99 protein-coding genes and 1 tRNA gene (2 of these 100 running past the window's edge) are annotated in these 113,962 nt (G+C 68.5%); 43 read left to right on the top strand and 57 right to left on the bottom strand.

Features of this window, described 5'->3' with window-relative positions; genetic code table 11:
- From QFZ27_RS25035 to QFZ27_RS25025, 3 genes are all read right to left on the bottom strand, one after another.
- Positions 1-6,578 carry the 5' portion of a hypothetical protein gene (locus tag QFZ27_RS25035; protein ID WP_429229179.1) on the bottom strand. Its footprint begins 676 nt before the window's first position, so 6,578 of the gene's 7,254 nt are visible here — the first part of the coding sequence; its start codon is at positions 6,576-6,578; its stop codon lies beyond the left edge, outside the window.
- Between the two features lie 419 nt (positions 6,579-6,997).
- On the bottom strand, positions 6,998-7,591 hold the full coding sequence (locus tag QFZ27_RS25030) for a hypothetical protein (protein WP_429229178.1): 594 nt from the start codon (positions 7,589-7,591) through the stop codon (positions 6,998-7,000).
- Positions 7,592-7,798: 207 nt separating this feature from the next.
- Positions 7,799-8,023: a hypothetical protein gene (locus QFZ27_RS25025; RefSeq protein WP_429229177.1), complete on the bottom strand. Its 225-nt coding sequence runs from the start codon at positions 8,021-8,023 to the stop codon at positions 7,799-7,801.
- Between QFZ27_RS25025 and QFZ27_RS25020 the strand changes: the two genes are divergently transcribed.
- Both QFZ27_RS25020 and QFZ27_RS25015 read left to right on the top strand, forming a co-directional pair.
- Positions 8,016-9,008, top strand: a complete 993-nt coding sequence (locus QFZ27_RS25020) for a sensor histidine kinase (RefSeq protein ID WP_429229176.1) — start codon at positions 8,016-8,018, stop codon at positions 9,006-9,008. The two genes, QFZ27_RS25025 and QFZ27_RS25020, sit on opposite strands and share 8 nt — an antisense overlap.
- Positions 8,996-9,820 carry a LytR/AlgR family response regulator transcription factor gene (locus tag QFZ27_RS25015; RefSeq protein ID WP_429229175.1) on the top strand — a complete coding sequence of 275 codons (825 nt, stop codon included), beginning with the start codon at positions 8,996-8,998 and terminating at the stop codon, positions 9,818-9,820. Before QFZ27_RS25020 ends, QFZ27_RS25015 begins: the two co-directional genes overlap by 13 nt.
- 29 nt (positions 9,821-9,849) lie before the next feature.
- On the opposite strand, the gene QFZ27_RS25010 is transcribed toward QFZ27_RS25015, so the two are convergent.
- Complete coding sequence (locus tag QFZ27_RS25010) at positions 9,850-10,992, bottom strand: alpha-hydroxy acid oxidase (RefSeq protein WP_429229174.1); 1,143 nt, start codon at positions 10,990-10,992, stop codon at positions 9,850-9,852.
- 120 nt (positions 10,993-11,112) lie between these two features.
- Here QFZ27_RS25010 and QFZ27_RS25005 point away from each other — a divergent pair, with 120 nt between their 5' ends.
- On the top strand, positions 11,113-12,669 hold the full coding sequence (locus QFZ27_RS25005; protein ID WP_429229173.1) for a D-aminopeptidase: 1,557 nt from the start codon (positions 11,113-11,115) through the stop codon (positions 12,667-12,669).
- Positions 12,670-13,043: 374 nt separating this feature from the next.
- Here the strand turns inward: QFZ27_RS25005 and QFZ27_RS25000 are convergent, their stop codons facing one another.
- Positions 13,044-13,931: a LysR family transcriptional regulator gene (locus QFZ27_RS25000; protein ID WP_429229172.1), complete on the bottom strand. Its 888-nt coding sequence runs from the start codon at positions 13,929-13,931 to the stop codon at positions 13,044-13,046.
- A 103-nt stretch (positions 13,932-14,034) separates the two neighbouring features.
- Here QFZ27_RS25000 and QFZ27_RS24995 point away from each other — a divergent pair, with 103 nt between their 5' ends.
- From QFZ27_RS24995 to QFZ27_RS24985, 3 genes are all read left to right on the top strand, one after another.
- Entirely contained in the window at positions 14,035-14,901 is an 867-nt protein-coding gene (locus QFZ27_RS24995; RefSeq protein WP_429229171.1) for an NmrA family NAD(P)-binding protein, read from the top strand.
- 64 nt (positions 14,902-14,965) lie between these two features.
- Complete coding sequence (locus QFZ27_RS24990) at positions 14,966-15,796, top strand: isocitrate lyase/PEP mutase family protein (RefSeq protein WP_429229170.1); 831 nt, start codon at positions 14,966-14,968, stop codon at positions 15,794-15,796.
- Positions 15,797-16,059: 263 nt separating this feature from the next.
- Positions 16,060-16,932: a TauD/TfdA dioxygenase family protein gene (locus QFZ27_RS24985; RefSeq protein WP_429229169.1), complete on the top strand. Its 873-nt coding sequence runs from the start codon at positions 16,060-16,062 to the stop codon at positions 16,930-16,932.
- A gap of 151 nt (positions 16,933-17,083) precedes the next feature.
- Here the strand turns inward: QFZ27_RS24985 and QFZ27_RS24980 are convergent, their stop codons facing one another.
- The 4 genes from QFZ27_RS24980 to QFZ27_RS24965 all read right to left on the bottom strand — a co-directional run bounded on the left by QFZ27_RS24980 (position 17,084) and on the right by QFZ27_RS24965 (position 20,755).
- Positions 17,084-17,476 carry a RidA family protein gene (locus tag QFZ27_RS24980; RefSeq protein ID WP_429229168.1) on the bottom strand — a complete coding sequence of 131 codons (393 nt, stop codon included), beginning with the start codon at positions 17,474-17,476 and terminating at the stop codon, positions 17,084-17,086.
- 8 nt (positions 17,477-17,484) lie between these two features.
- Complete coding sequence (locus tag QFZ27_RS24975) at positions 17,485-18,306, bottom strand: carbohydrate ABC transporter permease (RefSeq protein WP_429229167.1); 822 nt, start codon at positions 18,304-18,306, stop codon at positions 17,485-17,487.
- Between the two features lie 173 nt (positions 18,307-18,479).
- The gene (locus QFZ27_RS24970; protein ID WP_429229166.1) at positions 18,480-19,373 is read right to left on the bottom strand and encodes a carbohydrate ABC transporter permease; all 894 of its coding nucleotides are present in this window, start codon (positions 19,371-19,373) and stop codon (positions 18,480-18,482) included.
- Between the two features lie 143 nt (positions 19,374-19,516).
- Positions 19,517-20,755: an ABC transporter substrate-binding protein gene (locus tag QFZ27_RS24965; RefSeq protein ID WP_429229165.1), complete on the bottom strand. Its 1,239-nt coding sequence runs from the start codon at positions 20,753-20,755 to the stop codon at positions 19,517-19,519.
- Between the two features lie 330 nt (positions 20,756-21,085).
- Here QFZ27_RS24965 and QFZ27_RS24960 point away from each other — a divergent pair, with 330 nt between their 5' ends.
- From QFZ27_RS24960 to QFZ27_RS24935, 6 genes are all read left to right on the top strand, one after another.
- Positions 21,086-21,874, top strand: coding sequence for an SDR family oxidoreductase (locus QFZ27_RS24960; RefSeq protein WP_429229164.1), 789 nt, complete (start codon positions 21,086-21,088; stop codon positions 21,872-21,874).
- A gap of 3 nt (positions 21,875-21,877) precedes the next feature.
- On the top strand, positions 21,878-22,945 hold the full coding sequence (locus tag QFZ27_RS24955) for an ABC transporter ATP-binding protein (RefSeq protein ID WP_429229163.1): 1,068 nt from the start codon (positions 21,878-21,880) through the stop codon (positions 22,943-22,945).
- Positions 22,946-23,121: 176 nt separating this feature from the next.
- Positions 23,122-24,432, top strand: a complete 1,311-nt coding sequence (locus QFZ27_RS24950) for an amino acid deaminase (RefSeq protein WP_429229162.1) — start codon at positions 23,122-23,124, stop codon at positions 24,430-24,432.
- 177 nt (positions 24,433-24,609) lie between these two features.
- Positions 24,610-24,891, top strand: a complete 282-nt coding sequence (locus QFZ27_RS24945; protein WP_429229161.1) for a GIY-YIG nuclease family protein — start codon at positions 24,610-24,612, stop codon at positions 24,889-24,891.
- A 205-nt stretch (positions 24,892-25,096) separates the two neighbouring features.
- Positions 25,097-26,035 carry an SIS domain-containing protein gene (locus tag QFZ27_RS24940; protein ID WP_429229160.1) on the top strand — a complete coding sequence of 313 codons (939 nt, stop codon included), beginning with the start codon at positions 25,097-25,099 and terminating at the stop codon, positions 26,033-26,035.
- Positions 26,028-27,485 carry an N-acyl-D-amino-acid deacylase family protein gene (locus tag QFZ27_RS24935; protein WP_429229159.1) on the top strand — a complete coding sequence of 486 codons (1,458 nt, stop codon included), beginning with the start codon at positions 26,028-26,030 and terminating at the stop codon, positions 27,483-27,485. The genes QFZ27_RS24940 and QFZ27_RS24935 overlap by 8 nt, the downstream gene beginning before the upstream one ends.
- Before the next feature lie 31 nt (positions 27,486-27,516).
- Here the strand turns inward: QFZ27_RS24935 and QFZ27_RS24930 are convergent, their stop codons facing one another.
- Positions 27,517-28,512 carry a hypothetical protein gene (locus QFZ27_RS24930; RefSeq protein ID WP_429229158.1) on the bottom strand — a complete coding sequence of 332 codons (996 nt, stop codon included), beginning with the start codon at positions 28,510-28,512 and terminating at the stop codon, positions 27,517-27,519.
- Between the two features lie 423 nt (positions 28,513-28,935).
- A complete protein-coding gene (locus QFZ27_RS24925) occupies positions 28,936-30,483 on the bottom strand; it encodes a lyase family protein (RefSeq protein ID WP_429229157.1) in 1,548 nt (515 codons plus the stop codon).
- 278 nt (positions 30,484-30,761) lie between these two features.
- Between QFZ27_RS24925 and QFZ27_RS24920 the strand changes: the two genes are divergently transcribed.
- Complete coding sequence (locus QFZ27_RS24920; protein WP_429229156.1) at positions 30,762-31,217, top strand: DUF4126 family protein; 456 nt, start codon at positions 30,762-30,764, stop codon at positions 31,215-31,217.
- Between the two features lie 38 nt (positions 31,218-31,255).
- On the top strand, positions 31,256-32,410 hold the full coding sequence (locus tag QFZ27_RS24915; RefSeq protein ID WP_429229155.1) for a hypothetical protein: 1,155 nt from the start codon (positions 31,256-31,258) through the stop codon (positions 32,408-32,410).
- 66 nt (positions 32,411-32,476) lie between these two features.
- On the opposite strand, the gene QFZ27_RS24910 is transcribed toward QFZ27_RS24915, so the two are convergent.
- From QFZ27_RS24910 to QFZ27_RS24900, 3 genes are read right to left on the bottom strand one after another with little or no spacing between them, the layout of a single operon-like run.
- Complete coding sequence (locus QFZ27_RS24910) at positions 32,477-33,730, bottom strand: FtsX-like permease family protein (protein ID WP_429229154.1); 1,254 nt, start codon at positions 33,728-33,730, stop codon at positions 32,477-32,479.
- On the bottom strand, positions 33,727-34,473 hold the full coding sequence (locus QFZ27_RS24905; protein WP_429229153.1) for an ABC transporter ATP-binding protein: 747 nt from the start codon (positions 34,471-34,473) through the stop codon (positions 33,727-33,729). Before QFZ27_RS24905 ends, QFZ27_RS24910 begins: the two co-directional genes overlap by 4 nt.
- Positions 34,473-34,910 (bottom strand): hypothetical protein, encoded by a 438-nt coding sequence (locus QFZ27_RS24900; RefSeq protein ID WP_429229152.1) that lies wholly within the window; start codon positions 34,908-34,910, stop codon positions 34,473-34,475. Before QFZ27_RS24900 ends, QFZ27_RS24905 begins: the two co-directional genes overlap by 1 nt.
- A gap of 216 nt (positions 34,911-35,126) precedes the next feature.
- On the opposite strand from QFZ27_RS24900, the gene QFZ27_RS24895 reads away from it, so the two are divergent.
- Positions 35,127-36,170 carry an IS110 family RNA-guided transposase gene (locus QFZ27_RS24895; protein ID WP_429229151.1) on the top strand — a complete coding sequence of 348 codons (1,044 nt, stop codon included), beginning with the start codon at positions 35,127-35,129 and terminating at the stop codon, positions 36,168-36,170.
- Positions 36,171-36,564: 394 nt separating this feature from the next.
- Here the strand turns inward: QFZ27_RS24895 and QFZ27_RS24890 are convergent, their stop codons facing one another.
- The 3 genes from QFZ27_RS24890 to QFZ27_RS24880 form a co-directional block, all read right to left on the bottom strand.
- Positions 36,565-37,833 carry a M20/M25/M40 family metallo-hydrolase gene (locus tag QFZ27_RS24890; protein ID WP_429229150.1) on the bottom strand — a complete coding sequence of 423 codons (1,269 nt, stop codon included), beginning with the start codon at positions 37,831-37,833 and terminating at the stop codon, positions 36,565-36,567.
- Positions 37,834-38,011: 178 nt separating this feature from the next.
- On the bottom strand, positions 38,012-38,446 hold the full coding sequence (locus tag QFZ27_RS24885; protein ID WP_429229149.1) for an MAPEG family protein: 435 nt from the start codon (positions 38,444-38,446) through the stop codon (positions 38,012-38,014).
- 29 nt (positions 38,447-38,475) lie between these two features.
- Entirely contained in the window at positions 38,476-39,114 is a 639-nt protein-coding gene (locus QFZ27_RS24880; RefSeq protein WP_429229148.1) for a YqaA family protein, read from the bottom strand.
- A gap of 937 nt (positions 39,115-40,051) precedes the next feature.
- Between QFZ27_RS24880 and QFZ27_RS24875 the strand changes: the two genes are divergently transcribed.
- The 4 genes from QFZ27_RS24875 (at position 40,052) to QFZ27_RS24860 (ending at position 47,516) form a co-directional block, all read left to right on the top strand.
- On the top strand, positions 40,052-42,493 hold the full coding sequence (locus tag QFZ27_RS24875; RefSeq protein ID WP_429229147.1) for a type I restriction-modification system subunit M: 2,442 nt from the start codon (positions 40,052-40,054) through the stop codon (positions 42,491-42,493).
- A gap of 148 nt (positions 42,494-42,641) precedes the next feature.
- Positions 42,642-43,736, top strand: coding sequence for a restriction endonuclease subunit S (locus tag QFZ27_RS24870; RefSeq protein ID WP_429229146.1), 1,095 nt, complete (start codon positions 42,642-42,644; stop codon positions 43,734-43,736).
- Positions 43,733-46,801: a type I restriction endonuclease subunit R gene (locus QFZ27_RS24865; protein ID WP_429229145.1), complete on the top strand. Its 3,069-nt coding sequence runs from the start codon at positions 43,733-43,735 to the stop codon at positions 46,799-46,801. The genes QFZ27_RS24870 and QFZ27_RS24865 overlap by 4 nt, the downstream gene beginning before the upstream one ends.
- Complete coding sequence (locus tag QFZ27_RS24860; RefSeq protein ID WP_429229144.1) at positions 46,791-47,516, top strand: M48 family metallopeptidase; 726 nt, start codon at positions 46,791-46,793, stop codon at positions 47,514-47,516. The genes QFZ27_RS24865 and QFZ27_RS24860 overlap by 11 nt, the downstream gene beginning before the upstream one ends.
- 1,185 nt (positions 47,517-48,701) lie before the next feature.
- On the opposite strand, the gene QFZ27_RS24855 is transcribed toward QFZ27_RS24860, so the two are convergent.
- The 5 genes from QFZ27_RS24855 to tpiA all read right to left on the bottom strand — a co-directional run bounded on the left by QFZ27_RS24855 (position 48,702) and on the right by tpiA (position 52,241).
- Positions 48,702-49,466, bottom strand: coding sequence for a CRISPR-associated helicase/endonuclease Cas3 (locus QFZ27_RS24855; protein WP_429229143.1), 765 nt, complete (start codon positions 49,464-49,466; stop codon positions 48,702-48,704).
- A 222-nt stretch (positions 49,467-49,688) separates the two neighbouring features.
- Positions 49,689-50,321 (bottom strand): 2-dehydro-3-deoxy-6-phosphogalactonate aldolase, encoded by a 633-nt coding sequence (locus tag QFZ27_RS24850; protein ID WP_429229142.1) that lies wholly within the window; start codon positions 50,319-50,321, stop codon positions 49,689-49,691.
- Position 50,322: 1 nt separating this feature from the next.
- Entirely contained in the window at positions 50,323-51,252 is a 930-nt protein-coding gene (locus QFZ27_RS24845; protein ID WP_429229141.1) for a 2-dehydro-3-deoxygalactonokinase, read from the bottom strand.
- A gap of 61 nt (positions 51,253-51,313) precedes the next feature.
- Positions 51,314-51,390, bottom strand: a tRNA-Pro gene (locus tag QFZ27_RS24840).
- 95 nt (positions 51,391-51,485) lie between these two features.
- Positions 51,486-52,241, bottom strand: a complete 756-nt coding sequence (gene tpiA / locus QFZ27_RS24835) for a triose-phosphate isomerase (protein ID WP_429229140.1) — start codon at positions 52,239-52,241, stop codon at positions 51,486-51,488.
- A 165-nt stretch (positions 52,242-52,406) separates the two neighbouring features.
- Here tpiA and QFZ27_RS24830 point away from each other — a divergent pair, with 165 nt between their 5' ends.
- The 9 genes from QFZ27_RS24830 to QFZ27_RS24790 all read left to right on the top strand — a co-directional run bounded on the left by QFZ27_RS24830 (position 52,407) and on the right by QFZ27_RS24790 (position 62,417).
- Positions 52,407-54,278: a peptidyl-prolyl cis-trans isomerase gene (locus QFZ27_RS24830; RefSeq protein WP_429229139.1), complete on the top strand. Its 1,872-nt coding sequence runs from the start codon at positions 52,407-52,409 to the stop codon at positions 54,276-54,278.
- Between the two features lie 195 nt (positions 54,279-54,473).
- Positions 54,474-56,045 (top strand): anthranilate synthase component I, encoded by a 1,572-nt coding sequence (gene trpE / locus QFZ27_RS24825; RefSeq protein ID WP_429229138.1) that lies wholly within the window; start codon positions 54,474-54,476, stop codon positions 56,043-56,045.
- Positions 56,046-56,136: 91 nt separating this feature from the next.
- Positions 56,137-56,721 (top strand): anthranilate synthase component II, encoded by a 585-nt coding sequence (locus QFZ27_RS24820; RefSeq protein ID WP_429229137.1) that lies wholly within the window; start codon positions 56,137-56,139, stop codon positions 56,719-56,721.
- On the top strand, positions 56,718-57,743 hold the full coding sequence (gene trpD, locus QFZ27_RS24815) for an anthranilate phosphoribosyltransferase (protein WP_429229136.1): 1,026 nt from the start codon (positions 56,718-56,720) through the stop codon (positions 57,741-57,743). The genes QFZ27_RS24820 and trpD overlap by 4 nt, the downstream gene beginning before the upstream one ends.
- Positions 57,740-58,552, top strand: a complete 813-nt coding sequence (trpC, locus tag QFZ27_RS24810; protein WP_429229135.1) for an indole-3-glycerol phosphate synthase TrpC — start codon at positions 57,740-57,742, stop codon at positions 58,550-58,552. The genes trpD and trpC overlap by 4 nt, the downstream gene beginning before the upstream one ends.
- A 268-nt stretch (positions 58,553-58,820) precedes the next feature.
- Complete coding sequence (gene moaC, locus QFZ27_RS24805) at positions 58,821-59,303, top strand: cyclic pyranopterin monophosphate synthase MoaC (protein ID WP_429229134.1); 483 nt, start codon at positions 58,821-58,823, stop codon at positions 59,301-59,303.
- Positions 59,300-60,499 (top strand): molybdopterin molybdotransferase MoeA, encoded by a 1,200-nt coding sequence (locus QFZ27_RS24800; protein ID WP_429229133.1) that lies wholly within the window; start codon positions 59,300-59,302, stop codon positions 60,497-60,499. Before moaC ends, QFZ27_RS24800 begins: the two co-directional genes overlap by 4 nt.
- Positions 60,500-60,629: 130 nt before the next feature.
- Positions 60,630-61,358 (top strand): transcriptional repressor LexA, encoded by a 729-nt coding sequence (lexA, locus tag QFZ27_RS24795; protein ID WP_429229132.1) that lies wholly within the window; start codon positions 60,630-60,632, stop codon positions 61,356-61,358.
- 36 nt (positions 61,359-61,394) lie between these two features.
- Positions 61,395-62,417, top strand: a complete 1,023-nt coding sequence (locus tag QFZ27_RS24790; protein WP_429229131.1) for a LacI family DNA-binding transcriptional regulator — start codon at positions 61,395-61,397, stop codon at positions 62,415-62,417.
- Positions 62,418-62,586: 169 nt separating this feature from the next.
- On the opposite strand, the gene QFZ27_RS24785 is transcribed toward QFZ27_RS24790, so the two are convergent.
- Entirely contained in the window at positions 62,587-63,219 is a 633-nt protein-coding gene (locus QFZ27_RS24785; RefSeq protein ID WP_429229130.1) for a TetR/AcrR family transcriptional regulator, read from the bottom strand.
- An 83-nt stretch (positions 63,220-63,302) separates the two neighbouring features.
- Here QFZ27_RS24785 and QFZ27_RS24780 point away from each other — a divergent pair, with 83 nt between their 5' ends.
- Complete coding sequence (locus QFZ27_RS24780) at positions 63,303-64,016, top strand: NIPSNAP family protein (RefSeq protein ID WP_429229129.1); 714 nt, start codon at positions 63,303-63,305, stop codon at positions 64,014-64,016.
- A gap of 163 nt (positions 64,017-64,179) precedes the next feature.
- Here the strand turns inward: QFZ27_RS24780 and QFZ27_RS24775 are convergent, their stop codons facing one another.
- Complete coding sequence (locus tag QFZ27_RS24775; RefSeq protein ID WP_429229128.1) at positions 64,180-65,307, bottom strand: Gfo/Idh/MocA family protein; 1,128 nt, start codon at positions 65,305-65,307, stop codon at positions 64,180-64,182.
- 114 nt (positions 65,308-65,421) lie between these two features.
- Between QFZ27_RS24775 and QFZ27_RS24770 the strand changes: the two genes are divergently transcribed.
- Positions 65,422-66,279, top strand: a complete 858-nt coding sequence (locus QFZ27_RS24770; protein ID WP_429229127.1) for a phytanoyl-CoA dioxygenase family protein — start codon at positions 65,422-65,424, stop codon at positions 66,277-66,279.
- Between the two features lie 4 nt (positions 66,280-66,283).
- Here QFZ27_RS24770 and QFZ27_RS24765 read toward each other — a convergent pair whose 3' ends face one another.
- Positions 66,284-68,413 (bottom strand): ComEC/Rec2 family competence protein, encoded by a 2,130-nt coding sequence (locus QFZ27_RS24765; RefSeq protein ID WP_429229126.1) that lies wholly within the window; start codon positions 68,411-68,413, stop codon positions 66,284-66,286.
- A gap of 103 nt (positions 68,414-68,516) precedes the next feature.
- Between QFZ27_RS24765 and gltX the strand changes: the two genes are divergently transcribed.
- The 3 genes from gltX to QFZ27_RS24750 all read left to right on the top strand — a co-directional run bounded on the left by gltX (position 68,517) and on the right by QFZ27_RS24750 (position 71,856).
- Complete coding sequence (gltX, locus tag QFZ27_RS24760; protein WP_429229125.1) at positions 68,517-69,926, top strand: glutamate--tRNA ligase; 1,410 nt, start codon at positions 68,517-68,519, stop codon at positions 69,924-69,926.
- 185 nt (positions 69,927-70,111) lie between these two features.
- On the top strand, positions 70,112-71,428 hold the full coding sequence (gene gltA / locus QFZ27_RS24755) for a citrate synthase (protein ID WP_429229124.1): 1,317 nt from the start codon (positions 70,112-70,114) through the stop codon (positions 71,426-71,428).
- A gap of 290 nt (positions 71,429-71,718) precedes the next feature.
- On the top strand, positions 71,719-71,856 hold the full coding sequence (locus tag QFZ27_RS24750; RefSeq protein ID WP_186002474.1) for a hypothetical protein: 138 nt from the start codon (positions 71,719-71,721) through the stop codon (positions 71,854-71,856).
- 10 nt (positions 71,857-71,866) lie between these two features.
- On the opposite strand, the gene lpxB is transcribed toward QFZ27_RS24750, so the two are convergent.
- The 15 genes from lpxB to QFZ27_RS24675 all read right to left on the bottom strand — a co-directional run bounded on the left by lpxB (position 71,867) and on the right by QFZ27_RS24675 (position 86,289).
- A complete protein-coding gene (gene lpxB / locus QFZ27_RS24745) occupies positions 71,867-73,036 on the bottom strand; it encodes a lipid-A-disaccharide synthase (RefSeq protein WP_429229123.1) in 1,170 nt (389 codons plus the stop codon).
- A complete protein-coding gene (locus QFZ27_RS24740) occupies positions 73,033-73,860 on the bottom strand; it encodes an LpxI family protein (RefSeq protein ID WP_429229122.1) in 828 nt (275 codons plus the stop codon). The genes lpxB and QFZ27_RS24740 overlap by 4 nt, the downstream gene beginning before the upstream one ends.
- The gene (lpxA, locus tag QFZ27_RS24735; protein WP_429229121.1) at positions 73,850-74,659 is read right to left on the bottom strand and encodes an acyl-ACP--UDP-N-acetylglucosamine O-acyltransferase; all 810 of its coding nucleotides are present in this window, start codon (positions 74,657-74,659) and stop codon (positions 73,850-73,852) included. The genes QFZ27_RS24740 and lpxA overlap by 11 nt, the downstream gene beginning before the upstream one ends.
- On the bottom strand, positions 74,656-75,129 hold the full coding sequence (gene fabZ / locus QFZ27_RS24730; RefSeq protein WP_342241296.1) for a 3-hydroxyacyl-ACP dehydratase FabZ: 474 nt from the start codon (positions 75,127-75,129) through the stop codon (positions 74,656-74,658). Before fabZ ends, lpxA begins: the two co-directional genes overlap by 4 nt.
- A 1-nt stretch (position 75,130) precedes the next feature.
- Positions 75,131-76,153: a UDP-3-O-(3-hydroxymyristoyl)glucosamine N-acyltransferase gene (gene lpxD, locus QFZ27_RS24725; protein ID WP_429229120.1), complete on the bottom strand. Its 1,023-nt coding sequence runs from the start codon at positions 76,151-76,153 to the stop codon at positions 75,131-75,133.
- A 126-nt stretch (positions 76,154-76,279) separates the two neighbouring features.
- On the bottom strand, positions 76,280-78,571 hold the full coding sequence (gene bamA, locus QFZ27_RS24720; RefSeq protein ID WP_429229119.1) for an outer membrane protein assembly factor BamA: 2,292 nt from the start codon (positions 78,569-78,571) through the stop codon (positions 76,280-76,282).
- 153 nt (positions 78,572-78,724) lie between these two features.
- Positions 78,725-79,840: an RIP metalloprotease RseP gene (gene rseP / locus QFZ27_RS24715; protein WP_429229118.1), complete on the bottom strand. Its 1,116-nt coding sequence runs from the start codon at positions 79,838-79,840 to the stop codon at positions 78,725-78,727.
- Between the two features lie 48 nt (positions 79,841-79,888).
- Positions 79,889-81,049: a 1-deoxy-D-xylulose-5-phosphate reductoisomerase gene (locus tag QFZ27_RS24710; protein ID WP_429229117.1), complete on the bottom strand. Its 1,161-nt coding sequence runs from the start codon at positions 81,047-81,049 to the stop codon at positions 79,889-79,891.
- Complete coding sequence (locus tag QFZ27_RS24705; protein ID WP_429229116.1) at positions 81,046-81,873, bottom strand: phosphatidate cytidylyltransferase; 828 nt, start codon at positions 81,871-81,873, stop codon at positions 81,046-81,048. The genes QFZ27_RS24710 and QFZ27_RS24705 overlap by 4 nt, the downstream gene beginning before the upstream one ends.
- Positions 81,851-82,585 carry an isoprenyl transferase gene (locus QFZ27_RS24700; protein ID WP_429229115.1) on the bottom strand — a complete coding sequence of 245 codons (735 nt, stop codon included), beginning with the start codon at positions 82,583-82,585 and terminating at the stop codon, positions 81,851-81,853. Before QFZ27_RS24700 ends, QFZ27_RS24705 begins: the two co-directional genes overlap by 23 nt.
- An 8-nt stretch (positions 82,586-82,593) precedes the next feature.
- A complete protein-coding gene (gene frr / locus QFZ27_RS24695; protein WP_429232491.1) occupies positions 82,594-83,115 on the bottom strand; it encodes a ribosome recycling factor in 522 nt (173 codons plus the stop codon).
- Positions 83,116-83,153: 38 nt separating this feature from the next.
- On the bottom strand, positions 83,154-83,879 hold the full coding sequence (pyrH, locus tag QFZ27_RS24690) for a UMP kinase (RefSeq protein ID WP_429229114.1): 726 nt from the start codon (positions 83,877-83,879) through the stop codon (positions 83,154-83,156).
- Between the two features lie 43 nt (positions 83,880-83,922).
- Positions 83,923-84,849: a translation elongation factor Ts gene (tsf, locus tag QFZ27_RS24685; protein WP_429229113.1), complete on the bottom strand. Its 927-nt coding sequence runs from the start codon at positions 84,847-84,849 to the stop codon at positions 83,923-83,925.
- A 104-nt stretch (positions 84,850-84,953) separates the two neighbouring features.
- A complete protein-coding gene (gene rpsB, locus QFZ27_RS24680; protein WP_429229112.1) occupies positions 84,954-85,748 on the bottom strand; it encodes a 30S ribosomal protein S2 in 795 nt (264 codons plus the stop codon).
- A 217-nt stretch (positions 85,749-85,965) separates the two neighbouring features.
- The gene (locus tag QFZ27_RS24675; protein ID WP_429229111.1) at positions 85,966-86,289 is read right to left on the bottom strand and encodes a hypothetical protein; all 324 of its coding nucleotides are present in this window, start codon (positions 86,287-86,289) and stop codon (positions 85,966-85,968) included.
- A 534-nt stretch (positions 86,290-86,823) separates the two neighbouring features.
- Between QFZ27_RS24675 and QFZ27_RS24670 the strand changes: the two genes are divergently transcribed.
- The 3 genes from QFZ27_RS24670 to QFZ27_RS24660 all read left to right on the top strand — a co-directional run bounded on the left by QFZ27_RS24670 (position 86,824) and on the right by QFZ27_RS24660 (position 87,908).
- Positions 86,824-87,141: a hypothetical protein gene (locus QFZ27_RS24670; RefSeq protein ID WP_429229110.1), complete on the top strand. Its 318-nt coding sequence runs from the start codon at positions 86,824-86,826 to the stop codon at positions 87,139-87,141.
- Positions 87,142-87,166: 25 nt separating this feature from the next.
- Positions 87,167-87,508 carry a hypothetical protein gene (locus tag QFZ27_RS24665; protein ID WP_429229109.1) on the top strand — a complete coding sequence of 114 codons (342 nt, stop codon included), beginning with the start codon at positions 87,167-87,169 and terminating at the stop codon, positions 87,506-87,508.
- Positions 87,509-87,572: 64 nt separating this feature from the next.
- Complete coding sequence (locus QFZ27_RS24660) at positions 87,573-87,908, top strand: hypothetical protein (protein WP_429229108.1); 336 nt, start codon at positions 87,573-87,575, stop codon at positions 87,906-87,908.
- A 1-nt stretch (position 87,909) separates the two neighbouring features.
- Here the strand turns inward: QFZ27_RS24660 and QFZ27_RS24655 are convergent, their stop codons facing one another.
- The 5 genes from QFZ27_RS24655 to hutI form a co-directional block, all read right to left on the bottom strand.
- Positions 87,910-89,430: a malonate--CoA ligase gene (locus QFZ27_RS24655; RefSeq protein ID WP_429229107.1), complete on the bottom strand. Its 1,521-nt coding sequence runs from the start codon at positions 89,428-89,430 to the stop codon at positions 87,910-87,912.
- 13 nt (positions 89,431-89,443) lie between these two features.
- Positions 89,444-90,757 carry a malonyl-CoA decarboxylase domain-containing protein gene (locus tag QFZ27_RS24650; RefSeq protein WP_429229106.1) on the bottom strand — a complete coding sequence of 438 codons (1,314 nt, stop codon included), beginning with the start codon at positions 90,755-90,757 and terminating at the stop codon, positions 89,444-89,446.
- A gap of 142 nt (positions 90,758-90,899) precedes the next feature.
- The gene (locus QFZ27_RS24645; protein ID WP_429229105.1) at positions 90,900-93,584 is read right to left on the bottom strand and encodes an SLBB domain-containing protein; all 2,685 of its coding nucleotides are present in this window, start codon (positions 93,582-93,584) and stop codon (positions 90,900-90,902) included.
- Positions 93,585-93,812: 228 nt separating this feature from the next.
- Entirely contained in the window at positions 93,813-94,364 is a 552-nt protein-coding gene (locus tag QFZ27_RS24640) for a lytic transglycosylase domain-containing protein (protein ID WP_429229104.1), read from the bottom strand.
- 85 nt (positions 94,365-94,449) lie between these two features.
- On the bottom strand, positions 94,450-95,661 hold the full coding sequence (hutI, locus tag QFZ27_RS24635) for an imidazolonepropionase (protein WP_429229103.1): 1,212 nt from the start codon (positions 95,659-95,661) through the stop codon (positions 94,450-94,452).
- A gap of 57 nt (positions 95,662-95,718) precedes the next feature.
- Here hutI and QFZ27_RS24630 point away from each other — a divergent pair, with 57 nt between their 5' ends.
- Both QFZ27_RS24630 and QFZ27_RS24625 read left to right on the top strand, forming a co-directional pair.
- A complete protein-coding gene (locus QFZ27_RS24630; protein ID WP_429229102.1) occupies positions 95,719-97,065 on the top strand; it encodes a Fic family protein in 1,347 nt (448 codons plus the stop codon).
- The gene (locus QFZ27_RS24625; protein WP_429229101.1) at positions 97,062-98,444 is read left to right on the top strand and encodes a formimidoylglutamate deiminase; all 1,383 of its coding nucleotides are present in this window, start codon (positions 97,062-97,064) and stop codon (positions 98,442-98,444) included. Before QFZ27_RS24630 ends, QFZ27_RS24625 begins: the two co-directional genes overlap by 4 nt.
- Positions 98,445-98,592: 148 nt before the next feature.
- On the opposite strand, the gene QFZ27_RS24620 is transcribed toward QFZ27_RS24625, so the two are convergent.
- On the bottom strand, positions 98,593-99,444 hold the full coding sequence (locus tag QFZ27_RS24620; RefSeq protein WP_429229100.1) for a LysM peptidoglycan-binding domain-containing protein: 852 nt from the start codon (positions 99,442-99,444) through the stop codon (positions 98,593-98,595).
- Here QFZ27_RS24620 and QFZ27_RS24615 point away from each other — a divergent pair.
- From QFZ27_RS24615 to QFZ27_RS24605, 3 genes are all read left to right on the top strand, one after another.
- A complete protein-coding gene (locus QFZ27_RS24615; RefSeq protein ID WP_429229099.1) occupies positions 99,398-100,135 on the top strand; it encodes a hypothetical protein in 738 nt (245 codons plus the stop codon). The genes QFZ27_RS24620 and QFZ27_RS24615 overlap by 47 nt on opposite strands.
- A 141-nt stretch (positions 100,136-100,276) precedes the next feature.
- Entirely contained in the window at positions 100,277-100,861 is a 585-nt protein-coding gene (locus tag QFZ27_RS24610) for an LOG family protein (RefSeq protein ID WP_429229098.1), read from the top strand.
- A 74-nt stretch (positions 100,862-100,935) separates the two neighbouring features.
- Positions 100,936-102,150, top strand: a complete 1,215-nt coding sequence (locus QFZ27_RS24605) for an NADP-dependent isocitrate dehydrogenase (RefSeq protein WP_429229097.1) — start codon at positions 100,936-100,938, stop codon at positions 102,148-102,150.
- A 72-nt stretch (positions 102,151-102,222) separates the two neighbouring features.
- Here QFZ27_RS24605 and QFZ27_RS24600 read toward each other — a convergent pair whose 3' ends face one another.
- From QFZ27_RS24600 to QFZ27_RS24580, 5 genes are all read right to left on the bottom strand, one after another.
- Positions 102,223-102,753 (bottom strand): hypothetical protein, encoded by a 531-nt coding sequence (locus QFZ27_RS24600; RefSeq protein WP_429229096.1) that lies wholly within the window; start codon positions 102,751-102,753, stop codon positions 102,223-102,225.
- 55 nt (positions 102,754-102,808) lie between these two features.
- Positions 102,809-103,342 carry a hypothetical protein gene (locus tag QFZ27_RS24595; protein ID WP_429229095.1) on the bottom strand — a complete coding sequence of 178 codons (534 nt, stop codon included), beginning with the start codon at positions 103,340-103,342 and terminating at the stop codon, positions 102,809-102,811.
- Positions 103,343-103,571: 229 nt separating this feature from the next.
- Positions 103,572-104,036, bottom strand: a complete 465-nt coding sequence (locus QFZ27_RS24590; protein ID WP_429229094.1) for a GcrA family cell cycle regulator — start codon at positions 104,034-104,036, stop codon at positions 103,572-103,574.
- Positions 104,037-104,148: 112 nt separating this feature from the next.
- A complete protein-coding gene (alaS, locus tag QFZ27_RS24585; protein WP_429229093.1) occupies positions 104,149-106,800 on the bottom strand; it encodes an alanine--tRNA ligase in 2,652 nt (883 codons plus the stop codon).
- Positions 106,801-107,177: 377 nt separating this feature from the next.
- A complete protein-coding gene (locus QFZ27_RS24580; protein ID WP_429229092.1) occupies positions 107,178-107,381 on the bottom strand; it encodes a hypothetical protein in 204 nt (67 codons plus the stop codon).
- A 311-nt stretch (positions 107,382-107,692) separates the two neighbouring features.
- On the opposite strand from QFZ27_RS24580, the gene QFZ27_RS24575 reads away from it, so the two are divergent.
- Positions 107,693-108,079: a hypothetical protein gene (locus QFZ27_RS24575; RefSeq protein WP_429229091.1), complete on the top strand. Its 387-nt coding sequence runs from the start codon at positions 107,693-107,695 to the stop codon at positions 108,077-108,079.
- Positions 108,080-108,298: 219 nt separating this feature from the next.
- Entirely contained in the window at positions 108,299-108,736 is a 438-nt protein-coding gene (locus QFZ27_RS24570) for an alpha/beta hydrolase fold domain-containing protein (RefSeq protein ID WP_429229090.1), read from the top strand.
- A 47-nt stretch (positions 108,737-108,783) separates the two neighbouring features.
- On the opposite strand, the gene QFZ27_RS24565 is transcribed toward QFZ27_RS24570, so the two are convergent.
- The 6 genes from QFZ27_RS24565 to QFZ27_RS24540 form a co-directional block, all read right to left on the bottom strand.
- Positions 108,784-109,191: a cupin domain-containing protein gene (locus QFZ27_RS24565; RefSeq protein ID WP_429229089.1), complete on the bottom strand. Its 408-nt coding sequence runs from the start codon at positions 109,189-109,191 to the stop codon at positions 108,784-108,786.
- Positions 109,192-109,317: 126 nt separating this feature from the next.
- Positions 109,318-109,812 (bottom strand): hypothetical protein, encoded by a 495-nt coding sequence (locus QFZ27_RS24560; RefSeq protein WP_429229088.1) that lies wholly within the window; start codon positions 109,810-109,812, stop codon positions 109,318-109,320.
- A complete protein-coding gene (locus QFZ27_RS24555; protein WP_429229087.1) occupies positions 109,809-110,360 on the bottom strand; it encodes a 2OG-Fe(II) oxygenase in 552 nt (183 codons plus the stop codon). Before QFZ27_RS24555 ends, QFZ27_RS24560 begins: the two co-directional genes overlap by 4 nt.
- Entirely contained in the window at positions 110,360-110,842 is a 483-nt protein-coding gene (locus QFZ27_RS24550) for a hypothetical protein (protein ID WP_429229086.1), read from the bottom strand. The genes QFZ27_RS24555 and QFZ27_RS24550 overlap by 1 nt, the downstream gene beginning before the upstream one ends.
- Positions 110,842-112,500, bottom strand: a complete 1,659-nt coding sequence (locus QFZ27_RS24545; RefSeq protein ID WP_429229085.1) for an NAD+ synthase — start codon at positions 112,498-112,500, stop codon at positions 110,842-110,844. Before QFZ27_RS24545 ends, QFZ27_RS24550 begins: the two co-directional genes overlap by 1 nt.
- A gap of 112 nt (positions 112,501-112,612) precedes the next feature.
- Positions 112,613-113,962 carry the 3' portion of a DUF4781 domain-containing protein gene (locus QFZ27_RS24540; RefSeq protein ID WP_429229084.1) on the bottom strand. The gene runs 1,548 nt beyond the window's last position, so 1,350 of the gene's 2,898 nt are visible here — the last part of the coding sequence; its start codon lies beyond the right edge, outside the window; its stop codon occupies positions 112,613-112,615.

The following is a 113,962-nucleotide window of genomic DNA, read 5'->3' as shown; positions in this document are numbered from 1 at the left end:
TGATAGGCGCCGGACATGCCGACGAACCAGCCCGGCGCCACCTCGTGCTGGCCGCCGACCTGGTAGGTGATGCTGTCGTTGGAGAAGCCGGAGGTGCCCTCATCGGCGGTCTGCTGGGTCGACCGGCCGGTGACCTGGGCCCAGGCGCAGTCGGTCTCGCTGGTCAGGGCACCGGTGCCGCTGAACACCGGGCAGCTCATCAGCCCGCTGTTGAACCGCGTCAGGCTGGCCTGCAGCTGCGCCGCCGGGGCCAGGACCACGCCTGGGGAGAGGTCGGACAGCATGCCGGAATAGGCCCGCGTGCCCTGCTCCGCCGCGGTGCCGAGGGTGGCGAACAGCGTGCCGAAGCTGTCGGTGCCGCCGGAATCCCAGATCTCCTGCAGGCCGCGGGCGACCTTGGACTGGTTGCCCTGCAGCTTCATCGCATCCGCATCGAAATCGGCCGAGGCCACCGACAGGCGGTAGTCATGCCCTTGCGGCGTCAGGGCGAAGCGGTAGATCGGCGAGGCTTCCGGCGTGATCGCGCCGGCGGCGGCGCCGTCGACCGTCAGCACCGTCAACTCCCGATAGGGTCGCAGGCTGGTGGCCTGCAGGTCCAGCGTGCCGCCCAGCGTCGCGTCGCCGCGCACCAGCAGCCGGTCGGCGGCACTGCGGTTGAAGTCGGTGTCGACCACCAGGGTGCCGGCCGCCCCTTGGGTGAAGTCGCCGGTGATCTCGGTGCCGTCGATGCCGCCGGAATGGCCGACCACCATCCGGCCCTGGTTGTTCACGTCCGCCTGGTACAGCGACGCGTCGATCAGCGTGTTGCTGGAATAGTTGTTCACCGTGCCGGCAGCGCAGCCCGGGGCGTTGTCCACGGTTCCGGTGCAACTGCCGTCGGTGTTGCTCAGCAGGATGTTGCCGGAGATCGTGCCGTAATTGTCGACCGTCAGCACGCTGCCATTGGCGGTATCGGAAACGCCCTCATAGCGGATGGCGGTGCCCGAGGCGGCCGCCACGCTGCCGCCGGGATTCACCGTCAGCACATTGTTCTTGCCGGCCACCACCCAGACACCGGCGCCTTCGCCCGACCCGCCGGTCACCGCACCGTTGACCGTGCCCGTGATGGTGCCCACGAAGTCGGAGCTCGTTTCGCCGTTGAGGCTCGAGCTCTGGGCAAAAATGCCGATCGAGTCCAAGCCCGTCGTCGTGAGCGTGCCGGACTGGGAGAACGTCACGTCGCCGGACGCACTGGTGCCGTCGAAAGCGGTTGCGGCGGAGCCGTAGATCGTCTCGCCGCTTCCCGGGACGGTGTAGATGCCGCCGCCGCCGCCGATCGACTGCGCAACGATGCCGTGGGCCCGATCGCCAGTGGTGGTGATGTTGCCATCCACGGTCACCGAAACGGTGTGGCCCGAGCCGGAACCGTCGGAGCCGGTGTAGTACACGGAGTCGGTGGCCTTCGAGATGCCTACGTAGTCGCCGGTCTCCCCGGCGATCCCGCCTCCACCGCCGATGGACTGGGCGATGATGGCATGCGCCCCGTTGCCCCCGGTGCCGATGCCGAAGCCGCTGAGTTGAACGGTAACGTCTCCCCCATCTCCACTCGCCCCGTCCTGTCCGCCGAACTTCAGGGGCGTCTTCGCGTTCACCACGGTACCCGCGCCGCCGATGCCGCCGCCGCCGCCGATCGACTGCGCAACGATGCCGTACGCATCATTGCCGGCGGTGTAAAAGACCCCAGTCAGCGACAGGTTGACCACCCCGCCGTTGCCGGCTGCGCCGCCCGACCCGCCGACCGTGAGGCTCGTCGGGCTGTCGGACGACCCGCCGCCGCCGAGGCCGCCGCCACCGCCGATGGACTGCGCCAGGACGGCGTAGGACCTGTCGCCCTTCGTCTGGATGCCGGACCAGGGCGCGGTGAAGCCGAGCGCGACGGTCCCGCCGTTGCCACTCGATCCGCCGGAGCCACCGACGGAGAGGTCGATCGTGTGGCTGTCGTCATCGGTCGCCGCTTCGGAACTCCCCGCCCCGCCAACGCCGCCGCCGCCGCCGATGGACTGGGCGACGACGCCGTGGGCGTCATGCCCTGTTGTCAATACGGCGAGCGCGCTTGGGGAAATGATCGTGACGGCACCGCCATCGCCGGACGAACCGGAGGAGCCGCCGATGCCGCCCCCGACGGTGATTCCGCCCGAAGCGCTGTCAGAGCCGTCGCCGCCCTGGCCGCCGCCCCCGCCGATGGACTGCAGGAGCACACCGTAGGCCGCGAATCCGGACGTACTGATGACATAGTTATCGTTGCTCCCGGCGGGATCGGAGAACGTGGCATTCACCGCGCCGCCGTCTCCGCCCGCTCCGCCATGGCCGCCGATCGCGAGGGCGATGGATGCCGTCGCGTCGCTTCCTGCGGCGGTGGAGGTGCCCCCGGCCCCACCGCCGCCGCCGATCGACTGCGCGACGACGCCGTCCGCCCAGTCTCCGGTCGTCGTCACATGGCCCTTATCGATGATGACATCGACTTCTCCGCCATTTCCGCCGGTGCCTCCGGCTCCGCCCAGCGAGGCGGTCAGGGTATATTTCGTGCCGGCGTCGCCGCCTCCGAAGCCGTCGCTGTCGGAGCCGGCATCGTTGCCGACCGAGCCTGCGAGACCTCCCGAGCCTCCGATGGACTGGGCGAGAATGCCGTCCGCATCGCCGCCGGTCGTGGTGATCGTGCCGTTCGCGGTGACGCTGACCGTGCCGCCGGTCATGCCGTCGCCGGTTTTCGAGCCGATATTGACGGTCACGCTGCCGGAAATCGGATCCTCACGGTCGCCGTCATCGCCGGCAACGGATGCGCTGCCGGACAGGCCGATCGTGCCGCCTTGCCCCGTGCCGCCGCCGCCGCCGATCGACTGGGCCAGAACGCCGCGAGCGCCCGAGCCGGTTGTGCCGATGCTCGTCCCGTCCTGGAGAACCACCGTGGCCGAGCCCGGCGTGCCGCCACTGCCCCCGGCACCGCCGAGACCGATGTTGGCGGACAGGTTGAAGCCGCCGCCGATCTGGTCGTTGCTCGCGCTGCCGACGCCACCGTTGCCGCCGCCGCCGCCAATGGACTGCACCACGACTGCGTTGGAATAATCGCCCGCGGTGTAGACCGAGGCGGTGTCGTCGAGCGTCACGCTGGCGGCTCCGGTATTGCCGCCGGCGCCGCCCGAGTTGCCCACCGCGGTGGAGATGTCCGACGAGACCGTGTCGGCGTCGCCGATCGTGCCGGCGAACGATGAGGCGCTGCCGCCGTTGCCGCCGCCGCCGCCGATCGACTGGGCGAGCACGCCGATCGATCCGTCGCCGCCCGTCTGGACATGCGCATTGCCCGACAGCGTGACGGCCGCCGTGTAGCCCGCGCCGGCCACGCCGCCCTTGCCGCCGACCGAAGTCGTGATGCTCGCGGCAAAGGGTGGAAGGTCGAGCTCCGCACCCGGAAAAGCGAGGGTCATCGCATCGGCGACCGAGGTGCCGCCGTTGCCGCCGCCACCGCCGATCGACTGCGCCACCACGCCGTGGGAGTCGGTCACCCCGTCGATGACGTTACCGCTCGCGTCGATCCCCGTGGAAATGGTCGTGGAGTCGATGTTCACGCTGACCGTGTCGCCGGACCCGCCGGAGCCTCCCGAGGCGCCGACCGAGGTGTTGATGCCGAGGCCCACCGAGGCGTTGTAACCGGCTGCCGAGCCGCCGTTGCCGCCACCGCCGCCGATCGACTGCGCCACGACGGCGGACGAATGCGCCCCGGTGGTCGTGAGGGTGCCCCCGTCGAGGTTCACCGTGGCGAGGTTGCCCGCGCCGCCGTAGCCACCAGTGCCCCCCACCTGCACCGGCAGAATGTCTTCCACGTCGGCCGACCTGGCGTTGCCGCCGTTGCCGCCACCGCCGCCGATCGACTGCGTGAGAAGGCCCGGGGCGTTGTTGCCCTGCGTCGTGAGCGTGAGATTGTCGAAGGTCATCAGCGCCGGGCGGCCGTCCGAGCCCGCGCCCCCCGAGCCGCCGATCTGCAGCGTCGCGACATCGAGTGCGCCAGCGCCGTTTGCGGTGCCGCCGTTGCCACCACCGCCACCGATGGACTGGGCGATCGCGCCGGCGGAGAAGTCGCCCGATGTGACGATGGTCGATCCGCTCTGCGCCGGTGCCTTGTTGCCGCCATCGCTCGGGCTGCCGTCCACCTGGTTGCCGGAGTCGGTGTAGTCGCAGCCGTCATACGTGTTGCTGACGCAGGCGTGCCCGCCATAGCCGCCGCCGGAGCCTGATCCGCCGATGCCGAGGCCAGCGCCGACCGACACGTCGATGACGTTGCCGCCCGAGCCGCCGCCACCGCCGATCGACTGTGCGACGAGGCCGGGCGAGAACTCGCCGGTCGTCGACACGGTGCCGCCGACGTGGAAGATCCGCGCGATGCCCGCATCGCCACCCGCGCCGCCGGAGCCGCCGACAGCGGCGATGCCAGCGGCCCCCGCTCCCGTGCCGCCACCACCGCCGATCGACTGGACGAGGATGCCGACAGCGGCGTCGCCCATCGTCGTCACGTCGTTATTGTTCGTGACGTAGGCGATGGCCGAGTTGTTGGCGCCAGCCCCGGCGTTGCCGCCGACGCTGATCGCACCGCCGGCGGCACCGGCCGCGCCGCCGCCGCCCGACAGCGTCTGCGCCACGATGCCGTTCGCGCCATATCCCGATGTCGTCACTGCGCCGGTGTTGTTCACGATCACGTTCTCGCCGCCGCCGCCTTCACCGCCCTGACCGCCGAGGGCGACAATGAACCCGACGCCGACACCGCCCGCGCCGCCGGACCCGCCGATCGACTGCACGAGCAGACCGTGCGCGTACTGGCCATGCGTTGTCACATCAGCGCCGGACGTGATCTCGACCACTCCGGCATCGCCGCCGTTGCCGCCGTCGCCGCCCGAACCGGCGAGGACGTTGGTGAAATCTCCGCCGAGGCCGCCGCCGCCGCCGATGGAGTGCAACGTCACGCCGGCGGCGTAGTCGCCCTGGGTTTTGATCGTCGTGCCCGATGAGGCGTAGACGTCGACGTCGCCGCCGTCGCCGCCCGCGCCGGCCGTGCTGGCATTGCCGCCGCCGATCCCGCCGACGGACTGGCCGAGAACGGCATAGCCCTCGTCGCCGTCCGTCGTGATGGTGGCGCCGGCCAGGAGGTTGATCTGGATCTTGCCGCCGTAGCCGCCGGCCCCGCCGCTGGTGCCGTCGCCTCCGTCACCGCCGTTGCCGCCGAGGCTGCGGGCGGCGACGCCCATGATGCCGGCCCCCGACGCCGAGATCGTGGCGGCGTTTTGAACGACTATCGTGGTGGTGCCGTCACTCTCGCCGCTGGCGTTGATGCTTGCCCCGCCGCCGGCGCCACCGTCATGGTCTTTGTCGGGGCCATCTCCACCATCGCCGCCCTGGGAGATTGCATACATCCCAGCCGAGGCGCCCTCCGGCGCCCCTCCGTTCGAGAGCGACGAGGAGACCGTGATGTCGCCGTTGGTCGTGAGGGTGATCGGGCGTCCGGACTCGCCTTTGCCGCCCGGGTCGGAGTTGTCGCCCGAGGCGATGCCGCTGCCGCCCTGGCTGCGGGCATAGATGCCCTGAACGCCATCCGATGTCCCGTCCAGCCCGTTCCAGTAGAGGGAGATCGCGGCGTTGTTGGTGACGGAGATGGTCGCCCCGGCGCCCCCTTCGCCATTCTCCGTGCCGCCGTTGCTGCCGTCGCCATGGGCATTGATGATGCGGGCCTGTCCGGTCCCTGTGAACGGACTGCTCTCGCTGCCGATCTGAATCGCGCCGTTATTGGTGATGGTGATCGTCTTGGCGTCGCCGCTGTTGCCGCCCTGCTGGTCGCCTGCGCCCGAATTCATGTTACCGCCCGAGCCGGCACTCGCGCCGGCGTCGATGCCGTTCACCTTCGGCGTGGAACCCTGCGCGGCCGAGGCATCGATGATGATCGTCCCGTTGTTCGTGATCGTGATCGTGCCGCTGTCGCCGCCGCGTCCGCCGTCATGTCCATTGTCGCCCGGCTCCACCCCGGCGCCGCCATTCGCCTGCACGAAGATGCCGGTGACCTGACTCCAGTCGCCGCCGCCGCCCTGCAGTGTGATGTTGCCGTTGTTGGTGACCGTCAGCGCGCCGCCGCTATACGCGGTTGCATCGTCCGTGCCGCCGTCGTCATTGCCTGCGGAGCCGTCCAATTCCAGATGCAGGATAGCGGACTGACCGGCAGTGGACGCGGTGATGTCGGCGTTGTTGGTGAGGGTGTACGGGTAGTCGTCCCAGTACGTCCCGGTGTCCACGACGCTCACTCCGGTCGTGTCCGCTCCGCTCTCCACCGTGCACGAGCTGCCGCCGTCCTGGGGACTGGTGCAGCCGTAGTAATTCTGCGCCGCCGCCGGGACGAACGGCCACAGGCCGGCGATGACCGCAGCAGTGCCCAGCAGGCGCGATCGAGTTGCGACACGCCCGACATGGATGTGAGCCGGCATCGCGTCGATCTTCCGCTCGATCGCAGCCAGGGATCGGGCTTGTGTGACGGTCCGGCCTTCGCGCCACTTCGACTCAATCATGTTGGCCTCCTGCCTTGTCCGGCCAGCCTCCGCACCGACCGGCGGCGACGCTCGCCTTTTGCATCCGGCGGAAAGGAGCTATCGGCTCCTTCCCGCCGGATATGAGACATCATTCTCTTGACCAAAGTCCTAGTATCGTTGCGCCAGCCGCCGCGCGCGCTATTCGATGAAACGGCCGATCCAGTCGATGAACCGACATGCCGACAATCACTCGCCGCATCTTGGCGGGCAGCCTTCGGCAACAGATACGACCCGGAGAATGACCCCGTCTGTCCTTGCGCTCGACGGCTCGGACATTTCATTCGCGCACTGCGCGGAGCCGGCCGGCATCGTCGTCACGCCGGGGAATCTTCGCTGGATCGGCGGAACCCCGATCGAGCTCCGTCGCATGGATCGGCCGGGCTCCGCCTTTGCGCCCGCTACGACGCGGCTTCCACGGAGATCGCCTCGGACTCGACGAAGGAGATCTGGACCATGTCGCCCACCTGCAGCTGATTCAAGAGCTGCCGAACCCGCGGCCTCTTGACGAAGACCGTGCGGACGCCGCCTGCCGGCCCGATGACCATGATCGTGTGCTGGGCGGGGTTGAGGCCGACGACCTGCGCCGTGATCCGGGTCACGACCGACGCATCGCCGTAGGGAAGCTCCCCCGGCTCGGCCAATGTCGCCTCCGCCGTCTGCGTCGCCACAGGCGCCGAACCCGCCACCGGCTTGGCGATATCGATGGCCACGGCCTGGTAGCGGCTGACGTTGACGCGGTCGCCGGGCCTGACCTGCGGAAGGTTGACCACCTGCGGCCCGACATGGACGGCCGTGACGCGGCCGTCGCCGTCCTCGAGCGTCACCAGCCGGCTCTCGAGATCGATCGTCCGCACCGTCGCGGTTGTCGTCATCAGAACGCCCGCGCCCGCTCCCTCCTGGGCGGCGACGGGCGAGACGCCGCCTATGGCGAGGCCGAACAGGCCCGCCGCGATGCTGCTCCAGGCCCAGGCACGGGTTCGAAGTCCAACCATGTCAGCTTCCTCTCATCGCAATGATAAAGTGGAGGGCCGAGGCGACATGCCGGTGCCCGGCCTCCGTTCGCGGCTCACGGCGCCGGCTGGAGGCCGCGCTCGCCTTTTGCATCCGCAGGAAAGGTGCTATCGCTTCCGTCTGGCGGACAGAAAACATCGTCCCCTGACAAATATCCCAGTATCGTTGCGCTGACCGGCACGCGCCCCCTATTCGATGAAACGGCCCATCCAGTCGATGAACCGACATTTCCACGGCCGGCCGGTCGCCGCATCATGGCGGGCCACCCTTGGCGAGAGATGGACGAATATCTCCGCCGGATATCGGAGACTGGCCGACTTGCCTCCCTTCGCGGCTGCTGACGGAGCGACGGACGGCCTTCCGTTGGCCCCGGTGTCGTTCTGGCGCGCGAACGCGGCGGCCTGGGTGTTCATCGCGTTCTTCGGCCTGGTCTCGCGGCTCGCCACCTTCGACGACGCCACGCTGACCGTGGTGCTGACCCTGGTGCTCGACCCCATCGGCTTCCTGCTGACGTCCGCGGCGTACAAGCTGTATCTGGAGCGGACCCGGCATCGCGGGGCCGTCGTCGCCGCCCGGGCGCTGGCCTGTTCCGTTCTCGGCGGGATCCTGCAGATGGTGATCGCCAATGCGGTCAAGGACGGCCTGTTCCCCGACATCCCCGAGGGCAACATGGCGGCCAACGACGCCGTCCCGGCGGTCTTCTACACCGCGGTCTTCCTTGGCTGGTCGCTGGCCTATTTCTGGATCCGGGCGGATGTCGACGCCCGGTCGGAACGGGTCCGGCGCAGCGAGGCGCAGGCCGCCGCGACCCGGGCGGAGCTGCAGCGCCTGCGCCTGCAGCTGGACCCCCACTTCCTGTTCAACGCGCTGAACACCGTGGCGGCCGAGATCCCGGACAACCCCGATTCCGCGCTGGAGATGACCCACCGCATCGCCGCCTATCTCCGCTATTCGCTGGACCAGCAGACCCGGCCGGTGTGCCCGCTGACCGACGAGATCGAGGCGGTGCGCGCCTATGTCCGCATCCAGGAGCTGCGCTTCGAGGGCCGCCTGCGCTGCGTCGTCGAGATGGACCCGGCGGTGCGGGCGGTCCCCGTGCCCCACCTGATCGTGCAGGGGCTGGTCGAGAACGCGGTGAAGCACGGGCTGCGGTCGTCCGCCGAGGCGCTCGATATCCGCGTGACCGCCGGGCGAACGACCGACGACGCCGTGGTGATCGAGGTCGTCAACCCCGGCCGGCTGGCCCCGCGCGCCGGCGACCGGCCGGCGGTGGGCCTGGCCAATACCCGGCGGCGGCTGGAACTGCATTATCCGTCGCGCCACGAGCTGTCCCTGGCCCAGGACGGCGACGCCGTGGTGGCGCGGCTGCTGCTGAGGGGGGACGCATGCTTCGCGTGATGGTGGTGGATGACGAGCCGCCGGCCCGCCGCGGCCTGCGGCGGCTGCTGCGGGCCCATGCGGATGTCGAGGTCGTGGCCGAGGCCGGCACGGTGTCCGAGGCGCAGGCCCAGGCGGCGGCGCTGCGCCCCGATGCGATCTTCCTGGATGTCGAGCTGACCGACGGCCGCGGCTTCGACCTGGTCGCGCAGCTGTCGCCGGCGCCGGCGATCGTGTTCGTCACCGCGCACGACCTCTACGCGGTGAAGGCGTTCGACGTCTCGGCCGTCGACTTCCTCCTGAAGCCGGTCGATCCGGCGCGGCTGGCCGTGACGATCGAACGGCTGCGCCGGCACCGGCAGGACACGTCGCGCGCCGCGGCCCCCGGCCGGGAACCGCAGGACGACGTCGAGCTGGATGTCGATCCGCAGCGGGACGGCCCCCAGCAGCGCATCCATCTGCGCATCGACGGCAAGTCTGTGATCGCGCCGCTCGGCACGGTCGCCATGCTGGCGGCGGAGGCGGATTTCACACGCGTATTCCTGAAGGGCGCGCGGGACTATCTGGTCTGCCGGCTGCTCCGGCATTTCGAGGCCCAACTGCCGACGCCGCCCTTCGTCCGCATCAGCCGCTCGCTGATCGTGAACCTCGATCAGCTGGAACGCGTGGACTGGCAGGAGGCCGGGCGCTGCAGCCTGTCGCTCGGCGACAGCATCGGACCGGTCACGCTCGGCCGGATCGCGGCCCGGCGGCTGCGACAATGTATCGGCAGCCACCAGATGATCGGAGTTCAGCCCGGGCATCGTCCCGCCGGCCACCAGCCCGCTTCATAGGCACGGGCAGCAAGCGTCAAGGTCCGCCGCTAGCCCCGGATCACCAGGCTGCTGCGGTCGACCCTGGTGATGTCGCCGGTGCCGGTCAGCGCCATGCTGATGTCCAGCTCCTTGCGCATGATCTCCAGCGCCTTGGTCACGCCGGCCTCGCCCATCGCCGCCAGGCCGTAGAGGAAGGCCTTGCCCATCAGGCAGCCGCGGGCGCCCAGCGCCACCGCCTTCAGGATGTCCTGGCCCGACTGCACGCCGCCGTCGAACAGGATCTCGGTCCGGTCGCCGATCGCCTGGACGATGCCCGGCAGGGCCGAGATCGAGGACCGAGCGCCGTCCAGCTGCCGGCCGCCATGGTTGGAGACCACGACCGCATCGGCGCCGGTCGCGGCCGCGATCTTCGCGTCCTCCTCGTCCAGCACGCCCTTCAGGATCAGCTTGCCGGGCCAGATGCTGCGCACCCATTCAACGTCCTTCCAGCTCAGCGAGGCGTCGAACTGGCTGGCGGTCCATTCCGAGAGGGTCTTCAGGTCGTCTGCCCCCTTCACCTGGCCTTCGAGATTGCCGAAGCTGCGGCGCTTGCCGAACAGCACCTTCATCGCCCAGGCCGGCTTGGTGGCGATATCGAGCGCATTGGCCAGCGTCAGCCGCGGCGGCACGGCCAGGCCGTTCTTCAGGTCGCGGTGGCGCTGGCCCTGGATCTGCAGGTCCAGCGTCAGCACCAGGGCCGAGCACTGCGCCGCCTTGGCGCGCTCGATCAGCGACTGCGAGAAGCCGCGGTCGCGCATGACGTAGAGCTGGAACCAGAACGGCTTCTTGACCGCGCCGCGCACATCCTCGATCGAGCAGATCGACATGGTCGACAGGCAGAACGGGATGCCGAAGGCCTCGGCCGCGCGAGCGCCGAGGATCTCGCCGTCACCATGGAACAGGCCGGTCAGGCCGGTCGGCGCGATCGCCAGCGGCATGGTCACGTCCTCGCCCAGGATCGTGGTCGCCACCGAGCGCTTGTCGACGTCGATCATCACCCGCTGGCGCAGGCCGATCGCGGCCAGGTCCGCCCGGTTCGCGCGCAGCGTCACCTCGTCATAGGAGCCGCGGTCGGCATAGTCGAAGATCGCGCGCGGGATGCGCCGGGCCGCCAGCGCTCGCAGGTCCTGGATGTTGGTGATCGTCGGCATCGGGGTTCTTCTTGGGGCAGGGTTTATGTCTGATAAATCGCACGAAGGCGGCTGTCACCCGCAATTCCGGCCACGGGCATCTTTACACATCCCGGCCGGGGCGCCAGGGTGGCGGCCATCATGACGACGCCCCTCTCCCGCCTCGACCGGGCCCTGGCCGGCCTCCCCCGCAGCTTTCCCGGACCGGGCGGCGCTGCCGCCGTGCTGCGGGACGGCGAGATCCTGGCCCGCCACGCCTGGGGCTGGGCCAATGCCGAGCGCCGCATCCCGTTCACGCCGCAGTCGCTGTTCCGGATGTGCTCGGTCACCAAGCAGTTCACCTGCGGCCTGGTGCTCGACGCCTTCCCCGACCCGACGGTGCTGGACGGCGACGTCCGCGCCCGCCTGCCGCTGCTGGAGGGCGAGGCGCCGGGCGCGCTGCACCTGTGCCACAACCAGTCCGGCCTGCGCGACTACTGGGCGGTGGCGATGCTGCACGGCGCGCCGGCCGAATCGCCCTTCGGCGACCGCGAGGCCGGGCGCGTGATCGCCGGCACCCGGTCGCTGCAGTTCACGCCGGGCAACCGCTACTCCTACGTCAACCAGAACTTCCGGGTGCTCTCCGACATCCTCGAGGCGCGCACCGGCCGCGGCTTCGCCGAGCTGCTGCGCAGCCGCATCTTCGACCGGGCCGGCATGGGCAGCGCCTTCCTGGCCGCCGACACCCGGGCCATGCCGGACGGCACCGAGGGCTATGAGGGCACCCAGGCCGGCGGCTTCCGCGCCGCCGAGAACCGGGTGCTGTGGACCGGGGATGCCGGGCTCGGCGCCAGCCTGGACGACATGATCGCCTGGGAACGCCATATCGACGCCACCCGTGACGATCCCGAGGCGCTGTACAGCCGCCTGTCGGCGCCGGTGACGTTTTCGAACGGCGCCGCCGCCCCCTACGGCTTCGGCCTGGGCCGGACGACCGAATTCGGTCGCCCCCTCACCAGCCACGGCGGCGCGCTGCGCGGATGGCGCAGCCATCGTCTGTACGTGCCGTCGGAGCGCATCTCCGTCGTCGTCCTGTTCAACCACCTGTCCGACGCCAACGCCGCGGCGCTGGACCTGCTGGCCGCCTTGCTGGGCGAGGAGCGCGCCAAGCCCGCCACCGACCTGCCGGCGCCGGATTGGCTCGGCAGCTACATCGAGCCGGAGACCGGCCTGTCGGCGCGTATCGACATGGCCGACGGCAGGGTGCGGCTGCGCTTCGGCCATTCGGCGGAGAAGCTGGAGCTGCAGCCGGACGGCAGCGCCGGCAGCGGCCGCACCCGGCTGCGGCCCGCCGGGGACGGGCTGTGGCTGGACCGGCCGCAGGAGAACCAGAGCTCGCGCCTGGTGCCGTGCGATGGTGAGTCCGCCACCGATCTCGGCGGCCGCTACCGCTGCGCCGAGCTGGACGCCGAGCTGGAGGTGGTCGATGCCGGCGGCGCGCTGTATGGCGGCTTCTCCGGCTTCCTCGGCCAGAGCCGGATGGAGCTCCTGGAGCCGGTCGGGCCGGATGTCTGGACCCTGCCCTGCCCGCGGGCGCTGGACCACACCCCGCCCGGCGACTGGACCCTGGCCTTCCGCCGCGACTCTTCGGGCCGGCCGGCGGAGGTCGAGGTCGGCTGCTGGCTGGCCCGGCATCTGCGCTACGAGCGGATCGGCTAGTCCAGACTTAGAATTGTGAAGGACACCCCGGAGCGGTCGGCTTTGTGTTGCCGCTCTCGCATGCGGGACCTTTTTAGAATCCAGCCACCCGGCTCGACCCATGCCTTTAATCCTCCCCCTCCCCTTGCGGGAGGGGGCTAGGGGGAGGGGTCTGCGCGCGTCGGCGCGCATGGGCAGTGAATAGAGATCGCCATCCGTGCCGGTGCTCCGATGATCCAGGCCGGTTCGAGCCGAGAGACCCCCTCCCCCTGCCCCCTCCCGCGGGGGGAGGGGGAGGATAAAAAGTCTATGCCGGAAGGGCGAAAGTTATTGAAAGGCCTCGCAAGCGGGAGAGGCAATCGGAACCTGCCTGAACCCGCATCAGTTTTTCGCTCTTAAAGCCGCCGCAGGTCCAGCGTCTCAGCCAGGAAATCGACGAACAGGCGGGTCTTGGCCGGCGGCAGACGTGTCGCCGGCCAGACCGCGTGGATCGGCACCTTCGGCACCTCGTATTCGGCCAGGATCGGCTCCACCGCGCCGCGGTCGACCAGGTCGCGGATCTGCCACAGCGGCGTGAAGCCGATGCCGAGCCCTTCCGCCACCGCGGCATAGGTCGCCGCCGTGTTGTCGGCCCGGAACCGGCCGTTGACCCGGACGGCGCGGGTGCGGCCGCCGATCCGGAACGGCCAGGCCTCGCCCTCGGCCGTGCGGACGACGCATTGATGCCCGGCCAGCTCGTCCGGATGAAGCGGCCGGCCGTGCCGGTCGAAATACTCGGGGGCGCCGAACGCCACCCGCCGCAGCGCCCCGATCCGGCGGGCCTTGAGCGCGGAATCCGGCAGGTCGCCGATCCGCACCGCCAGGTCGACCGCGCCGTCCGCCAGGTCGATGAAGCGGTCCGAGAGCTTCACCTCCACCTCGATCCGCGGGTGTCGGCGCATGAAGCCGGCCACCACCGGCACCAGATGCGCCGGCGTGAACAGGACCGGCGCGCTGATCCGCAACAGGCCGGACGGCTCGGCCCGGCGCTCGGCCGCCTCGGCCCGCGCCTCCAGGATCTCCGCCAGCGCCGGCTTCACCCGGCGGTAGAAGGCGAGGCCGGCATCGGTCGGCGTCGACCGCCGCGTGGTCCGCTGCACCAGCGCCACGCCCAGCCCCTGCTCCAGCGTCGCCAGCGACCGGCTGACGGATTGCAGCGACCGGCGCAGATCGCGCGCCGCGGCGCTCAGACCGCCGGCCTCGACCACGGCGACGAAGGCGGTGAGATCGTCCAGCCGATCCATGGGAACCCTCTCGATCTTCGAGAGAATGTATCACGATTTCTGCTCATTCTCACGTCAAGCGGATCATCCAAGATCATCTCCATTGTCCAGCTGGAGATCGACCATGAGCCCTCCCACCGTTCTCGTTATCGGCGCCGCCGGCCGCTTCGCCGGCCTGGTGGTGCCCGAGCTAGCCCGTCGCGGCGCGATCGTCCGCGGCCTGGTGCGCAATGACGCCAAGGCCGCTGTCGCCCGGGCCGGCGGCGCGGTCGAGATCGCCTTCGGCGACCTGCGCGACCGGTCCAGCCTCGACGCCGCGCTGCGCGGGGTCGACGGCGTGTTCCACATCGGCCCGGCCTTCACCCCGGACGAGGCGGAGCTCGGGATGCGCATGGTCGAGGCCGCCCGGCAGGCCGGAGTCCGGCGCTTCGCCTTCTCCTCGGTGATCCAGGCGACCAACACCGCGCTAGCCAACCACGCCAGCAAGATCCCGGTCGAGGCGGCACTGCATGGCTCCGGCATGCAGCACACCATCCTGCAGCCGACCAACCTGATGCAGAACATCGGCGCCGCCTGGCCCGGCGTGCTGGCCGGCGGCGTCTTCGCCGAGCCGTTCCCGAAGACGGCGCGGGTGGCGCGGGTCGACTATCGCGACGTGGCCGAGGCCGCCGCGATCGCCCTGACCGGCGACCGGCTGGCCTATGGCAGCTTCGAGCTCTGCGCCGACGGCCTGCCGGACCGCGAGGAGATCGCGGCGCTGATGAGCGCGGCGCTGGGCCGCCCGGTCGTGGCCGGCGAACCCAGCTTCGCCGACTGGGTGTCAGCGGCCCGGCCGCCCTACGATTCACGGCAGGTGGGCCTGCTGGAGAAGGTGTTCGCCCACTACGCCGCCCACGGCCAGCCGGGCAACAGCCTGGTGGCGCGCGCCGTCCTCGGCCGCGAGCCGCGGACGCTGCGCGCCTATATCGAGGAGCTGGCATCCGGGTGCTGAAATACCTTGACTTGATCGGAACAAAAGAAGAACAATACAGTTTAAGCCAATCGGGAGAATCCCCATGCCGAGCCAGACCGAAAAGGCCCTCGCCTTCCAGCGCCTGCATGCCCGGCCGGGCATCTTCGTTGTTCCGAATCCCTGGGATGCGGGCAGCGCGAAGCTGCTGGCCGGGCTCGGCTTCGAGGCGCTGGCCACCACCAGCGCCGGCCATGCCTTCACCCTCGGCCGCAGCGACGGTGCCTTGAACGTCAGCCGGGAGGAGACGCTGGCCAATGCCAAGGCCATCGTCGACGCCACCGGCCTGCCGGTCTCGGCCGATCTCGAGAACGGCTTCGGCGATGCGCCCGAGGCGGCGGCGGAGACCATCCGCCAGGCCGCCGCGGTCGGGCTGGTCGGCGGCTCGATCGAGGACGCCACCGGCCGCGACGACGACCCGATCTACGAACTCGACCTGGCGGTGGAGCGGGTGCGGGCCGCGGTGGCGGCGGCGCGGTCGCTGCCCTTCCCCTTCACCCTGACGGCGCGGGCCGAGAACTTCCTGCACGGCCGCCGCGACCTGGCCGACACGATCCGCCGGCTGCAGGCGTTCCAGGAGGCCGGCGCCGACGTGCTCTACGCCCCCGGCCTGGCGACGCGGGAGGAGATCGAGGCGGTGGTGCAGGCGGTCGATCGGCCGGTCAATGTGGTGATGGGGCTGGTCGGCGCCCGCTTCACCGTCGCGGAGCTGGGCGAGATCGGCGTCAGGCGGATCAGCGTCGGCGGGTCGCTGGCCCGGGCGGCGCTGGGCGGCTTCCTGCGCGCCGCCCGCGAGATCAAGGACCAGGGCAGCTTCGGCTATGCCGACGACGCGGTGCCGCACAAAGAGATCAACGCCCTGTTCGGCCAATCCTGACCGGCCCTTTGTGGCTTAGCCTCCGCTGGCGGGAAAGATTGCCTCTCCCGCTTGCGGGAGATGTCGGAGACGCGAAGCGGCTCCGGGTGAGGGCTCTTTGTCGAGGCCGGGACCAGCCCTCACCCGGTCGTCCTGCGGACGCCCGACCTCTCCCGCCAGGCGGGAGAGGCAACACAACGAGCCGAACCGGACAGATCGCTGACCCGGATGGCTGCAGCAACCTGGGTCTTCCGGCCGGCCGAACCACGGACCATACTCCCTTCATGACCAGCCCCGACTCATGCCTCACCATCCGGCCGATGGCCGGGTCGCTCGGCGCCGACATCGATCTCGCCGGCCCGGTCGACGACACGCTCTTCGCCGCGATCCGCCAGGCCCTGGACGACCACCTGGTGATCCATCTGCACGGGCTCGACCTGGCGCCGGAGGACCTGGTGGCACTGACCCGCCGCTTCGGCACCATCAGCCGCGCGCCCTACATCAAGCACATGGACGAGCATCCGGACATCGTCGCGGTGAAGAAATCGGCCGATGAGCGCAAGGTCAGCACCTTCGGCAACGCCTGGCATTCGGATTTCAGCTTCCTCGACCAGCCGCCGATGGCGTCGCTGCTCTATGCCAGCCACGTGCCGAGCCATGGCGGCGACACGCTGTTCGCCAATATGTACGCCGCCTATGACGCGCTGTCGGACGGGCTGAAGGCGGTGCTGGACGGGCTCGACGCCATGCATTCCGGCAAGCCCTACGGCACCGGCGGCGTGCCAGGCAATGTCGCGGTTTCGAAGTCGATCGGCATCGAGCGCAACCGGCCGGAGGCGGACCGCGAGGTTCCCCATCCGGTGGTGCGAGTGCATCCCGGCACTGGCCGCAAGGCGCTGTTCATCAATTCGATCTACACCCAGCGCTTCGCCGGCATGACGGTGGAGGAGAGCAAGCCGCTGCTCGACTTCCTCTACGGCCATGCGATCCGGCCGGAATTCACCTGCCGGCTGCGCTGGAAGCCGCACGACCTGGCGATCTGGGACAACCGCTGCACCCTGCACTACGCCGTCAACGACTATGACGGCCAGGACCGGCTGCTGTACCGCACCATGGTGCAGGGCGAGCGGCCGGTCCCGGCGGTGCCGCGGGCTTGAGGGCTGGTCGCGGGGTGCCCCCTTCCTGTCATTGCCGGGCTTGACCCGGCAATCCAGGGGCCACCAAGAACCGCTCTGGCCGCCCCTGGATCCTCGGGTCAAGCCCGAGGATGACAAAAAAAATAGAATGAAGACCTGAGCCAAACCCGCCTCAGCCCACCGGCTTATACGCGATCGCCTCGATCTCGACCTTGCAGTCGATCATCATGTCGGCGCGGACGCAGGAGCGCGCCGGACGGTCGCCGGTGAAGTAGCTGTCATAGGTGCGGTTGAAGGCGGCGAAGTCGCGGGTGTCGTCCAGCCAGGCCGTGACCTTGATCACGTCGTCCAGCGTGCAGCCGGCCAGGGCCAGCGCCGCCTGGACGTTCTTCATCGTCTGATGGGTCTGGACCTCGATGCCGCCGGCCACGACCACGCCGTTCTCGTCGAACGGCACCTGGCCCGAGACATAGACGTAGTCGCCGGCCCGCACGGCCTTGGAGAAGGGCAGCTTCTGCCCGCCGGCACCGGTGACGGTGGTTCCGAAATGCTCGCGCTTGCTCATGGGTCTTCCTATTTGACGGCGCCGAGGGCCAGGCCGCGCACCAGATAGCGCTGCAGCCAGGCGAAGACGATGGCGACGGGGATCGTCGCCAGGAACGTCGCGGCCATGACGTGATGCCACTCGATCGTATAGCGGCCGGCGACGAGCGAGAAAATCTTGATCGGCAGGGTGTGCGTCTCCGGCGCGCGCAGGAGGCTCAGCGCGACCGCGAACTCGTTCCAGGCGTTGATGAAGGTGAAGATCGCGGTCACCACCATGGCCGGCGCCGCCAGCGGCAGGAACACGCGGATCACCGTGCGGAAGCGCGATGCGCCCTCCAGCCACGCCGCCTCCTCCAAATCCAGCGGGATGGTGGCGAAATAGCTCTGCAGCATCCAGACGGCGAAGGCGATGTTGAAGCCGGCATAGACCAGCACCAGCGAATCGACCGACCCGACCAGGCCGAGCCAGGCGACCAGCCGGAACAGCCCGATCACCAGCACGATCGGCGACAGCATCTGGGTGATCAGCAGGAAGTCGCGGTACAGCCCCTGCCCCGGGAAGCGATAGCGCGACATGGCGTAGGCGGCGGGGATGCTGACGGCCAGCGCCAGCAAGGTCGCCAGGGTCGCGGCGTAGAGGCTGTTCAGCAGCGCTGTGCCGAAGCCGGTCGCCTCCCACATGGTGACGAAGTTTTCCCAGGCGATCCGGCTGGGCAGCCAGGACGGGTCGGCCGACAGCACCTCCGCCGCCGGCTTCAGCGCGGTGGCGATCATCACCGCGAAGGGGAACAGCACCACCACGATCAGCGGCGACAGCGCCAGCCAGCACAGGATGCTCTTCTTAAGCATGGTGGCCAGCCGAGTGATCTGAATTCTTGCTGTCATTGCCGGGCTTGACCCGGCAATCCAGGGGCCACCGAGAGCCGCTCTGGCCGTCCCTGGATCCTCGGGTCAAGCCCGAGGATGACAGTTGGGGGGCCGCCTGCACCCGGCCCATCGCCGTTCCCGATCGCGCCCGACTTCTAGCCATCGCGCTCGCCCTTCATCGCCATGCGCAGATAGATCAGGGTGAAGACCAAGAGGATGGCGAACATGATCAGCGAGATCGACGCCGCCTCGCCCATCTTCCCGAGCGTGAAGGCCAGCTTGTACAGGTAGGTGACCAGGATCTGCGTCGAATCCGACGGCCCGCCCCCGGTCAGCACCCAGATGATCGGGAAGGAGTTGAAGACGTAGATGATGTTCAGCACCACCGCCATGTTGATGAACGGCCGCATCAGCGGCAGCGTCAGGGTGCGGAAGCGCTGCCAGGACGAGGCGCCGTCGGTCGACGCGGCCTCGTAGATGTCGCCCGGGATCGACGACAGGCCGCCGAGGAAGATCGTCACCGTGAACGGCACGGACACCAGGATCCCGATCAGGATCTGGATCGGGAAGGCGGTGGCGGCCGAGGCCAGCCAGACCACCTTCTGGTCGATCAGGCCGAGGTCCTGCAGCGTCAGGTTCAACAGGCCGGATTCGCCGTTCAGCGCCCAGCGCCAGACGATCGCCATCATGGTCAGCGACACCGACCAGGGCAGCATCACGATCACCCGGGCGATGCCGCGACCGTAGAACTCGGTGTTCAGGATCAGCGCCACCGGCACCGAGACCAGCACCGTTCCGAACACCACGGCGGCGGTCCAGACCAGGGTCCGCACCAGGCTGTCCAGGAACAGCGGGTCGGCCAGGACGCTGCCGAGATTGGTGAAGCCGGTGAAGTCGCGCAGCTGGCCGAAGCGGTTGACCTGGTGCGAGGCGACCGTCAGCAGGTCCCAGACCGGATAGGCGATGATGAACGCCGCCAGCAGGAAGCTCGGCAGGATCAGCAGGATCGGCGTCAGGCCGGGGATGCGCGCGGCCAGGGGAGCGGTCATGGGTGGAGCATGCTCTCAGTCTCGGAAGCCCCATCCCGTTCCTGTCATGCCCGGGCTTGACCCGGGCATCCAGAGACTGTCGACAGCTTCTGGATTGCCGGGTCAAGCCCGGCAATGACAGGAAAAGGGAACGCGGGAGAGGCCTACTTCGCGCCCAGCACCCCGTTGGCCTGCTCGGCGGCGGCCTTCAGGGCGTCCTCCGGCTTGGCCTCGCCGAGATAGATCTTCTGCATCGCCCGGCCGGTGGCGTCGGCGATCTCCTCCCATCCGGCGATGGTCGGCGCGAACTTGGCGTTCGGCAGCATCGCGGTGAAGACCTTCAGGTTCGGGTCGTCGGTGAAGTACGGCAGCTTGGCCACCGCCTGGTTCTCGGTCAGGAAGCCCTCATTGACCGTGAACTTCTCGCGCCAGTCGTTCTGGAACAGGAAGTCCATGAACTTCCAGGCTTCGTCCTTCACCTTGGAGTTGTCGAACAGCACGATCGAATCCGTGACCGCGTAGGTGGCCGAGGTGGTGCCCTTCGGCACCGGCGCGACGCCGTATTTCAGGTTCGGCGCCTCGGTCTTGATCTGGCTGGCCAGGAATGGCGCGGTGAACATCATGCCGATGCGGCCCTGCTTGAACAGGTTCTGCACGTCCTCGCGGTTATAGGCGGTGACGCCCGGCTCGGTCAGCCCGTCGTCGATCAGCTGCTTGTACAGGGTCGCGGCCTTGACCGCGGCTTCGCTGTCCAGCCCGCTCTTGCCGTCGACCACGATGTCGCCGCCGAAGCTCCACATCGCATAGTAGAAATAGACGTCGGTCTCGATCTCCTTGCCCTGCAGGCCGAAGGCATAGGTGTCCTTGAGTCCGAGCGCCTTGATCTGCTTCGCGTCCTCGATCAGCTCGTCCCAGGTCGCCGGCGGGGCGGAGAGGCCTGCCTTCTCGAAGATCTCCTTGTTGTAGTACATGGCGCGAGCCGAGGACGCGATCGGCAGGCCGTAGGTCTTGCCGTCCAGCACGCCCGGCGCGAAGAAGGTCGGGATGAACCGCGCCTTGAAGTCGTCGGTCATGTAGCCGTCCAGCGGCGCGACCACGCCCTGCTGCACGAAATCCACCAGCCAGCGCGTGCCGATGATGGCCAGGTCGGCATTGGCGTTGCCGGAGATGTCGGTGGTCAGCTTCTGCTGCAGCACGTCCCAGGGCACCACTTCGATCTTGATGTCGGTGCCGGGGTTCGCGGCCTCGAAGGCCTTCGCCGCCTCCTCGAAATAGGGGCCGGTCTTGGAGCTGTACTCCGCCACCGTGACCCGCACCTCGGCGGCGACGGCAGGCGCCGCGGCCAGCGCCGCCAGGATCGTGGCGCCCGCGCCGAGGAGCACGGACCGGAACGCATGCTGCATGGAGAGCCTCCTGTTTCGGCGGCGCCACATTCCGAGGACGCCTGGCCGCGCGAGATCGCAATTGAACCGGAAAGCCGGGGAGCGGCCGCGCCCGGCTTTTCGCCGGAACCGCCCTGCATGTAACTCTCTTACAATCCTCGGCAGGACGCAATTCGGAAGTGGCGATCTGGCGTTCGACCTTCCGCTATCCCGCAGCAATACTGAAATCCTCGGACAAGTCGCATTCCGCACCGATGCTGCACCGCACACGCGCGACGGCCGTCTTGTAAGTTTCAAACATTGAGCTACCATCGGCTTGTCATCCCTCGCCACAGGCCGGAAAACACAGCCATGACGCGCTTCCAGACCGTTCTCGTCACCGGGGCGCTCGGCGGCATCGGCGGGGCGATCGTCGACCATTTCGCCGCGGCCGGGGCGACGCTGATCCTGTCCGACCGCGACGCCGCGGCGCTGGAGGCCCGCGTCGCCAGGCTGGCCGAAGCCGGCACCAAGGCCGCCGCCGCGCCGGCCGACCTGCGCGACGCCGGCGCCACCCGCGCCGCGATCGAGGCCGCGGTCGCCCGCACCGGCCCGGTCGATGTCGTGGTCAACAATGCCGGCGGCGGCGAGCGCGGCAGCCTGGCCTCGACCACCGCCGAGACCTGGGCCGCGGATGTCGAGCTGAATCTGAACGGCCCCTATCACGTCGTCGCCGCGGTGATCGACGGCATGAAGGAGCGGCGCCGCGGCAGCATCGTCAACATCAGCAGCGTCAACGGGCTGCAGGCGCTGGGCCACCCGGCCTACAGCGCCGCCAAAGCCGGGCTGATCAGCTACACCCGGGCGCTGGCGGTGGAGTACGGGCCGTTCGGCATCCGCGCCAACGTGATCTGCCCCGGCACCGTCCGCACCCCGATCTGGCAGGAGCGCGTCGACCGGAAGCCGGAGATCTTCGAATCCCTGCGCAAATGGTATCCGCTGCAGCGTGTGGCCGAGCCGGCGGACATCGCCAAGGCCGTGGCCTTCCTGGCCTCGGACGAGCTGGCCGGCTTCATCACCGGCGCCATGCTGCCGGTCGATGGCGGTCTGACCGCCGGCAACCGGGTGATGGCCGGGGAGCTCACGCTGGAGGAGTTCTGATCCATGGCGACGGTGCGGCTGGACGGGGTGGTGAAGCGCTACGGCGAGACCCAGGTGGTCCATGCGGTCGACCTCGACATCGCCGATGGCGAGTTCGTCGTCCTGGTCGGGCCGTCCGGCTGCGGCAAGTCCACTTTGCTGCGCATGATCGCGGGGCTGGAGACGATCTCCGGCGGCGACCTGCTGATCGGCGGCGCCCGGGCCAATGACGTGCCGCCGCAGAAGCGGAACATCGCCATGGTGTTCCAGTCCTACGCGCTGTACCCGCACATGACCGCCCGGCAGAACATCGCCTACGGCCCCAGGCTGCGCGGCGAGCCGAAGCCGGAGATCGAGGCCAAGGTCGGCAAGGCCGCCGGAATCCTCAACCTGTTCGACTATCTCGAGCGGCTGCCGCGCCAGCTGTCCGGCGGCCAGCGCCAGCGCGTCGCCATGGGCCGGGCGATCGTGCGCGACCCCGCCGTGTTCCTGTTCGACGAGCCGCTGTCGAACCTCGACGCCAAGCTCAGGGTGCAGATGCGCACCGAGATCAAGGCGCTGCACCGCCGCCTGGGCACCACCATCGTCTACGTCACGCACGACCAGATCGAGGCGATGACGCTGGCCGACCGCATCGTGGTGATGAATGGCGGCCGGATCGAGCAGCAGGGCGTGCCGCTCGACCTCTACGACCTGCCGGCCAACACCTTCGTCGCCGGCTTCCTCGGCTCGCCGGCCATGAGCTTCCTGCCCGGCCGCTACCGCCGCGGCGCCGGCGGGCCGGCGGTCGAGGCCGAGGACGGCACCCGCCTGCCCGCCCCCGACCGCGCCGCCGCGGACGACCAGCCGGTGCTGCTGGGCGTGCGGCCGGAGCATTTCAGCCTGGCCGAGGACGGCAACGGCGTGCCGGTGACGATCGATCTGGTCGAGCCGACCGGGGCCGAGACCCATCTCTACGGCACCCTCGCCGGCACCCGCGTCGCCGCCGTGATCCATGGCCGCCGCCGGGTGGTGCCGGGCGACATTGTCCCGCTCGCTCCCCTCGCCGCCCAAGCCCATCTGTTCGACGCGGCCTCCGGCCGCCGCCTGTAGGGGGATGGCGATGGACGGCATGGTTCCAACTTTCCCTCTACTGTCATTGCCGGGCTTGACCCGGCAATCCAGGGGCCACCCAGAGCGGCTTCGACATCTCTGGATGCCCGGGTCAAGCCCGGGCATGACAGTGGAATATTGAGCGGAACAGGTCTTTACGAACGAAAGACGAATTGATGTTCACCCCCTCCGTCCTCGCCCTCGACCCGATCCTCGACTCACCCGTCGACGGCGCCAGCAAGGGCCTGCCGCCCGATCTGAAGCCGATCCCGTTCCGCAGCATCGGCGACCAGGGCTGGAACGCGCTGTCCGGCGACCTGCCCTTCCCGCAGGCGCTGCTGAAGCGGTCGGTGCTGGAGCGCAACGCCCGCTGGATGCGCGACATCCTGGCCGAGACCGGCGTCGCCCTGGCGCCGCACGGCAAGACCACGATGAGCCCGCAGCTGTTCGACCTGCAGCTCGCCAACGGCTCCTGGGGCATCACCGTCGCCACCGCCCAGCAGTTCGAGGTGTGCCGCCGCTTCGGGGTGAAGCGGATCCTGATCGCCAACCAGCTGGTCGACGCCGCGGCGATGCGCTCGGTGCTGGCGGCGCTGGCCGCCGACCCGGCGCTGGAGGCGTTCTGCCTCGTGGATTCCGTCGCCGGGGTGCGCCGCCTGGCCGAGGCCGCCCGCGCCACGCCGCCGGGGCGCCCGCTGGGCCTGCTGGTCGAGCTCGGCATGGCCGGGGGCCGCACCGGCTGCCGCAGCGCGGCGGAGGCGCTGGAAGTGGCCCGAGCCGCGGCGGACGCACCGGGCCTCGCCCTGCGTGGCGTCGAGGGCTATGAGGGGCTGGTCGTCACCAAGGACGCGGCGGCGGACGAGATCGCCGTCACCGGCTTCCTGGACCGGCTGGCGGCGCTGGCGGCGGAGATCGACCGCGCCGGCCTGTTTGCCACCGAGCCGGTGCTGCTGAGCGCCGGCGGCTCGGCCTATTACGACATCGTCGCCCGCAGGCTCGCCGAGGTCCGGCTGTCGCGCCCGACGCGGGTGGTGGTGCGGAGCGGTTGTTACCTGACCCATGATTCCGGCCAGTACACCAGGCTGTTTGAGCACATCCTCCGCCGCATCCCGGCCGATTGGCGCCGGCATGGCGACCTGGAGCCGGCGCTGGAGGTCTGGTCCATGGTGCAGTCGCGGCCGGAGGCCGGGCTGGCGCTGCTGACCATGGGCAAGCGCGACGTGTCCTACGACATCGAGCTGCCGATCCCGACCCTGTGGCGCCCCGCCGGCGCCACCGCCTCGCAGCCGGTGCCCGCCGGCGCCGTACTCACCTCGATGAACGACCAGCACGCCTATCTGAAGCTGCCGGACGGCTTCGACCCGCAGGTCGGCGACCTGGTCTGCTGCGGCATCTCCCACCCCTGCACCACCTTCGACAAATGGCAGGTGATGATGGTGGTGGAGGACGACTACCGCGTCTCGGGCGCCATCCGGACCTTCTTCTGATGGGGACCGCTTTGTCCCCTTCCCCCCTTCTGTCATTGCCGGGCTTGACCCGGCAATCCAGAGGCTGTCGACAGTTTCTGGATGCCCGGGTCAAGCCCGGGCATGACAGCTGTGTTATTGAGCTCAACACCGGATTATTGGACTCTGGTCGCGATCTCCCGATTTCAGGGATCGCGGATGTACGACGTCTACATCATGGCCAGTTGGCGGAACGGGACGCTGTACATCGGCGTGACCGGCGATCTGGCCCGCCGAGTCTATCAGCATCGGACCGGGGAGGTCGAAGGCTTCACCAAGCGCCACGCGGTGAAAATGCTCGTCCATGCCGAACCCTTCGACCGGGTCGAAGCCGCGATCCAGCGGGAGAAAACCCTCAAGCACTGGCCGCGCCGCTGGAAGATCGCTCTGATCGAGCGGGAGAATCCAGAATGGCGCGATCTCTACGAGGATCTCGCCTAGGCCAGAGCACTTCCGGCGATAGCTCCTGGATGCCCGGGTCAAGCCCGGGCATGACAGCTTTGGGTTTGGTTGAAGGGTTCCCTCATCTGTCATTGCCGTCCTCGGGCTCGACCCGAGGATCAACCCGGCAATCCAGAGACTGTCGCAGCCTTCTCCGGCTCCGTCCCTGCAAGGCCAGCCCTCCCCACCCCGCCGAGCTCCTGTGATGGCCTATGTGGTCGACATCGTCTCGCGCCTGCGCCGGATGGAGGCCTCGCTGCGGCCGTCCGAGCAGCGGGTGGCCGAGGCGGTGCTGGCCGATCCCGGCTTCGCCACCCGCGCCAGCATCGCCGAGCTGGCGCGCCGCGCCCGGGTCAGCGAACCGTCGGTCACCCGCTTCTGCCGCGCGCTGGGCTGCGACAGCGTGCGCGACTTCAAGGTCCGGCTGGCGCAGAACCTGGCCGTCGCCAGCCCCTATCTGCAATCGCGGCCGCAGGCGGGCACGCCGCCGGACGACGTCGCCCAGCTGGCCGACCGGGTGCTGGACAGCGTGATCGAGGCGGTGACCGCCGTGCGCAACCAGCTCGACCCGCAGCCGCTGCGCCAGGCGATCGAGGCGATCGCCCGTGCCCGGCGGCTCGACATCTACGGCGTCGGCGGCGGCTCGCACGCGGTCGGCCATGACGCCTATCTGCGCTTCTTCCGGCTGGACCTGCCGACCGACTTCCACGCCGACACCCAGCTGCAGCGGATGTCGGCCGCCACGCTCGGGCCGGACGACTGCGTGCTGGCGATCTGCAATTCCGGCCGCTTCCGCGACCTGGTCGAGAGCGCCGAGATCGCCCGGCACTACGGCGCCACCGTCATCGCCCTGACCCGCCCGGACACGCCGCTGGCCCGGGCGGCGGAGATCGTGCTGGCCGCCGCCCCGCCGGAGGACAGCGACATCTTCAAGCCGACCGCGTCGCGCCTGGCCCATATGGCCGTGATCGACGTGGTCGCGACCGGCGTGGCCATGCGCCGCGGTCCGGTGGCGCTCGAAAGCCTGCGCCGGGTCAAATACACTCTCAGCCAGATCCCCACCCTCGACGAGCCGGCCGCTCCCGTGCCGCCCCGCGACACGTCGCCCCGGCCCCGCCCAGTCCGACGGAAAGCCCATGCCTGACCAACCGCGCTATGACCTGCTGCTCCGCAACGGCACCGTGATCGATGGTTCCGGCGCCCCCCGCCTCCAGGCCGATGTCGCCATCCTCGGCGACCGCATCGCCGCCGTGGCCCCGACCGGCAGCATCGCCGCCGACCGGGCGCGCGACAGCATCGACGTCGTCGGCCGGGTGGTGGCGCCCGGCTTCATCGACGTGCACACCCATGACGACCGGGCGGTGATCGACGGCCCGGACATGCTGCCGAAGATCAGCCAGGGCGTGACCACGGTGGTGGTCGGCAATTGCGGCATCAGCCTGTCGCCGCTGACGCTGAGGGGCGCCCCGCCGCCGCCCTTGAACCTGCTGGGCGACGAAGCCGCCTACGAGTTCCCGAGCTTCGCCGACTATCGCGGCCGGCTGGGCGAGGTTGTGCCGGGCGTCAACGTGGCTGCGCTGATCGGCCATTCCTCGCTGCGCATCGGCACCATGGTGGATACCGGCCGCAAGGCGGATGCCGGCGAGATCGACGCCATGCGACGCCTGCTGGCCGACAGCCTGGATGCGGGCGCCATCGGCTTCTCCACCGGCCTCTACTACAAGCCCAACGCCGCGGCCGATGCCGACGAGGTGGCGGCGCTGGCCGAGCTCCTGGCCGACCGCGGCGGCGTCTACGCCACCCATATGCGCGACGAGCACGACAAGGTGCTCGACTCGCTGGAGGAGAGCTTCTCCACCGCCCGCCGGGCCGAGGTGCCGGTGGTCATCTCGCACCACAAATGCGCCGGGCCGCACAATTGGGGCCGCAGCCGCGAGACCCTGCCGGTGATCGAGGAAGCCAGCCGCCACCAGCCGGTCGGGCTCGACGCCTATCCCTACACCGCCGGGTCGACCGTGCTGGACCCGGACCATGTCACCGGCGACATCCGGATCATGGTCGCCTGGTCGAAGGCGCAGCCGGAGATGGCGGGCCGCGACCTGGCCGAGATCGCCGCGGACTGGGGCTGCACCGAGAAGGAGGCGGCGGTGCGGCTGCACCCGGCCGGTGCCATCTATTTCCAGATGGACGAGGCCGATGTCCGCCGCATCCTGTCCTTTCCGCTGACCATGATCGGCTCGGACGGGCTGCCGCATGACAGCCACCCGCATCCGCGCCTGTGGGGCACCTTCCCGCGCGTGCTGGGCCATTACAGCCGCGACCTGGGCCTGTTCCCGCTGGAGACGGCGGTGCACAAGATGACCGGCCTGTCGGCGATGCGCTTCAACCTGCCCGGCCGCGGCCTGGTGCGCGAGGGCCATGCCGCCGACCTGGTGGTGTTCGACCCGGCCCACATCGCCGACGCCGCCACCTTCGAAGCCCCGAAGACCCCGTCCCGCGGCCTCGACTTCGTGCTGGTCAACGGCCGCCTGTCCTGGCGCGCCGGCGAGACCGAGGTGGACCGGGCGGGACGGCTGCTGACGCGGGCAGCGTGACGCGGGCAAGTCTATGTGAATTGACCGCTCATCAATCTGGCCCTTGGGCGGTCTGCGCCGGCTGGGATTTGAACTTCAGCAGCCGATCTTCACTGGCAAATTTCTCGATGATGGCCGAGAGGCTCGCGGCGCGCTCCTCCATCGTATCGCCGGACGGCGGGTGGGCGCGGCCCTGGGGCGTCGCCGCCCACTGCGCCTCGGCTCTGGCGAGCAGCAGCGGGCGCAGCATGGGCCACTCTGTCTTGTCGTAGTCCGCAAGCGGCCCGCGTTGAATGCCGAGCGCCGCCTCCCGCTCCGCCGCACCCGCATAAAGCTCGTCGCGCTGCGCGTCCGTCAGTGGCGGCAAGCCGGCCTTCTCGCGAGCGATATCGACGCCGCTGACATAGGCCTGTATGTGATCCGCGTCGACGTTTCGCTCAGGCGGCCAGCCATCGATCGCGCGCGCAAAGCGCTCGCCGTCATCGGCATCAAGTCCCATTCCCTCGAACAGATCGCGTGCATGCGTGATGCGCTCATCGAGCGGCAGTGCGTTGTCGAAGATCTCAGGGCTATGGCCGAGAATGGCATGCAGCAATTCATGCTCGAGGACCGGATTTCCGTCCGTATCCAGCGCCGATTCCGGAATATAGACCTCGCCATTGACGGTCACGCCTCCCGTGCCGGGATGACGACTCTCATAGTCTTCATCGCTGAGCACATGGACCCGCACACCCAGCCGCTCCGCTTCGGCAATGATCTTTGCGCCGGTCGGAGACTGTTTCGACACTTCGGCCTCATAGCGCTCCAGCTTCTGCTGTCTCGCCCAAGCCTCCTTCACCATCCGCTCGATAAAGTCGGCCCAGCTCCCGCCCTTTTCGACACCCCCGCTGTTGCCGGGGTCGTCGACCGTCTTATCCGTCTCTCCCGCTGCTCCGCGCATGCCCGTCGATTGCGAAACCGCGTTGTTGAAGGCTTGCTGCTGTGCCAATGAAGCAGGCGCGGTTCGCCCGGTTTGCATCGATGCGCTGGTGTCGATCCGAAGAGACATGCCGCATCTCCATCCCATTTGCGCAGATGAGCCGGAGAATACTACCTCTCGTCGCCTAGGTTTGCGAGACCGAGGTGAATCGGGTGGGGCGGCTTCTGACGCGGGGGCAGGATCAGCTCGAGAACAATCGGGCCGATTGACTCCAGGACTTGTCCTAAACTGTCATGCCTGGGCCTGACCCAAGGCGGTCCAGTTAAGCTTTTCGGGTTGCAGATCTAGGCGCTGAACTAAACTTTTATTGTCATTGCCGGGCTTGACCCGGCAATCCAGGGGCCATCGAGAACGCTTTGAAAGCCCCTGGATCCTCGGGTCAAGCCCGAGGATGACAGTAAAATAGATCAACCTAAGAAAAACACGCTTTAGTTGCGATTTTTCTCAACCGGACAGCCGTGCGCTTGACCCGACGTCCCGCGCCCCTGCCCCTCACCGCATCAGCTTGGCGAAATCCCCGTCGAGCCTGGCCAGGGCGGTGTCGATGAATTCGCGCCGCTCCTTGATCCAGGCGTCCTGGTCCGCGAGCTCGCTTCTGGCCTTGGCGATCATGCGCTCCATTTCCGCGGGCTGCGGCCCGCCGCTCGTGCTGCGGGCCTTCACGATCGCCACCGGGTCGAGGCCGGCGCGGAACTCCGCCTCGGCCATCGGCAGCGCCTGCGGATATTTCGTGCCGGCGACGGCCTCGGCGTAGATGCGCTGCGCCTCGGCATAGGGGAAATCCAGCGGCTTGATGCCGTTCTGCTTGGCGTAGCTCACCACCTCCGACGCGAAATGATGGCCCTCGCGGAAGGGCAGGCCGTATTTGCGCATCAGGATGTCGGCCAGCTCCTGCGAGGCCGTCCAGTCGCTGTTCAGCTCCTCCAGCGCCCGGTCGCGGTTGATCACCAGGGCCTTCAGCACGCGGTCGAGATCCTTCAGCGTCTTGATGCCGGCGTCGATCATCGCCGTGTTCTGCTCGACATCCTTCGGGTCCGGCATGCCCGGCGTGATGTTGTGGGTCTGGATCACCGGCCCGAGCGCCAGGGTGATCGCCGTCGAGGCATCGCTGCGGGTCGAGTTCAGGAGGCCCGGATTGCGCTTCTGCGGCATCGCGCTCGACACATAGGTGTTGCCGCCGCCCTCTTCCAGCAGGATCCACGGCCGCGGACCGGCATATTGCGTCATGATGTCCTCGACGAAATTGCCGGTGTGCAGCGCGATCGCCGTGACGATCGCCCCGACCTCCACCGGTTCGTCCATCGAGGAGATCTGGGAGGCGTCGTAGGCGTTGTCGACCAGTTGCGCAAAGCCGAGGTAATCGGCCATGCGCTGACGGTTCAGCGGCCACCCGGTGCCGTTGAGGACCGTTGTGCCCATGGCGGACCGGTCGATGCGTGCATAGGCCTGGCGGATGCGTTCGGCATCGCGCGCGAACCCGGCGGCATGGCCGAGCAGATAGTGGCCGAAGCTGTTCGGCTGCGCGGCGACGCCGTTGGTGTAGTTGGGGACGACGGTGTCGGCATGCGCCGCGGCCAGGTCGACCAGCGTCGTGGCCGTGATGTTGAGCTGCGCGGCCAGGTCCAGCATCTCGTCGCGCAGGATCGCCGCGCGGTAGGTGGCGTGCATGTCCTGGCTGGAGCGTCCGGCATGCAGCAGCGTGACATCCATGCCGCCGGCCTTGATCAGCAGAGGCTCGAAGGTGATCACGCTGCTCGGCCGCCTGGCCCCTTCCTTGTCTCCGTCCGCGATGACCTTGGCGATGGCCGCCGCGATTCCCGGCGTCAGCTGCCTGTCGAGCAAGCCCTCATCGGCGTTGATGACGGCGGTCGCCTTGTTGATTTCCCCGAGCCAGAAGAATTCGTCGCGCTCGGCGGCCGACGCGCCGGCCGGCCACAGCGATGCCGCGGCGATGGCGGACACCAGCAGGCCGCGAAGGAACGGCCGCCCAACCCGTGAACGCCTGTCCAGATCTGCCGGTAACGCTGTTGCGCTGGTCATGGTGAACTCCTGCCATGTGGAATTGGAGATTCTATCTGACGGATGGCGTTTCATCGCAGCGAAAGCCTGCTCGGGCATTGAGGGTGTATTATATTAGGCCAGCCAATTCAGCGGGGCTGGCGGGCCATCGGACGACATCCACCCGGCCAGGGTCAGGATCTCAGCCAGCCAGGCGGAGCGAAGCCGGACGGTATCGACAGGCAGGCGGGGATCGCCGATGCTGGCGGCCGATTTTCAGACCGGCCCACAGCGGCCTCGCATTTCCGGGGGAGATTTCGATGCTGGTCCTGGCCTTCCTGATCGGGTGCGTCGCCGGGCTGCGGACGATGACCGCGCCGGCGGCCGTCAGCTGGGCCGCCCATCTCGGCTGGCTGCCGCTCGACGGCACCGGGCTGGAATTTCTCGGCGCCGCGGTGACGCCCTGGCTGCTCACCGCGGCGGCGATCGCCGAGCTGATCGCCGACCAGCTGCCGAAGACGCCGAGCCGGAAGGTGCCGGTGCAGTTCGGCGCCCGGATCGTCAGCGGCGCGGTCTGCGGCGCCGCCTTCGGCATCGTCGGCGGCTCGGTGATCGTCGGCCTCATCGCTGGCGTGGCCGGCGCCGTGACCGGCACGCTGCTGGGCTATGAGCTGCGGTCCCGGCTGGCCCGGGCGGCGGGGCGCGACCTGCCGGTCGCCCTGCTGGAGGACGCGGTCGCGGTCGGCGGAGCGGCCTGGATCGTCACCTCGCTGTAGCCAGGTGGAGACTCGCCACATCTGAAGGAGGCGGCATCATGCGCGGATTCCGATCGGTCATCATGTCGGCAGTCGTGGTGCCGTTTCTGGTTCTGGCAGGATGCAGCGGCCCGGCAGGACGACCGGCGAATCCTGCCGGCGTGGTGGCTGCGAAGCCCGACCTCGGACCGGGCCAGATCGCCCCGGCACGCGAATATCGGAACTACGGCCGAGGGCTGAGCCTGGACGGCCGGCTGTGGCTGCGTGGCTTGGACGGCAGCCTGGCGTCCCTGACGCTGCCCGGCGGGGTGCGCACGAGCCATTTCGCAGACAGTGTCATCGACCTCGCGGTGTCAGACGGCAAGCCGGTGGCATTGCGATCGATCTCTCTCAACCCGATCGACATGGAGGAGACCTTCCGGCCGGCTGGAGGCAAGTTCGTCCTGTCGTCCTGGACCGGGAACGGCTTCGAGGATTCAGCGCCCTTCGAGCCATCGGAGATGCCGCGGGCTCTGGTCGTCATCGACGGGAGGCCGATGGTGCTGTCACCGCATCGGATGATTGTCCATGGCGCCGACGGACGCTGGAGGCCAAAGCCTCTGCAGGGTGAGATCCGGGATCATCCGATTGCCGAGCCCCCCATCGTCCTGGCGGTCAACGGCCTGCTGTATATCGGTCACGACTTCGGCGAATGGGGCGGTGGCCTGCAGCGCCTGGATCCGGCGACCGGCATCGTCACCAACATCGAGCGGCGGGACAGCAAGGATCTGTGCGCCGGCCCGCTGAACAGTGACTGCGATCCCGTCACCGGGTTGATTCAGGCCCCCGGCGCGCCAGGCTGCGTCCTGGCATCCACCGGGTTGGCGCACATGACCTCGCAGCAAGGTGCCATCCTGAAGCTGTGCGGAGACCAGGTCTCGGTGGTCTGGGAGAAGGCGTGGATGGAGCAGTGGCCCGGAGGGTCGGTCCGGCAAAGCGAACCCTTCTACGGGCTGGCCGAAGGGACTCCGGGCGAAGTCTGGATCCTCGGATTCCGTGTGCTGTACCGGTTCGATGGGACCCGCACGGTCAAGGCTCCGCTGCCGAAGCCGGTCAAGCTGGGCGACGTCTGGATCAGCCGCGCCATCCCCGGTCACATGATGGTCTACTACCACGATTCACGCGCAGGGCACTGGCCACCCGAATCGATGCCCTATCTGGTCACGCGCGAATGATGAATCGGCTGCTCGCGATCGGCGGCGCGGCCTGGATCGTCACGTCGGTGTAAGCGGAGGAGTCCCTCACTCCCCCGCCAGCGCCTCGGCCAGCGGGCGGCGCTGGATCAGCCAGGCGGGCAGCGCGGCCAGGGCGAAGCCGATCAGCAGCACCGCCAGCGCGATCCAGAGCTCCGCTGCGCCCAGGGTCGGCTGCAGGGCGATGCCGGTCTGGGTCGCGAGCGCCCGGCTGATCGCGAAGGACAGGGCCCAGCCGCCGGCCAGGCCGAGCAGCACGCCCGCCGCGACCAGCGTCGCGGTGAAGCCCCAGGCGACGGCGAAGACGTAGCGGCGCGGCGCGCCCAGGGCCCGCAGGGTGACGAATTGCGGCGTCAGCAGGCGCAGCAGGATGACCACGCTGGCCACCAGCGCCAGCAGCACCAGCGCCTGGGTGACGAGCGCCAGCAGCGCCATCAGCCGCCGCAGGTCGCCGAGGATGCCGTACAGCTTGATCAGCGCCTCGGCCGGGAAGAACGCCATCGAGCCGTCGGTGGCATAGGCCTGCCGCAGCCGGTAGGCGCCGGCGACGTCCTTGGCGTGCAGCACCGCCGCCGGGATGCCCGGGGTGCGGGCCGGGTCGAAGGGCGGGCCGATCCGCGCCTCGCCCTCGGCATGGCCGTCCGGCAGGCCGTGCACCGCCCAGACCAGCTCGACCGGCACCACGATCGCCCGGTCCCAGGGCGAGCCGGTCGGCTTCATCCGGCCGACCACGGTCAGCTCGGTGTCGTGGCCGTCGGCCTCGCCGTGATGCTCCTCCTCCGCTTCGTGGCCGTCATGCTCAGCCGCCGCCTCGGCCCCGGCGTGGACGCCGTGGGTCGGCCGGAAGCGGTCGCCGAGGCGCAGGGGCGATGCGGCGCCGATCACGGCCTCGGCCCGTGACGCGAAGACCCGGCCCTCGGCCAGCCCGTCGGAGAGATGCGCCACCAGCGCCGGGATCGCGCCGACGATCGGGCTGCCGCGCAGGCTGTCGCCGAAGGCGAGCGGCGAGGCGAAGGCGGCGCGGTCGTCGTTCAGCAGCGCCGCCGTGATCTCCGGCGCCAGCAGCCGGACCGCGCCGGGCTGGAGATAGACCGCGGTCAGCAGCGCGTCGGTCTGGCTGCCCGGCGCCGCCACCACCAGGTCGAACCGGTCCGCGGCCCGGGCGCTGCCGGTGCGCAGGGCGCGCTCCTGCGACAGGATCGCGACCGACAGGGCCACGCCGGCGGCGACCAGCAGCACGAACACCAGGGCGGTGAAGCGATAGCGCCGCAGCGCCGCCCCGATCACCGGCCACGGATTCACCGGGCGGCTCCGGGGGCAGCTCCGGCCGCCGCCACGGCCTCCGCCGGCTCCTCGGCTTCCGCCAGGACACCGGCCCGCAGGGTCAGGACGGCCGCCGCCCGTGCGGCCAGCGCCGGGTCGTGGGTGGCGCAGACGACGATCTTGCCGGCCCCGGCCAGCTCCGCCAGCGCCGTGGCGACGCGCTCGCCGTTCTCGGCATCCAGGCTCGCCGTCGGCTCGTCCGCCAGGATGATCGGCGGGTCCAGCAACAGTGCCCGCGCCAGGGCCACGCGCTGCTGCTCGCCGCGCGACAGCCGCGAGGCGGGAACGGCCCGGTCGGGCACCTCGAAGCGCGCCAGCAGCTCGCGCGCCCGCGCCCGCAGGGCGGGGTCGAGCCGGGAGCGCGAGAACAGCGCCGGCAGGGTGACGTTGGCCAGCGCCCCCAGCTCCTCCACCAGCCGGAACTGCTGGAACACCAGCCCGCATTGCCGGCGGCGCCAGGCGTCGCGCGCGCCTTCGGCGAGGCCGCTGACGACGGTGCCGCCGAAGCCGACCTCGCCCTCGGCCGGCCGGACGATCCCGGCCAGGGTGTGGATCAAGGTGGTCTTGCCCGAGCCGGACGGCCCGACCACGACGGTCAGGCGGCCGGCCGGGAAGCGCGCCGAGACCGACCGCAGCGCCTCGATCGGCGCGCCGGTGCGGTCGCGGAACCGGGCGGAGATGCCGCGGGCCGTCAGCTCCGGCGGCCCGGCGGCATCCGGCATCACGACAGCTCGAAGGTCGCGTCGACCAGCCGGACCCGGCTGACGAAGCCGGTGGCGGCGTCGGTGGCCGGGCCGATCTCCAGCGTGCCGGCGGCGACGATCAGCGCGCCGGGGTCCACCGCCTCCTCCCGCTCGAGCATCCGGACGAAGACGATGCTGTCGATCCAGTCGCCCTCGGAGGCGCAGAACGGACAGGTCTCGACCGGCGCGTTGGACAGGATGAAGAAGTCGGAATCGACCTTCAGATGCGGCGCCATGAAGCCCTGGATCGAGACCCGCGTCCCGGCCAGGGACTGCGCCGTCGGCGAAAAGCTCATGTCCCGGCCATACAGCTGGAACATGCGGATCCGCGGCTCCTCCTCGGCCCGGCCCCGCCGGCCGGCGAGCGTCAGCCCGGTGGTACCGGCCAGAGCCAGCAATCCACGTCGCGTGATCATTCCGGTGCCCTCCACGGCTGTCCGGTTGAGGAAAAATCACAACTACAGCGTGTTATCTCAGGTTGATATTCTATTTTATTGTCATCCTCGGGCTTGACCCGAGGATCCAGGGGCTTTCGAAGCGTTCTCGATGGCCCCTGATGAGGTGGACGGCCCCCGAACGGCATCAGTGTGCCAGGATGAGGCTGTCAAAGATCTCATCGAAGGAGGCCGTCCGTGACCGAGATTACGCGCATTGGGATGGACACGTCGAAGAGTGTTTTCCAGCTGCACGGGGTGGATGCAGCGGAGCAGGTGGTGCTGCGGAAGAAGCTGCGGCGTCAGGACGTGCTGAAGTTCTTCGCCAAGCTGCCGCCGTGCCGGGTGGGGATGGAGGCCTGTGGTGGATCGCACTACTGGGCTCGGGAGCTGCAGGCGCTGGGCCATCAGGTGGAGTTGATCCCGCCGCAATACGTCAAGCCGTACGTGCCGCGCGGCAAGACCGACGCGGCGGATGCCGAGGGGATCTGCGAGGCGATGAGCCGGCCGAAGGTGCGGCAGCGCCTGGTGCCGGTGAAGAGCGCCGAGACCCAGGCGGCTTTGATGCTGGCCGGGCTGCGCGAACGGCTGGTGCGGCAGCGGACCCAGCTGATCAACACGATCCGCGGCTATGCCTCCGAGTTCGGGCTGGTCGCCGCCAAGGGCCCGGCCAAGATCACGGCGCTGTTGCGGCGGATCGAGGAAGATCCGACGGTGCCGGAGACGGCGCGGGCCCTGTTCGCCGAGCTGGCCTGCGAGCATGCCCGGCTCGAGGTGCAGGTCGAGGCCGCCGACACCCGGCTGATGGCCTGGCACCGGCAGGACGAGGCGAGCCGTCGCCTGGCCGAGATCCCCGGCATCGGGCCGGTCGGCGCGACCATCCTGGTGCTGAGGGCGCCCGAGCCCCAGCGCTTCGGCTCCGGCCGCGACTTCGCCGCCTGGATCGGCCTCACGCCCAAGAACCACAACACCGCCGGCAAGCAGCGGCTCGGCGGCATCACCCGCGCCGGCGACGAGGCCTTGCGCAGCCAGCTCGTGGTCGGCGCCACCTCCGTGATCCGGCAGGTCAGCCGCGGCACCAGCCGCTCGGCCCCGCCCTGGCTGCTCGATCTCGTCGCCCGCAAGCCGGCCAAGCTCGCCGCCGTGGCGCTGGCCAACAAGATCGCCCGCATCGCCTGGAAGCTGATGGTCTCCGGCGAGCGTTATCGCCCCCAACCCGCCGCCGCAACCCTCGGCGCCTGAGAGCTCCGCGGCGAGCGGGAGCCCTCACGGGCTCGCCCGCTCCCGCTGAGGCCGGACCTGCAAGCTGACGAGCAGATGATTGGGATCGATCGATCCAAGCCGGGAGACACTCCGTGCAATCCAGTGGCGCCTCAACGTCTCGCCCCTGTCTGGAACTCCCGCCGTGGATATCATCTTGGCCAGCGGTCATCGCGACCGCACTCAACAGGCCGGACATATGGATGCTAGCGATCCGCTCCCTGACCATGCCCAAATGCCTTGCAGGCAGGGGGCCGTCCACATATGGATTGCCGGGTCAAGCCCGGCAATGACAATAAAATTTAGTTCAGCACCTAGATCTGCAACCCGAAAAGCTTACCGGGCACCCGCGGGTGCCCTCCATTGACAACGGGCCTTACTCCATTCCCGCGGCGGCCAGGATGGTCGCGAGGCTGGTCGCCATGCCCTTGACCATCGGCTCCTTCTCGATGTCGAGCCATTCGTCGAGCGAATGCGACCGGCCGTTCTTGTCCGGCCCGTTCTTGCCCAGGGTCACGGCGGGGATGCCGAGGCTCCAGGGGATGTTGGAATCGTTCGACCCCTCGCGCGGCCCCTTGAACTCGTAGCCCGCGGCCATGATCGACGCCTTGGCCAGCTGGAACAGCGGCTCGGTCTCGGCGATGGTGCCCGCCGGCCGGTCGCCGATCACCGTGGCCTCGACCGTGATCTTGCCCTCCTTGGTGGAGCGGGCGAAGTTCTCGGTGTCCGCCGCCTGCTGGATGATGTCCAGCAGCCGCTTTTCCATCTTGGTCAGCTCCGCGGCGTCGCCGGACCGCATGTCGACCTCCATCGACACCTCGAGCGGGATCGAGTTGACCGAGGTGCCGCCCTTCAGCACGCCGACATTGTAGGTCACCTTCGGGTCGGTCGGAACCTCCGTCCGGGCCAGCAGCGAGATCGCCTCGGCCAGGGCATAGCTCGGATTGACCAGGCCGAAGGCGCCGAAGCTGTGGCCGCCCGGCCCCTTGAAGGCGATGCGGTAGCGCTTCGACCCGACGCCCTGATTGGTGAAGGTGTCCGCTGACCCGCCCTCCATCGAGAAGAAGCTCTTGATGCGGTCCTTGTACTTGCCCTCGGTGAACAGGTGGCGGACGCCGCGCAGGTCGCCCAAGCCCTCCTCGCCCACCGTGCCGACGAACAGGATGGTGTCCTTGTGCCTGATCCCGGCCGCGTCCATGGCGCGGATATAGGACAGCAGCGCCGCCAGGCTGAAGGTGTCGTCGCTGACGCCCGGCGCGTTCAGCCGGGTGCCGTCGCGCCGGACGGTGACGTCGGTGCCCTCCGGGAACACGGTGTCGAGATGGGCGGAGACCACGACGACGCGGTCGTCGGCGCCCGTGCCGCGGCGCAGCCCGAGGACGTTGCCCTCCTCGTCGATCTCCACCTCGGCCAGGCCGGCGCCCTTGAACAGCTCGGCATAGGCCTTCCCCCGCGCCTCCTCCTTGAACGGCGGGGCCGGAATCTCAACGAGCTTGATCCCCTCCGCGACATAGGGCTCGTAATTCTTGTCGATGTGCTCGACGGCGGCCTTGTAGGCGGCGCTGTCCCGCACCTTCTGGATCTGCGCCGTCGCCTGGGTCGCCGCATCCTCGGCGAAGGCCGGCAGGGCCAGGCCGACGGCCATCGCGGCGGCCAGAACCGCTAGACTTGGCACAACCGACAGGCTCGGCAGAATCGATATGCGTTGCAGAAACGACATGCGTGGGTCCCCTCCCTGACATTCTGTATACCGGGAACGCTACCACTTGTCAGACAAGCGTCAAGCCATGATCGAGATTATTCCGGCGCGAGCCGGCGCGGGCTCACGCCGGCCCCACCCCCGCCGTCAGGATGCGCAGGGCGAAGATGACCCACATCGCCAGCAGCAGCACGAAGCCGGCGGCGTAAGCGCCGAAGCGCGGGCCCAGGCGGTTGGCGCCGGTGTGCACCGCCACATGCAGGATGCGGCTGGCGACGAACAGCCAGGACATCACCACGAACGGCAGGTCCGCCTTCCTGGTCATCATCGCCAGGATCACCAGCACGAAGAACAGCAGCGGCAGCTGCAGCTGGTTGTGGAAGCTGTTCGCGATCTGGGTGGCCCGCGCCGGCCAGGCCGGCTGGCCGAGGATGATGTCGCCGGTGCGCACCTCGCCCCGCCGCAGCGCGCCGGCGCGCTCCCGCAGCAGCCAGACCGCCAGCAGGAAGATCAGCGCCACCTGGACGAAGACCGGGAGGAGGATGGCTTGCACGGTCATGGCCGGAGTCTCCGCGGCTCGGGCGGCCGTCACACCTGGGTCATCACCGCGAAGCCGAGGGCGACCAGCACGAGGAATCCCCAGAAGGCCCAGTTCAGGTACTTCTCGAGGTAATACCGCACCTGCTCGCCATAGATCCGCATCAGCACCGCGATCAGGAAGAAGCGCAGGCCGCGCGAGACGATCGAGGACAGGATGAAGGGCACGATCGGGAACTGGGCCACGCCGCTGGTGATGGTGACCAGCTTGTAGGGGATCGGCGTCACCCCCTTGGCCAGGATGATCCAGCTGCCCCATTCGGCGTATTTCTGCTGGAACTCGTGGAACCCGGCCTGCAGCCCGTAGAGGTTGATCAGCCAGGACCCGACCGTCTCGAACAGGAAATAGCCGATGGCGTAGCCGACCAGGCCGCCCAGCACCGAGGCCACGGTGCACAGCCCCGCCAGCCACCACGCCCGCCGCGGATTGGCGAGCATCATCGGGATCAGCACGACGTCGGGCGGGATCGGGAAGAACGAGCTCTCGGCGAAGGACACGCCGGCCAGCGTCCACTGCGCCCGCGGCCCGTGCGCCGCCCGGATCAGCCGGTCATATTGCCGCCGGATGAACCCCGGCCGCTCGACCCCCGCCTGCCCGCCTCCGGCCTGAAGACCCCCGTCCTGCACCACGCGCCGCTCCCCTGCCCCGATCCCTCGTGCCATGGTCATAGACGGCGGCCGGGCCGGTGTCACGGGCGGGAATGGGGCGTCGCCCGAACGGCTGATGGCGACGAGCCCGTGATCAGGCTCTCATGCAGGAGAACCGTCATTGCGAGGAGGCGAAGCCGACGAAGCAATCCATGCCGCCGCCCCTGCGGCCCTGGATGACTTCGCCCCGGCGGCGCCGCCGCCGGGGCGACCGGAGGACGATGGAGGCTTGTCCAGGTAGTCCATGGAGGGGACCCGTGCCGGAGCGGAGTGCCCACAGGAAGCAACGCAGCGCAGGCGCGGGGAGGCGCTGTGGGCCCACCTGGGCAAGCCGAGTCTCGGCAGGGCGCAACCGGCAGGACCAGGATCGAAACAGCGACCGCTCTTCAGATCCGGCCTTTCAAGGTCGGATCGTTCCAACTGCCGAAATTCAAACGCCGCCCTGACGCGTGCGAACCTTTGCCGTCATCCGCGAACCATCTGGCTACCCTGAACCGGACATTCCCCAGCGCTGCCGCGGCTCCCGAAACCGGTCGTGAGAGCCCGAGCCGGTTCGTCGGGCTGCTTGAACCTATCCAAATCGTCCTCGGTTACCAGTGACGGATCTGCCCGCCACCCGCTATGCTCCTTCCGATCCAGCGCTGCCATTTTTGGCCAGTTCAGCCGTAGAGTGACATATTGAGGAATCGCCTCGGGTGAGACATGCACACGCTATCGGCCGAGGACGCGAGGTACGATTTTTTGGCCGTCTGATCGATACGGCTCGGGCTGAACCCGTGACGGTCGAAAAGCATGGGCGAGTGGTGATTGTCGTTCGCGCGGCCGAGGGGTATGAGCGGTTTGAGCGGTTGAAGACGATCGAGTCGCGGATGGCTCTGAGGGCTGGCGCTGGCAACAAGGGATAGGTTCGGGGGCGGCAGTGGCGGTCAAAAAGTCGGAAATCTACAGCTCGCTGTGGGCGAGCTGCGATGCGCTTCGCGGCGGAATGGATGCGTCGCAATACAAGGATTACGTTCTTGTGCTGCTTTTCGTGAAATACGTCTCGGACAAGTATGCAGGTGATCCTAACGGGCTGATTGAGATCCCTGCAGGCGGCAGCTTCGCCGATATGGTGGCGCTGCGCGGCGACAAAGAGATCGGCGACAAGATCAACATGATCATCTCGAAACTCGCCGAGGCGAACGACCTCAAGGGCGTGATTGATGTCGCCGACTTCAACGATCACGATAAGCTCGGCTCGGGCAAGGAGATGGTCGATCGCCTCTCCAATCTGGTGGCGATCTTCAACCGACCGGAACTCGATTTCCGCAGGAATCGCGCCGAAGGCGATGACATCCTCGGTGACGCCTACGAATACCTCATGCGCCACTTTGCGACGGAGTCGGGCAAGAGCAAGGGGCACTTCTATACCCCGGCTGAGGTTTCGCGGATCATGGCCAAGGCTATCGGGATCAACGGTGCCCGAAGCGCCGCGCAGACGATTTATGACCCAACCTGCGGCTCTGGATCGTTGCTCTTGAAGGCGCACGACGAGGCGCCCTACGACCTGACGATCTATGGTCAGGAGAAGGATGTCGCGACCCGTGCGCTAGCGAAGATGAACATGGTGCTGCACGACTGCCCGACGGCCGAGATCTGGCGCGACAACACCCTATCTACACCGCATTTCGTCAACAATGACGGCAGCCTCAAGACCTTTGATTTCGTCGTCGCGAATCCGCCCTTCTCTGACAAAGCCTGGGGTACCGGGCTCGATCCTGCCAATGATCAGTTCAAGCGCTTCGCCGATGGCGTGCCGCCCGTAAAGAATGGCGACTATGCCTATCTCCTCCACGTCATCGGCTCGCTGAAGTCGACCGGCAAGGGCGCGATCATTCTACCGCACGGCGTGCTATTTCGCGGCAATGCCGAAGCCGAGATCCGCAAGAAGATCGTCAAAAGAGGCTATATCAAGGGAATCATCGGCCTGCCAGCGAACCTGTTCTATGGCACCGGCATCCCGGCCTGCATCATCGTTATCGACAAGGAGAACGCCCACGCGCGCGCAGGCATCTTCATGATCGACGCCTCAAAGGGCTTCGTGAAGGACGGCAACAAGAATCGGCTGCGCGCGCAGGATCTGCACAAGATCGTCGACGCCTTCACCAAGCAGCTCACAATCGACAGATACTCGCGAATGGTGCCGCTGGCGGATATTGAGAAGCACGATTTCAACCTCAATATCCCTCGGTACATCGACTCGTCCGAACGCGAAGACCTTCAGGACATCGAGGCGCATCTCAAGGGTGGCATTCCCATGCGTGATCTCGATGCGTTGGCCGCCTATTGGGCGGAACTGCCGTCGATCCGTGACGAGCTGTTTGCCCCCGGCGATCGGCCCGGCTATGCGAGCCCGAAGGTGGAGCCCCTGGCCGTCAAGCCGACGATCCTGAACCATCCCGAATTTGCCGCCTATTCGGCGAAAGTCGCCGGCGCGTTCGTGGGCTGGCGCGCAGCGCATCTGGAACGCCTCAAGGGTATCGCCGTCGGCGACAGGCCGAAGGTACTGATCGAGGAGATCGCCGAGGATCTATTGGCCCGCTTCGCCGAGGCTCCGCTGATCGACAAATACGATGTCTATCAGCACCTAATGACTTATTGGGCGGAAACCATGCAAGACGATGTCTATGTCGTCGCGCAGGAGGGCTGGGCGGCGGCGCGGCAAATTCGCGAACTGGTGAAGAACGCAGAGGGCAAATTCACCGAGACGCCCGATGTCATCGTCGGCCGCCAGAAGCTGAAGGCCGAACTCATACCGCCCGCGCTGATCGTGGCGCGGTTCTTCGCGAAAGAACAGGCGGCGCTGGAAGCCCTGGAAGGGAGGGCCGAGGAGATCGCCCGCGCCATCGAGGAGATGGACGAGGAGCATGGCGGCGAGGATGGCCTGTTGTTCGAGGCCAAGACCGAAAAGGGCAAGCTGACGGCGAAAAGCGTGAAAGACCGCCTGAAGGAGATCAAGGGCGACACGGTGGCGGATGAGGAACGCGCGGCGTTGACCGCCTGCCTCCATCTGATCGAACAGGAAAAGAAAGCCTCCGACGCGGCCAAGGAAGCGAATACTTCGCTTGATACGAAAATCGTCGGGCATTATGCAAAACTTACCGATCCGGAAATTAAGATTCTTCTAGTTGAAGAAAAATGGCTGGCGATGCTGCAAGCCGACATTACGGGCGAACTCGATCGGGTCGGCCAGGGACTAACCGAGCGGGCGAAACTTCTCACCAAGCGCTACACCACGCCTTTGTTGACGCTGTCGGCGGATGTAGAGACCTTGAGCGCAAAGGTCGATGCGCATCTCAGGAAAATGGGGTTCGCCGCATGACGAAGAACGTACGTATAACGTCAAGCTGTAGCCAGACCAACGGATCCCTGCCCCCCCGGATTGGGATTCCGCACCTCTGGATAACTTCATTTCGTATATTTCTTACGGTTTTACCAATCCAATGCCGTCAGTAAGTTCTGGCGTTTACATGATAACCGCTGCTGATGTTACAAATGGACGAATAAATTATGAAACGGCTCGATATACGACAGCTCAGGCATTTCATGAATTGTTAACGGCTAAAAGTAAACCTAAGAAGAATGATATACTTTTGACTAAAGATGGAGCGCTTGGTCGCCTCGCTTTAGTTGGTGACGAAACTATTTGCGTTAATCAGTCAATAGCAGTATTGCGCGCAAACAAAAAAATTATGCCAGAATTTTTGAAGAGTCTTCTCGAAGCAGATACCTATCAAAATAAGATGATCGAGGATGCCGGCGGTAGTACAATAAAGCATATTTATATTACTATTGTGAATTTAATGCCGATCGCTGTACCTCGTAAGCTTTCCGAGCAACACGCAATCGCTGCCGCGTTGAGCGATGCTGATGCGCTGATTGCCTCATTGGATGCGCTGATCGCCAAGAAGCGCGATCTCAAGCAGGCCACAATGCAGCAACTCCTCACCGGCAAAACCCGCTTACCGGGCTTCAAGGGCAAGTGGGAAACCAAGCCGTTGGGGGACGTAAGTGTCGTCGACCCTGAAAACTTGAGCGCGAGAACGAACCAACACTATGCGTTTAAATATATTTCTCTGGAAGACGTCAGTTTGGGTGAACTTATCAGTTTTTCTCAATTAAGATTCTATTCTGCGCCGTCACGAGCACGTCGGAAAATCATCCCTGGCGATATTCTCGTTTCGACAGTCCGCCCCAATCTGCAATCGCACCTTCTGTTTCTAAATGAATCTCCGGATTGGATATGCTCGACAGGTTTCTCTGTCGTTCGGTGTGTTTCTGAAAAGAGTCATTCCGGCTACATCTTTCAACATTTCTTCGGCCATGTGATTTCCGAGCAAATCGGAAAGCTGATTACCGGCTCAAACTATCCGGCGATAAGCAGCAACGATGTTCGTGCTTTGCAAATTCCAATGCCTGCTATCGACGAACAGGCTGCAATTGCCGCCATCCTCTCGGAAATGGACGCCGAACTCGCCGCCCTGGAATCCAAGCGCGAAAAGGTCCGCGCCCTGAAGCAGGGCATGATGCAGGAGCTTTTGACTGGGAGGATCAGGCTGATATGAGCACCGTCGGTCAGATCGAGAAAAAGACGCAGGCGCGCGTCGTTGCGCTGTTCCGCGACCAGCTCGGCTACAACTATCTCGGCAACTGGATCGACCGCGAGAGCAACCGCAACATCGAAGAAGCGCATTTGCGCCCCTTCCTCAAGGCTCGAGGCTATGACGACGCGTTGATCAATCGCGCACTATTCGAAATCCAGAAGGTCGCCACCGACCAGTCGCGCGGCCTCTACGACATCAACCGCTCAGTCTACGATCTTCTGCGCTATGGCGTGAAGGTGAAGGCTGAGATCGGCGAAAACACGCGGACCGTCTGGCTAATCGATTGGGCGAACCCGCAGGCCAACCACTTCGCGATTGCCGAAGAGGTCGCGATCAAACCCGCCAGTTCCGATGCTATGGCGCAGGCTTACGGCAAGCGTCCGGACATCGTGCTCTATGTAAACGGCATCGCGCTCGGCGTTCTGGAATTGAAGCGCTCCACCGTCTCGGTGTCCGAGGGCATTCGCCAGAATCTTGACAACCAAAAGAAGATCTTCATCCAGCACTTCTTTACCACCACGCAGCTGATCATGGCGGGCAACGATACGGAGGGCATGCGCTACGGCTCGATTGAAACCCCAGAGAAGTATTATCTCACCTGGAAGGAGCCGAGCCCGGTCGAAAATCCGCTTGATCGCGGCCTTTTACAAACCTGCAGCAAGGCGCGGTTCCTCGAGCTGATCCATGATTTTCTGGTGTTCGATTCGGGCGTCAAGAAGCTCTGCCGCCAGAACCAATATTTCGGCGTGAGGGCCGCGCAAGATCACGTGAGGCGACGCGAAGGCGGCATTATCTGGCACACGCAAGGTTCGGGCAAAAGCCTGACCATGGTGTGGCTGACGAAATGGATTCGCGAACACGTCAAAGACGCCCGCGTCCTGATCATCACCGACCGCACGGAACTCGATGAGCAGATCGAGAAGGTCTTCAAGGGCGTGAACGAGGAGATCGTCCGCACTAAGAGCGGCGCCGATCTGATCGCCAAGCTGAACGACACAAATCCGTGGCTGTTGTGCTCGCTGATCCATAAGTTCGGCGGCAAGGACGACGGCGACGGAGAAGGCGATATCTCAGGCTACATCGAGGAGATGCGAAAGGCGCTGCCAGTTGGCTTCGGACCCAAAGGCGACATCTATGTCTTCGTCGATGAATGCCACCGCACGCAAACCGGCGAACTGCACAAGGCGATGAAGGCGATTCTGCCCAACGCCATGTTCATTGGGTTCACGGGAACACCGCTGCTGAAGGCTGACAAACAAACCAGCATCGAGGTGTTCGGCCCCTATATCCACACCTACAAGTTCGACGAAGCGGTGGGCGATGGCGTCGTACTCGATCTTCGCTATGAAGCGCGGGACATCGATCAGAACATCACGTCGCAGAAGAAGATCGATCAATGGTTCGAGGCCAAGACCAAAGGCCTGACCGATCTTGCGAAGGCTCAGCTGAAGCAGCGCTGGGGCACGATGCAAAAGGTGCTCTCATGCCAGTCGCGGCTTGAGAAGATCGTCGCCGATATCCTGCTCGACATGGAGACCAAGGACCGCCTGAGGAGCGGACGCGGCAACGCCATGCTGGTGTCGTCGAGCATCTATCAGGCATGCAAGTTCTATGAGCTGTTCGACAAGACCGGTCTGGCGGGCAAGTGCGCGATCGTCACCTCCTACAAGCCGTCGCCTGGCGACATCAAAGGGGAGGAAAGCGGTGAAGGGCTGACAGAGCGGCTTCGCCAATTCGATATCTACAACAAGATGTTGGGCGGCCAGGACCCCGACAAGTTCGAAAAGGACGCCAAGAAAAAATTCGTCGACGAGCCCGGTCAGATGAAGTTGCTGATCGTTGTGGACAAGCTGTTGACCGGCTTCGATGCCCCGTCTGCAACCTATCTCTATATCGACAAGCAGATGCGGGATCACGGACTGTTTCAGGCCATTTGCCGGGTCAACCGCCTCGATGGTGAAGACAAGGAATACGGCTACATCATCGACTACAAGGATCTCTTCATGAGCCTTGAAACTTCGATCCACGACTACACCGTGGGCGCACTTGATGGCTATGCCAAGGAAGATGTTGCCGGCCTATTGACCGACCGGCTCGAAAAAGCCCGGGAGCGGCTCGACGAAGCTCTTGAGACAATCAAGGCGCTGTGTGAACCGGTCGAGGCACCACGCGATACGCCTGCCTATATCCGCTTCTTCTGCGCCGCGGATACGAGCGAAAAGACCGCGCTCAAGGATAACGAACCGAAGCGCCTCACGCTTTACAGGCTGGCTGCCTCCCTGATGCGGGCCTATGCCGACGTGGCAAGCGAGATGGCCGAGGCCGGCTATTCCGATGCCGAGATCGCGGCGATCAAGACGGATGTCGATCACTTCGAGAAGGTTCGCAATGAGGTGAAACTGGCGAGCGGCGATTACATCGATCTCAAGATGTATGAGCCGGCAATGCGGCACCTGATCGATACCTATATCCGGGCTGAGGAGAGCGAATTGATCTCCGCCTTCGACGATATGTCGTTGATCCAGCTCATCGTCGAACGCGGCGCGGACGCGGTGGATGCGCTGCCGAAGGACATCCGGGAAAGCAAGGAAGCGGTCGCCGAAACCATCGAGAATAACGTTCGCAAGCTCATCATCGATGAAGCGCCGATCAATCCGAAATACTACGAGACAATGTCGGAGCTTCTGGATGGGTTGATTGAGCAGCGTAAACAGCAGGCAATTGATTACGAGAGGTATCTGGCCGCGATCGTCGAACTCACAAAAAAGACAAAGAACCCGGCAACTGGAGCAACTTATCCAGCCGCAATGAATACGGCGGCCAGGCGCGCGCTCTACGACAACCTCAGCAAGGACGAGGCTCTTGCTGCCGCGATCGATGCCGAGATAAGCAGGACGAAGAAGGACGATTGGCGGGGAAACCGATTCAAGGAAAGGGAAGTCCGAAATGCAATCCGCAGGCACCTTTCTGATCCGGCACAGATCGATCTGATTTTCGATCTGGTGAGAAGCCAGCATGAATACTGAATCGCGCCAGATCACCGTCGCTGGCTTGCGCGTCGACGTGGTCCGGAAGCCGATCAAGAACCTCCATCTTGGGGTCTATCCCCCCCACGGGAGAGTGCGGGTTGCCGCACCGCTCGCCGTAAGCGACGAAGCCGTGCGTCTGGCGGTTGTCACCCGAATGGCTTGGATCAAGCGCCAGCGCGCAAAATTCGACTCACAACCGCGACAGTCCCAACGCTCATTTATATCGGGCGAAAGCCACTATTTTCTCGGACAGCGCTATCGCCTCAGCTTGATTGATGCCGCGCCCGCCGGACGTGTTCACGTGCGCAACAATCGTACTCTCGAGTTGCATGTTCGGAGTGGTAGCGATCGTGCGGCCCGAGAGCGGGTGTTCCTAGGGTGGTACCGCCAAGAACTGCGGTTGCATGCGGCGCCGCTCATCGAAAAATGGGCCGCTGCGATGGAGGCCCCTATACCTGTTTGGGGCATCAAGAGAATGAAAACAAAGTGGGGGACCTGCAGCATAGAATCTCAGCGTATCTGGTTAAATTTGGAACTGATCAAGAAGCCGTCGCGGTGCATAGAGTACATTGTGGTTCACGAGCTTACTCATTTTTTTGAGCGTCACCATTCAGAGCAGTTCGTGGCTCGGATGGACCAAGCGCTGCCACAATGGCGATCGTTGCGCGACGAATTGAACGCCGAACCCCTCGCGCACGAAGAGTGGGACTAGCAGTGATCTAACGACCGGCCAGTCGGAACCCTACAACTTCAGGCAGGTTGAAATCCGACGTCCTGGCCCCCAGCCGACGGTGCTCGATTGGCGGCAGATGCCCCAGGACCAGGACCAGGACTAGGCGTTGGGCAACAGGAGCCGCCGGCCCGGACGTTGGACGGGCTATAGATCGCCGCGGCCAAGAAGGGCCTGGCTGCCTTCTACGGCGTCACCGAGGACGCCATTGAGATCATCATCCGCGGATGAGGACAGGTCATCGGTGCTGACGCGTCGGGCATCGGCACCGATCACCCACATGCAGAAAAGACGAGACGATGCCCCACAGACGTTGAGCGCATTCTTAAGGAGGGGCGGGGCTACATAGCGAAGGCTAAGAATCCACACTGACCGTCACCGGTCGCGCGCGTTGTGCGTCCAGTCGTTCACTACCCGAGCGAATGGGAGTCGCGTGCGGTCGTGTCCGGTTCGGTGGGCCGGACGCGACGGCTGATCTCGGGCGCGCTCTAAGATGAGGGTTGACCACCAAGGGCCGGATTTCCACGGGTTCGAGGGATGTCCGGTGTCCGGGCTCCGACGCGATAACCGCACATGGCGCGCTTGGATCAAAAGGCCACCGCGCGTGCTGAACGCTTCCGCGCCAGATGCGGTCCTCCATCTTGCAAACGAAGCGCTCCGTCCATACCTAGATGCAATCGGGTCGATAAGCGACACCGCCGCTGGCTAGTCCCGCGGTGGTTGATGCCCTGAGCAAATCGGGGACCGCCGCCAATCCCGCGCATTTTGCGTGGGTGAGGTCGCGCGCTCCCCGGTCCATCGCGCGATCTCCTAACTCGGGCCCACGAGAGGAAGTACGGCGATGGCTTTCAAGCATCCACACACAGCCCGGCGCGTGCGAGCCGCGAGAACTAATGCGTCGGTGAAGTCGATCGCGGCCGCGATCGAGGACACTTTCGACCTCCCGCGCGGCAGCATCCGGATCATCGCACCTTCGGGAAGGAAGATCCGCCGCGACGCCAGAGTTGGACGGGTACGGCGGCTCTGGGGCTGAGGATCTGGCAGGGTGGTTTGTTGCCGCCCTGCCAGCCGACCCATCGATTAGCCAGATTTCGACCGCGTGTCCGCTTCGGAGATGCTACGGCAATGTCCGCTTTGGCGCGTTCCCGACGAGCGAGGCTAGCGCGTTTAGAAGCAGCGGACGTCCGTGCCGTTGCATCCGGCCGCGACCGCCCCGGCGCGGCTTGGCGGCGGTGCCATGGAGTTCGAGGTCTCAGGATCAGCTATCCCGATCAATTGGGGAATCCTGCGCCATTGCGCGATCGAATCGATGCCGGCGGCTGCGCGCCAGACCTCCGGAAAATCGATGTCGACACCGGCCTCGATCAGCGACGCCGCCACCAGCCGTACCGGCTGCGCTTCGCGCAGCCTGTCGCGCAGGCCGGCCAGCACCTGCCGGCGGTGGCGCGGGCACATCGGCGTGGAGAGGTGGATGGCGCCCGGCAGGTCGCGGATCGCCGCGAACAGGCGCTGCGCATGGTCGCGCCGGTTGACGATGCACAGCATCCGGGGCTGCCCGGCTAAGCGCTCCGCGATCACGGCATCGGCGACCGGCTCCGGCATCCGCTCGACCGCGACACGTTTCAGCCGGCGGTAGAGACCCTGCGGATTGGGGGCGAGCTCGCGCGTGTCGTTTATCGCGAGCCCATCCTTGAAATCATCGGCCGCCCGCAGCGCCGGCTGGGTCGCGGTGCACGGCACGATGTTGGTGCCGTAGTGCCGCGCCAGTTCGTCGAATGCCGCCATGCAGGGCCGCAGCAGGTGCGCCATGGTCTGCGCCTCGTCCAGCACGACGACGCTGCCGGCGATGTCGTGCCGCTTGCGGCAGCGCGACGGGCGGTCGGCGAACAGGCTCTCGAAGACCTGCACCGCCGTGGTGACGACGACCGGCACGTCCCGGTTCTCCGCCGCCCGCTGCAGCTTGGCCAGCGCGTCCGGCGCCTCGTCGTCGGGCCGGAGAGGGCCGCGCGCCCGCTCCCAATCGAAGCTGGCATGGTGCTCGAGGATGTCGTCATCGCTGCCGAGCGCCTGCCGCCACGGCCTGCGCCGTCTGCTCGATGATCGAGGTGCAGGGGATAGACGACGCGGCGCAGGCCGTGGCGCCTGTCGCCCCTGTCACTCCTGCAGCGCCCGCCAGGCCTGGGCGAAGGCGGCGGCGGTGGCGGCGACCTCGGCCGCGGTCATGCCGGGCTTGTACAGGGCGGACCCGAGGCCGAAGCCGGTGGTGCCGGCGTCGCGATAGGCCGCCATCCGGTCCGGCGTGATGCCGCCGACCGCGATCAGCGGCACCGCGGCCGGGACCACCGCGCGCCAGGCTTTGACGACGGCGGGCGGCACCGCCTCGGCCGGGAAGATCTTGACCGCATCGGCGCCGGCCTTCAGCGCCGCGAAGGCCTCGGTCGGGGTGGCGGCGCCGGGGGCGCAGACCAGGGCCAGCCGCTTCGCCTCGGCGATCACCTCGACATCGGCGTGCGGCATCACGATCAGATTGCCGCCCGAGGCCTGCACCCGGGCCACGTCCTCGCGCTTCAGCACCGTGCCGGCGCCGATCAGCGCCTGCTGGCCGAACCGATCGGCCAGGCGGCGGATGCTGTCGAAGGGCTGCGGCGAGTTCAGCGGCACCTCGATGCAGCGGAACCCGGCCTCGACCAAAGCGGCGCCGATGGCCTCGACCTCCTCCGGCCGGACGCCGCGCAGGATGGCGACCAGGGGCAGCCCGGCCAGGGCGTCGTGCAGGGAAACGCTCATGTCACACCAGCTCCGCATGCTTGGCCAGGCGCCACAGCGCCTTGACCGTGGTGTCGGCCGGGGCGATTCGGCTGCGCAGCCCCGCGGCCTCGATCGCCTCGGCGTAGCGGGCCGACAGCTCGGCGCCGCCGACGATGGTCACCTCGTCCGGCGCGGCGCCGGTGGCGGCGGCCCCGATGGCGTCGGCGACCGTGGAGCGGGCGTCGGCCACCTCGGCCCCGATCAGCAGGCCGGAGAGGTAGGATCCGGCCGCCTTCGGCTCGAGCTCGCCGAACAGGCCGAGGGTGCGGGCGCTGAACAGCCGGCGCAGCAGGCCGCCGCCGGCCGCGGCGCCGACCGCGAGGCCGCGGCGGAAGGCGGGCTGGTCGTAGGCGCGGCCGTCCATCAGCCGGCCGAGGATGCTGTGCTCGGCCAGGACGGCGAAGGCCTCGCCGGTCATCGAGGTGGCGAACCAGGCGATCCTGCCGTCCTCGGCCAGGGCCCATTTGCTGTGCGTGCCGGGCAGGACGTAGAGGCGGCGGCCGGTCGCCGGCGCGTCGCCGAGGATCTGCACCTCCTCGCCGCGCATCACGTCGGGGATGCCGTCGGCGTCGACCCGGCTGACGCCGGGGACGATTCGCAAGGAGATGCCCAGCGAGGTCGGGACCTCGATCAGTTTGGCGACCAGCGCCGCCGCGTCGGCCGGGCAGTTCGCATAGGGCGCCTCGGCCCAGCCCTGGCGGCTGCCGATCATGCCGGAGGCGATGGCGGCGGTGGCGCCGGCGGAGATCCACTTCTCCGCGATCTGGCGGAACACGGCGTCGAAATCGCCGCCGGGGACCTTGAGGATGCCGAGCGGGGCCGCGGCCTCGTCGCGCACGGCGCCGTCGCCGTCGCCGTCGAGCAGCCAGGCGCGGAGCGAGGAGGTTCCCCAATCGAGGGCGACGAGCATGATGCGGGACGGCCCTTGCGCTTGCGGGCTTGGCGGCCGGCAAGGCCGGACCGGGAGTAAATGGTCGGAGCGGCGAGATTCGAACTCGCGACCCCTTGCACCCCATGCAAGTGCGCTACCAGGCTGCGCTACGCTCCGACCGGGGCTCGCCGCCGGACAGAGCCGGGCGGCAAGCGGGCGGGACTATAACCAGCGCCCCGCCCCTATGCAACGACGATGCTGGCCGAAACCGATCAGCCGGCGCTGGCCACGGCGATGGCCCAGAAATCATCGGCCTTCAGGCTGGCGCCGCCGACCAGGGCGCCGTCGACATTCGGCACCGCCAGAAGCTCCGCCGCGTTGCCGGGCTTGACCGAGCCGCCATAGAGGATGCGGATGCCCGCGGCCTCGGACGGCACATGGGCGCCCAGCGCCGCCCGGATATGGGCGTGCACCTCGGCCACGTCGGCCGCTGTCGGGGTGCGGCCGGTGCCGATGGCCCAGACCGGCTCATAGGCGATCACCGTGTTCTCCGCCGTCGCCCCGCGCGGCAGCGATCCGGCGATCTGCCGGCTGCAGACCTGCAGCGCCCGGCCCGCGTTGCGCTCGGCCTCGGTTTCGCCGACGCAGATGATCGCGACCAGCCCCTCGGCCTGCGCCGCCGCCGCCTTCTCGGCCACCATCAGGTCGATCTCGTCATGGTCCTGGCGCCGCTCGGAATGGCCGACGATGGCGTGGCTGCAGCCGAGATCGGCCAGCATCCGGGCCGCGATGTCGCCGGTGTGTGCGCCGTCCTGCGCGGTATGGCAGTCCTGGCCGCCGACCTGAAGGCCGCTGCCCTGCACCGCATCCGCGATCGGCGCGATGATGGTGGCCGGCGGGCAGATCAGCAGGTCGAAGGCCGGGTCGACCGTGCGGGCCAGGCGCAAAGCGAGGTCACGGGCCAGCGCCGTGCCCTCGTCGCGCAGCAGGTTCATCTTCCAGTTGCCCGCGATCAGCTTGCGCGCCATCGGCCTCTCTCCCGCTGGTCCTCGAATGTCGCCTTCATGTACCAATCCCGGCGCCATGACGCCACCGCACTCCTTGTGCATTGCTGCCTGGGAAGGCCGCACCTATGATGCGCGCCCTAACCGCCCGGGGGACCGGCGCGGCCTTGCCCTTTGTTCACGGTTGTCATGCTGCAGCTTCTCCGCCACAAGGTCGGCTCCGTCGTCGTCAAGGTGCTGTTCGTCCTCCTGATCCTGAGCTTCGCGGTCTGGGGCATCGGCGACATCTTCCGCAACCGGGGCCAGTCCGACACCGTGGCCACGGTCGGCGACGTGACGATCAGCCTGCAGCAGCTCGACAGCCAGTTCCGCTCCGTGGCCCAGAGCCAGCAGATCCCGCTGTCGGTCGCCCAGCAGCTCGGCTTCCCGCAGCGCGTGCTGGACAACATGATCTCCGGCTTCCTGTACGACCAGCTGGCCGCCGATCTCGGCTACGACCTGTCGACCGACGCGGTCGCCGACACTGTGCGCAACGACCAAAGGTTCCGTGACCCGGCCACCAACCAGTTCAGCCGCGACCGCTTCCTGCAGGCGCTGCAGGCCGGCGGCACCAACGAGGCCGGGTTCATCGCCTATATGCGCGGCCAGTTGCAGCAGCAGGGGGTGATGCGGGCACTGTTCAGCGGTGCCGAGCCGCCGCAGGCGCTGGTCGACCCGATCTACAAGTACCGCCGCGAGGCCCGGGTGGCCGACACCATTACGCTGCGCAACGCCGACCAGACCGGCGTGCCGCAGCCGACCCAGGCCGATCTCGAGGCCTATCACAAGGAGCATGGCGACAAGTTCCAGTCGCCGGAGTACCGGACGCTGAGCGTCGTGCTGCTGAACACCGATGAGTTCGCCAAGACTGTCACGGTGTCGGAGGACGAGGCCCGCACCCAATACGACAAGAGCCAGGCGAGCTATCAGAAGCCGGAGATGCGGCGCTTCGACCAGGTGATCGCCCCGACCAAGGAGCTGGCCGACCAGATCGCCGCGGCGGTGCGCGGCGGCAAGGCGGTGCAGCAGGCGGTGGACGACTCCGGCAACGCCGCGGTCAAGCTGATCCCGGTCGACTTCACCGCCAAGGCCGCCATGCCGATCCCGGCCCTGGCCGATCCGGGATTCGCCCTGGCCGAGGGCCAGGCGACCGACCCGGTGCAATCGCCTTTCGGCTGGCACGTGCTGGTGCTGACCGGGGTCCAGCCGGCCCGCACCGTGCCGTTCGAGGAGGCGCGGGCCGAGATCGAGGCCCAGCTGAAGCAGAGCAAGGCCGCCGACGCGCTGTACGAGGCCGCCAACAAGTTCCAGGACGCGCTGGCCGACACCGTGCCGATCGACAAGGCGGCGCAGGAGTTCGGCTTCACCATCACCGCGGTCCCGGCCGTGGCCCAGGACGGCACCACCCAGAGCGGCCAGCCGCTGCCGCCGCTGCCGGGCCAGGGACAGATCCTGCAGGCCGCGTTCCAGGCGCAGCAGGGCGATATCAGCCCGATGGGCACGATCGACGACAAGACCTCCTTCATCGTCCGGGTCGACAGCATCGTGCCGCCGGCGACCGAGCCGCTGGCCAAGGTGCGCGACGAGGTCGCCGCCGCCTGGACCGAGCAGAAGCAGGCCGATGCGAGCGCCGCCCTGGCCGCCGATGTCGCCAAGCGCCTGTCCGCCGGCGAGGCCGCGGCCGACGTCGCCAAGGCGGTCGGCGGGCAGTATGCCGAGACCCCGGCGCTGCTGCGCGACGGCAGCAATGCCGGCGCCGTGCCCGTTTCGCTGGTGCGCGACCTGTTCGCCGCCAAGGTCGGCGGCACTGCCACCGCGGAGACCCCGGGCGGCCGCGTCGTCGCCCGCCTGACCAAGGTCGAGCCGGCCAAGCCCGACGCCACGGCCGAGGCGGCGGTGAAGCAGGATCTGCGGCGCGGCCTCGCGGTCGATGTCGGCGGCGGCCTGGACCAGGCGCTGCGCGCCCGCTATGGAGTCACGGTCGACCAGGCGGTCCTCGCCCGGCTGAACTACCAGGAATGATGTCGATGGTTGCCCCCGCGACGGAGCGGTTCCCTCTCACCCGAAATCGCTGCGCGATTTCGACCTCTCCCCAGGGAGAGTTGAAGGGATGGCACGCCGCTCCCCTCTCCTTGGGGAGAGGGAGGGGCCCGGCCCGCTTGGGCCGGGAGGGTGAGGGGGAGCGATGGCGCCGCATCGGCGGCCATCACTTCCACCATGCGCCCACGCACCATCACGCAGGTCACCGCCATGCCGGATTCCACGGCTTTTGACGCCTTCGCCGACACCTACCGCGCCGGCAAACCGCAGGTCGTCTGGACCCGCCTCGTCTCCGACCTCGACACCCCGGTCTCGGCCATGCTCAAGCTGGCCGGGGACGAGCCCTATTCCTTCCTGCTCGAATCGGTCGAAGGCGGCGCCATCCGCGGCCGCTACAGCGCCATCGGGCTGCGCCCCGACCTGATCTGGCGCTGCCGCGGCGACGCGGTCGAGATCAACCGCCGCGCGCTCGCCGACCTCGACACCTTCGAGCCGGTGGCTCAGGCGCCGCTGGACAGCCTGCGCGGGCTGATCGCGGAATCGCGCATCGACCTGCCGCGCGGCTTCCCGCCGCTGGCCGCCGGGCTGTTCGGCTATCTCGGCTATGACATGGTCCGGCAGATGGAGACGCTGCCCGACACCAATCCGGACACGCTGGGCGTGCCGGATTCGATCATGATGCGGCCGACCATCGTCTGCGTCTTCGACACCATCGCCGACGTCGTCACCATCGTCACCCCGGTGTTTCCCGACCCGGCGGTGACGGCGGAAAAGGCGCATGAGGCGGCGTGCGAGCGGCTGTCGGACGTGGTCGCCCGCTTCGAATCCAGCCTGCCGCACCGCGAGGCGGCGGCCGAGGGCACCCTGCCCGCCTTGCCCGAGCCGAGCTCGAACATGACGCGGGAGGAGTATCACGCGGCGGTCGAGCGGGCGAAGGAGTACATCCGCGCCGGCGACATCTTCCAGGTGGTGCTGTCGCAGCGCTTCTCCCTGCCCTTCACCCTGCCGCCCTTCGCCCTGTACCGGGCGCTGCGGCGGCTGAACCCGTCGCCCTTCCTGGTGTTCCAGAACTTCCGCGACTTCGCCATCGTCGGGTCGAGCCCGGAGATCCTGGTGCGGCTGCGCGACGGCGAGGTCACCATCCGGCCGATCGCCGGCACCCGCCCGCGCGGCGCCACGCCGGAGGAGGATGTGGCGCTGGAGCAGGACCTGCTGGCCGACCCGAAGGAGCGGGCCGAGCATCTGATGCTGCTGGACCTCGGCCGCAACGATGTCGGCCGGGTGGCGCAGATCGGCTCGGTCAAGGTGACCGACCGCTTCATCGTCGAGCGCTACTCCCACGTCATGCACATCGTCTCCAACGTCGTCGGCCGGATCACCCCGGACAAGGACGCGGTGGCGGCGCTGGCCGCCGGCTTCCCGGCCGGCACCACCAGCGGCGCGCCGAAGGTGCGGGCGATGGAGATCATCGAGGAGCTGGAGGTGGCGCGGCGCGGCATCTATGCCGGGGCGATGGGCTATTTCGGCGCCAATGGCGACATGGACACCTGCATCGCCCTGCGCACCGCGGTGGTGAAGGACGACACGCTCTACATCCAGGCCGGCGGCGGCGTCGTCGCCGACAGCAGCCCGGAGGGCGAGTACCAGGAGACCCGCAACAAGGCGCGGGCGCTGGTGCGCGCCGCCGAAGATGCGGTACGCTTCGCCAACCGGCCGCGCAACGGCAACCGGCCCATGGGTCATGTCTAGAATCCGTATCCCTTCGCAGCAGCATCGATGGTGAGGCCGGCCGGATAACCGCCGCTCCTCTCCATTCCCTTGCCTCGAAAGGGCAACCTCCATGCTTCTGCTGATCGATAACTACGACAGCTTCACCTACAACCTGGTGCATTACCTCGGCGAGCTCGGGGCCGACACCGAGGTCCGCCGCAACGACGCGCTGACGGTCGACGAGGCGCTGGCGCTGCGGCCCGACGGCATCGTCCTCTCGCCCGGCCCCTGCGACCCCGACAAGGCCGGCATCTGCATGGACCTGATCCGGGCCGCCGCCGGCCGGGTGCCGGTGTTCGGCGTCTGCCTGGGCCACCAGGCGATCGGCCAGGTCTTCGGAGGCCGGATCGTCCGGGCGCCGGAGCCGATGCACGGCAAGATCAGCCCGGTGCACCATCATGGCGGCGGTGTGCTGGCCGGCCTGCCGGACAATTTCGAGGCCACGCGCTACCACTCGCTGACCATCGCGCCCGAGACCATGCCGGACAGCCTGGAGGCGACGGCCTGGACCGCCGACGGGGTGATCATGGCGCTGCGGCACAGGACCCTGCCGATCCACGGCGTGCAGTTCCATCCGGAAAGCATCGCCTCGCAGTTCGGACACAAGATCCTGCAGAACTTCCTGGCCATCGCCGAGCGGCGGAACGCGGCATGACGACCGAGATGCGACCCTTCATCGCCAAGGCCGCGCTGGGCCAGCCGCTGGACGCGGCCACCGCCCGCGCCGCCTTCGAGATCATCATGTCCGGCGAGGCGACGCCGGCGCAGATCGGCGGCTTCCTGATGGCGCTGCGGGTCCGCGGCGAGACGCCGGAGGAAATCGCCGCCGCCGCCCGGGTGATGCGCGACAAGGCGGTGACCATCGACGCGCCGGACGGCGCCATCGACTGCTGCGGCACCGGCGGCGACAATTCCGGCTCGTTCAACGTCTCGACCGCGGTCTCCTTCGTGCTGGCCGGCGCCGGGGTGCCGGTGGCCAAGCACGGCAACCGCGCCGCCTCCAGCCTGACCGGCGCGGCCAATGTGCTGACCGAGCTCGGCGTCAATGTCGAGGCGCCGCCCGAGGTGATGCGCGAGGCGCTGTGGGAGGCCCAGATCGGCTTCCTGTTCGCGCCGCTGTACCACAGCGCCATGCGCCATGTCGGCCCGGCGCGGCAGGAGCTGGGCACCCGCACCATCTTCAACCTGCTCGGCCCCCTGGCCAACCCGGCCGGGGTCAAGCGCCAGCTGCTCGGCGTCTTCGCCGAGGCCTGGATCGAGCCGGTGGCCCACGCGCTGAACCAGCTGGGCAGCGAGACCGCCTGGGTGGTGCATGGCAGCGACGGCCTCGACGAGATGACCACCACCGGCCCGACCGCGGTGGCGGAGCTGCGCGGCGGCCAGATCCGGCGCCTGACCGTGACGCCGGAGGATGCCGGGCTGCGCCGCGCCGTGCCCGAGGATCTCAAGGGCGGCGATCCGGCCACCAACGCCGCCGCCCTGCGCGCGGTGCTGGGCGGGACGCACGGCGCCTATCGCGACATTGTGCTGCTGAATGCCGCAGCCTGCTTCATCGTCGCCGACCGGGTCGCTACATTGACCGACGGTGCCGCGCTCGCGGCCCGGACCATCGACGACGGCTCGGCCGCCCATGTCCTCGAGCGGCTGGCCCGGATCACCAGCCAGGGAACGGCATGAGCGACACCCTCACCCGCATCGTCGCCGACAAGCGCCGGCACATCGAAGCCCGCAAGGCGGCGGTGCCGCCGGCCGAGATCAGCCGGCTGGCCAACCGGGCCGCGCCGCCGCGCGGCTTCGTCGCGGCGCTGCGCCGGGCGCAGGCGGAAGGCCGCTACGGCCTGATCGCCGAGATCAAGAAGGCCTCGCCGTCGAAGGGGCTGATCCGCCCGGACTTCGACCCGCCGTCCCTCGCCCGCGCCTATCGCGACGGCGGCGCCAGCTGCCTGTCGGTGCTGACCGACGTGCCGTATTTCCAGGGCGCCGACGAGTACCTGACCGCCGCCCGCAACGCCGTCGAGCTGCCGGTGCTGCGCAAGGACTTCATGGTCGACCCCTACCAGGTCGCCGAGGCCCGGGCGCTGGGCGCCGACTGCATCCTGCTGATCATGGCGGCGCTGGACGACGCCACCGCCCGCGAGCTGGAGCAGACGGCGACCGACGCCGGCATGGACGTGCTGGTCGAGGTGCATGACGCGGCCGAGCTGGACCGGGCCCTGACGCTGCGCTCGCCCCTGCTCGGCATCAACAACCGCAACCTGAAGACTTTGCAGGTCGACCTCGCCACCACCGAGGCGCTGGCGGCCCAGGTGCCGGGCGACCGGCTGCTGGTGGCGGAGAGCGGCCTGTCCGTCCCGGCCGACCTGGCCCGGATGGCCCGCGCCGGCGCCACCACCTTCCTGATCGGCGAAAGCCTGATGCGCCACGCCGACGTCGCCGCCGCCACCCGCGCGCTGCTGACGCGCGCCGAAAGGTCGAGCGCGGCATGATCGGATCGACACCCTTTCCTACAGATCGCAGCAGTACAAATGAGTCCCCCCTCCCCTTGCGGGAGAGGGTTAGGGGGAGGGGGTTCTCTCGGCCAGGCTCGGCCTCGACTACGACAAGTCAGCCTCGACGGCAGGCCGGTCCCTTTACGCATTCGCGCGCGGACGCGCGCAGACCCCTCCCCCTACCCCCCTCCCGCAAGGGGAGGGGGGACAAGGATAAGTTGCCGCTCGGCTGGGCTTTGGCCGAACTTTTCCAGAGGGAAGCGGCATGACCGGCGAGCTGACCCATTTCGACTCGGCCGGCCAGGCCCGCATGGTCGACGTCTCCGACAAGGACGCGACGGTGCGGGTGGCGCGAGCCGGCTGCCGGGTCGAGATGAAGCCGGAGACGCTGGCGCTGATCGCCTCCGGTAGCCATGCCAAGGGCGACGTGCTGGGCATCGCCCGCATCGCCGGCATCATGGCCGCCAAGCGCACATCCGAACTGATCCCGCTGTGCCACCCGCTGCCGCTGTCCAGCGTCGAGCTGGCGCTGCGCTGCGACGCCGAGCACAGCCGGGTCGAGATCGAGGCCACGGTCAAGGTCACGCATCGCACCGGAGTGGAGATGGAGGCGCTGACCGCCGCCTCGGTCGCCGCCCTGACCGTGTACGACATGTGCAAGGCGGTCGACCGCGGCATGGTCGTGACCGACCTCCGGCTGCTGCACAAATCCGGCGGGCGATCAGGCACTTACGAGGCCGCACCATGATCCCGGTCGCCGAGGCCCGCGCCCGCATCCTCGCCGCCTTCTCCGCCCTGCCAGCCGAGACGGTGCCCCTGCCCGCCGGGCTGGGGCGGATCCTGGCCGAGCCGGTGGCGGCGCGGTTGACCCAGCCGCCGCTCGACGTCTCCGCCATGGATGGCTGGGCGGTGCGGGCAGCCGATTTCGCTTCCGTCCCGGCGACACTGCGTCGGATCGGCGAGGTCCCGGCCGGCGGCCGTTTCGAGGGCACGGTCGGCCCAGGGCAATGCGTCCGCATCTTCACCGGTGCGCCGCTGCCGGACGGCGCCGACGCCGTGGTGCTGCAGGAGGATACCGACGCCGATGGCGACCGGGTCACGGTGCGCGAGGGCGTCGCTGCCCGCCGCCATGTGCGCAAGGCCGGGCTGGATTTCCGCGCCGGCGACGTGCTGCTGCAGCCCGGCCGGCGCCTGACCGCGCGCGACATCGGCATTGCCGCCTCGGCCAACCATCCCTGGCTGCGCGTGCGCCGCCGGCCGCGCGTGGCGGTGCTGGCGACCGGCGACGAGATCGTGCTGCCGGGCGAGGCGCTTGGCCCGAGCCAGATCGTCAGCTCCAACAGCCATGCCCTGGGCGCCCTGATCCGCAGCTGCGGCGGCGAGCCAGTCGATCTCGGCATCGCCCGCGACAACGCCGAGTCCCTGGCGGCGCTGGCCGCCGGTGCCCATGGTGCCGACCTGATCGTCACCACCGGCGGCGCCTCGGTCGGCGAGCACGACCTGATCCGTTCGGTGCTGGGCGAGCGCGGGCTGGCACTGGATTTCTGGAAGATCGCGATGCGACCGGGCAAGCCGCTGATCTTCGGCCGGCTCGGCGACACGCCGCTGCTCGGCCTGCCCGGCAACCCGGTCTCGACCATGGTCTGCGGCTGGCTGTTCCTGCGCCCGGCGCTCTGGGCCCTGCAGGGGGCCGAGGCGCCCGAGAATCGCGTTACTGCAATGTTGGGCCGCGACCTGCCGGCCAATGACCGGCGCGAGGATTACCTGCGGGCGCGGATCGAACGGACGGATTCCGGTTATGTCGCCACTCCGTTCCCGGCCCAGGACAGCTCGATGCTGTCGCTGCTGGCCGCGGCCGACGGGCTGGTGATCCGCCTGCCCCATGCGCCGGCCGCGGCGCTCGGCGAGTCGGTCGAGGCGGTGCTGTTCGGCGACGGGATCTGATCCGGCGATCGTTACAAGGAAGTAAAGAACCAGGGGTGCCACAGTTAGGCGCTTGTGTTTTTGTTTTGTTCCTCCTAATGTTCTCTCTAGGGATTCGGCCGCGCCGCGGCCCCTGCCAACGGAGGATGCCTTGCTGACGCGAAAGCAACAGGAGTTGTTGTTGTTCGTTCACCGCCGTCTGGAGGCGGACGGCGTCAGTCCTTCCTTCGACGAGATGAAGGACGCGCTGGCCCTGAAGTCGAAATCGGGCATCCATCGACTGATCACCGGGCTCGAGGAGCGTGGTTTTATTCGGCGGCTGCCGCATCGGGCCCGGGCACTGGAGGTGCTTAAGCTACCGGATTGCCTGAAGTCGGACGCGCCGGCCGGGTCGCCGGCCGAGGATGACAACGTTGTCCCCTTCCGGCCCGTGCGCTCCGACGCCGCCCTGCCCGGCCGCAAGCTGGAGCGCGCCGATCTCAGCAACCCCGAGCTCGGCGTCCGCCTGCCGCTCTACGGCCGGATCGCCGCCGGCATGCCGATCGAGGCGCTGCGCGACCATTCCAACTATGCCGAGGTGCCGGCCTCGCTGCTCGGCCCCGGCGAGCACTACGCCCTGGAGGTCGCCGGCGACAGCATGGTCGAGGCCGGTATCCTGGACGGCGACACCGTCATCATCAAGCGCTGCGACGCGGCCGATCCCGGCGTCATCGTCGTCGCCCTGGTCGACGACAACGAGGTGACGCTGAAGCGGCTGCGCAAGAAGGGCGCCTCGATCGGGCTGGAGGCTGCCAACCCGGCCTATGAGACGCGCTACCTGCCCACCGACCGCGTCCGCATCCAGGGCCGCCTGATCGGGCTGCTGCGGACCTATTCGTAAGGCTCCAGCGCCCATCCTCGGGCGGATCGTGACCGCGTGAGGCGCTCCGGCAGCAGCCGGAATCGGGCCGGCGGCGCCGAGCGGGCCACGGCGCAGCAGGTCGCGGAAGCCGCCGGCGTGTCGATCTCCGCCGTCTCACGCACCTTCACCAAGGATGCCAGCGTCTCGTCCCGGATGCGGGCCCGCGTCCTGGCGGCGGCGGAGGCGCTGGGCTACCGCCCCAACCAGCTCGCGCGCAGCCTGATGACCGGCCGAACCGAGCTGGTCGGCTTGGTCTCGAGCCATTTCGCCAACCCTGCCTTCATGGACGTGTTCGACCTGTTCACGCGGGAGCTGCAGCGCCGCGGGCTACGGCCGCTGATCGCCAACCTGTCGGAGGATGGCGGCGCCGACTCCGCCCTCGACATGATGCTGCAATACAGCGTCGACGCGGTGCTGATCGCCACCTCTGCGCCGCCCGCGGGCTTTGCCGAGTCCTGCGCTCGCGCCGGGCTGCCGGTGGTGCATGTGTTCGGCCGGGCGGAGGCGGCGGTACCGACGGTGACGGTCGACAATGTCGCCGGCGGGCGCATGGTCGCCGAAGCGATGCTGGCGCGCGGCCTGCGGAAGCTGGCCTTTCTGGGCGGAGCCGGGACCGATTCGTCGTCGATCGACCGCGCCGCGGGTTTTTCGAGTGGGCTGGAAGCGGCGGGGCTGCAGCCGATGGCCGTGGAGTTCGCCGGCGACTATTCGCATGAGCATGGCCGCCGCGGCATGCACGCTTTGCTCGACCGGCACCGGCCGCAGGCGGTGTTCTGCGGCGACGACATCCTGGCGCTCGGCGCCTTCGACGCCTGTCGCGAGCGCGGTCTCGCCGTGCCGCAGGAGATCGGCATCGTCGGCTTCGACGACATGCCACTCGCCGCCTGGCCGAGCTACCGCCTGACCACGATTCGCCAGCCGATGGCGGAGATGGTGCGCCACGCCATCGACCAGATCGCTGCCCGCCTGGCCGATGCCGACCATCCGATCCAGGGTCGGCTGTTCGACATTGCCCTGGTGGAGCGGGACAGCCTTTAGACCAGCTGAAACAACGCGTTGCCTCTTCCGCTTGCGGGAGAGGTCGGAGACGCGAAGCGGCTCCGGGTGAGGGCTCTTTGTCGAGGCCGGGACCAACCCTCACCCGCCAGTGCTGCGCGCTGTCGACCTCTCCCGCCAGGCGGGAGAGGCAAAAGGATTTGAGCCTGTGTCAGGTGGCAGTCCTCAAAGACTCCAAATGCCGCCTCAACTGCCGGGCGCAGGCCTCCAGCGGGGCGGCGTCCTGCTGCGCCTTGGCCTGGGCCATCGCCCCGGAATAGGCCGCGACGATGAAAGCGGCGAGGTCGTCGGCGTCCGCTTCGGCCAGCCGGCCGGCAGCTTGGTCGGCGCGCAGCCGTGCTGCGATCGCCGCCCGCCAGGCCTCGAACACCGCCTGCATCGCCGCCCGGAACTCCGGATCCGCCAAGGACAGCTCCAGCGCCAGGTTGTTCAGCGGGCAGCCGGAGACGGCACCGCGCCGACGCAGCCCGGCGGCGATCCGGTCGAACACGCCGGCAATGCCGTCGATCGCGTCCGGCGCCGCGCGGACCGGCTCGATCCAGGTGTCCTCCACCTCCCCCGCCACCCGGTCGCGGATGACCGCGAGGCCGAGAGCCTTCTTGGTCGGGAAGTGATGGTACAGCGCCCCGCCGGTCACCCCGGCCTCGCGCATCAGCTCATGCATGCCGGTGGCCTGGTAGCCGCGGGACTGGAACGCCTCCGCCGCCACGTCCAGCAGCCGCCGGCGCATGCCTTCGGGGTCGTAGCTGCGCTTTCGCCTGCTGTCCTTCGTCGCCTCGGCCATGCCTCACGATACCATATTGACTTAACCGGACAATCAGTCTGTTGTGAAACCGGACAACCGGTCTGTTTGATGGAGGGGCGATCATGAACGATGGGACCTTCAGCCCGATTGTGGAGTTGCGACGCTACACATTACATCCGGGGCAGCGGGATGTGCTGATCACGCTGTTCGACCGCGAGTTCGTCGAGACGCAGGAGGCGGTCGGGATCGATGTCATCGGCCAATTCCGCGACCTCGACGCGCCTGACCATTTCGTCTGGCTGCGCGGCTTCCCGGACCAGCAGTCGCGGACTGAATCTCTGCGGGCCTTCTATGGCGGGCCGGTGTGGCAGGCGCAGCGCAGCGCGGCCAATGCGACCATGATCGATTCGGATGATGTGCTGCTGCTAAGGCCGGCGCATCCGGACTCGGGCTTCCGGCTCGGCCCAGGCCGTCTTGCCTCGGGCAGCGATGGGATCATCGTGGCCACCACGTGGCATCTTCAGCCGGAGGCCAAGGCCGGGTTCCCGGAGGTGTTCGAGACCGTCCTGGCGCCGATGCTGGGCGATGCTGGCATACCGATCCTGGCGAGCTTCGTATCCGAGCATGGCGAGAACGGCTTCCCGGCCCTGCCGGTGCGCGAGGAGGCGCGGGTCTTCGTCTGGTTCTCCCGCTTCCCGGACCGGGCCGCCTATGAGCGCCACGCCGCCGCCCTCGCCAACAGGCCCAGCTTCGCCGAAGCCCTGCGGCCGCATCTGGCCAGGCCGCCGGAGGTCGCGCTGCTGTCGCCGACCACCCGCTCGCGGCTACGCGGCTGAAGATCGTACCAAGCTTACTGAGAGCGATTCACCGCAGTTTTTAATCGTCATCGCGAGGAGCGAAGCGACGTGGCGATCCAGCGGCTTGATCTCTGGATGGCCACGCCCCTTCAGGGGTCGCCATGACGGCAGGGGAATACAGGTCTTTGTCAGCACAGCCTGGTCAGATATCGGCGATTCGCACCCACGCCCGCTCGCGGGCGGAGCGCAAGGCGGCGGCGGTCACCCGGTCGACCTCCCAGCCGTCGCGGAAGGTCGGCCAGACCGATCGGCCGGTCGCCACCGCCTCGAGGAAATCGCGCGCCTCGATGACGATCTGCTCATTGTAGCCGGTGCCGTGGCCGACGCCCTGGTTGAAGGCCAAATAGTCGGGATGCGCCGGCCCGGTCAGCAGGCGTTGAAAACCCTGGCGCGCCGCCGGCCGTGCGGCGTCGTACAGCCACAGCTCGTTCTGGTTCTCCTGGTCGAAGGCCAGGGCGCCCTTGGTGCCGGTGATTCGGTAGGTATAGCCCATCTTCCGCCCGGCGGCGACGCGGCTGAAGCTGAGCGAGCCGCTGGCGCCATTGGCGAAGCGCAGCAGCATCTGGCCCTGGTCGTCATTCTCCACCCGCTCCTCGCCCTCGGGACCGGGGCGCGTCGCCCGCACGATGTTCAGATCCGCCACCAGCGACTCGATCGGCCCGACCAGCCGCAGGCAGGCGTTGACGATGTGCGGCGCGACGTCGCCCAGCGCCCCAGCCTCGGTGCCGGTGGCGATCCGGGTGCGCCAGGAGGCCGGCGCCCGCGGGTCGTGCAGATAGTCCTCGACATGCTCGGCGGTGACCTGGATCACCTCGCCGATCTCGCCGGCATCGATGATCTGCTTCGCCAGCTGGCTGGCCGGGGTGCGGATGTAGTTGAAGCCGACCATGGTGGCGACGCCCGCTTCCTCAGCCGCCTCGACCATGGCCTTGGATTCGGCCGGGTCGCAGCCCAGCGGCTTCTCGCAGAGCACCGGCTTGCCCAGGCGCAGCGCCTCGGTCGCCATCGCCAGATGGCTGCGCGGCGGCGTGGCGATGATCACGGCGTCGACCGCCGGGTCGGCCACCAGCGTCCGCCAATCCGCGGTCGACCGGTTCCAGCCCCAGGCCGTGGCATGCGCGGCGGCGCCCTCCTCCGTGGTGCTGCAGATCATCTCGCAGACCGGAGCCAATGGCGGCTGGAACGCCGTGCGCACCAGCTGCAGGCCGATGCTGTGGGCCTTGCCCATATAGCCGGCCCCGATCAGCCCAATCCGAAGCACCCCTGCCATCGCTTTCCTCCCTGGTCCGCAACATCCTACTCCGCCGGAATTCCGCCGTCGATCCGATTTGCAAGCGCTTGCAACTCGGGTTACGCTGACGGCAATCTACAGGGAGGGAACAGCATGAAGACCTACACACCGGACACGATCGACCCGGCCGCGATCGTGGCGGAGCTGCTGGACGGCGCCGGCGCGGTGCTGCTGCGCGGCCTGTTCACGCCGGCCGAGATCGCCGAGGCGCGGGCGGTGGTGATGCGCGAATCCGAGAGCAGCACGCCCAAGGTCACGCATTTCCAGGGCGCCGCGGAGCAGGAGGGCAAGATCGCCCTGCAGCGCCGGGTGTGGAACCTGCTGGCCAAGGGCGAGGTGTTCTCGCGCATGGCGGCACATCCGGCCTTGATGGCGGTGATGCGCGCCTTCCTCGGCAGCGAGTTCATCATGGGGTCGATCGCGGCCAACCGCATCCTGCCCGGCGGGCCGGGCCAGGAGCCGCATATCGATTATCCCTACTGGGACCTGCACAAGCCGGAATCGCATCCGGTGCGGATCAACGCGTCCTTCCCGCTGAACGCCCAGGCCACCATCCTGCTCGACCCCTTCACCGAGGAGACCGGCGCCACCGCCTATGTGCCGGGGACGCAGAAGGAGCTGCGCTACCCGGCCGAGGGCGACCGCTTCCACGAGCGCTGCGCCCGCATGCTGGGCGAGCCGGGCGACACGGTGGTGTTCTTCGGCGCGGTCTGGCACTGCGCCATGCCGAACCGGTCGCGGCAGGACCGGTCGGCGATTCTGATCCAGTATCTGCCGAAATTCGTGAAGCCGATGGAGGACATGCCGGCCGCCCTGCCCCGCACCTTCGTCGAGCAGGCCAGCCCCGACCTGCGCCAGCTGCTGGGGCTGAACTACCCCTATCCTGAGGTGCTGGACGCGGCCAAGGCCGGCAATGCCGAGGGCCGTACGATGAAGGCGACGGCACGCTGACCGTTCATTCGGGCGCCGCTGCCCGGAACGGGGCCGGCGCCCAGGGGCGGTCGCCGACCGCCTCGGCTACCGTCGCGACCTGCGGCTCCGGGCCCGAGAGGTCGACCGTGATGCCGCCCGCGCGGCGCAGGTCGAAGCGGTCCCAGGCGCCGAAGCGCGGCCGGCACCAGCGCGGCGCGACGAGATCCGTGATCACCAGATCGGCCCCGGCGCAGTCGTCGTCGAAGCCCTCGCCGCTGCGGGTGAAGGCAACCGTCCGGTCGCCGAAGCGGTAGAGGCAGCCACGCGGGTCGCAGGCCATCCGATCGCCGGCGGCACTGCCTTGTTGCGGCCAGGGCGCATCCTCCGCCGCGGCCTCGGCCCGCAGCCAGATCTCGCGGATGAAGCGCTCGCTGCGGCGAGTGGAGAAGGCCAGGCCGCCCTCGGGCACCCGCACCGCTGCCAGCCGGCCGGTGCCGTCGACCAGGATCTGCGGCGACGGCGCGGTCAGCGCCGCGATCAGAACCAGCGGCAGGGCGAGCAGACCCAGCAGGCGCAGCCGCCCCCCGACCAGGCACAGCCACAGCCCGCCGATGGCGCCGGCGACCAGACCCCAGGCCGGAATCGCCGGCACCGCGAAGGCGGCCAGCGGCCAGGCAGCGACGGTGTTCGCCACCCACAGCATCGCCTCGATGCCCCAGCCCAGCAGCGGCAGCACCCAGCCGTCGAGGCCGAGCAGCATGGCCGGATAGGCCAGCAGCACGCAGGGCATGATCCACAGCGAGGTCAGGGGGATCGCCATCAGGTTCGCGGCCACGGCCAGCGGGGCGAAGCGCTGGAAGTGGTAGATGGCGAAGGGCGTGGTGGCGATGGTGGCGACCAGCGTGGTCAGCACGATGCCGGCGAGATAGAACAGGACCCGGCGCACCGGCCCGGCCTCGGCGCGCCAGCCGGCGAGATGCGGCCGCAGCGCCTCATAGGCCGCGATCAGCGCGATCACCGCGGCGAAGGACATCTGGAAGCTCGGTCCCGGCAGCGCCTCCGGCACCGCCAGCAGCACGGCGGTGGCGGCCAGGGCGACCAGCCGCATCGAGATCGCCACCCGGTCGGCCATCACCGCCAGCAGCACCACGCCGGTCATGACGCAGGACCGCACCGTGGGCACCGAAGCCCCGACCAGGATGGTGTAGCCGACGATGCCGAGCAGCGCGATGCCGGCCGCCCACTTCTTGATCGGCCGGCGCAGCGCCACCGGCTCGATCAGGGCAAGGCCGAGCCGAATCCCGCCGAGCAGCAGGATCGCCACCAGGCTGATATGGATGCCGGAGATCGACAGCAGATGGGCCAGGCCGGAATCGCGCATCGCCTCATTGGCATGGTCGCTGATCCCCGCCCGCTCCCCGGTCAGGAAGGCGACGGCGATGGCCCCCGCGTCGCCGCTCACCTGCGCCCGCACCCGGGCGGCGATGCCGTCCTGCAGCCGGACCAGGCTGGACGGCGCCGGGTCGGCCTCGTTCAGCCGCTCGGCCCGGCCCATGGCGAAGCCGGTGCCGCCGATACCCTGGAAGAACAGCTGCCGCCGGAAGTCGAAGCCGCCGGGATAGGCCGGCCCGTCCACCGGCGCCAGCGTCGCCCGCACCCGGATCCGATCGCCGGCCGCGGGCACCGTCTCCGCCCCGAGCAGCCGCAGCCGCACGGCCGCCGGCGTCGCTTCCGGCGCCAGCCCCTCCAGGGCCAGGTCGCCGAGGACGACGCGCACGCCATGCGGCAGCAGATCGACCGTCTCGACCGTGCCGGTCACCAGGCCGCGCCGCTCGCGGTCGAGCAGCGGCGCCGCCACCGCCCGGGTGCGCAGCTCCGCCGCCACGAAGCCCACCGCCACGGCCAGCAGCAGCGCGGCGAAACACAGCGCCCGCGGCAGCCGGCGCAACAGGACCGCGAGCAGGCCGGACAGGATCAGCGCGCCAAATCCTGCCGCGAGCGGCGGCTCCGAAGAAAGAGCGAAGTAGAGGCCGATCCCGGTGCCGAGGCCGCAAGGCACCAGCAGCACCAGGCGGCGCCGCACGCCGCCGGCCAACGCGTCGGCCAGCCCTGCCCAGTCCGGCCGTGCGATCCCCCATCCGCCGGGGCCGAGCCGCCGCAGCGACGCCCGCACGGATCTCGGACCTCCGACCGATGCCCCCGCATTAGCCATCGCCCGAAGGCCTATGCTATGGACCTCTCGCACTGATCCTAGCAGCCTCTGTGGAATTTGGCCCATGACGGTCGTGACCCGCTTCGCCCCCTCCCCGACCGGATACCTGCATATCGGCGGGGCTCGGACGGCCCTGTACAACTGGCTCTATGCCCGCCATCACGGCGGCGTCTTCCGCCTGCGCATCGAAGATACCGACCGCGCCCGCTCCAGCGAGGATGCGGTGCGGAAGATCATCGACGGGCTGGCCTGGTTCGGGCTGGACTGGGACGAGGAGATCGTGTCGCAGTTCGAGCGGCGCGAGCGGCACGCCGAGATCGCGCGCAAGCTGCTGGCCGAAGGCAAGGCCTATCACTGCTGGCTGCAGCCGGCCGAGCTGGAGGCGCTGCGCGAGAAGGCCAAGGCCGAAGGCAAGCCCTGGGCCTATTACACCAGCTATTGGCGCGACCGCGACCCGGCCGAGGCGCCGAAGGGTCTGGACCCGGTGATCCGCCTGCGGGCGCCACGGACCGGCGAGACCACGGTCGAGGACAAGGTCCAGGGCCCGGTGACGGTACAGAACGACCAGCTCGACGACATGGTGCTGCTGCGCGCCGACGGCACGCCGGTCTACATGCTGTCGGTGGTGGTCGACGACATCGACATGGGCATCACCCAGATCATCCGCGGCGACGACCACCTGACCAACACGTTCCGCCAGGTGCAGCTGTACAACGCAATCGGCACGACTCCGCCGGACTTCGCCCATATCCCGCTGATCCACGGGCGGGACGGAGCCAAGCTGTCGAAGCGGCACGGCGCGCTGGGCATCGAGGCCTATCGCGACATGGGCTACCTGCCGGCGGCGCTGCGCAACTATCTGCTGCGGCTCGGCTGGGGCCATGGCGACGAGGAGGTGATCCCCACCGAGAAGGCGATCGAGTGGTTCGACCTCGACGGCGTCGGCCGGTCGCCCTCGCGGCTCGACTTCGCCAAGCTGGAGAACCTGAACGGCATCTATATGCGCGAGACGCCGGATGCCGAGCTGCTGGAGCGGATCACGCCCAACCTGGAGACGGCGCTGGAACGGTCGCTGGTCGACGCCGACCGCGCCATCCTGCTGCTGGCCATGACCGGGCTGAAGCAGCGGGCCAAGACGCTGGTCGAGCTGGCCGACAGCGCGCTGTTCTACCTCCGCTCCGGCCCGCTGCCGTTCAACGAGGCGGCGCAGAAGATCCTGACCGGCGACGCCCGCGTCCTGCTCGGCCGGCTGCTGGCGGCGCTGTCCGGTCTGAATGATTGGACCGAGGCGGTGCTCGAGGCCGAGGTCAACCGCCTGGCCGAGGCCGAAGGGCTGAAGCTCGGCAAGGTGGCGCAACCGCTGCGCGCGGCATTGACCGGATCGAACGTGTCACCAGGTATCTTCGAGGTGGCCGCGATCCTCGGCCGGGACGAGACGCTGCGGCGGATCCGCGAAGCTGCCGGCGCCCCTTAAAGGGCGCCGACAATCGATTGATCCGGTTGGTTAATTCGAAAGAAGCCTAAAAAACAGGCGATCGAAATCCGTTGTCGGGAGGGCCCAAGTCGCGTTGATCTTGCTCCGTCGCGCGACTATCCTCGCGGCCGACGGAGCGGATGACCTGCGTTTCCAGTACGAAGCCCCCGCTCAAGGACATCGTCATGCCCGATACGAAGACCCCCGTGGCGCAGAAGACCGTCACGCTGACCGACAACTCGACCGGCAAGTCGGTCGAGTTGCCCGTGATCGACGGGACCATGGGCCCGAGCGTCATCGACATCCGCAAGCTGTACGCCGAAACCGGGATGTTCACCTACGACCCGGGCTTCACCTCGACCGGCTCCTGCGACAGCCAGATCACCTTCATCGACGGCGACGAGGGCATTCTGCTGCACCGCGGCTACGCCATCGACGACCTGGCGGAGAAGAGCAACTTCCTCGAGGTCTGCTACCTGCTGCTGCATGGCGAGCTGCCGAACCCGGCCCAGGCGGCGGAGTTCGAGCACACCATCACCCGCCACACGATGGTGCATGAGCAGATCCACCACTTCTTCCGCGGCTTCCGCCGCGACGCCCACCCGATGGCGGTGCTGTGCGGCGTCACCGGCGCGCTGTCGGCCTTCTATCACGACTCGACCGACATCCATGACCCGCGCCAGCGCGAAGTCGCGTCGCACCGGCTGATCGCCAAGCTGCCGACGCTGGCCGCCATGGCCTACAAGTACTCGGTCGGCCAGCCCTTCATGTATCCGCGGAACGACCTCAACTTCGCGGAGAACTTCCTGTACATGACCTTCGCCGTGCCGGCGGAGCCGTACAAGGTGAACCCGGTGCTGGCCCGCGCCATGGATCGCATCCTGATCCTGCACGCCGACCACGAGCAGAACGCCTCGACCTCGACCGTGCGCCTCGCCGGCTCCAGCGGCGCCAATCCCTTCGCCTGTATCGCCGCCGGCATCGCCTCGCTGTGGGGTCCGGCCCATGGCGGCGCCAACGAGGCGGTGCTGAAGATGCTGGGCGAGATCGGCAGCAAGGACCGCGTCGGCGAATACGTCAAGAAGGCCAAGGACAAGGACGATCCGTTCCGGCTGATGGGCTTCGGCCACCGCGTCTACAAGAACTACGATCCGCGCGCCAAGGTGATGCGCGCCACCTGCTACGAGGTGCTCGAGGAGCTCGGGGTCAAGGACCCGCTGCTCGACCTGGCCATGGAGCTGGAGAAGATCGCGCTCGAGGACGAGTATTTCGTCGAGCGGAAACTGTACCCGAATGTCGACTTCTATTCGGGCATCATCCTGAAGGCGATGGGCTTCCCGACCAGCATGTTCACCGTGCTGTTCGCCGTGGCCCGCACCGTCGGCTGGATCGCGCAGTGGACCGAGATGATCGGCGACCCGCACCAGAAGATCGGACGGCCGCGCCAGCTGTTCACCGGCCACACGCCGCGCGGCTTCGTGCCGCTGAGCGAGCGTGGCTAAGCGAGGCACCCAGATCGACCGCACCGGCCCGCGCGCCCCAGGGCGCCCGGGCCGGCCGGTCGGCATTTCGACCATGCCGAGGCAGGTGCCCCGGGCCGCGAACACGAATCGGGCCCCGCTGCGTGCCAAGCTCCGCACCGCCGCCGCTCTCGCCGCGGTCCTCACCGGGGCGGCACTGCTGACCTGGCTGTTCTCCTGAACTTCAGCCTTCCGCGGGCTGGATCAGGAACAAATCCCGCCCCCCCGGCCTTGACGATGCACAGCCATCCGGCGTCGTCGCGGAGAGCCCCATGACAAAGCTGATCTGCCTTTTGTTGGTCGCGGCAGGCCTTGTGAGCGGCTGCGTCTATGCTGGGGACGGCCATCCGCGCGGCGGCTACGGCAACAATTTCTGCCCGCCCGGACAGGCCAAGAAGGGCAATTGCTGACCAGCTGTGATCAGGCCCGCTTTCGCCCCTGCCGGATCACGTCGAGCACCACCTGCGCCGCCCGGTCGCCCGGCACGGCGCCGTCCGGCAGCAGCATCATTCGCGCCACCTCGTCGTAGGCCGCGCGCTGGGCGGCAGCGGCCGCCGGATCGGTCAGGAGCGTGCTGATCGCGGCCGCTAGCTTCTCCGGCGTGCAGTTCTCCTGCAGCAGCTCCGGCACCGCCGGGCGGTCCAGCATGATGTTGACCAGATTGGCGTATTTGGTCGTGAGCATGCGGCGCACGACGAAGGCCGAGACCGGGTTGACGCGATAGGCGATCACGCTCGGCACCCGGGCCAGGCCCAGCTCCAGCGCCACTGTGCCGGAGGCGGCGAGAGCCGCGTCACTGGCGGCGAAGGCATCGTATTTCTCGGTATCGCCTTCGATCATGATCGGCGCGCCGGGCCAGGACGCGACCGCCTCGCGCACCGGCGCCGCCACCGTGTCGACCGTCGGCACGGCCACGCGCAGCCCCGGATGCCGGGACGCCAACGCCCGCACCGTCTCGCCGAACACCGGCAGCAGCCGCTGGATCTCGCCGCGCCGGCTGCCGGGCAGCACGGTCAGCAGCTTGGCCTCCGGCGCGATGCCGTGCGCCTGGCGGAAGCGATCGCCGTCGCCCTGCCCCGCCGCGGTCTCGATGATCGGGTGGCCGACATAGGTGGTGGCCAGCCCCTCGCGCTCGAACCAGGGCGGCTCGAAGGGCAACTGCACCATCAGATGGTCGACCAGCCTGGCCAGCTTGCGCGCCCGGCCCGGCCGCCAGGCCCAGACCTTGGGGGCGACGAAATGCACGATCGGGAAGCTACGGCCGGCCAGCCGCGCCGCGACCCGGGCGTTGAAGGCCAGGCCGTCGATCGAGACCAGCGCGTCCGGCTTCGCCGCCAGCGCCGCCTCGGCGGTGCGGCGGATCCGGTCGAACAGCCGCGGCAGCTGCGGCACCAGCTCGACCGCGCCCATCACCGCGATGTCGGCCAGCGGGAACAGGCTGTGCAGCCCTTCCGCCGCCATCCGGGCGCCGCCGACGCCGCTGAAGCGCACGCCGTCGCCGCAACGCCGCTTCAGCGCCGCCATCAGGCTGGCGCCCATCAGGTCGCCGGACGGCTCGGTCGCCACCAGGAAGATGTGCAGTGCCGTCACTCGCCCTCCGCCAAGCAGAGCACGAACACGCCGTGCCGGTCGGCCGCCTGCCGCACCGCCTCGGCGTCGATGATCATGGCGCCGCCGGCCTCGACAACGATGCCGCGCAGCCCCGCGGCGGCGGCGAGCTCGACCGTGGTGACGCCGATCGTCGGCGGGTCCAGCCGGATGTCCTGCTGCGGCTTCTTGGCCTTGACCAGAACGCCGCCGGGGCCCGGCCGGGCCAGCGGGCCGCAGCGGCGCAGCATCGCGTCGGTGCCCTCCGCCGCCTCGACCGCCAGGACATAGCCATGCTGCACCACCGCACCCTGGCCGATGTCGAGCCGGCCGATCTCGCGCGCGATCTCGCGCGCCTTGGCGATGTCGGCCCGGGCCAGCTCGTCCGGCGTCGTCCGGGTCAGCAGGCCGGGCTTGGCCAGGAAGTCGTCGATCACCTCGTGCAGGGCGACGAGGCGGAAGCCTTCCTCCTGCAGCACCCGGCGCAGTGCGGTCAGCAGCGCATCGTCGCCGAGCGAGGAGAAGCCGATGCGGGTCAGGATCCGCACCGCCTTGAAGTCGGGCATCAGCTCGAACAGGCTTGGCCGGCGGATGTTGCCGGCCGGGCACAGCGTGTGGGCGCCCTGGCGCTTCAGCTCGTCGATCCAGCGGCCGGCGGCGCCCAGCCGGGTCCAGAAATGCGGCACCTGCCCACCTTCGACCAGGGCCGGGTCGGTCATGCCGCGGAAGGCGACGACGACGAAGTCCCGCCCGCCCTGGCGGCATGCCTCGACCAGCCGCCCGGGCAGCGGCCCGGCGGCGGCGAGGATGCCGAGCTTACCCGGCATGCCGTCGGCGGTCCGGCTGCATCACGTTGCGGCCGGAATCGGCGTCGATGAAGGCGAGGATGCGCTGCACCACCTCGTTGTCGCCGAACTTCTGCCGCGTCGCCTCGATGCGTTCGGAGAACTGCGCCTCGCCGTCGAACAGCGTGCGGTAGGCGGCCAGCAGCGACTGGATCTGCGGCTTTTTGAAGCCGCGGCGCTTCAGCCCGACCAGGTTCAGCCCGTTCAGCGTCGCGGTCTCGCCGATCGCCAGGCCGAACGGAATGATGTCGTTGCGCACCGGCGTCATGCCGCCGACGAAGCTGTGGGCGCCCAGCCGGAGGTGCTGGTGGATGGCGCTGTTGCCGCCGATGATGACATGGTCCTCGATCGTCACATGCCCGGCCAGCACGGCGTTGTTGGCCATGATGATGTGGCTGCCGAGGATGCAGTCATGGGCGACATGCGTGTTCACCATGAACATGCAGTTGTCGCCGACCACGGTCTTCATCTTGTCGCCGCGCGTGCCCGGATTCATGGTCACGTGCTCGCGGATCACGTTGTTGGCGCCGATGACCAGCTGCGATTTCTCGCCGGAGAACTTCAGGTCCTGGGGCGGCAGGCCGAGCGAGACGAAGGGGAACACCTTCGTCTTCGGCCCGATGCTGGTGCGGCCGGCGACCACGACATGCGAGATCAGCTCGACCTCGTCGCCCAGCTCGACATCGGGGCCGACGGTGCAGAACGGACCGATCTTGACGCCGGCCCCGAGCTTCGCCGCGGGGTCGACCAGGGCCATCGGATGAATGGTGGAAGAACTCATAGATCATCCATGATCATGGCGGCGAACTCCGCCTGCGCCACCAGCACGTCGTCGACCTTCACCTCGCTGGAGAACTTCCAGACGTTGCGGCGATGCTGCAGCTTCTTGACATGGACCCGCAGGCTGTCGCCCGGCGTCACCGGCCGGCGGAAGCGGGCGTTGTCGACGGTCATGAAGTAGACCAGCTTGCCCTTGGCGTCCTCGCCCAGCGTCGCGACCACCAGCACGGCCGCGGTCTGGGCCATGGATTCGACGATCATCACGCCCGGCATCACCGGATAGCGCGGGAAGTGGCCCTGGAAGAAGCCCTCGTTGATGGTGACGTTCTTGATCCCGGTGCAACTCACGTCCGGCACCACATCGATCACCCGATCCACCAGGATCATCGGATAGCGATGCGGGATCATCTCCATGATCTTGAGGATGTCCAGCTGCGACATGTTCTTCTTGTCGCCGGCGGCTCCGTCCATCTCAGTCGCCCTTCCCTTCGGCTAGACGCGCTAGCATGACCTGCTGCCGGAAAAACTGCCGCTTCGGGATCGCGGGCGCGCCCACCACCTCAGCACCGGGGTCGACGTCGCGCATCACCCCCGCATTCGCGGCGATCTTCGCCCCCGCACCGATGGTGAGATGGCCCGCGACACCAGCCTTGGCAGCCAGAACGGCGAAATCGCCCAACTTGGTGCTCCCCGCCACGCCTGCCTGCGCGACGATGACGGCGCCTCGTCCGACCTGCACGTTGTGCCCGATCTGCACCAGATTATCAATCATCGCCCCCCGGCCGATCACCGTGTCCGGGCCGGCTCCGCGGTCGATGGTCGAATTGGCGCCGACCTCGACATCGTCCTCGATGACGACGCGGCCGAGCTGCGGCAGCCGGACATGGCCCTCGGCGTCCATGGCGAAGCCGAAGCCGTCCTGGCCGATACGGGCGCCGGGATAGATCGTGACCCGCGCCCCGACCAGGCAATGGCTCAGTGAGGCGCCCGCCCCGACGACGCTGCGCTCGCCCAGCACCACGCCGGCGCCGACCACGGCGTTCGGGCCGATCCGGCAGCCCGCGCCGATCTCGGCGGCGGCCTCGACCACGGCGCCCGGACCGATCTCCACCCCCTCGCCGATCGCCGCCGTCGGGTCGACCGTGGCGGAGGCGGCGATGCCGGGCCGCGCCACCGGCGCCGGGAAGAAGGCCTGGGCGATCAGCGCGTAGCCCTTATAGGGCTTTGGCGTCAGCAGCAGCGCCATGCCGGCCGGGGCCCGGTCGGCCAGGGCCGGCGCGATCACGCAGGCGCCGGCCTTGCTGGCGGCGAAGGCGTCGACATATTTGCGGTTGTCGAGGAAGCTGATGTCGTCCGGGCCGGCGGCGTCCAGCGGCGCGACGCTGGCGATCGGCCGGTCCGGGTCAGCCCCCGGCGCCAGGGTCGCGCCGGCGATCGCGGCGAGGCGACCAAGCGGGAACGGACCGGCGCTGCGAAAGAATCGCGGATCGGGCATGGGCGCACTCTCAGTTCACGGCTGGCGGGCAGCAGCGATCCCGCGCCGATCAACGAAAGCGGCGCCGGCCTTCGCCGGCGCCGCGGATAGTCGCGCGACCGCGGAAGCGGGCCGGCGCCGCACCAATCAGAATCTCGTGCCGAAGCTGATGTGGAGTTGCTCCTGCTTGTCGTAGTCCTGCTTGGCAAACGGATAGGCATAGTCGAGCCGGATCGGGCCGAAGGGCGAGGCCCAGGACACGCCCATGCCGGCCGAGGCGCGCAGCGCCGCGTCGTCGACGATGCCGGGGCCGCTCTCATCCGCTCCCCACAGGCTACCGAAATCGGTGAAGGCGTGGCCCTGCAGGGCGAATTCGCTGGGCAGGCCGAGCGGAAAACTGAGCTCGACCGAGCCGAGGGCGAAGTTCTTGCCGCCCAGCGCGTCCTTGTCGTCGGAGCTGAGGTCGCGGGGACCGAGGCCGCCGGTCCGGAAGCCGCGGAACGAGTTGCCGCCCAGGAAGAAGCGATCGTTGATCCGGACGTCCTCGCCCAGGCCGATGATGTTGCCGATCTGGCCGCCGATGTTCAGCACCATGGAATCCGTGACCGGATAGTACCAGTCGGCGCTGAGCTGGGTCTTGAAGTAGTGCACGTCACCGCCGAGGCCGGCGATTTCGTTGGACAGCGTGATCCGGTAGCCGTCGGTCGGGTTGATGCGGCTGTCCAGCCGATCATAGCTCAGGGTCTGCTGCACCGCGGAGGACAGGGTGTTGCCCTCCTGCTCCTTGATGAAGCGCGAGGCATCGTCCTCGACATCCGAGATCTGGCGGTAGTTCAGGCGGTAGCGCAGGGTCTGCCGCAGATTCTCGCTCAGCGGATAGCCCATGCGCAGGGCGAAACCGGTGTTGGTCTCATCGTAGGAGCTGAAGCTCTGGTTGTCGCGCGTGGTGCGGAACAGGTCGAAGCCCGCCGCGAGGTTGCGGCCGAGGAAATACGGCTCGGTGAAGCTCAGGTCGATCTGCGAGGACACGCCGCTGAGCGAGGTCGACAGCCGCAGGTCCTGGCCGCGGCCGAGCAGGTTGCGTTCGCGGATGGTGACGTCGCCAAGCGGGCCGTCGCTTGTCGAGTAGCCGACGCCGAGCTGCACTTCACCGGTCGACTGTTCGGTCACCGCGGCCTGGACCACCGTCTGGTCCGGCGCCGAGCCCTGGATCGGCTTGATGTCGACCTTGCTGAAGAAGCCGAGATTACGGATGTTGGTCTCGGACTTCTTGAGCCGGGAGGCGTTGAACGGGTCGCCCTCGGCCAGCTCGAACTCGCGGCGGATCACCTCGTCGGCGGTGCGGACGTTGCCGCTGATGTCGATCCGCTCGACAAAGACGCGCGGGCCTTCCGAGATCTCGTAGGTGATCGCGATCAGGTGCTCGTCGCGGTTGCGCTGCACCGACGGCTGAATGTCGACGAAGGCGTATTGCCGGTCGCCGAGATAGGTGGTCAGCGCCTGGATCGAATCCTCGACCGACTTGCTGGAATACCAATCGCCCTCATCGCTGACGATGACGGTCTTCAGCTCCTCCGGGGTCACGCCCGGCAGGGCGCTGTTGACGTCGATCTTGCCGAACTTGTAGCGCTCGCCCTCATCGACCGTGAAGGTGATGAAGAAACCCTCGCCATCCGGCGCCAGCTCCGACACCGCCGAGACCACGCGGAAATCGGCATAGCCGCGGTTCAGGTAATAGCGGCGCAGCATCTCCTGGTCGACAGCCAGGCGGTCGGGGTCATAGGTGTCGTTGGAGGCGAGGATGTTCCACCACTCGGTCTCCTTGGTCAGGATCTCGTCGCGCAGCTCGCTGTTGGAGAAGGCGCGGTTGCCGACGAAATTGATGCGCTCGATCTTGGCGAGGTCACCCTCGCGGATCTCGAACACCAGGTTCACGCGGTTCTGGTCGAGCTTGATGATCTTCGGCTCGACCGCCACGGCGAAGCGGCCGCTGCGGCGGTACAGCTGCTGGATGCGGTCGGCGTCGCTCTGCGCCTTGGTCCGGGTGTAGACCTGCCGCGGGCGTTCCTCGATCTCGGCCGTCAGCTTGGTGTCGTCGAAGCGGTCGTTCCCCTCGAACGCGATCTCGTTGATGATCGGATTCTCTTCGACCGTCACCACCAGGCTCGATCCCTCGCGCCGGATCTGGACATTGGCGAACAGGCCGGTGGCGAACAGGCTCTTGACGGATTCGTCCACGCCGCGGTCGCTGTAGTCGTCGCCCGGCTTGAGCGCCATGTAGGAGATCACGGTCGCGGGCTCGATGCGCTGCGACCCCTCGACCTTGACGTCGGCGATGGTTCCGGCACCGCGGGTCTGCGCCGGCGCCGTCATCGGCGCCGTACTAAGAGCGACAGCCGCCACGGCCGCGAGCCAGAGTCGGGAGGTCACGGTCGACATCGGTTTCTGCTTTCCCCTCAAACTCACACCCATCCCCTCACGCCCGATCGATCGACCGAATGCGAGAGGCTTGACGAACGACCGCCGCCCCCACTTCAGCGGCTGCGGATCGCGGCGAGTCACAACCGCCGTGATCCGGTAACACGTCCCGGCTCAGGACACCAAGCCTTTGAAAAAGGCCACTACCTTGAGTTGGACCAGGTCGTTCCAGGTCGCGAAGAGCATCAGGGTTAATACCAAAGCGAGCCCAAGGCGGAAACCGTATTCTTGGGCACGCGCGCCGAGCGGCCGGCCGCGGATCGCCTCGATCGCGCAGAACAGCAGGTGGCCGCCGTCCAGCATCGGGATCGGCACCAGGTTGATCAGGCCGAGATTGATCGACAGGATCGCCATGAACCAGAGCAGCGCCACGATGCCGACCTGGTAGACCTCGCCGGACATCTGGGCGATCCGGAGCGGGCCGCCAAGATCCTCGGTACCGCGCTGGCCCGACACCATTTCGCCGAGCGCCGAGGCGGTCATCGATACGATCGCCCAGCTCTCGCTGACCGACATCCGGGCCGCCTCGACCACGCCATAGGGGCCGGTGTCGGCGGCGATGCCGAGGCGCCAGATGGTGGCGCTGCCGCCATCGTTCGTCTCCACCGTCTCCTGCCGCGGCGTCAGGTCGAAGCTCAGCGCCTCGCCGTTGCGGTCGATGCCGAGCGCGACCGCCTTGCCGCCCCCGGCGCGGACCGCGACGCCGAGCTCGGCGAAGCGGTCGACCGCGGTGCCGTCGATGCTGGTGATCCGGTCCCCCGACCGGATCCCGGCCTCGGCCGCGGCACCGCCCGCCGAGACGTCGCCCACCACCGCCGGCGGGAAGGGATGGCCGCCGACCAGGAACAGGAAGAACAGGGCGATGATCGAGAACAGGAAGTTCGCGATCGGTCCCGCGGCGGCGATCGCGGCGCGCTGGCCGACCGGCTTGTGATGGAACGACACCGAGCGCTGGTCTTCGGTCATGCCGTCCAGCGCCGCCGTCGCGGGGGACGACGCCGCGTCGGCGTCGCCGAACATCTTCACATAGCCGCCGAGCGGCACGATGCTGAATTTCCAGCGGGTGCCGTGCCGGTCGTTGAAGCCGAACAGCTCCGGCCCGAAGCCGATCGAGAAGGTCTCGACCCGCACCCCGTTGCGGCGGGCGACCCAGTAATGGCCGAACTCGTGCACGAAGACGAGAACGGTCAGCACGACCAGGAACGGGATCAGATAGGTGAACAGCGTCATACGTACCTCTCGGCCAGAGGGCCTATGTGGGCCCGCTCGCCCGCGATTTCAAAGCGCAGCGGCGTGCCGTCGCGCCGCGGCGTCGATTGCGAACATCTCGTCCAGAGTCGCCACAGCTTGTGCCGGAATCATGGCAAGGGTGCCCTCGACGATCCGCTCGATGTCGAGGAAGCCGATCCGCCCCTCCAGGAACGCCGCTACGGCCACCTCGTTGGCGGCATTCAGCACGGTCGCGGCTGAGCCACCTTGCCGCAGGCATTCCCGGGTCAGCCGCAACGCCGGGAACCGCTCCGGATCCGGTTCCTGGAAGTCGAGCCGGGCGATCTTGGCCAGGTCCAGCGCGGCGCAGGGCGTCTCCATCCGCTCGGGCCAGGCCAGGGTGTAGGCGATCGGCACCCGCATGTCGGGCACGCCGAGCTGGGCCAGCACCGAGCCGTCGGCATAGTCGACCAGGCTGTGGATCACCGATTGCGGATGGACCACGATCTCGATCTTGTCCTCCGGCATGGCGAAGAGATGCGACGCCTCGATCAGCTCGAGCCCCTTGTTCATCAGGGTGGCGCTGTCGACCGAGATCTTGGCACCCATGCTCCAGTTCGGATGGGCGACGGCCTGGGCCGGCGTCGCGGCCGCCATCTGGTCGCGCGTCCATTCCCGGAACGGCCCGCCGGAGGCAGTCAGGATCAGCCGCCGCACCTTCGCGCCGGGCTGCAACACCTGGAAGATGGCGTTGTGCTCGCTGTCGACCGGCAGCAGCGTGGCGCCGTGCCGCCGCACCTCGGCCATCATCAGCTCGCCGGCGCAGACCAGGCACTCCTTGTTGGCGAAGGCGACCATCGCGCCGCGCCGGATCGCGGTCAGGATCGGCTGCAGCCCGGCGGCGCCGACGATGGCGCCCATCACCCATTCGGCAGGCAACGCCGCCGCCGCCACCACCGCCCCGGCGCCGCCAGCCGCCTCGATGCCGCTGCCGGACAGGGCCGCCTTCAGCGCCGGATAGGCCGCCTCATCCGCCACCGCGGCGTAGCGGGCACCGAGTTGCCGGGCGATCGCCGCCAGCCGCTCCGCATCCTTGTTGGCGGTCACCGCCTCGACCGTGAAGCGCTCCGGCGACCGGCCGATCAGGTCGACGGTGCTGGCGCCGACCGAGCCGGTGGCGCCGAGGATGGTGACGGAGCGCGGGGCGTCCGCGGACGGGGCCGAGATCATCTGAACGATGCATCCAAAAGGGCTGTGAACAAGGTAAAGACCGGCGCCGCGGCCAGCAGGCCGTCGATCCGGTCGAGCACGCCGCCATGGCCGGGAATCAGGTTGCCGCTGTCCTTGACCCCGTAATGGCGCTTGACCGCGGATTCGGCGAGATCGCCGGCCTGGGCCAGCAGGGCGAGCGCGGCGGCGGCAGGTACGGCCAGGACCGCCGCGCCGGCGCGATGCAGCACCGCGATCGCGGCGGCGCCGGCCACGGCCGCCAGTCCGGCCCCGCCGATCAGCCCGGCCCAGGTCTTCTTCGGGCTCAGCCGCGGCGCCAGCTTCGGCCCGCCGATCCAGCGGCCGAAGATGTAGCCGCCGATATCCGTGGCCCAGACCACCAGCAGCAGCCACAGCACCGGCTGCCAGCCGTCCTGGCGCAGATGCAGCAGCGCGACCACGGTCAGGCCGAGATAAGGCAGGCCCAGCGCCGGCATCCGGCCGGGCGTACCGAGGCGCAGATTGACCACGACGTCGAAGGCCACCGTTGCCGCGGCCAGCACGACCAGGCCGACGACGGCGCCGGCGCAGCCCGTGGCGATGGTCACGGCAAGGATGGCGATGCCGGCCAGGAGCCGGACCCAGCCGGGCGGCGGCCGCCGCAGCACCAGCCGCAGCCATTCGTCGACCCCGAGCATGCCGAGCAGCGCGACGACGACCGCGAATTCCCATTGGCCGACATAGACGGCGGCGAGGATCAGCGGTCCGAGAACGAGGCTGGAGACGATCCGCAGCGAGAGGTTGCTGCGCCTGACCTGGGGGCTATTGGCCACCGACAGCGCCATAGCGACGTTCCCGCCGCCGGAACTCGGCGAGGGCGGCCTCGAGATCGGCATGGCCGAAATCCGGCCACAGCGTGTCGATGAAGATCAGCTCGGCATAGGCCGCCTGCCACAGCAGGAAGTTGCTGATCCGCTGCTCGCCGCTGGTGCGGATGATCAGGTCTGGGTCGGGCAGGTCGGCGGTGAACAGGCGGCCGGCGAACAGCCCCTCGTCGATCGCCTCCGGCGACAGGGCGCCCGAGGCGACCTCGCGTGCCACCCGGCGCGCCGCCTCGGTGATCTCCTGCCGGGCGCCGTAGCTGAGCGCAACGGTGAGGTTCAGCCGGGTGTTGCCCTGGGTCAGCGTCTCGCTCTCGGCCAGCAGGTCGACGATGTCCGGCGCCAGCCGGTCGCGGTCGCCGATGAAGCGCAGCCGCACGCCCTTCTTGTGCAGGGCCTTGAGCTCACCGCGCAGGAAGAAGCGCAGCAGCTTCATCAGCTCGCCGACCTCGAGGATCGGCCGGCGCCAGTTCTCGGTCGAGAAGCCGAACAGCGTCAGATAGCCGACGCCGAGCTCGATCGACGCGTCGATCGTCCGCTGCACGGCGTCGATGCCCTTGCGATGGCCCAGCGTGCGCGGCAGGCCGCGGCCGGTCGCCCAGCGACCGTTGCCATCCATGATGATCGCGACATGGAGCGCGGGCTGGTCCTCGGCCTTGGGGGCGAAACGGTGCATCCCGGTGCTCAGACCTGAAGGATCTCTTTTTCCTTCTGCGCCGCCACGTCGTCGATCTCGCGGATACGGCTGTCGGTCAGAGCCTGGATCTTGTCGGCCAAGCGCTTGTGCTCGTCCTCGGAGATCTCGTGGTCCTTCTCGGCGCGCTTCAGCGAGTCCATCCCGTCACGGCGGACGTTGCGCACCGCGACGCGGGCGGCCTCAGCATATTTGCCGGCGACCTTGGTCAGCTCACGCCGGCGCTCCTCGCTCAGCTCCGGCAGCGGCACGCGCACGGTCTGGCCCTCGGTCTGCGGGTTCAGGCCCAGGCCGGAATCGCGGATCGCCTTCTCCACCGACTTGACCGCGCTGCGGTCCCAGACCGTGACGGTCAGCATGCGCGGCTCGGGCACGCCGATGGTGCCGACCTGGTTCAGCGGCATCTGGGCGCCGTAGACGTCGACCGTGATCGGCTCGAGCAGGCTGATGCTGGCGCGGCCGGTGCGGAGACCGGCCAGATCCTTGCGCAGGGACTCCAGAGCACCCGCCATGCGGCGGGAGATGTCGTCGAGATCGGCTTTGGCCACGCTCAGCCCTCCTCGGTCACGATGGTGTAGCGCCCCTGCCCCGCGACCACCTCCGCAAACGCGCCATGCTCGTTGATGGAGAAGACCAGGATCGGGATCTTGTTTTCACGGGCCAGCGAGATCGCCGCATGATCCATGACGCGGAGATCTTTCGCCAGCACATCCATGTAGGTCAAGCGATCGAAACGCTTGGCCCCTTCGACCTTGAGCGGGTCGGCGTCGTAGACGCCATCGACCTGCTTGCCCATGAGCAAGGCGTCGCAGCCCATCTCCGAGGCCCGCAGCGCGGCGCCGGTGTCGGTGGTGAAGAACGGGTTGCCGGTGCCTCCGACGAAGATGACGACGCGGCCCTTCTCCATGTGCCGGATCGCCCGGCGCCGGATATAGGGCTCGCACACGGTCTGCATCGGGATGGCCGAGACCACGCGGGTGTGCAGGCCCTTGTGCTCGCAGGCGCTCTGCAGCGCCAGGCCGTTCATCACCGTGGCCAGCATGCCCATGTAGTCGGCGGTCGCCCGCTCGATGCCGGAGGCGGCGCCGCTGATGCCGCGGAAGATGTTGCCGCCGCCGACCACCATGCAGATCTCGACGCCGAGGGAATGGACCTGGGCGACATCATCGGCGATGCGCTCCACCATCTTCGGGTCGATGCCGTAATCCCGGTCGCCCATCAGGGCCTCCCCGGAAATCTTCAACAGCACCCGTCGATACTGGGCCGCTTTCGCCATGTCGCTCCACTCCCTCAGCGCCGCCAATCTGTTCCCGTTCGGCTCAGCGGCCGAGCGTGGCCGCCACTTCCGCCGCGAAGTCACCCTGCTCCTTCTCGATGCCCTCACCGAGCACGAAGCGGACGAAGCCGGTCACGCTGACCGGGGCGCCGGCATCCTTGGCGGCATCCTCGATCGCCTTGCGGACCTTGGTCTCGCCGTCCAGCACCCAGACCTGCTCGTGCAGAACCACTTCCTCGTAGTACTTGCGGATCCGGCCCTCGACCATCTTCTCGATGATCGCCTCGGGCTTGCCGCTGGCACGGGCCTGCTCAACCAGCACGGCGCGCTCGCGCTCGAGGTTGCTGGCATCGACGTCGGCGATGTGCAGCGCGTCCGGCCGGGCCGCCGCGACATGCATCGCGATCTGCTTGCCGAACGCCTCGAGCTTGGCCTTGTCGCCGGTCGATTCCAGCGCCACCAGAACGCCGATCTTGCCGAGGCCGGCGGCCACCGGGCTGTGGACATAGGCGGCGACGACGCCGTCCGACACCGACAGGGCGGCGCTGCGGCGCAGGCTGATGTTCTCGCCGATAGTGGCGATCAGATGGGTCACCTCCTCTGCGGCGGTGCGGCCGGTGCCGGGATAGGCGCTGGCGGCCAGCGCCTCGACGTCGCCATTCGCCTTGAGAGCAAGCCCGGCCAGGGTCGAAACGAGGCCCTGGAACTTGTCGTTGCGCGACACGAAATCGGTCTCGGAATTGACCTCGACCAGCGCGCCCCGGGTGCCCTCGACGGCAGCGCCGATCAGGCCCTCGGCCGCGACACGCCCGGCCTTCTTCGCGGCGGCCGCAAGGCCCTTCTTGCGCAGCCAGTCGACCGCGGCCTCCAGGTCGCCGCCGCTCTCGCCCAATGCCTTCTTGCAATCCATCATACCGGCGCCGGTCTTCTCACGAAGCTCCTTCACCAGCGCCGCGGTGATCTCGGCCATATCGTCCTCGCATCCGTTCGTTCGGCGCCGCGCCCCACCGGTCGCAGGCACCCTCATCGACAGAAAGGGGCGGCTTTCTGGGCCGCCCCTGGTTCGCTCTCGGCTCAGGCGGCCGGCTGCTCCGCCTCGCCGGTCTCGGCCGCCGGCGGCGGCAGCGCCTCCTCGGCCGGGGCCTCCTCCATCTCGCCGACATCGGCGCCGCTGGCGCTCATCTCGGCCTGGATGCCGGCGATCACCGAGCCGGAGAACAGCTCGCAATAGAGCTCGATCGCGCGCAGCGCGTCGTCATTGCCCGGCACCGGGAAGGTGATGCCGTCGGGGCTGGAGTTGCTGTCCAGCACGGCCACGACCGGGATGCCGAGCTTGGCGGCTTCCAGGACCGCGATCGACTCCTTGTTGGTGTCGATGATGACCAGGATGTCGGGCAGGCCGCCCATGTCGCGGATGCCGCCCAGCGCCTTCTCGAGCTTGTCGCGCTCGCGGGTCAGGGTCAGCTGCTCCTTCTTGGTCAGGCCGACCGCGCCCTGGTTGAGCTGCTCGTCCATCTCCTTCAGGCGCTTGATCGACTGCGACACCGTCTTCCAGTTGGTCAGCATGCCGCCGAGCCAGCGGTGGTTGACGTAGTACTGGCCGCAGCGCTTGGCTGCGTCGGCGATCTTGTCCGCCGCCTGGCGCTTGGTGCCGACGAACAGCACGCGGCCGCCATTGGCGACGACGTCACGGACCGCGTCGAGCGCCCGGTGCAGCATCGGCACGGTCTGCTCGAGGTCGATGATGTGCACGCCGTTGCGCACGCCGAAGATGAACGGCGCCATCTTCGGGTTCCAGCGGCGGGTGTGGTGGCCGAAATGGGCGCCGGCCTCGAGGAGCTGGCGCATGGTGAAGGTTGGCGTAGCCATGGGTCGGAAGGTCCTTTTTCCGGTTATTCCGCCGCGGGCCTTGCCTCTCGCCGTACCGCGGATTGCGGATATGACGAAAAGCACCGGAGCGACCGAGCCACTGCCGTGGCAGGCCGCGATGCCCGCGTGTGGGGTTGACGACGGCGCGGTTGATACGCCCTGCGCCGGGGAAAAGCAAGCCCGGGCAAGCGCCCGGACCGGCGTCGACCGCCGCGGCTCAGGCGCTGCGGCGGTCGGTCCAGACGAAACGCGAACGGTAGCGCTGCGCCCGGCGGGCGCGGTGCTCGGCCAGGTCATCGACCGGCGCGGCCGGGGCCGGCGCTGCGGCCGCCGGCTCGTCCCAGCGGGCGGCGATCTTGCCGGTCTCGGGGTCGCGGATCCAGCGCAGCAGCACCTTGTCCTCGTCCCGGACCGGGTCGTGGCGCAGGTCGCGGTTGCGGAAGCGCGGCAGGGCGGCCAGCGCCTCGGCCCGCGGCGAGATCACGGTGCCCAGCGCCAGGCGCAGGCGGCGATCGAAGCAGGAGAGAAATGCGAGGTTCATCGTTCGCTCCGTTCCCGCACGCGGCGGAAGCGGGGCGAACGGCGCTCCGACCCTAGGTCCGGCTCACGCCATCCACCCGGCCGAGGCCGAGTGCGATCCAGTGATGTTCGGGCGACGTCACCGCGGCCGGATCGGCCTTGGCGACGCCACGACTAGGGTGGTCGTCCATCTGTCTCTCGTTGTGAGATTGGCACCGGGCGGGTCTGGGCTCGTCCGGCGTCAACGGCCATGTATGCCCGCGCATCCGGAGAGTCAAGGTCAAAGCGAACGTCGCGGAATGCCTGGGCCGGAGCGGCCTTCGCAATCGGCCGGAACAGCGGCTTCGGGCTCCGGCCAGAGCCGGAGTCGCCGCCGGGCACCCCGGCAGAGCGGAACGGACTCCGTCCCTTGGTCCAATGCTCCATCGACCAATGGAACAAACCTGCGGGTTCGCTGCGTTGTCTGTTCTGCATGGTCCGCTGCGGACCGCCGCAATGGGCCAGCTGACCAGGCGTGACGCCCGGTCGCCCGCAACCCTGGCAGGAGGTCGCGCCGATGCGTATCCTCTTTCCGTTTGTGGTCGCGCTTGCCATCGCCGCCGGCAGCGCCGCAGCCCATGGACCGGCGGCTTGGATTCAGAACGGTCAATACCGGAACCTGACCGGCACGCACGAGCATTGCTGCGGGCCGAACGACTGCGCCGCCTACCCTTCCCGCGACGTCCAGGTTCGCCCCGACGGCTATATGGTCCGGCCGGCCGGCGTGTTGGTGCCGACCGACCAAGCCCAGTTCAGCGAAGACGACAAATACTGGCTCTGCCGCAAGCCGGACGGGTCGATGCGCTGCTTCTTCATCCCGAATGTCGGCGCCTGACGCAGGGGCCGCGACGAGGCGCGACATGATCCCATCTCTTCTCGGCTCCTACCACCGCATCGCGGTCGCCGGCGCGGCGGTCCTGCTGCTCCTCGGCACCGCGGCCGAAGCCCGGGCGGCGCTGCCGCCGTACTGGCAGCGGCTGCGGGAGATCCAGGCGGTCCTGGACAGCAACGATCTGGCCCAGAAGCTGCGCGATGCGCCGATCGACCGAATCGAGCGGCGTGGCGAGGATCTCTATCGAGTCCAGGCCGGCCCCTGCACGCTCGACATCCGCATCGTCGACGACCCTGCCAGTGGCACCCAGCCGACAGCGCCGGGGCCACGCCGATTCCATATCGAGGTCGGCGAGGCCACCTGCCGCTGATCCGGGCGGAACCGGTGCCGCGGCCGCCGCGTTGGCCGGGTGTGGACAAGGAGGCACCCGGCCCATGCATGCCTATTCCGTCCGGATCAACCCCGCCCGCCGTCGGGACCCGCTATGGCGCGCCGTCGATCCCGAGAACGGCGCCGACTTCGTGAAGGACATGGTGGTGTTCGCCGAGAGCCCAGAGGATGCGCGCCGCTATCTCGACTCGACCTTCCTGGCGACCGGCTTCTCCCCGGACAAGCCGCCCTTGCGGGAGACCGGATCGCCCTGGCACGAACGCGACTTGGTCCGCATCGAGCCCGCGCCGGACCAAGACGCGATCGCCCGGTCCGCCGGCCACAACCACGTGGTGCAGCGCGAGGGCCTGCTCAGCAACCCGAAGCGCGACCCGCTTTAGGTTACGCCGGCGCGAAGGTCGCCTTGTACTGCTCGCGCAGGGCCGCTTTCTGCACCTTGCCCATGGCGTTGCGCGGGATCTCCGCGACCACGAACACCGCCTTGGGCTGTTTGAACCGGGCTAGCTGGTCCTGCAGCGCGGCCTGGATCGTAGACGGGTCGAGCGGCGTGGCGCCCGCCCGCATCTTCACCACCGCCGCCACCGCCTCGCCGAAATCCGGATGCGGCAGACCGATCACTGCCGCTTCCTCGACGCCCGGGATGGCGTCGATCAGGCTCTCGACCTCCTTCGGATAGACATTGAAGCCGCCGGTGATGATCAGGTCCTTGGCGCGGCCGACGATCGAGACATAGCCGCGGTCGTCCACCACCCCGACGTCGCCGGTGATGAAGAAGCCGTCGGCCCGGAACTCGGCCGCGGTCTTCTCCGGCATCCGCCAATAGCCCTTGAACACGTTCGGGCCCTTGACCTCGATCACGCCGATCTCGCCCTGCGGCAGTGGCTTGGTATCCTCGCCCACCACCCGCAGCGCCACGCCGGGCAGCGGCAAGCCGACGGTCCCCGCCCGCCGCTCGCCGTCGAGCGGGTTCGAGGTGTTCATGTTGGTCTCGGTCATGCCATAGCGTTCGAGGATGGTGTGGCCAGTGCGCTGCCGGAACTGCTCGAAGGTGTCGGCCAGCAGCGGCGCCGAGCCGGAGATGAACAGCCGCATGTGAGCGCACGCCTCGGGCGTGAGGCCGGGCTGCTCCAGGAGCCGCGTGTAGAAGGTCGGCACGCCCATCATCACGCTGGCCCTGGGCAGCAGGCGCAGCACCTCGGCGCCGTCGAATTTCGGCAGGAACAGCATGGTCGCCCCGGCCAGGAGGGCGCAGTTGGTGGCGACGAACAGGCCGTGGGTGTGGAAGATCGGCAGGGCGTGCAGCAGCACGTCGTCCGGCCGGAAGCCCCAGTAATCGTGCAGGGTCAGGGCGTTCGACAACAGGTTGTCATGGCTGAGCATCGCCCCCTTGGAACGGCCGGTGGTGCCGGAGGTGTAGAGGATCGCGGCCAGGTCGTCCGGCCCGCGCGGCAGCGTCTCGAAGCTGTCCGCCTCTGTCGCCGCGGCCTCGGCCAGGGTCCCCTCCCCGGCCGGTCCCAGCGTCAGCACCGCCTTGGCGCCGGCCGGCTTGGCCGCCGCCTCGATCTCGGCCAGCCGCGCCGGCTGGCACACCGCCAGCGCCGGCTCGGCGTCGCCGGCGAAATAGCCGACCTCGCCCTTGGTGTAGGCGGTGTTGAGCGGCAGGTAGACGGCGCCGGCGCGCAGGCAGCCGAGATACAGCGCCACCACCTCCGGCGACTTGTCGACCTGCACCATGACCCGGTTGCCCGGCGCCACGCCCAGCCGCCGCAGCAGGTTGGCGTAACGGCCGCTGGCCGCCTCCAGCCCGGCATAGGAGATGCGGCGCCCGTCGGCGAGCTCGAGCGCCGGCTTCGACCGGTCGGCGGGAAAACGGGCGGACAGGGCGTCGTAGAGATTGGTCATTCGGCTCGGCGGGTCAGAGATAGGGTTTCAGCTGGCGCGCCACCGCGCGGCTCGTCGCCACCTTGCCGGCATTGACGAAGGCCTCGTGGTTCCGCTCCAGCTCGGCCGGATCATAGAGGTAGTTGACCAGAAGTCCCCAGCCCTGCTCCAGCCCCTTCGGCGCGGTGTCGCCGGCCCAGTTCAGCCGCTCCAGCCGGGCGCCGTTGCCGAGATGGAACCGCGCCACCGGGTCGATCGGCCGCCCGTTCGGCCGCAGCTCAGCGGCGAGGTAGCGGGCGCAGAGGCCGCTCAGCGCCGCCTTCATGATCTTGTCCGCGCCGGCCGCATCGATCCCGCCCGCCGCCAGCACCGGCAGCAGATCCTCGGCCGCCGCCTGGACCGCCGGATGCCCGTGCTCCGGCGCCCTGGTCTCGAGCCAGTGCCGGAAGCCCGGGATCGGCGACAGCGTCGAGAAGGTCGCGAGGTTCGGCAGGGTCTGCTGCAGGTCGGCGACCACCTGCTTCAGCAGGAAGCTGCCGAAGGAGATGCCGCGCAGCCCCTTCAGCGTGTTGGTGATCGAATAGAAGATCGCGGTGTCGGCCGCCGCCGGATCGCCGACCGGCGCCCCGGGGTCGAGCAGCGGCGCGATCTCGCCCGACAGGCCGCGCACCAGCGCCACCTGGACGAAGATCACCGGCTCGTTCGGCAAAGCCGGATGGAAGAAGGCATAGCAGCGCCGGTCCTCGGCCAGGCGCCGGCGCAGGAACTCCCAGCCCGGGATGGCGTGCACCGCCTCGTACTGGATCAGCTTCTCCAGGATGATCGCCGGCGTCTCCCAGGTGATCCGGCGCAGCTCCAGGAAGCCGCCGGAGAACCAGTCGGTCAGCACATGCTTGAGGTCGGCATCCACGATCCGCAGCTCCGGCTTCTCGTCGGCGAGGTCGAGCGCGTCGGCTCGCAGCCCGATCACGAACTCGGTGCCCTCGGGCAGCATGTTGATGCGGCGCAGAAGCTCCCGCCGCGGCGGCTCGGCCGCCTCGGCCAAGGCCAGCGCGCCCGCTGCGCTGGGCTCGGCGACAAAGGCCCGGGCGGCGGCGGCGACCGCGGCGTGGTCGGGCCCGAACTCGCGCGCCAGCAGGGTGAAGAACGCCTCGCGCCCGGCCGCGTCCAGGCCGCGGTAGAGGGCCACCAGCTCGCGCGCCAGGGCGATGCCGGAGGCTTCGCCGCGCTCGGACACCAGGGCATGACAGATGCCGCCGAGATCCTGGGGCAAGGGCCGGCCGCGGCCGAAGGCGAAGAGCTCGAGGCCGCGATCGGCGATCGAGTTGATGAGGTCGGCGATCTGCATGAGGCCCGTTCCGCTGCCACCAGACCCGGTCAGGGTAGCGCGTCCCGTCCCCGGGACAATCTCGCCCGGCGCATGGCGGGGATCCCGCAAACGAGAAGGGGCGGCACCAATGGCGCCGCCCCGTTCGCCGATCCGGCCGGCGTCAGTTCCTGTTGTTGCCGATAACCACCAGCGAGGCGGCGGAGATCGCCAAGCTCTGCACGATCGAGCCGACATCCCGCACCAGCCGGTACAGGTCGAACGGCGTCAGGTCGCGCGGCACGATGATGACCGACCCGGGCGGCACCCCGACCGAGCTGTAGCTCCAGGACGACAGGTCGAGCGGCTGCGCCTGGCCGTTCGGCATGATCACGAAGGCGCGGCCGGTGTCCGCCGCCTCGGTCATGCCGCCGGCGAATTCGACATAGTCGTCGGCGGTCAGCCTGCCGTCGTACTGGACGGTGCCCGGGTTGAGCACCTCGCCCGAGATGGTCACGAACAGCGGCCGCTTCGGCACGAACAGCTGGTCGCCCGTCTCCAGCGTGAAGTCGAGCTCGGGCTTGGCCGCCAGCACCGTCGGATCGGCCTCGATCACCACCCGCCCGGCGGCCGGGATGCTCTTCAGCTCGGCGATCAGGCTCTGGATCGCCGGCAGGGCCGCGGCGGGGCTCTTGTTGGCACTGTCGCCCTGGGCCTCCTGGACGAGCTGCGGCAACCCGGCCTGGATCTCGCGGGCGGTGCGCTCGTAACCCTGCTGCTGCTGCTGCCGAACGGACTCGCGGGTGAACAGCGCGCCGTAGGTGAAGGCTTGGTTGGTGTAGCCGCCGGAGCGCTGGATCAACTGCAGCAGGGTCTCGCCGCGGCGGATCACGTAGCGACCAGGATGCACGAACTCGCCGGCCAGGGTGACCGCTCCGTCTTCGCGCAGCTGCGGGTTCTGCGGGATGCGGACGCTGTCGCCGGGGTTCAGCTTGATCGACGCGGTGGTGGCGCCGAGGCTCTGCACCGAGCGCCAGGAACCGCTGAGGCTGGACGGCGACAGGGTGGAGAAGTAGCCGACCTCGATGGCGCGGCGGTCGGCCTCGATCGTCGTGCCGCCGGCGATGTCGAGCACGGTGGCGAGCGTGGTGCCCGGGATGATCGGGTAGCTGCCCGGCACCCGCACCTGGCCTTCGAGCGCGACGACGTGCTCGATCACGAAGGGCAGCAGGTCCGGATAGTCGTCGAATATCTGCGGGCAGGAGCGGTTGACCTGCAGGGAACCGGCCCCCTCGATGTTCTGGAAGGTCTGCCGCGCGTTGCGGAAGCGGCCGGTCGAATCATTGCGCACCGCCTCCGCCAGCGACCGCAAGCCGAGGCAGCTGCCGCTGACCGCAACCGCCGGGGGCAGGACGGAGGTCAGCGTCTGGTTCTGGGCCTGGACGTTCTGGGATGCGTCCGCCGCCGCCGATCGGGCCTGGCCCGGCTGGCGCCCGGCGAGCATCATCTGGACGTCGTCCCCGCCGAGATAACGGATGTCCTCGCGCGACAGCACGATCAGCCTGTCGCGGTCGCGCAGGCGGATGTTGCCGCCGCCGCGCAACGCCACCCCCAGATTGACCGGCACGAATTTGCGGATCCGCGTGGCCGGATCGGTGGTCTGGATCACGCCGAAGGGCAGATAGACGTCATCCGCCAGGATCGGCGGGTCGGACAGCAAGGCGCGGAGCGTCGGTGCGCTGCTCAGCGGCCGGACGCCGGCGACGGTGACGTTGCCGGTGATCGAGACGCTGCCGACGCGCAGATCCTGCGACAGCGTGATCTGGATGATGTCGCCGGTCTGCACCGGCACCGCTGTCTGGCCCGATAGATTCTGGACCTGGTCCTGGCCGTTGCGGTCGAGCCGCAGCAGGTTGAACCGGTTGCCGGAGGGGCGGATCGGCCCGCCGGCATAGTCCAGCATCTCAGCGACGCTGAGCGGGCCGGCGGCGTCGGACGGCATCTCGAAGATGCCCGGCCGGACGACGTCGCCGCCGACCCCGACGGTACGCCCGATCGTCGGCACCGAGATCCGGTCGCCGTCCTGCAGCAGGAGGTCGGCCTCGTTGCTGTAGCCCATCAGGAAGCCGTAGAGGTCGATGACCTTGGTCTGGCCCTGCCGGATCAGCGCAACCGTGCGCAGCGAGCCTGTCTTCTTGATCCCACCGCCGGCGGTCAGGGCATCGACCAGGGTCGAGAAGCTGGTCAGGGTCTGGGTGCCGGGCTTGACCACCTCGCCGGTCAGGGTCACCGAAATCGCCCGCACATCGCCGAGCGACACATAGGCCTCGGTGCTGACGTAGTTCTCTCGGACCCGGGTCTCGATCTCGCGGCGCAGGTCGCCGAAGGAGCGGCCGGCCGCCGGGACCGGCGGCAGATCCTGCAGGATCAGGCGGCCCTCGCGGTCGACCGTCGCGCTGATGCCCTGGTTCACCTGGCCGCGCAGGGTGACCACGATCTGGTCGCCGATGCCGACGACGTAGTTCTCGCTGACGGCGCCGCTGACCACCTGGCTGGCGACAGCGCCGCCGGAGAAGACGTCATAGCCGAACTGGCTGATGTCGCCGCTCAGCCGCCGCTGGTAGTCGGCTTCGATGCGCGAGACGGGCGCGGCGGAAATGCTCGACGACGGCAGGCCCGGTGAAATCACCGACGGCTCGGTCACCTGCGCGGCTCCCGTCGTCGGGACGCGCGGCCCGCTGGGAATGGTAATGCCGTCCGGCTGGATGCCCTGCTGCTGCAACTGCGACGGGCTGATGCCGAGCTGCTGCAACTGGTCGACCAGCGCATTCATCTGGGCCTGGCCGGCAACCGGGGTGAGGATCAGCATGCCGCAGGCCAGGAGGGCCGGGCCGATCCCGTAGCGAAGGGTCCATCCGCGTCGACGCGCCTCGCCCTCTCGGTCTCGGCGACGGTCACTGTGCACAGGCTTCATGGTCCCCCGCTTCTGACATCTTCTCAAATGGCCGATCGCAGCGCTGATCGACCAACGCCCCCAATGTTCCATCTTCTGAACGATCTGGCCGGGAAAGAAAACCCGAATCAATTCGTTGGCCCCTCAACCTGACACGCAGGCTTCAATCGGACCGCCCCCCTGGCCGCGAATTTTCTTCAGCCGTTCCAGCACCCGGCAGGCATAGGCGAACTGCCGGTCCGGATCGCTCGAATGATAATGCGCAATCGCCTGCAGCCAATTGCCGTAACGGTTAAACAATCGCCGCAGGAAATACGCACCATAGATCACATTGTATTGTGGCTCGAAGATCAGAGTGTAGTCCGGCAAGGTCTGCTTGTGGTAACGAAGCGAGATCTGCATGCAGCCGACATCGATATTAGGGCTTTCACCGCCGCCGTTATCCTCGATCGCCGCCTTCATGGCGGCCAGGCTGTTCGGGAACAGCGACGTGCCGCCGACATTCAAAGCCCAGGGGTAAGGCTCGCCCTTGCCGCCCGATTCGGTCTGCGCGATCGCCAACAGCATACCACGGGGAATGCCGAAGGCCCCCTCCATCGCCAGGATGTGGGGCGTGCAGCTGTCCTGCGCCCGCGCCGGTCCGGCCACGGCGGCCAAGCCGAGCAGCAGCGTCGCGATTGCCGCGATCCGACCCAATCCCCTCACCAACGCAACCGGCTTCCCCCGCCAATCGATGCAATGCTTCTAGCACACCGCGCCGATTCGGCAGAAGACCGGCGTATCAGACCGGCATTCCAGCGCGAATAACGGCGCGGCACGGATTATAGGCGATGCGGTAGGACAGCTCGGCCGGGTCGGCCACGTCCCAGAACACCAGGTCGGCCGCGAGCCCGGGAACCAGCCGGCCACATTCCTCGGCCAGGCCCAGCGCCCGCGCGGCGTTGCGGGTGACGCCGGCCAGCGCCTCCTCCGGCGTCAGGCGGAACAGGGTGCAGCCCATGTTCAGCATCAGCAGCAGCGAGGTCGCCGGCGAGGTGCCGGGATTGTTGTCGGTGGCCAGCGCCATCGGCACGCCGTGCCGCCGGAACGCCCCCACCGGCGGCAGCTGGGTCTCGCGCAGGAAATAGAAGGCACCGGGCAGCAGCACCGCGACGGTGCCGGCCCGCCCCATCTCCTTCGCCCCCGATTCGCTGGTGTATTCGAGATGGTCGGCCGACAGCGCCCCGAACCGCGCGGCCAGCGCGGCGCCGTCCTGGTCGGACAGCTGGTCGGCATGGAGCTTGATCGGCAGTCCGAGATCCCGCGCCGCGCGGAACACGCGCTCTACCTGGACCGGCGAGAAGGCGATTTTCTCGCCGAAGGCGTCGACCGCGTCGGCCAAGCCGTCCCGCGCGATCGCCGGCAGCATCTCCTCGACGACGCGGTCGAGATAGCGGTCGGGCTGGTCGCGATCCTCCGGCGGCACCGCATGGGCGCCGAGGAAGCTGCGCCGCACCCGGAGGCCGCTCTCTCGCCCCAGTCGACCGGCGACGCGCAGCATCTTGGCCTCGGTCGCGAGGTCGAGGCCGTAGCCGGACTTGATCTCGACGGTGGTGACGCCCTCGGCCGCCAGCGCATCGAGCCGCTTCCGGGCCGAGGCCAGCAGGCCCTCCTCGGTGGCGGCGCGGGTGGCGGCGACGGTCGAGACGATGCCGCCGCCGGCGCGCGCGATCTCCTCATAGCTGGCGCCGTGCAGCCGCATCGCGAATTCGCGGGCGCGGTCGCCGCCATGGACCAGATGGGTGTGGCAGTCGATCAGCCCGGGCGTGACCCAGGCGCCGGCCGCGTCCTCCACGACCGTGGCCAGGCGATCGGGCGCGCCCGGCAGGTCCGCCTGCCGCCCGACCCAGGCGATGCGGCCGCCCTCGGTCGCGATCGCACCCTCGGGAATGGCGCCGTAGCCCTCCCCATTCATGGTCGCCAGCCGCGCATTGATCCACAGCCGATCCCACATGCCGCTCTCCGTCAAGGCAGATGTTTTATAATTTGAGTTTCGCTATAAAACATTGTCATGCGCGTTTCACCGCCTCCATCTCTCGGCGGCCCTGGTCGTCCTCGCATCTTTCACGAGTTCACGAAACTCGCATTTGGCGTTGGCATGGTATCATCCGACGGCCGTTATCTCTCTTGGGACGAGGCCCGCGTTCGCCAGCCCCCTGGTGGGCTGTCCACCGAAGACTGGTGGTTCACCATTCGCTGGGTGCGGGCGAACAGCGCAACCGTGCTGCCCTTTGGAGGCAAGCATAGCAAAGCCTTTTCGTTCTGCGAGCCGCCGGTCCTGCGGTCGGTGCTGCACTGGATCGACACCCAGGCGGGTGGCCAGATCCTGACGGAGACGCCGGCCGCCAGCAGCGCCCAGCGCGACCGCTACGTCATGACCTCGCTGATCGAGGAAGCCTTCGCCAGCTCCGTCCTCGAAGGCGCGGCCACCACCCGACAGGCGGCTCGGGAGATGATCCGCGATCATCGCGAGCCGCGCAGCCTCGGCGAACGGATGGTGCTCAACAACTATCGCGCCATGGAGTTCGTCCGCGAGCACGCCGGCCAGCCGCTGACCGCGGCCCTCATCCTCGAGCTGCATCGCGTCGTCACCGAGGGAACCCTGGAGAAGCCGGAAATGGCCGGACGGCTGAGGCGGGCGGAGGACGACGTCAAGGTCGTCGATCCGCGCGACGGCGAAGTCCTACATATCCCCCCGGATGCCGACACGCTGCCGAAGCGGCTCGACACACTGTGCGCCTTCGCCAACGACCTGAACCCGCCACCGGACAAGTTCATCCATCCGGCGGTCCGGGCCGTCATCCTGCATTTCATGATCGGCTACGATCACCCCTTCGTCGACGGCAACGGCCGGACGGCGCGGGCGTTGTTCTATTGGTCGATGCTGCGACAGAGATACTGGCTGATGGAGTTTATCTCCATCTCAAGCATCATCCGCCGGTCGCCGGTGCAATACGCCAAGGCCTATCTGAACAGCGAGCTGGATCACAACGACCTGACCTATTTCCTGCTCAACCAGACCAAGGTGGTGCGGCTCGCCATCGAGGGGCTGCAGAACTATCTCACCCGCAAGGCGCGGGAGATCGAGCTGGTCGAAAGCTGGCTCGACGGGACCGCCTATGAGGGTCGTTTCAACCACCGCCAGCTCGACATTCTCAAGACCGGCGCCCGCTCGCCCGGCGCGCAAGTCACCGTCGACGGCCACAAGAACAAGCACCGCGTCAGCTATCACACGGCGCGCTCGGATCTGGAGGATCTGCTGGCCTCCGGCCTGCTGCGCAAACGCCAGGTCGGACGTGGCAAGGCCTATGTCGCGCCGTCGGACCTCACCGAGCGGCTGCAGGGAAAGAAGGCATGATCGTGACCACGCGCTATTTCGCCGAGACCGCCCTTCTGGCCGATGGCTGGGCCGATGACGTCCTGATCGAGGTCGACGCCCGCGGCGACATTACCGGTGTCTCGGCGGGGACGGTGCGCGGCGATGCCGAGCCGATCGCCGGCATCGTGCTGCCCGGCATGGCCAATCTGCACAGCCACGCCTTCCAGCGCGCCATGGCCGGGCTGGCCGAGACCACCGCCGGCCCGGGCGACGATTTCTGGAGCTGGCGCGAGCAGATGTACCGCTTCGTCCGCGTGCTGAACCCGGACCAGGTCGAGGCGATCGCGGCCCAGCTCTATGTCGAGATGCTGAAGGCCGGCTACACCTGCGTCGCCGAGTTCCATTACCTGCACCACCAGCCGGACGGCACCCCCTATGCCGACCGGGCGGAGCTGTCGCGCCGAGTGATCGCGGCGGCCAAGACGACCGGCCTCGGCATCGCCCATCTGCCGGTGCTGTACAACTCCGGCGGCTTCGGCGGGCAGCAGGCGGGCGACGGGCAGCGCCGCTTCCTCAACGATGTCGACGGCATCCTCGACATCATCGGACGGCTGCGCGCCGACCATGCCGGTGACCCGGATGTGCGGATCGGCGTCGCGCCTCACTCCCTGCGCGCGGTGCCGCCCGAGATGCTCGCGGCGACGGTCGAAGGGATGCAGTCAGCCGATCCGGCGGCGCCGATCCACATCCACATCGCCGAGCAGGTCAAGGAGGTCGAGCAATGCCTGGCCTGGAGCGGCGCCCGGCCGGTCGAATGGCTGCTCGGCCATGCCGCGGTCGACGACCGCTGGTGCCTGATCCATGCCACCCATCTGACCGAGGCGGAGACCGCGAGCCTGGCAGCGAGCCGCGCGGTCGCCGGGCTGTGCCCGACCACGGAGGCCAATCTCGGCGACGGGCTGTTCCCCCTCGCCCCCTTCCTCGCCGCCGGCGGCGCGCTCGGCATCGGCTCGGACAGCCACATCTCGGTCGGGGTGATCGAGGAGCTGCGCTGGCTGGAATACGGCCAGCGCCTGTCGCAGCGGAAGCGCGGTGTCGCCGGCGGGCCGGACCGGCCCTCGGTCGGCGCCACGCTGTTCCAGGCGGCGATCGACGGCGGCGCCCGCGCGGTCGGTCGCACCACCGGCCGGATCGAGGCCGGCGCCCGGGCCGATCTGGTGGTGCTGGACCGCGACCATCCGGCGCTGATCGGCCGCAAGGGCGATACGCTGCTGGACAGCTTCGTCTTCGCCGGCAACGATTCCCCGATCCGCCACGTCATGGCCGGCGGCCGTTGGCGGGTGCGCGACGGCCGCCACGCCGACGAGGCCGCGGTGGCGGCGCGCTACCGGCAGGTGATGGCGGCGCTGCTGGCCTGACGGACAAAGAAAAGCGGGCCCTGGAAACCGGGGCCCGCGAGGTGAACAGGGAGGCTGCTCGAGCGGGAGACGCTATCGAGCTGCCGCTACCCTAGCCCGCCCTCCATCCTTCTGCTGTGACGGCCGTCACGCCGGGCAGATTTTGTCGTCAGCTGGGATTGCCTGCCGCTGCCGCCGGAACCGCAAAAATCTGCCCGGGATAGATCAGGTCGGGATTGCGGATCTGCTGCTGGTTGGCCTGGTAGATCACGGTGTAGCGCGGCCCCTCGCCATAGAGCCGGCGGGCGATCCGCCACAGGCTGTTGCCGGGCTGGACCACGACCCGCCCCTCGGCCACCGCGACCTCCGCCGGCGCCGCCCGCTGGAACGGGGTCTCGGCCCGTGCGGTCACCTTGCCGGCGGCATCGAGCTGATCGGCTCGCAGCTTGTAGACACCGGGCTCGATCGTGCCTTCGGCCCGGATCCGGAACCGCCCGCTCGGATCGGCCCCGCCTTCGCCGATCGGCCGGTTGTCGAGATAGAGCCTGATCGTCGCGCCGGCCCGGCCCCGGCCGCTGACGAAGACGGTGCCGCCCTCGCCATAGTCGATGACGTTGATCGACAGTGCCCCGCCCGGAGCCGCCGGGGTTGGACCGGACGAGGTCGCCTGCGGTGCCTGCAGGACGGTGGAGGCGCCCTGCTGCGGCGTCAGCAGCACCAGCGGGCTGCTGCCGCTGCCGGCCGCCGGCCGGCCGGCGATGTCGCGGCCACGCTCCGGCACCACCACAGTGGCGACCTCGCCGGAGGCGGCGCCGCCATCGGCCAGTCGCAGCGACAGCTGGTGGTCGCCGGCCGCGATCGGCGCGTCGGACATGAAGATCCAGCCACCGGAGCTGTCGGCCTGGACCGAACCGATCTGCCGGTCACCGTCCATCAACAGGATGCGGGCTCCGGCCGGGCCGCGCCCGGCGATAGTGACGCCGCCATCCGAATTTACCCGGATCGCGTCGAAGCTCAGCACGGCCGGATCGGCCGGTGCCGCCGCTTGGGGAGATGGCTGGGCTGGGGCTGGCGGCGGCTGGACCGATGCCTGCGGCTGGACCGATGCCTGCGGCTGGACCGATGCCTGCGGCTGGGCCGAAGCCGGCGGCGGCTGGACCAATGCCTGCGGCTGGGCCGGAGCCGGCGGCGGCTGGACCGATGCCTGCGGCTGGGCCGGAGCCGGTGGCGGCTGGACCGAGACCTGTGGCTGGGCCGAAGCCGGCGGCGGCTGGATCGAAGCCTGCGGCTGGGCCGAAGCCGGCGGCGGCTGGATCGAAGCCTGCGGCTGGGCCGAAGCCGGCGGTGGCTGCACCGAAACCTGCGGCTGGGCCGGAGCCGGCGGCTGGGCCGGTGCCAAGGCGACCGCGGACGGCGCACCGGCGATCCGGGGAGGCTCGTCGAACCCGCTTCCCAGAATCCGGGGCGACGGCGGCGCGACGGGAGCCGCAGGCGCCGCCACGGGCGCAGGGGCCGGCGCTGCCGGCGTCGGCGGGGCAGCCGCGGGCGGAGTGGCCGGAGCAGCGGCGGGGGCCGGCGCCGCCCTTGGCGGTATCGCATCCCGTGGGGATTGCCCGGTGTATTCGACCACGGCGAGGATGGCCGCGAGCACAGCGACCGCAACGCCGCCGATCAGCAAAAGTTTTTTCAACGCCGGAACCGCCCCGATATAATTCGCGCCAAGGTATCCGCGCAGTCATCGACTCGCAACAAACCCCTGCTTTGGCCGCATCGAAACTTGCCCCGGCGGCGATCCCTTCCTAATGTCGCGCGCCGGCGCCGCCGGCCTCCGACCCGACCACATCCGTGCGATCATGGCCGAACTTCGTTCCCTCTGCGTCTATTGCGGCTCCGCCTCCCGGGTCGACGAGCGCTACAAATCCGCCGCCGCCACCCTCGGCGGCCTGATCGCCGCCCGCGGGCTGCAGCTGGTCTATGGTGGCGGCCGGGTCGGGCTGATGGGCATCGTCGCCGACGCCGCGCTCGGCGCCGGCGCGCAGGTCGTCGGCATCATCCCGGAGCACATCCAGGCGCTGGAGGTCGAGCACACCGGCCTGACCGAGCTGCATGTCGTCGACAGCATGCACACCCGCAAGCGGATGATGTTCGACCGGTCCGACGCCTTCGTCGTGCTGCCCGGCGGCCTCGGCACGCTGGACGAGGCCTTCGAGATGCTGACCTGGCGGCAGTTGAAGCTGCACGAGAAGCCGGTCGTCTTCGTCGACATCGACGGCTATTGGCGCCCGTTCCTGCGCCTGGTCGACCACATGGTCGCCCAGGGCTTCTGCCGGCCGGAAAACCGCGACCTATTCCAGGTGGTCGAGACGGTCGAGGAGGTGTTCGGCGCCATCGCCGCGCCGCAGCCGATCGCCGCCCGCGCCAGCGACAGATCGGTGTAGCCCCGCGCCTTTCGCCCCCCGCGGCCGGGTGCTATAAGCCCGACCATTCCTGTCCGAAGCGGAAAGATCCCGATATGGCCAAGATCAAGGTCAAGACCCCGGTCGTCGAGCTCGACGGCGACGAGATGACGCGCATCATCTGGCAGTTCATCAAGGACAAGCTGATCCTGCCGTATCTCGACATCGATCTCCGCTATTACGACCTCGGGGTCGAGTATCGCGATCAGACCGACGACCAGGTGACGATCGATTCCGCCGAGGCGATCAAGAAGTTCGGCGTCGGCGTCAAATGCGCCACCATCACCCCGGACGAAGCGCGGGTGAAGGAATTCAACCTCAAGAAGATGTGGAAGTCGCCGAACGGGACGATCCGCAACATCGTCGGCGGCACCATCTTCCGCGAGCCGATCATCTGCCGCAACGTGCCGCGCCTGGTGCCCGGCTGGCGCAAGCCGATCATCGTCGGCCGCCATGCCTTCGGCGACCAGTACCGCGCCACCGACCTGAAGGTCCCCGGCCCCGGCACGCTGACCATGACCTTCACCCCGACGGACGGCAGCCAGCCGGTCGAGCTGGAGGTGTTCAAGTTCCCGGGCGCCGGCGTCGCGCTGAGCATGTACAACCTGGACGAGTCGATCCGCGGCTTCGCCCAGTCGTCGCTGAACTACGGCCTGCTGCGCCAGATGCCGGTCTATCTGTCGACCAAGAACACCATCCTCAAGGGCTATGACGGCCGCTTCAAGGACATCTTCGAGGAGGTCTACGAGGCCGAGTTCAAGGACCGGTTCCAGAAGGCGGGCCTGACCTATGAGCACCGGCTGATCGACGACATGGTCGCCTCGGCCATGAAGTGGGAGGGCGGCTTCGTCTGGGCCTGCAAGAACTACGACGGCGACGTGCAGTCGGATTCGGTGGCCCAGGGCTTCGGCTCGCTCGGCCTGATGACCTCGGTGCTGCTGACCCCCGACGGCAAGACGGTCGAGGCCGAGGCGGCGCACGGCACGGTGACCCGCCACTACCGCGAGCACCAGAAGGGCCGCGCCACCTCGACCAACCCGATCGCGTCGATCTTCGCCTGGACCCAGGGCCTGGCCTACCGCGCCCGGTTCGACGAAACGCCGGAGCTGCTGCGCTTCGCCGAGACGCTGGAGAAGGTCTGCGTCGAGACGGTCGAGGCCGGCCACATGACCAAGGACCTGGCCATCCTGATCGGCCCGGACCAGCCCTGGATGACCACCGAACAGTTCCTGGACAAGCTGGATCAGAACCTGCAGGCCGCGATGGGCTAACGCCCAGGCCTTGTGCCGAAGCAACGAAAGGCCGGCTCGCGCCGGCCTTTCTGCTTTGAGCCTGGTCCCCCGTCAGGGCCCGATCACGTTGTTGATCGACAGCCCCTGCAGCACCGTCATCAGCGGCGCCTCGCCCGCGGTCGTGCAGACCACGCCCTGAATGAGATGGCTGCGGCGCTGCAGGTCGAAGACACCGCAGCGCTCACTGGCGCCGGTCAGGCTGATGATCCGGTACCGCAGGCGATACCCGTTCAAGCTCGTCTGGTCACCGCGCACCACGGTGAACCCGGTCGCCTTGAACACCCGCTGCGCCATCCGGGAGAGGCTGGGCAGGCTGTCGCTGTCGCGCCAGCTGTAACCGCCGGGCAGCCGCGACCAGTCGACATAGGCGAGCAGCTCCCGGGTCGAAAAGGTCGCCGTATCCACCCGGACGATTCCACCGCCATCGGCCGCCTGTTCCTCGATATGCTTCGTATTCTCGGCGGCGACGCCGGCCAACGGCCCCGAGACGAAACTGATCGGCGACTCCTCGGCCCGGGCGAGCCCCGACGCCGCCGCGAGCATGAGAAGCCCCGCCGCACACCACATCGCTCGATTGAACATGCTCCCCCTCCGCATGATCAGGCGTCCCCGCCCGTTGTCGTCTTGAACCGGCCGCTCAGGGCCCGATCACGCCGTCGATCGAGATGCCCTCCATCACGGCCTGGACCGTGAAGGCGCGGGCGGCCGGAGCGCAGGCAAAGCCCTGGACCATATGGTTCCGGCGCATCAGCGCGAACACGCCGCAGCGGCGGTCGATGCCGATCAGGCTGATCTTCCGGTATTGCGCGGCATAGCCGTTCACCGTGATCCCGTCGCTTTCCAGGATGGTGAAGCCGGTGGCGTCGAAGATGTCCTTCACCTCGTCCGACAGGGAGCGAACATCGTTGTCCTGCCAGCGGTAGTGGCCGCCCAGGCGCGACCAGGCGATCCAGGCGAGCATCGGGCCGGACTTGAACACCGCCGAGTCAGTGGTCACCGCACCGAAGGCCGAATGGGCCAGCGTCTCCCCCTCGTGCTTGACGTTCTCCGCCACCGCGCCCTGGAGCGGCCCGGACACGAAGCTGATCGGAGACTCCTCGGCCAGCGCAGGCCAGGACAACACGGCCATGGCAAACACGCCCATGGCGCGTCGCAAGATACGATCGAACATGATCCCCCTCCGCCCATGATGAACCGGTGCGGGCCGCCTGGGCCGACGGCTTCGCCCGTTCGGGTTCGTTTCAGGGGGCGATCGCCGACAAACAAAGCGCCGCCAGGGCGAGGAGCCCGGCGGCGCAGGATGAAATGCCTCGCTTCATGAAATTCCCCCGAATATCTAGGAGGAATTAATGCCGAAGCTTTGGTTGGTTGGCGAGAAAATTCGTCAAATCACCCGCAACTCACGCCCGCAGGATGGTGCGGTCGTCGTCGCGCCGCTTGCCGGGCGGCTGATAGGCGATCTGGGCATGCTCGGTGCAGTACGGCAGGTTGCCGTGGGCGGCCTTGCCGCAGAAGTGGAAGTCCTTGTCGCGCGGATCGCCGATCGGCCATTTGCACATCCGCTCGGTCAGGTTGAGGATGGTGGCGCCGCCCGATTTGCGCTCCGGCACCGGCTTTGCCGGCACCTTCGCCACGGCCGGCGGGGTCTCGGCGGCGACGGCGGTGGTGGTGGCGACACCCTCCTCCTCGTCCTCGCCGTCCTTGCGCTTGATCGGCGACGGCCGGCCGGAGAGCTCCAGCCGATGCGCCTTGCCGATCACCGCATTGCGAGAGACGCCCCCCAGGATCTCGGCGATCTCGCTGGCACTCTTCCCGTTTCCCCAGAGCTGACGCAGCTGCGCCACCCTTTCTTCGGTCCAAGACATCCGCTTCTCCCAAGATCACGCGCACTGGATGCGCGTACCACATATTGCGGCTTCGTCCACGGACGCTACCACATCCGGGACGGCCAAGACAGATCCTTTCAAGCCCCTCCGGTCAGGCGGCGAGTGCCGCCTCGACCGCCGCGAGTGCCTGGTCGGCGCGGGCCGCATCCGGCCCGCCCGCCTGCGCCATGTCCGGGCGACCCCCACCGCCCTTGCCGCCGGCCGCCTCGGCCGCGGCGCGCACCAGCGCCACGGCATCGAACCGTCCGGTCAGGTCCTCGGTCACGCCGATGCAGACCGACAGCTTGCCCTCGGCCCGGCCGATCAGCGCGACCACGCCGGAGCCGAGCTGCTGCTTCAGCGCGTCGGCCATCGGCTTCAGCTCGCGCGCCGGCAGGTCGTCGACGATCCGGCCGGTGAACTTGACCCCGCCGATGTCCTTGATCTCGGGCGCAGTCCCGCCGCTGCCCGCGGTCGCCAGCTTGCGCCGCAGGTCGGAGACCTCGCGCTCGAGCCGCCGCCGCTCCTCGACCAAAGCTGCCAGCCGCGCCGGCAGCTCGTCCGGCGTCACCTTCAGCGCCGCGGCGGCGTCGGCCAGCAGCGTGTCGCGATGGGCGGCGTAGGACACGGCACCTTCGCCCGTCACCGCCTCGATCCGGCGGATGCCGGCGGCGACCGCGCCCTCCGACACCAGCTTGAAGGCGCCGATATCGCCGGTGCGGCCGACATGGGTGCCGCCGCACAGCTCCTGCGAATAGACCCTGTTGCCGTCCTGGCCCATGCCGACGACCCGTACGGTGTCACCGTACTTCTCGCCGAACAGTGCCATGGCGCCGGCCGCGATCGCGTCCTCCGGCGTCATCAGCCGGGTGGTGACCTCGGCGTTCTCGCGGATCCGGGCGTTGACCTCGGCCTCGACGGCGGCGATGTCCTCGGCCGTCAGCGGCCGCGGCTGGCTGACGTCGAAGCGCAGCCGCTCCGGCGCCACCAGCGAACCCTTCTGGGTGACGTGCTCGCCCAGCCGGCGGCGCAACGCCGCATGCAGCAGATGGGTGGCCGAATGGTTGGCGCGGATCGAGCTGCGGCGGGCATGGTCGACCTTGAGCTCGACCGCGTCGCCGACCTTCAGCGTCCCGGACTGCACCGTGCCGATATGGGCCCACAGCGCGCCGGCCTGCTTCTGGGTGTCGCGCACCGCGACGGTGACGCCGCCGGTGCCCCCGGCCAAGGCGATGGTGCCGGCGTCGCCCATCTGGCCGCCGCTCTCGGCATAGAACGGGGTCTGGTTGACCAGGACCACGACCTCGGCGCCCGGCCCGGCCTGGTCCAAGACCTGGCCGTCGACCACCAGCGCGGTGACCACGCCCTCAGCGATCTCGGTGTCATAGCCAAGGAATTCAGTGGGTTCGAGCTTTTCCTTCAACTCGAACCACAAGGCGCCGGTGGCTGCCTCGCCGGAGCCGGCCCAGTTCTTCCGGGCCTCGGCACGCTGCCGCCCCATCGCCGTGTCGAAGCCGCTGGTGTCGACCGTGCGGCCCTGGCCGCGCAGCACGTCCTGGGTCAGGTCCAGCGGGAAGCCGTAGGTGTCGTACAGCTTGAACGCCACCTCGCCCGGCAGGGCCTGGCCGGAGCCGAGCCGGCCGGTCTCGTCCTCGAGCAGGCGCAGGCCGCGGTCGAGGGTCTGCTTGAAGCGGGATTCCTCCAGCTTCAGCGTCTCGGTGATCAGCGCCTCGGCCCGCACCAGCTCCGGATAGGCGGCGCCCATCTGGCGCACCAGCGCCGGCACCAGCCGGTACATCACCGGGTCGCGCGCGCCGATCAGATGGGCGTGGCGCATGGCCCGGCGCATGATCCGGCGCAGCACATAGCCGCGGCCTTCGTTCGACGGCATGACGCCGTCGGCCATCAGGAAGGAGGTGGCCCGCAGATGGTCGGCGATCACCCGGTGGCTGATCTTGTGCGGCCCGTCGGGGTCGCTGTTGGTGGCATCGGCCGAGGCCTCGATCAGGGCCCACATCAGGTCGATGTCGTAATTGTCGTGCTTGCCCTGCAGCACGGCTGCGATGCGCTCCAGCCCCATGCCGGTGTCGATCGACGGCCGCGGCAGGTCGACCCGCGTCTCCCTGGTGACCTGCTCGTACTGCATGAAGACGAGGTTCCAGATCTCGATGAACCGGTCGCCATCCTCATCCGGGCTGCCCGGGGGGCCGCCGGCGATGCCCGGGCCATGGTCGAAGAAGATCTCCGAGCACGGGCCGCAGGGGCCGGTGTCGCCCATCGCCCAGAAATTGTCCGAGGTCGGGATGCGGATGATCCGGTCGTCCGACAGGCCGGCGATGCGGCGCCACAGCGACGCCGCCTCGTCATCGGTGTGGTACACCGTGACCAGCAGCTTGTCCTTGGGCAGGCCGTATTCCTTGGTGATCAGGCCCCAGGCCAGCTCGATCGCCCGTTCCTTGAAATAGTCGCCGAACGAGAAATTCCCCAGCATCTCGAAGAAGGTGTGGTGCCGGGCAGTGTAGCCGACATTCTCGAGATCGTTGTGCTTGCCGCCGGCGCGGACGCATTTCTGCGAGGTGGTCGCGCGTTTGTAGGGCCGCGTCTCCATGCCGGTGAAGACGTTCTTGAACTGCACCATGCCGGCATTGGTGAACAGCAGCGTCGGGTCGTTCCGCGGCACCAGCGGGCTGGATGCCACCACCTCGTGGCCGTTCTCGCCGAAGAAGTCGAGGAAGGTCGAGCGGATGTCGTTGACGGTCTGCATCGGGGAGGTCGGCCTGGGCGTCTTGATGGTGCGGCCTCGGAGAACCCGACGGCCGAGCCGACGCTTGTAGCGCGCCGGGGCGACCGCTGTCCAGGAAGGGACGCGGTTGAAACGTTGCCGATATCATGCCATCCGCCGGCGCGACGGCGCTGGCCGAGGCGGATTCCTTGGGTTGCGCCGGGGGCATTGGGGGGCGCATCATTTTCGGCTCGGCCCCCCTCACCCTCCCGTCGCCAACGCGACGGGCCCCTCCCTCTCCCCGAGGAGAGGGAAAAAGGTGCGGCTCTCCATTCACCTCTCCTTGGGGAGAGGCCGAAATCGCACAGCGATTTCGGGTGAGGGGGTGGCTCGGGCCATCGGACCGGTCGACTTCGCGCTCACCCGGTGTCGGGTGCGTTCGAGCTGTGGAGCCAGAGATAGGGGTCGATGCCGAGGGAGCGTGAGGGGCGCTCGGCGATGGTGTAGGTGGTCTCGGTATCGAACCACTTGATGACGTCGGCTTCCTGCAGCCGGACCGCCAGCCCGGCCTTGAGGCCCGGGACGCGGGCCGGGTCGAGCCTGGCGAAGGCCCGCTCGACCACGGCGCGGGCCGTGTCCCGGCGCCGGGCCCGCTCGGCGGTCGCAGAAGGCCGTCGTCCGCGCCGTCACCGCCTGGATCTCGGCCTCGCCGCCCGCCGGCCGGGGCCGGGCGCGGCGTGGTCTGCCAGGGGCCGGCCCAGCGGCGCCATTCCTCGGTGATGCCGAGGCCGCAGGCCAGCCCGGCCATCACCGAGCCGAGCGGCCGGTCCTCGACCGGCTCGTCGCTGTCGTAGAGGTCGTCGACCCGCTCATCGAGCTCATCCTGGAGGGCGGCGGCGCGGCGGGGATCCTCGATCTCCTGCCAGATGACCTCGTGCAGGGTCTCCTCGACCTGGTTGCGGTGACCGTCACGGCGGGCCTCGCGGGTGGCCTCGCGCTCGGCGGCCTGGGCTTTCTCGCGGGCGCACAGGGTGTCGGCGGCACGGGCGCGCAGCGCCAGGGAGCGCTGCACGGTGCGGGAGAAGCGGCTGAAGGCCAGCCCGGCCTCCTGCGCCTCGGCCCGGGCCGTCTGCACCGCGGCCTCGTCGGCCTTGGGCTGGGCGGCGCGGGCCTGGGCCGCGACGGCGCGGACGCCTTCGCCCTCGGCCAGCTGCATGGCGATCTCGGCCAGGCGCGTGAGCATCTGGATCTGCTGCAGCGCGAGGCTGCGGCAGAAGGCCTGGACGTCGAGATCTGCTGGTGTGGGCTCCATGGAACGTAGCATGAACGAAGCCCGAAGGGTTGCGCAATGAACATTGCGTTAACGACATTATCCTTGGCCCAGCGCGGCCGGCGGCGGGCTGGATCGTCAGGGCGTCACCGTCGGGGCTGATCCGGCACTGGCTCGGCCAGCCAATGCTCCCGCATCTTGGCTTCGGCGAATTCCATGAACGCCCGAGTCGCCTTCGGCTGCTGCCGGCGGCTGACATAGACGAAATAGATGCCGGTCTGGTGGCTGGCGATCCGGCCGCAGGTGCTGCTGATCCCGGCGACGGACACCGACTTCGAGACCGCCTCCTACCGCGACTTCGACACCGGGCGGTTTCTGCCGCGCGCCTTCATGCAGTTCGGCTGGAACATCTACGCGCCGGACGAGACGACGCGGCGAAACCCCTATGCGGTGCCGATGCGGGCCTCGCCCGAGCAGTTGCGCGGCCTGCCGAAGGCGCTGGTGATCACCGCCGAGAACGACCCGCTGCGCGACGAGGGCGAGGCGTATGCCCGCCGACTCAAGGAGGCCGGGGCCGAGGTCACGGCCACTCGCTACAACGGCATGATCCACGACTTCGTGCTGCTCAACGGCATCCGCGATGTGGCCGGGACGCAGGCTGCCCGGAAGCAGGCCGGCGACGCCATCCGCGAGGCCCTGGCGAAGTGACGACGCGCGCGGGCCGGGCTCTGACGCACCGGTCCGCGGCGCCCGGATCACTCGTGGATCGGCGAGGTCAGCACCGTCTCGTCGGTGTCGACGACGAAGACGGCGAGCAGCTTGGCGGGCTCGGTCGCGCTGGCATTGGCGCTGACGGCGTGGCGGTCGCCCGGCATCTCGGAGAAGTTCTCCCCAGCCTTGTAGGTGACCACCGGTCCGTCATTGACCTGGCTGCGGATCGCCCCCTCGAGCACGGTGGCATAGATGAAGGCGGAGCTGGGATGGGTGTGCGCCGGCGAGGAGCCGCCGGGCGCGTACTCCACCAGCACGCCGCGGAGGCTCTTGCCAGGGACGTTCGGCAGGGTGTGCTCGTAGACCAGGGTCACCCTGGCCGCGTTGTCGTCGGCCGATGCCGCGCCGGCGCAGAGTGTCGCGACGGCCAGGGCGGCGAGAAAGCGCTTCATGATCGTGCCTTTCGGATGGAGCGCCGGCACCCGGCCCGGACGGCCGGATGGCAGCGCCTCGTCCTCAAGACGAGACGGCACGTGACGATGTGACGGGGGTCGGTGCCTTTCTGAAGCGGCCGGACGTCACCCAGCCACGGACCGGGCCGGCAGCAGCGCGTCGAATCGGGCAACCGTCCGCTCGTGCCATTGGTGCAGCGGAGCCCAATCCTCAGGGTGGTGGAGATCCCACCATTCCAACCTGGCGGACCCGAAGCCGTCGCCCTGCTCGACGCCATAGCCGGTGCCGTCGAGCCCGAGGATCCTGATGGTCGAAAACGGCGCCAGCCTGATGGCCGCCAGTTCCGCCAGCACTGCTGCGATCTCCTCCTGCCGCAGGATCGCCTCGCTGCCGTAAGTGACGGGCTCCGGGTCCTGCAGGCGCTGATCCCAGACCACGCGGCGGAGAAACAGGCCCGACCGGGCCTCGATCACCGCCCAAGAGCAATACGGCTCGAAGGACGGGTAGCGCCACAAACGCAACAGCCGGCGGGCGTCCCGATGCGGCGCCAGGCCGGAATAGGTCTCCGGATGGTCGAGCAGCGCATGGGCCTGTCCGAAATGGGGGCCGGAGGCCGTCATGTGTGCAGCCGTCCAACGGGGCCGTACATCACATCCGAGCGCAGCACATGCTTGGCGCCCGCAGTCACCGGCCGGCCCTCATGGAACAGCTCGTGCCGGAACAGCAGTACCAAGCCGGTCGATGGGATGACGACGGTGTCGGCGAAAGCGGTCTCGCCGCCGGTGAAATCGTCGTTGAGGTAGACCATCAGGGTCAGGCGGCTTTCCTCGCCGTTGCCACGGCGGAACACGCCGTCGACATGGCCGCCGAAATACTGAGCCTGATCATAGCGATAGAAGCGAAACCTCTCGTTGATGCCGATCGCCTGGCGCCCGTCGAGGAAGGGCGGAACGTGCTTCCGCAGACGGTGCCAAAGGTCGGCGGCCATGGCAGCGTCGTCGCGAATGGCGCGGCTGTTGTTGCGCAGCCCGGCATCGCGAACCGCCCCCTTGGCGGTGGTGATCGTGGCCGCCTCGTAATCGCCAGCCCCAGCGATCCAGCCCCGGCATTCCGTCGGGCTGAAGCAGCCTGCGACCGTGTAGATGCCGGGCGCGACAAGGATCGCCATCACCCCCTGCCCGCCGCAGTCGGCTTGTCTTGCGAAAAGCCGGCCTCGGCCCAAAGCGCACCACTCTTATCAGGCTTGCCGGGCACAAAGGATACGCTCAGCCGGCGCGTTCGAATGCTGCCCTCGATTCCGGGGCCACCGGTGCCGCCGACACCGTCCCACCGAATCTCATAACCGCCTGCCACTCTGGCGACATCAAGGTGATGAATGCATCCGATCTCATTGAATTCGCGTAGATTCATATCGGTGACGTCTTCGAGGGCGAAGGTCACGACGGCATGCTTGTCGAGGATGAAATACCCCTTCTCATCCGTCCGATCGGTCATCCGCCAAGTATGGATACGGATTTCCCCCGGCCCGTCGCTCGCTAGCCTCGTCGACAGCACGAAACCGTCATGGAAACTCGGGATGAACCCGTACCATTCGATGAGTTCGGCCCCGCCGGGAATATCGGGCAGCGCCGACGGGGTGCGGCCGGACATCAGATCAGGCTCAGCGTCGAATTGGTGATCGGGTAGCGGCGGTCGCGGCCGAAGTTGCGGCGGGTCAGCTTGACGCCCGGCGGGGCCTGGCGGCGCTTGTATTCGGCGCGGTCGAGCAGGCGCCACACCCGCGCCACCGTGGCCCGGTCGTGGCCGCGGGCGACGATCTCGTCGACGCTCCGCTCCTCCTCCACCAGGCAGTTGAGGATGTCGTCCAGCGCGTCATAGGGCGGCAGGCTGTCCTGGTCGGTCTGGTTCGGCTTCAGCTCGGCGGTCGGCGCCTTGGTGATGATCCGCTCCGGAATCACCCGTCCGGCCGGGCCCATGGCGCCGTCCGGATGGACCTGGTTACGCCAACGCGACAGCTCGTAGACCGTGGTCTTGTAGACGTCCTTCAGCACCGAATAGCCACCGCACATGTCGCCGTACAACGTGGCGTAACCCACGGACATCTCGGATTTGTTGCCGGTGGTCAGCACCATCTTGCCGAACTTGTTCGACAGCGCCATCAGGGTGACGCCGCGGGCGCGGGACTGGATGTTCTCCTCGGTGATGTCTGGGGTCGCGCCTTCGAACAGCGGCGCCAGCATGGCGTCGAAGGCCCGCATCGCCGGCTCGATCGAGATGCTGTCGAGGCGGGTGCCCAGCGCCGCGGCGCATTCAGCCGCGTCGTCCAGGCTGTCCTGGCTGGTGTAGGGCGACGGCAGCATGACGCAATGGACCCGGTCGGCGCCCAGCGCGTCGACCGCGACCGCGGCCGAGATCGCGGAGTCGATACCGCCGGAAAGTCCAATCAGAACACCGGGAAATCCGTTCTTGTTCACGTAATCTCTGAGGCCGAGCACCATCGCGCCGTAGATCGCCTCGACCCCGTCCGGCGGGGCGATGCGCTCGCCTTCGACGCAGTCCCAGCCATCCTCGCCGCGGACCCATTCGGTGATCGCGACATGCTCGCGGAACGAAGGCAACTGGCGGCGCAGCGCACCGTTGCGGCCGATGACGAAGGAGGCGCCGTCGAACACCAGCTCGTCCTGGCCGCCGACCTGGTTGAGATAGACCAGGGCCAGGCCGCTCTCGGTCACCCGGTTCAGCACGATCTGCAGCCGCTGGTCGGCCTTGCCGGCCTCGTAGGGGCTGCCGTTCGGCACCAGCAGCAGCTCGGCCCCGGTCTCCTCCAGGCACTCGACCACGTCGGGGGTCCAGATGTCCTCGCAGATCGGCACGCCCAGGCGCACCCCGCGGAACGGAATCGGCCCCGGCATCGGGCCGGGGGCGAAGACCCGCTTCTCGTCGAACACGCCGTAGTTGGGCAAATCGTGCTTGAACCGGGACGCCGCGACCTTGCCGCCGTCAAGCAGCAGCACGGCGTTGTGGACGCGGCCATTGTCGCGCCAGGGCGTGCCGATCAGCAGCGCCGGGCCCTCGGCGGTCTCGGCCGCCAGCTCGCGCACCCCCTCCTCCACCGCGTCGAGGAAGAACGGCTTCAGAACCAGATCCTCGGGCGGATAGCCGCTGACCGCCAGCTCGCTGGCGAGCATGAGATCGGCGCCGGCGGCGCGGGCTTCGTCGCGGGCGCGGCGCAGCTTGTCGATGTTGCCGCGCACGTCGCCGAGCGTCGGGTTCAGTTGGGCGAGGGCGATGACGAGACGATCGGTCATGACGGGATCCACGGATGACGGTCGGGGCACCCTAGCAGCCGTCCGCGCCGGCTTGAAGGTGTCGCCTCCAACTTAATTCTCAGATTGAGAAGATCAAGTGGATCGTGGCGACCTATCCGCGATGGCCGAGCTTGGCCTCGATGGCGGCGATGAACTTGTCGAGGGTCTCCAGCGCCTCCGCCGACGGCTCGACTCCCCGATGCACCGCCACGGGGTCGGCGATGACGAAGCTGCCGTCCTCCTTCACCAGGAACTGGAGGTCGCGGATGTCGATCTTCCGCATCTGCATCGCCAGCTTGATCCGCTGCAGGCTGAGCAGGCTGTTCTCGTTCAGGCGGGAGGTGTCCGCGACCCTGGTGCCCTCGAGCATGTCCTTGCTGTTGCCGACATAGCGGTCGAGAAGCATTGCGGGCCGGCCGCCGACGCGGATCAGCCCGAGCGGCTTCGCCACCGGCAGTCCCGCCTCGTCCAGCTGGTTCAGCATCACCATCTCCTTGAAGCCGGGCAGGAGATCGTGCCGGCGGAGGATCACGAGCGCCTTGTCGCCGAAGGCGAAAGCGGTCTTGAAGAAGCCGGCCCCGAGCCGGGGGCCGAGCAGGCCTTCGACATCGTCGATGCGGTGGCGGCTGCCGTCCGGCTCCACCCGCCAGAGCGTCCGCCCCTCGACCTCGACCGACCAGCGCGGCATCGCGTCCGGGGAGGGCCGGAACGCCGTCTGGCCTCCCTCCTCCCGGCGCAGATAGACCGGCGCCTGGGCGGTGTCGGCGAGCTTCTGCGCGAACGCCCGATTGTCGGCAGCGCCGTCCGCCATGTTGAGGACGATCGGCCGGTCCTCGCGCTCCAGCCGGTCGGCTTGGATCACGATCTCGTGCGGCGAGACCGGGGAGCCGTCCTCGTACACCCCGTCGCCGTCCCGGTTCGCGTGCCGGATGTCGATGAAGTAGAGATCGTCCGGATCCACGCCCGGCCGGCTCCGGAGATCCTGCTTCGCCTGCTCCCGCCAGCCGGAGCGCTGGGGCAGCGACGGCCTGGGGGCGATGTCGGGGCCGGGCGCTGCGTCGATCGGGCGGCCGGCGCTGTCGGTCACCTCGATCCGCGGCTGGTCGGCCGACGATCGGCCGGTCCGGCCGACCGCCAGGGTCAGGCCACCCCAGAGGGCGACGCCGAGTCCCATCTCCAAGCGCTGGCCGGGGGTGAGGTCGTCCCAGTCGGCAGCCAGGGTGTAGCCGGTGTTGGCCGCGGCGGTGCCGTCCGCCGCCACCGCCGTGCCGTTCATCGTGGTCCAGAACCGACTGGCTTCCCCTGCCTTCCCGGTCTGCGACAGATAGGCCAGCCGGCCGAAGGGCAGGATGCTGGCGCCGCCCGCCACCGTGTTGAACAGCGCCATGCGGTATTCCGGATTGTCCCATTGGTCGAGGCCGCGCTCCCGCAGCGCCCCGGCCTCTTCCGCGCCGCGCCAGGC

It is taken from the genome of Inquilinus ginsengisoli (assembly GCF_050434925.1).
GTDB classification, from domain to species: Bacteria; Pseudomonadota; Alphaproteobacteria; order DSM-16000; family Inquilinaceae; genus Inquilinus; species Inquilinus ginsengisoli_B.
This window is presented reverse-complemented; position numbering and strand designations above follow the sequence as displayed.

What these genes read in the sequence shown, in the direction of transcription:
- QFZ27_RS24845 (WP_429229141.1), bottom strand. Translation starts at nt 51,252, where the DNA reads ATGCTCGTCGCCCTCGATTGGGGAACCTCCTCGCTCCGCGCCTGGCTG.
- trpD (WP_429229136.1), top strand. Translation starts at nt 56,718, where the DNA reads ATGACGACCGAGATGCGACCCTTCATCGCCAAGGCCGCGCTGGGCCAG.
- QFZ27_RS24950 (WP_429229162.1), top strand. Translation starts at nt 23,122, where the DNA reads ATGTTCACCCCCTCCGTCCTCGCCCTCGACCCGATCCTCGACTCACCC.
- tpiA (WP_429229140.1), bottom strand. Translation starts at nt 52,241, where the DNA reads ATGGCGCGCAAGCTGATCGCGGGCAACTGGAAGATGAACCTGCTGCGC.
- QFZ27_RS25010 (WP_429229174.1), bottom strand. Translation starts at nt 10,992, where the DNA reads ATGCCGACGATCACCAACATCCAGGACCTGCGAGCGCTGGCGGCCCGG.
- QFZ27_RS24990 (WP_429229170.1), top strand. Translation starts at nt 14,966, where the DNA reads ATGCCGAGCCAGACCGAAAAGGCCCTCGCCTTCCAGCGCCTGCATGCC.
- gltA (WP_429229124.1), top strand. Translation starts at nt 70,112, where the DNA reads ATGCCCGATACGAAGACCCCCGTGGCGCAGAAGACCGTCACGCTGACC.
- QFZ27_RS24740 (WP_429229122.1), bottom strand. Translation starts at nt 73,860, where the DNA reads ATGCCGGGTAAGCTCGGCATCCTCGCCGCCGCCGGGCCGCTGCCCGGG.
- QFZ27_RS24830 (WP_429229139.1), top strand. Translation starts at nt 52,407, where the DNA reads ATGCTGCAGCTTCTCCGCCACAAGGTCGGCTCCGTCGTCGTCAAGGTG.
- QFZ27_RS24675 (WP_429229111.1), bottom strand. Translation starts at nt 86,289, where the DNA reads ATGAACCTCGCATTTCTCTCCTGCTTCGATCGCCGCCTGCGCCTGGCG.
- QFZ27_RS24590 (WP_429229094.1), bottom strand. Translation starts at nt 104,036, where the DNA reads ATGTCTTGGACCGAAGAAAGGGTGGCGCAGCTGCGTCAGCTCTGGGGA.
- trpC (WP_429229135.1), top strand. Translation starts at nt 57,740, where the DNA reads ATGAGCGACACCCTCACCCGCATCGTCGCCGACAAGCGCCGGCACATC.
- QFZ27_RS24870 (WP_429229146.1), top strand. Translation starts at nt 42,642, where the DNA reads ATGATAACCGCTGCTGATGTTACAAATGGACGAATAAATTATGAAACG.
- hutI (WP_429229103.1), bottom strand. Translation starts at nt 95,661, where the DNA reads ATGTGGGATCGGCTGTGGATCAATGCGCGGCTGGCGACCATGAATGGG.
- QFZ27_RS25015 (WP_429229175.1), top strand. Translation starts at nt 8,996, where the DNA reads ATGCTTCGCGTGATGGTGGTGGATGACGAGCCGCCGGCCCGCCGCGGC.
- QFZ27_RS24975 (WP_429229167.1), bottom strand. Translation starts at nt 18,306, where the DNA reads ATGCTTAAGAAGAGCATCCTGTGCTGGCTGGCGCTGTCGCCGCTGATC.
- QFZ27_RS24555 (WP_429229087.1), bottom strand. Translation starts at nt 110,360, where the DNA reads ATGGCGATCCTTGTCGCGCCCGGCATCTACACGGTCGCAGGCTGCTTC.
- QFZ27_RS24595 (WP_429229095.1), bottom strand. Translation starts at nt 103,342, where the DNA reads ATGTTCGATCGTATCTTGCGACGCGCCATGGGCGTGTTTGCCATGGCC.
- gltX (WP_429229125.1), top strand. Translation starts at nt 68,517, where the DNA reads ATGACGGTCGTGACCCGCTTCGCCCCCTCCCCGACCGGATACCTGCAT.
- tsf (WP_429229113.1), bottom strand. Translation starts at nt 84,849, where the DNA reads ATGGCCGAGATCACCGCGGCGCTGGTGAAGGAGCTTCGTGAGAAGACC.
- pyrH (WP_429229114.1), bottom strand. Translation starts at nt 83,879, where the DNA reads ATGGCGAAAGCGGCCCAGTATCGACGGGTGCTGTTGAAGATTTCCGGG.
- QFZ27_RS24865 (WP_429229145.1), top strand. Translation starts at nt 43,733, where the DNA reads ATGAGCACCGTCGGTCAGATCGAGAAAAAGACGCAGGCGCGCGTCGTT.
- QFZ27_RS24565 (WP_429229089.1), bottom strand. Translation starts at nt 109,191, where the DNA reads ATGAAGCGCTTTCTCGCCGCCCTGGCCGTCGCGACACTCTGCGCCGGC.
- QFZ27_RS24775 (WP_429229128.1), bottom strand. Translation starts at nt 65,307, where the DNA reads ATGGCAGGGGTGCTTCGGATTGGGCTGATCGGGGCCGGCTATATGGGC.
- QFZ27_RS25025 (WP_429229177.1), bottom strand. Translation starts at nt 8,023, where the DNA reads ATGAACACCCAGGCCGCCGCGTTCGCGCGCCAGAACGACACCGGGGCC.
- fabZ (WP_342241296.1), bottom strand. Translation starts at nt 75,129, where the DNA reads ATGGACGGAGCCGCCGGCGACAAGAAGAACATGTCGCAGCTGGACATC.
- QFZ27_RS24545 (WP_429229085.1), bottom strand. Translation starts at nt 112,500, where the DNA reads ATGACCGATCGTCTCGTCATCGCCCTCGCCCAACTGAACCCGACGCTC.
- QFZ27_RS24915 (WP_429229155.1), top strand. Translation starts at nt 31,256, where the DNA reads ATGCGCGGATTCCGATCGGTCATCATGTCGGCAGTCGTGGTGCCGTTT.
- QFZ27_RS24550 (WP_429229086.1), bottom strand. Translation starts at nt 110,842, where the DNA reads ATGTCCGGCCGCACCCCGTCGGCGCTGCCCGATATTCCCGGCGGGGCC.
- QFZ27_RS25030 (WP_429229178.1), bottom strand. Translation starts at nt 7,591, where the DNA reads ATGGTTGGACTTCGAACCCGTGCCTGGGCCTGGAGCAGCATCGCGGCG.
- QFZ27_RS24560 (WP_429229088.1), bottom strand. Translation starts at nt 109,812, where the DNA reads ATGACGGCCTCCGGCCCCCATTTCGGACAGGCCCATGCGCTGCTCGAC.
- QFZ27_RS24945 (WP_429229161.1), top strand. Translation starts at nt 24,610, where the DNA reads ATGTACGACGTCTACATCATGGCCAGTTGGCGGAACGGGACGCTGTAC.
- QFZ27_RS24660 (WP_429229108.1), top strand. Translation starts at nt 87,573, where the DNA reads ATGCATGCCTATTCCGTCCGGATCAACCCCGCCCGCCGTCGGGACCCG.
- QFZ27_RS24850 (WP_429229142.1), bottom strand. Translation starts at nt 50,321, where the DNA reads ATGAGCGTTTCCCTGCACGACGCCCTGGCCGGGCTGCCCCTGGTCGCC.
- QFZ27_RS24705 (WP_429229116.1), bottom strand. Translation starts at nt 81,873, where the DNA reads ATGGCGCTGTCGGTGGCCAATAGCCCCCAGGTCAGGCGCAGCAACCTC.
- bamA (WP_429229119.1), bottom strand. Translation starts at nt 78,571, where the DNA reads ATGTCGACCGTGACCTCCCGACTCTGGCTCGCGGCCGTGGCGGCTGTC.
- QFZ27_RS24780 (WP_429229129.1), top strand. Translation starts at nt 63,303, where the DNA reads ATGAACGATGGGACCTTCAGCCCGATTGTGGAGTTGCGACGCTACACA.
- QFZ27_RS24770 (WP_429229127.1), top strand. Translation starts at nt 65,422, where the DNA reads ATGAAGACCTACACACCGGACACGATCGACCCGGCCGCGATCGTGGCG.
- QFZ27_RS24920 (WP_429229156.1), top strand. Translation starts at nt 30,762, where the DNA reads ATGCTGGTCCTGGCCTTCCTGATCGGGTGCGTCGCCGGGCTGCGGACG.
- QFZ27_RS24980 (WP_429229168.1), bottom strand. Translation starts at nt 17,476, where the DNA reads ATGAGCAAGCGCGAGCATTTCGGAACCACCGTCACCGGTGCCGGCGGG.
- QFZ27_RS24605 (WP_429229097.1), top strand. Translation starts at nt 100,936, where the DNA reads ATGGCCAAGATCAAGGTCAAGACCCCGGTCGTCGAGCTCGACGGCGAC.
- QFZ27_RS24925 (WP_429229157.1), bottom strand. Translation starts at nt 30,483, where the DNA reads ATGACCAGCGCAACAGCGTTACCGGCAGATCTGGACAGGCGTTCACGG.
- QFZ27_RS24710 (WP_429229117.1), bottom strand. Translation starts at nt 81,049, where the DNA reads ATGATCTCGGCCCCGTCCGCGGACGCCCCGCGCTCCGTCACCATCCTC.
- QFZ27_RS24600 (WP_429229096.1), bottom strand. Translation starts at nt 102,753, where the DNA reads ATGTTCAATCGAGCGATGTGGTGTGCGGCGGGGCTTCTCATGCTCGCG.
- QFZ27_RS24890 (WP_429229150.1), bottom strand. Translation starts at nt 37,833, where the DNA reads ATGGCCGTCGGCCTGGCCCTGCCGGCCTTCGCCGAGGATGCGGCGACC.
- QFZ27_RS25005 (WP_429229173.1), top strand. Translation starts at nt 11,113, where the DNA reads ATGACGACGCCCCTCTCCCGCCTCGACCGGGCCCTGGCCGGCCTCCCC.
- QFZ27_RS24970 (WP_429229166.1), bottom strand. Translation starts at nt 19,373, where the DNA reads ATGACCGCTCCCCTGGCCGCGCGCATCCCCGGCCTGACGCCGATCCTG.
- QFZ27_RS24965 (WP_429229165.1), bottom strand. Translation starts at nt 20,755, where the DNA reads ATGCAGCATGCGTTCCGGTCCGTGCTCCTCGGCGCGGGCGCCACGATC.
- QFZ27_RS24900 (WP_429229152.1), bottom strand. Translation starts at nt 34,910, where the DNA reads ATGATCACGCGACGTGGATTGCTGGCTCTGGCCGGTACCACCGGGCTG.
- QFZ27_RS24885 (WP_429229149.1), bottom strand. Translation starts at nt 38,446, where the DNA reads ATGACCGTGCAAGCCATCCTCCTCCCGGTCTTCGTCCAGGTGGCGCTG.
- QFZ27_RS24995 (WP_429229171.1), top strand. Translation starts at nt 14,035, where the DNA reads ATGAGCCCTCCCACCGTTCTCGTTATCGGCGCCGCCGGCCGCTTCGCC.
- QFZ27_RS24700 (WP_429229115.1), bottom strand. Translation starts at nt 82,585, where the DNA reads ATGCACCGTTTCGCCCCCAAGGCCGAGGACCAGCCCGCGCTCCATGTC.
- QFZ27_RS24750 (WP_186002474.1), top strand. Translation starts at nt 71,719, where the DNA reads ATGACAAAGCTGATCTGCCTTTTGTTGGTCGCGGCAGGCCTTGTGAGC.
- QFZ27_RS24935 (WP_429229159.1), top strand. Translation starts at nt 26,028, where the DNA reads ATGCCTGACCAACCGCGCTATGACCTGCTGCTCCGCAACGGCACCGTG.
- QFZ27_RS24570 (WP_429229090.1), top strand. Translation starts at nt 108,299, where the DNA reads ATGCCGGTCTGGTGGCTGGCGATCCGGCCGCAGGTGCTGCTGATCCCG.
- alaS (WP_429229093.1), bottom strand. Translation starts at nt 106,800, where the DNA reads ATGCAGACCGTCAACGACATCCGCTCGACCTTCCTCGACTTCTTCGGC.
- QFZ27_RS24645 (WP_429229105.1), bottom strand. Translation starts at nt 93,584, where the DNA reads ATGCTGATCCTCACCCCGGTTGCCGGCCAGGCCCAGATGAATGCGCTG.
- QFZ27_RS24960 (WP_429229164.1), top strand. Translation starts at nt 21,086, where the DNA reads ATGACGCGCTTCCAGACCGTTCTCGTCACCGGGGCGCTCGGCGGCATC.
- QFZ27_RS25000 (WP_429229172.1), bottom strand. Translation starts at nt 13,931, where the DNA reads ATGGATCGGCTGGACGATCTCACCGCCTTCGTCGCCGTGGTCGAGGCC.
- trpE (WP_429229138.1), top strand. Translation starts at nt 54,474, where the DNA reads ATGCGCCCACGCACCATCACGCAGGTCACCGCCATGCCGGATTCCACG.
- QFZ27_RS24955 (WP_429229163.1), top strand. Translation starts at nt 21,878, where the DNA reads ATGGCGACGGTGCGGCTGGACGGGGTGGTGAAGCGCTACGGCGAGACC.
- QFZ27_RS24930 (WP_429229158.1), bottom strand. Translation starts at nt 28,512, where the DNA reads ATGTCTCTTCGGATCGACACCAGCGCATCGATGCAAACCGGGCGAACC.
- QFZ27_RS24985 (WP_429229169.1), top strand. Translation starts at nt 16,060, where the DNA reads ATGACCAGCCCCGACTCATGCCTCACCATCCGGCCGATGGCCGGGTCG.
- QFZ27_RS24860 (WP_429229144.1), top strand. Translation starts at nt 46,791, where the DNA reads ATGAATACTGAATCGCGCCAGATCACCGTCGCTGGCTTGCGCGTCGAC.
- lpxD (WP_429229120.1), bottom strand. Translation starts at nt 76,153, where the DNA reads ATGCCCGATCCGCGATTCTTTCGCAGCGCCGGTCCGTTCCCGCTTGGT.
- QFZ27_RS24655 (WP_429229107.1), bottom strand. Translation starts at nt 89,430, where the DNA reads ATGACCAATCTCTACGACGCCCTGTCCGCCCGTTTTCCCGCCGACCGG.
- QFZ27_RS24670 (WP_429229110.1), top strand. Translation starts at nt 86,824, where the DNA reads ATGCGTATCCTCTTTCCGTTTGTGGTCGCGCTTGCCATCGCCGCCGGC.
- QFZ27_RS24630 (WP_429229102.1), top strand. Translation starts at nt 95,719, where the DNA reads ATGCGCGTTTCACCGCCTCCATCTCTCGGCGGCCCTGGTCGTCCTCGC.
- frr (WP_429232491.1), bottom strand. Translation starts at nt 83,115, where the DNA reads ATGGCGGGTGCTCTGGAGTCCCTGCGCAAGGATCTGGCCGGTCTCCGC.
- QFZ27_RS24905 (WP_429229153.1), bottom strand. Translation starts at nt 34,473, where the DNA reads ATGCCGGATGCCGCCGGGCCGCCGGAGCTGACGGCCCGCGGCATCTCC.
- QFZ27_RS24820 (WP_429229137.1), top strand. Translation starts at nt 56,137, where the DNA reads ATGCTTCTGCTGATCGATAACTACGACAGCTTCACCTACAACCTGGTG.
- rpsB (WP_429229112.1), bottom strand. Translation starts at nt 85,748, where the DNA reads ATGGCTACGCCAACCTTCACCATGCGCCAGCTCCTCGAGGCCGGCGCC.
- QFZ27_RS24650 (WP_429229106.1), bottom strand. Translation starts at nt 90,757, where the DNA reads ATGCAGATCGCCGACCTCATCAACTCGATCGCCGATCGCGGCCTCGAG.
- lpxA (WP_429229121.1), bottom strand. Translation starts at nt 74,659, where the DNA reads ATGAGTTCTTCCACCATTCATCCGATGGCCCTGGTCGACCCCGCGGCG.
- QFZ27_RS24610 (WP_429229098.1), top strand. Translation starts at nt 100,277, where the DNA reads ATGGCCGAACTTCGTTCCCTCTGCGTCTATTGCGGCTCCGCCTCCCGG.
- QFZ27_RS24940 (WP_429229160.1), top strand. Translation starts at nt 25,097, where the DNA reads ATGGCCTATGTGGTCGACATCGTCTCGCGCCTGCGCCGGATGGAGGCC.
- rseP (WP_429229118.1), bottom strand. Translation starts at nt 79,840, where the DNA reads ATGACGCTGTTCACCTATCTGATCCCGTTCCTGGTCGTGCTGACCGTT.
- QFZ27_RS24665 (WP_429229109.1), top strand. Translation starts at nt 87,167, where the DNA reads ATGATCCCATCTCTTCTCGGCTCCTACCACCGCATCGCGGTCGCCGGC.
- moaC (WP_429229134.1), top strand. Translation starts at nt 58,821, where the DNA reads ATGACCGGCGAGCTGACCCATTTCGACTCGGCCGGCCAGGCCCGCATG.
- QFZ27_RS24800 (WP_429229133.1), top strand. Translation starts at nt 59,300, where the DNA reads ATGATCCCGGTCGCCGAGGCCCGCGCCCGCATCCTCGCCGCCTTCTCC.
- QFZ27_RS24785 (WP_429229130.1), bottom strand. Translation starts at nt 63,219, where the DNA reads ATGGCCGAGGCGACGAAGGACAGCAGGCGAAAGCGCAGCTACGACCCC.
- QFZ27_RS24625 (WP_429229101.1), top strand. Translation starts at nt 97,062, where the DNA reads ATGATCGTGACCACGCGCTATTTCGCCGAGACCGCCCTTCTGGCCGAT.